This is a genomic window from Streptomyces sp. NPDC058758 (assembly GCF_042746075.1).
GTDB lineage: Bacteria > Actinomycetota > Actinomycetes > Streptomycetales > Streptomycetaceae > Streptomyces.
The window spans coordinates 270078-382276 of sequence record NZ_JBHYPS010000004.1; the positions used below are offsets into that span (position 1 = coordinate 270078).

Genomic DNA, 112199 nt, shown 5'->3' on the forward strand with positions numbered 1-112199 from the left:
GCGGCGAAGGACTGGACCGCGAAGGGGTTCATCCAGGACCAGGAGAAGTCGACCGAGGTCTCGAAGGAGCCGGCCTTGGAGAGGGCCAGGGCGACGAAGACGGCGAGGACGACGAGCTGGAGGATGACGAGGGTGTACTGGACGCCCTTGGTGGCCGTCATGCCGCGGTAGCTGATCGCGGTGGCGGCGGCGATGAGGGCGAGACAGGTGAGGATGTGGACGGCCTTGTTGTCGTCCAGGGCGGCGATCGAGTCGCTGCCGGTGATCTCGCCCGCGAGGAGCCAGAAGTACGAGGTGGCGACGCCGGCCAGGTTGGAGAGCACGATGATCGTGGCGATCACCAGGCCCCAGCCGCACATCCAGCCGATCTTGGGGCCGAAGGCCTTCACGGTCCAGGTGAAGGAGGTGCCGCAGTCCGGCATGGCCTTGTTGAGCTCCCGGTACGCGAAGGCGACGAGGAGCATCGGGAGGAAGCCCGCGAGGAAGACGGCGGGCATCTGGAGGCCGACCTCGCCGGCCGTGGAGCCGAGCGTGGAGGTCAGGCAGTAGACCGGGGCGACGGTGGATATGCCGATGATCGCGTTGCCGAAGAGGCCGACAGAATTGCCGCCGAGGCCCTTCTTGCGCACGCCGTGCGTGTCCCCCGGGGCGCTCGCGCCCCTTACCGTGTCTCCGGCCTGGGGCCGTACGTCCACCTGAGTCATGAACGTGACGTTAAATGCTGCGGTTTCCTTATCCGGAGGGCTTGACTCCGCTCAGTTGATCGATCATCGCCTTGCATTGCGAGGTCAGATCGGGGCACTCGCCAATGATTGAAAGATCGACCAACCCGACGGACCGACCAACTGGTAGGTCGGCCGCCGGGTGTTCGATATGCGGGAACCGCAGCTAGGCCCGAAATGTCCGGTTTCAAATTTTCCCGTGTGACTTTTCGGTGACCTTCGGACGGCTGCCGGATGATCACCGGACGACCGCCGGACGATCACCGGACGACCGCCGCGGGTCCTTCGGGCGCGGCCCTGCCGGGGGCCCGGGAGGGCCCGTCGGGGAAGCCCGCCCACGCCCCGCTCAGCCCGGCCAGACCACCGCCTGGAGCTCGCTGTAGGCGTGCAGCGCGTACGAGCCTACGTCCCGCCCCACGCCGCTCTTCTTGAAGCCGCCGAAGGGCGCCTCCATGTTCCGGCCGACGGTGTTGATCCCGACCCCGCCGGCCCGCAGCCGGGCCGCGATCCGGAAGGCGCGGGCGACGTCGCCGGACCACACGTAGTCGAGCAGGCCGTAGTCGCTGTCGTTGGCGAGCGCGATGCCCTCCTCCTCGTCGTCGAAGGGGACGACCACGACGACCGGGCCGAAGATCTCCTCCCGCACCACCCGCATCTCGTTGGTGCAGTCGGCGAGCAGCGTCGGCGCCACGTAGAAGCCCTTCGCGAGGTCCGGGCGCTCGCCGCCCGTGACGACCCGCGCCCCCTCCTTGCGCCCCAGCTCCACGTGGGCCTCCACCCGGTCGCGGTGGGCCGCCGAGATCACCGGCCCGACGACCGTGCCCCTCTCCGCCGGGTCCCCCACCTTCAGGTGGCCGGTGTAGGCGGCCAGCTTCTCGACCAGCCGGTCGTGGATCCCGCGCTGGGCGAGGACCCGGGTCGGGGCGGTGCAGATCTGCCCGCTGTAGAAGGAGAAGGTGGTCCCGATGCCCAGGACGGCCGCGTCCAGGTCGGCGTCGTCGAGGACGAGCGCCGCGCCCTTCCCGCCCAGCTCCATCAGCTGCCGCTTCATGGAGCGGCCGCAGACCTCGCCGATGGCCTGGCCGACGGCGGTGGAGCCGGTGAAGGAGACCATGTCGACGTCCGGGGAGTCGACGGCCGCCTCGCCCACGGCGGGCGCCGAGCCGGTGACCAGGTTGACCACGCCGGGCGGGACGCCGGCCTCCTCCAGGGCGCGGACCATCGCGAAGACCGACAGCGGGTCCTGCGGGGCGGGCTTCACGAGGACGGTGTTGCCCATGGCGAGCGCGGGCGCGATCTTGCCGGCCGGGTTGGCCCAGGGGTTGTTGTACGAGGTGACGCAGGTGACGACGCCGACGGGGCGGCGGACCGCGACCGCCCCGAAGACGCCGGCCCTCCCCATCGGGCCGGCCTCGTTGATCTGCGGCGGCAGGGCCTCCTCGACCGGCTCCAGGGCGCCCCGCGCGTACCGCCGGAAGCGGGAGGAGCCGACGGCGACCTGCATGCCGCGGGCGGTGGCGGTGGTGGCACCGGTCTCGGCGCGGGCGAGGAGGGTGTGCGCCTCGGCGTCCCTGGCCATGATCGCGGCGGCCCGGTCGAGGATCGCGGCGCGCTCCTCGGGCTTCGTCCGGGACCAGCTGCCGAAGGCCTCGCGGGCGGCGGCGGCCGCCTCGTGCACCTGGGCCCGGGAGGCCTCCGGCGCGAGGCCGACGACCTCCTCGGTGGCCGGGTTCACCACCTCGTAGTGGCCGCCGTCGGGCTCGGTCCAGGCGCCGTCGATGTAGAGCTTCTCCGTGATCGTCATCGGGTGCTCACCGTCCTCGTGTCGCGGCCCGAGCGCAGGACGCGCCCGGGCGTCGCCCCGGTCACCTCGTCGTCGCGGACCGTCTCCACGCCGTTGACGCGGACGGAGACGATGCCGACGGCCCGCGAGTCCAGGCGCGGGCTGTCGCCGGGCAGGTCGTGGACGAGGGTCGCCGGTCCCGCGTCGATCCGCTCGGGGTCGAAGAGGACCAGGTCGGCGTGGAAGCCCTCGGCGATCCGGCCGCGCTCGCGCAGGCCGAAGAGCCGGGCCGGGTCGTCGCTCAGCATCCTCACCGCGCGCTCCAGGGGGACCAGCTTCCGGCCGCGCAGGCAGTCGCCGAGGAAGCGGGTGGTGTACGGGGCTCCGCACATGCGGTCCAGGTGGGCGCCGGCGTCGGAGCCGCCGAGGAGGACGTCCTCGTGGTCCCAGGTCTCGCGGCGCAGCGCCCAGGAGGCCGGGTCGTTGTCGCTCGGCATCGGCCACAGCACGGTCCGCAGGTCGTCGTTGGCGCAGATCTCGACGAGGCACTGGAAGGGGTCCTGGCCGCGCTCGGCGGCGATGTCCTCCACGACGCGGCCGGTCAGGCCCTCGTTCTCGCGGCTGTAGGTGTCGCCGATGACGTACCGGCCGAAGCGGGCGAGGCGGCGGAAGACGCCGGCCTCCCTGGAGTCGGCGCGGCGCAGCATCTCGGCGCGCACGTCCGGGTCGCGGAGCTTCGCGATCCGCTCGGGGACGGGCAGGCCCAGGATCTCGCCCCAGCCGGGGATGAGGTTGAGGGCGCAGAAGGTGCCGAGGGACATGTTCATGGGGGTGAGGATCGGCATGGTGAGGGCGACGATCCGGCCGCCGGACTTGCGGGCCCGCTCGGAGGCGGTGAGCTGGCGGGGGACGCGTTCGGGGACGGCGGCGTCGATGGTGAGGACGTTCCAGTTCAGGGGCCGTCCGGCGGCGGCCGTCATCTCGACGAAGAGGTCGATCTCGGCGTCGGAGAACTGGTCGAGGCAGCCGGCGAGGATCGCCTCGATCTGGGTGCCCTCGTGCTCGCCGACGGCCCGGCAGAGGGCGATCAGTTCGGCGGGGGCCGCGTGCCGGGAGGCGACGGGGGCGCCGTCGCCGTCGGAGTGGGTGGACGACTGGGTGGTGGACAGGCCCCAGGCGCCGGCCTCCATGGCCTCCTTGAGGAGGGCGGTCATCCGCGCGAGCTGCTCGTCGGTGGGCTGTCCGCCGACGGCGTCCTCGCCCATCACGTACCGGCGCAGGGCGCAGTGGCCGACCATGAAGCCGGCGTTGACGGCGATCCGGCCCTCCAGGGCGTCGAGGTACTCGCCGAAGGAGGACCAGCTCCAGTCGACGCCCTCTTCGAGGGCGGCCAGGGCCATGCCCTCGACCTTGGACATCATGCGGCGGGTGTAGTCGGCGTCCTCGGGCCGGTCGGGGTGGAGCGGGGCGAGGGTGAAGCCGCAGTTGCCACCGGCGACGGTGGTGACGCCGTGGTTCATGGAGGGGGTGGCGTAGGGGTCCCAGAAGAGCTGGGCGTCGTAGTGGGTGTGCGGGTCGACGAAGCCGGGGGCGAGGACGAGGCCGGTGGCGTCCTCGGTGGTGCGGGCCCGCGCGCCGGGGGGCGGGAAGACGATCCGGCCGTCGCGGATGCCGACGTCGGCGACGCGGCCGGGGGCGCCGGTGCCGTCCACGACGGTGGCGCCCTTGATCAGGTGGTCGAGCATGACGTCCCTTTCTGTCCGAGGCCACGCGTGTGCCCCGGCCGGGGCCGCCGCGGAACGGCCGCCGGCCGGGGCGGGTGACGAGACGCCGGCCCGGGAAGCCGGGCGCCTCGCGTCTCTGTTCCGCCGCCCGGGGCGGGCGGACGCCCGCCCCGCGCGGGCTCGGCTAGGAGCCGGCCGACTGGCGGAAGCGGGTGGTGCGGTGGACCGGGTCGGTGTCGATCTCGGGGATCACGTGCTCGCCGATCAGCCTGATCGAGTTCATCGTGTCCTCGTAGGAGATCCCGATGGGGAGGCCGAAGGAGAGCTGGTCGGCGCCGGCCCGCTCCCACCGCCTGCACTGGGCGAGGACCTCGGAGGGGTCGCCGCAGATCATCAGCTCCTCGGCGATGAGGAGTTCGATGATCTCGGCCGAGTACTCGGGGAGCAGCTCGGGCCACTCGGGGATGCCCTCGGGGCGGGGGAAGGTGTCGTGGTAGCGGAAGAGCAGCGACTGGAGGTAGTTGAGGCCGCCGCCGACGGCGATCTCGACGGCCTTGTCGTGGGTCTCGGCGCAGATCGCGGTGGAGGTGACCATGACGTTGTCGTTGACGAAGTCGCCGACGGCCTTGGCCTCCTTGATGGCGTTCTTGTAGGACTCGACGACCCATTCCATGTCGGAGACCTTCTGGACGCTGAAGCCGAGGACGCCGAGGCCCATCTTCCCGGCCATGGCGTAGGAGGACGGGGAGCCGGCGGCGTACCACATGGCGGGGTGGGAGGCGCCGTACGGCTTGGGGAGGATCTTGCGGGGCGGCAGGGACCAGTGCTTGCCCTGGAAGCCCGCGTACTCCTCCTGGAGCCACATCTTGGGGAACTCGGCGATGGTCTCTTCCCAGATCTCCTTGGTGTGGTTCATGTCCGTGATGCCCGGGAAGAAGCCGAGGATCTCGTGGGAGCCGGCGCCGCGGCCCGAGCCGAACTCGAAGCGCCCGCCGGAGAGGTGGTCGAGCATGGCGACCTTCTCCGCGACCTTCACCGGGTGGTTGACCTGGGCGAGCGGGTTGAAGATGCCGGAGCCGAGGTGGATGCGCTCGGTGGCGTGGGCGAGGTAGCCCAGGTAGACGTCGTTGGCCGAGAGGTGCGAGTACTCCTCCAGGAAGTGGTGCTCGGAGGCCCAGGCGTACTTGAAGTTGTACTTGTCCGCCTGGATGACGTACTCGGTCTCCTCCATGAGCGCCTTGTGCTCGGCTTCGGGATCGGTCTCGGCGCGCTTGCCGACGTATCCCTGTACGAAGATCCCGAATTCCACGGAAGTCACCGTCCTCGTGAGTTTCTGACGTTCCGTCAGATTCTTGGATGCGCTGCGCCGTGTCAATAGTTGATGGATCGTCAGATCGAGTCGGAGGGGGATCAGAAGAGGGAGACCCCGGCCAGCCAGCCGCCGTCGATCACGAACGGCTGACCCGTCACGTACGAGGAGTCCTCCGAGGTCAGGAAGAGGGCGAGGGCCGCCACCTCCTCCGGGCGGCCGATCCTGCCGAGCGGCACGAGCCTGCGGTACAGCTCGCCGGTGGCGGCCGGGTCCACCCCCTCCGGGTTGCTCATGGCGGTGTCGATCGCGCCCGGGCAGACGGCGTTCACCCGGATCCCCTTCGGGGCCAGCTCCAGGGCCGCCACCCGGGTCAGGCCGAGCACCGCGTGCTTGGAGGCCGCGTAGGCGCCGACCCCGGCCATGCCGGTGACGCCCGTGTACGAGGCGGTGTTGACGATCGTGCCGCCGCCGGCCGCCGCGATCTCGGGCGCGACCGCGCGGATGCCCAGGAAGCAGCCGGTCTGGTTGACCGAGACGATCGACTGGAACTCCTCCAGCGGGGTCGCGAGCAGTTCGTTGAAGCGGAGGACGCCGGCGTTGTTCACCAGGCCGTCGATCCGCCCGAACCGCTCCTTCGCCGCCGCCACCGCAGCCGCCCACTCCTCCTCGCGGGTCACGTCCAGGTGGACGTACGCCGCCCGCTCCTCCCCCAGCTCCCCGGCCAGCGCCTCCCCCGGGCCGTCGAGCACGTCCGCGAGGACCACCCGCGCCCCCTCGGCGGCGAAGAGCCGCGCCTCCTGCTCGCCCTGCCCGCGCGCCGCGCCCGTGACGATCACGACCCGTCCGTCCAGCTTGCCCATGTGCCCACTCCCTACAGATGCGGGGCGACCCCCTCGGCGAAGGCCGCCATCTGGTCGACGAGTTCACCGCGGCTCCGGCTGCGGAACCGCACCTGGATCTGGCCGACGCCCAGCTCCCCGTACTCCCGGAGCGAGGCCGCCAGCTCCTCCGGGGCGCCGGACAGCGTGCGCCGACCGACGTCCCGGCCGGGGACGCCGACGTACAGCGGCTCGGCGATCGCGCCGAAGACGAAGGGCTCCTCGATCCCGGCCTCCTCGCGCAGCCGCCGGATCCGCCCGATGCGGCGCGCCAGCACGTCCCGGGGGTCGCCCTGCGGCAGCCAGCCGTCGCCCTTGAGCGCGGCCCGCCGCACCGCCGCCGGGGAGGAGCCGCCCACCCAGACCGGGACCCGCTCCTGCGCGGGCCGGGGCCGCTGCCCCAGGTCCTTGAAGGCGAAGCGCTCCCCCAGGTGCTCCGGGTACTCCTCCGGGCCGAGCGCCGCCCGCAGCGCGTCGATCGTCTCGTCGAGCACCGCCCCGCGCCGCGCGAAGTCCGCCCCGACCGCATCGAACTCCTCCTGGACGTGCCCGGCGCCCACCCCGAGGACCAGCCGGCCGCCGGAGAGGTGGTCCAGGGTCGCGTACGCCTTGGCGGTGACCAGCGGGTGCCGCAGCCCGACGACGGCGACGTGCGAGAGCAGCCGGACCCGCTCGGTGGCGGCGGCGAGGAAGGAGAGCGTGGCGACCGGGTCGTACCAGACGGTGCTCATCCCGGCGGCGAGCCGGCGCGGGATGGCCACGTGGTCGCAGCAGGCGACGTAGTCGAAGCCGTGCGCGTCGGCGGCCCGGGCGATCGCGACCAGGTCGGCGGGGCCGGCGGCGGCCTCCCAGGGCTCGGCGTAGATCGCGGACTGGGACTGGACGGGCAGCTGCATGCCGTAGAGCACCACGGGGACCCCCTAGATCTGACGCTACGTCAGTTACGGCGACGGGGCCATGCTGGCCCCTGACGGACCATCAGGCAAGGGGCGTGCCGGATCGCCCGGCGAGCCGGATGTGGACGGAGTACAATTTTTCATACATGACCCATACGGACGGAGGGCCCGCCGTGGCCGTGACCCAGATCGACATAGACGAGGACGCGCTGGAGCGGGCCATGGCCCTGTCCAAGGCGCGGACCAAGAAAGAGGCCGTCAACCTGGCCCTGCGCTTCTACGCCGACCGGCAGGAGCGCGCGGCCCGCATCGGGCGCCACTTCGAGCGGGCCCGCCACTGGGGGGCGGTCGAGGATGCCGAGCGGCGCCATCGGGCCGAGAAGGACGCCGGGTGATCTACCTCCTCGACACGTCCGGCCTTGTCCGGCTCCTGGGCGACCCCGCACTCCAGTCGGCCTGGTACGACGCGATCGACGCCGAGGCGATCGCGTCGTGCTACCCGCAGCGCGCCGAGTTCCTGCACAGCGCCCGGAGCGGGCGCGAGTACGAGGAGATCGCCGAGATGTTCACCGAGCTCTATCCCGACGTCGCCGTACCCAAGAACGCCGGCCGCTGGATCGACTCCGTGCAGCGCCGGATGGCGCGGGCCGGGGAGCACCGGAGCGCCTCGGCCGTCGACCTGATCATCGCGGCCACCGCGGCCCACCACGGCCTGACGGTCCTCCACGACGATGACGACTACCGGACCGTCGCCCGCCACGCGCCAGACGTGAGCGAGCAGAACGTCCGGAGTGTCCTGCCCTAGGCGGCATGGGGGCGGAGGTCCGGGAGGGCCCCCGCCCCTCGCCTCACGGCCGCCACAGCCCCTCCGGGCTCAGCCCCAGCAGGTCGATCGCGTTGCCGCGCACGATGCGCTCGACGACGTCCGGCGGCAGGTGGCCCATCTGCGCCTCCCCCACCTCCTTGGACTTCGGCCAGGTGGAGTCCGAGTGCGGGTAGTCCGTCTCGTACAGGACGTTCGCCGCGCCGATCGCGTCGAGGTTGCGCAGCCCGAAGGCGTCGTCGAAGAAGCAGCCGAAGACGTGCCCGGCGAAGAGCTCCGACGGCGGCCGGGTGACCTTGTCGGCGACCCCGCCCCAGGCCCGGTTCTCCTCCCAGACCACGTCCGCCCGCTCCAGGATGTACGGGATCCAGCCGATCTGCCCCTCCGCGTACATGATCCGCAGGTTCGGGAAGCGCTCGAACTTGCCGCTCATCAGCCAGTCGACCATCGAGAAGCAGCAGTTGGCGAAGGTGATCGTGGAGCCGACCGCCGGCGGCGCGTCCGCCGAGGTGGACGGCATCCGGCTGGACGAGCCGATGTGCATCGCGATGACCGTGCCGGTCTCGTCGCAGGCCCGGAAGAAGGGGTCCCAGTGGTCGGTGTGGACCGAGGGCAGCCCCAGGTGCGGCGGGATCTCGGAGAAGGCGACGGCCCGCACCCCCCGGGCGGCGTTCCGCCGCACCTCGGCGGCGGCCAGCTCCGGGTCCCACAGCGGGATGAGGGTGAGCGGGATCAGCCGGCCCTGCGCCTCGGGCCCGCACCACTCCTCGACCATCCAGTCGTTGTAGGCGCGCACGCAGAGCAGGCCCAGCTCGCGGTCGGACGCCTCGGTGAAGGTCTGGCCGCAGAAGCGGGGGAAGGTCGGGAAGCAGAGCGCGGACTGGACGTGGTTGACGTCCATGTCGGCGAGCCGGTCGGGGACGGAGAAGGAACCCGGCCGCATCTGCTCGTAGGTGATGACTTCGAGGCGTATCTCGTCCCGGTCGTAGCCGACGGCGGTGTCGAGCCGGGTGAGGGGCCGGTGAAGGTCCTCGTAGACCCACCAGTCGCCGATCGGCCCGTCGTCGCCCCGCGCGCCCATGACGGGCGCGAACTTGCCGCCGAGGAAGGTCATCTCCTTCAGCGGAGCGCGGACGATCCGCGGACCGGTGCCGCGGTACCGGGACGGGAGCCGGTCCCGCCAGACGTGCGGGGGCTCCACGGTGTGGTCGTCCACCGAGATGATCCTGGGGAAGGTCTCCTGGGTCTCCATGTCCTTCACGGTAGCGCTGATCTGACGAACCGTCAGCTATCGTGACGGCCGGACCCGGTCACAGCTCCTCCACAACGTCGCCCCGATGCTGACGCGCTCCCTCCGGACAAGGCAGACTGTCCGGGGCGATACCACCGGTAGGGCAGGGGGAGCCATGGGGCAGGACAACGGACCGCGCGTCCCGGCGCAGGGCCCCGGCAGGCACGAGGCCGGGGCGGACATCGGCGTACCCCGGCAGCGGACGGGAGCGGCGGAACGGAGCGCGGACGGGGGCGCGGGCTCCGGTACGGGGACGGGCTCCGGTACGGGGACGGGCCTCGGCTCCGGTACGCGTACGGACGCCGGCTCCGGTACGCGTACGGACGCCGGCTCCGTCACAGGCACCACGACGGGCACGGGCACGGGAACCGACTCCGGCACGGGGACCGGTACGGGCGCGCGCCCCGCCCCCGGCGGTCAGGCGGGACCCGAGGGGCTGCGGTTCGGCGTGCTCGGGCCCGTACGGGCCTGGCGGGACGGCGAGGCGCTGGCCACCGGCTCACCGCAGCAGCGGGCCCTGCTCGCCGCGCTGCTCCTGCGGAGCGGACGGACCGCCACCGCCGCCGAACTCATCGACGCGCTCTGGGGCGAGGAGCCCCCCTCGCAGGCGCTCGCCGCCCTCCGCACCTACGCCTCCCGCCTCCGCAAGGTGCTCGGCGCCGAGGTGCTGACCAGCGAGTCCGGCGGATACGCCCTCCGGACCACCGCGCTCGACCTCACCCGCGCCCGGGAACTCGCCGCCGAGGCCGAGAGGCTGCGGGCCGCCGGCGACCGGGCCGGCGCCCGGGCCCGGCTCGCCGAGGCCCTGGACCTGTGGGACGGCGAGGCCCTGGCCTCCGTCCCGGGGCCGTACGCCGAGAACCAGCGGACCCGCCTGGAGGAGTGGCGGCTCACCCTCCTGGAGACCCGCCTCGACGTCGACCTGGAGACCGGCGCGCACGCCGAGGCCGTCTCCGAACTGACCGCGCTCACCGCCGCGCACCCGCTCCGCGAGCGCCTGCGCGAACTCCTCATGCTCGCGCTCTACCGCGGCGGACGGCAGGCCGAGGCGCTCGCCGTGTACGCCGACACCCGCCGGCTCCTCGCCGACGAGCTGGGCGTCGACCCCACCCCCGAACTCGCCCGCCTCCAGCAGCGCATCCTCCAGGGCGACGCCGAACTGGCCCGCCCCGTCGAGGAGCAGCCCCCGGCCGCGGCCCCGGTGGCCCGGCCGGCCCAGCTCCCGGCCACGGTCCCCGACTTCACCGGCCGCACCGCCTTCGTACGGGAACTCGGCGCCCGGCTCGCCACCGCCGAGGGCCACGTCATGGCCGTCTCGGCGCTCGCCGGCATCGGCGGCGTCGGCAAGACGACCCTCGCCGTGCACGTCGCCCACGAGGCGCGCCCGCACTTCCCCGACGGGCAGCTGTACGTCGACCTCCAGGGCGCCGGCGCCCGGGCCGCCGCCCCGGAGACCGTCCTCGGCTCCTTCCTCCGCGCCCTCGGCACCCCCGACTCGGCCATCCCCGACGCCCTGGAGGACCGGGCCGCCCTCTACCGCTCGACGCTCGACGGCCGCCGCGTCCTGGTCCTCCTGGACAACGCCAGGGACGCGGCCCAGATCCGCCCCCTGCTGCCCGGCACCCCGGGCTGCGCGGCCCTCGTCACCAGCCGCATCCGGATGGTCGACCTCGCGGGCGCGCACCTCGTCGACCTCGACGTGATGTCCCCGGAGGAGGCCCTCCAGCTCTTCACCCGCATCGTCGGCGAGGAGCGGGTCCAGGCGGAGCGCGAGGCCGCCCTCGACGTCGTCGCCGCCTGCGGCTTCCTCCCCCTCGCGATCCGCATCGCCGCCTCGCGCCTCGCGGCCCGCCGCACCTGGACGGTCTCCGTCCTCGCCGCGAAGCTCGCGGACGAGCGCCGCCGCCTCGACGAGCTCCAGGCCGGCGACCTCGCGGTGAAGGCCACCTTCGAGCTGGGCTACGGCCAGCTCGAACCGGCCCAGGCCCGCGCCTTCCGCCTGCTCGGCCTCGCCGACGGCCCCGACATCTCCCTGGCCGCCGCGGCGGCCGTCCTCGACCTCCCCCTCCGGGACACCGAGGACCTCCTGGAGGCCCTGGTCGACACCTCGCTGCTCGAATCCGCCGCCCCGGGCCGCTACCGCTACCACGACCTGGTCCGGCTCTACGCCCGCGCCTGCGCCGACCGGGACGAACACCCCCCGACGGAGAAGGAGAACGCCCTCTCCCGCCTCCTCGACTTCTACCTGTCGACCGCCGCCCGCGTGTACGCCATCGAGCGCCCCGGCGACCGCCTCGTCGACCACCTGGAGCCGACGACGTACGAGGGCCTGGCCTTCACCGACCGCCACCAGGCCCAGGACTGGCTCTACTCCGAGTCCCACTGCCTCCTCGCCTGCGTCCGCCAGTCCGCCACCACCCCCACCACCCTCCGCCGCGCCGTCGACCTCCTCTGGGCGTCCCTGGACCTCGCCGAGTCCGGCGCGAACTCCAGGGAGTACGAAACGGTCGCGACCCTCCTGCGGGAGGCGGCGCTGCGCACCGGTGACGTCCGGACGCAGGGACGCGTGGCCATCGTGCTGGCCTACGTGCACCAGCTGTCCGGCCGCTTCGACCTGGCCGGCGAGGAGGCCGGCAAGGCCCGTACGCTCTCGGTCGGGTCGCCCGATCCGCTCCCCCTGTGCTGGGCCTCGAACCTCCTCGGGGTCGTGGCGTTCTACCAGGCGCGCTACGCCGACGCCGAGCAGCACCTCATGCGGGCCATCGAGGACTTCCGGCGCTGCGAGGACCTGGCCGGCGAGGCGAGCGCGCTGTGCAACCAGTCCAGGGTCCACCTGGCGACCGGGCGCGCGAGCACGGCCGTCGCCCTGGCCCGGCGCGGCACCGCGATGTACGACGAACTCGGTCACGCCCTGAAGGGGGCCAATGGCCGGTACGCGATGGGCATCGCGCTCACCGAGGGCAACCAGCTCTCCGACGCTTCCCGCTGCCTGCAGGAAGCGCTCACCACGTTCACCGACAGTCGGCAGCGTCTGTGGGAGGGCATGACGCTCTTCCGTCTCGCCGAAGTCGACATAGCGGGCCGCCAGTACGCCCGGGCCGCTTCCAACGCCGAGATGGCGCTCACGGTGCTGCGCGATGTCGGCGGCGAATGGCGCCGGGGCAAGGTACTCACCGTGCTGGGACACGCTCTGCGCGGCATAGGACAGCACGGTCGCGCCGTCGTGTGCTGGCAGGACGCCCTCACGATCTTCGAGGCCACGAAGTCGCCCGAAGCCGAGGAGGTACGGGGCCTTCTGACGCACTCGCCCGCGGCGTGAGCCCCCCCCCGGCTGCGCGTTCATCGTTCGTTTATCGCCGGGCGGCATGCTTCAACCCATCGATCCGTCGCGTCGGGGGGCAGACGGGTCAGCGGTGGGTACGACACCCCGACCTACTAGGGTGATCGGCCCTGCATTGGGTCACGTCCGGCCGTCCAACGGGGGAACAGCCGGACGTGACCCCCCGACCCACCTGCCGAACCATCGAGGAGTGGCCATGAGCGACGACCAGATCATCAAGCCGGCGAACGTGCACATCACCGGCGGCGAGACCGCCGACCTGGAGACCAAGAACGTCCACATCACGGACGCCGAGGCCGCCGGCACCATAGCCGAGAAGATCGGCATCAAGAACGTGCACATCACCGAGGAGCCGGTCACCGCCGACAGCGGAACGGCCGCCCCGCTGGGCAACGTGCACATCACGTCGGAGCCGGCCAAGTAGACCACTCCCCACGGGGAAGACGGCACCGGCGGCGCCATCGGGGGAGCCGCCGGCGCCGACCACAGGGGTCCGTTCGACGGGGGAGCGCACGGTCCGGGGGAACGCCCGGCGGAACCAGGGGGGATCCGTCCGGCGAGGACCGTGCGCAACGCGATCGGACCACCGACGGGAGGGGCCGGGCATCTGCCCGGCCCCTCCCGCTGTTCGACGGTCGCGTGGTGTCCATTCCGCGCCGCTGAGGACCGGACACCGCACGTCTCACGGGTTCTTGTGCCCCGCGTCCGCACCCGCCTTGGTGAACCTGAGGTCCAGGGAGCACGGCACCTCGATGTCATCCGAGACGCAGAGGGTGCTTCCTCCCTCGATGACGTTGAGGTTGATCAGGCAGCTTCCCTGCTCGACCTCGTTGAAGGAGAGGTTGACCGTATCGCCCTCGGTGTATTTCTCCAGGGCCGATGACGTCTCCGGGCTGTCCGGGTCGGATCCCCAGAAGGCCCAGGTGCCGTCCCCCTTGCCCCGGGGGCATCCGCTTCCCGCGGACGCGGTGCCCCAGTCGATGCCCGAGGTGCTGAAGCGGTGGTCGGCCTGCAGGGTCACGGTCCCGCCGTTCCCGCCCGTCCACGTTCCGGACACCGATCCAGCGGTGACGCGGGACAGTTCCTCCGCACCGGAGCAGGCTGCCGAGAAGAACCCGACGGCCATCACCAGTGCAGAGATCCGAAATGCTCTTCCAAATGTGTTGACCGACATGGTCGTGAACTCCTCCCCAGACCTGTGGGCGGCCACGAGGCCGCCCACAGGTATTCCCTAGACTACTTCATCACGCACATGCAGCTGTTCAGCGGGAGGTTCTCTCGCCAGGAGAAATTCTGCGTAGTCGCCGCTCCGAAAGTCTTCTCGAAGAGCGGGTTCCACGATTTGGGTATGAAGTGGGTGGCGGATCTCCAGTCCGATGTGTTTGTCGCGGTGAACTGGAGCTGCACCGTTCCCTTGTCCCGGTCGACCGAGACGATCCGGCCCGTCGCAGAATAGGTGCCGAGGAAGGCGTCCGCCGAATTCCGCATGCCGACCGCTCCATTGCTCAGGGTTCCCGAGAGATCCAGGGCGGCCCCTCGCAGCGAATTCACGCGCCACCACGGACTGCCGGGCTCGGGCCCCTTGTCCTGGTACGAGAATTTGGCCTCCATCTTGGCGTTGGGGGCGCCCATGCCGTCCTTGACCGCCTGGCCGACGAGGATGGACCGCCACTTCGCGAATGTCGCGTCACTGGCGAGGATCGCCGTGAACTTGTCCCCGCCCCGGAAGTTCTCCTGGGGCTTCAGGGGGTAACCGCCGCCCCAGAACCATCCGAAGAACAGCGCCCTGGAGGATTCCCATTCATTGTTCGGGAGTCCTTCGTCGATGATTCCGTAGGTTTCTATGCTGTTCAGGTACCTGATGAAGCTCTGGAAATCTCCGAAGTGGCCGAGCGGCGGCACCAGGGTTCCCGTCAGGGGGTTGTACGTGGCGCCCGTCACGCCCTGGAGGGCGTAGCCGCCGCCCGTTCCCGAGGCGCCCGAGGAGCCCGAGGAACCGGAGTCGCTGAAGGTGATGGGCGGTTCGTCGCCCTGCTGGTAGGTCCAGTTGCCCGGGCCACCGCTCAGGGTCGCGTCGTTGTCGCTGAGGTACTGGCTGTCGGCGGCGCCACCGCGTTCGGTGATGATCTCCTTGAGGCCCGAGGGGTCGGACGCCGTCGCCGGGTGCTGGTTGGCGTAGCTGTAGCCGTTCAGCGACTGGTGCTGGTCGGGGGAGAGCAGCGGGTCGACGCTGATGAACTGGCCGAGGGCCGGATCGTACTGGCGGGCGCCGATGTGGGTGAGTCCGGTGCTCTTGTCGTCGGTCTTGCCGAGGAATCCCTTGTCGTCGGGCCAGGCGGTGCCGGTGGGGGTGCCGCGTTCGGCGCCGAAGGGGCTCGTGTAGCGCTTGCTGATCGCCTGGGTGGCGTCGGCGGAGACGGCCAGGCTCTGTGTGCCGTGGCGGTCGCCGGCCAGGTAGGTGAGCTTCTGGGTGCCGCTCTGGTTGGAGCGGACGGCTGCGGTGATGCCGCCGGAGGCGTAGTAGCGCTGCGCCCAGGTGGTGCCGTTGGCCCTGAGGTGCAGTTCGGTGGCGCCGGCGTAGAGGATCCGCTCGCCGCCCTGGGTGGCGCGGATCAGGAGGTTTCCGTCGGCTCCGTAGAGGTAGTCCGTGCTCTTGCCGGACTCGGTGACCTTGCCGAGCTTGCCCTCCGGGGACCAGATGAGGTCCTGGGTGCCGGTCTTGCCCGGGCGCTTGGTGGTGTTCCCGGCGGTGTCATAGGTGTAGGCGCGGGTGGGGGTGGTGCAGTTGGCCGCGGTGCTGGTGCCGGTGAGGGCGTGGGGCTGGGTGCTCGTGTAGCAGTACTTGGTGGTGGTGTCGCCGGTGGTCTTGTGGACCGTCTCGGTCGCGCGCTGGCCGGCCTGGTTGTAGGTGTAGCCGGTCCAGTACGGGGCCGGACCGGACAGCGCCGTGGCGCTGCGCGGGACGGAGCAGTCTCGGGACGTGGGGGTCCAGGCTTCGGTGAGGCGGCGGTGGCCGTCGTAGGTGAAGCACTGGGTCTCGGCCGCCGAGGTGCCGCCGAGGGTGGTGGGGTCGGCGATCGCGGTGACGTTGCCGTCCTGGTCGAAGGTGTAGGTGAGGTCCTGCAGCATGTACGGGTGGGTCTGGTCCGTGACGTGGCTGCGGGTCAGGCGTCCGGTTCCTTCCTCGAAGGTCTGGGTGACGTACAGCTTCTTGTGTTCCTCGGAGTCGGCCGTGCCCATGATCAGCTGCTGCCGCTGGCCGAGGGCGGAGTAGTCGACGCCCAGCAGGTAGCCGGTGGCGCCGGTGATCGAGGCGAGGTTGCCCAGGGTGTCGTAGCCGTAGCCGACGACCTCGGCCTGCAGGCCGCCCAGAGCCGGTTCCTTGGTGTTCTGCAGGGTCCCGTCGATGTTGTAGGCGCTGGTGTAGTCCACCGCGGCGGGTGCGCCGGCCAGGACGAACGGGTCGTTGGCGGGCAGCTGGAGCCTGCTTCCGACGGGCCGGGAGAGGGTGTCGTAGGCGGTGACGCTCGTGGTGTACGCCTGGCCCGTCTTGCCGCCGACGTAGCGGGTCGAGGACGTGGGCAGGCCCTTGAGCAGGGTGTCGTAGGTGTAGGCGGTGAGCTGGTTGGCGTCGGTCTTCGAACCGGACCAGGTGGCCACCGGCCGACCGAGCTCGTCGTAGTCGGTCAGGACGGACTGGCCGCGTGAGTCGGTGGCCTTGACGGCCTGGTCGAGGGCGTTGTACGCGGTGAGGGTCTCGCCCTTGTCCGGGTCGTCGGAGGTCGTCTGCCTGCCGAACAGGTCGAACCCGTAGGACCAGGTCGTACCGTCCGGGCCGGTGATCGACGTCTGCTTGCCGTCCAGGGTGTAGGTGAACGCGGTCGACGTGTACGAGGAGCCCGTGGTCGCACCGTAGCTCGTGTCGGCCGGGTCCGTTCCCGCGTACGCGCGGGTCTCGATGGTCCGGCCGCGGACGTCGGTGACGGTCCGGGTGGCCGATCCCCCCTGGAGCGCGGAAGTGGCGGTGGAGTCACCGGTGTAGCTGGTGGACGTGGACCACTTCTTGACGCCGAACACGTACAGCGAGCTGGTGGTGGCCCGGCCGGCGCCGTCGAAGACGGTTTCCGTCTGGGTGGGAGCCTCGCCGTACTCGGCGCGGGCGTACGTGCCGGTCGGGGTGGCCGTGGTGTCGAAGATGTCGGCATGGGTCTGGTACGCCATGCCGCGGGTGTCGTAGCGGGTGTCGGTCAGCAGCCGGCCGCCGTGGGGGGTCGGCGACTGGGTCTGCAGCGGGCGCAGCAGGGAGTCGTAGATCGCGTAGGTGGTGTTGTAGGTGGTGCCGTCCTTCTTCAGCGTCGCGGTCGACACCCAGGGCTGCTCGGTGTTGCTGAGCGAGTAGGCGTACCTGCTGTTGGGGCTGTAGCCGGCGGCCCTGTTCCGGTTGGGCAGCCACACGTCGGTGAGCCGCCCGAGAGCGTCGTAGGCCAGCTCCGTCTTCTTCGTGTTCGCGTCGAAGGTCTGCTGCGGCTGCCCACGTCGCGGGTCGATGAAGCTGGCCGACTTGTGGCCCTTGGCGTCGGTGACGACGGTCTTGGTCAGCGGGCCGGCGGCGGCGGGGGTGTAGGCCGTGCCGGTGGTCCTGCCCTCGATGTCGGCCACGGTCAGAGGGCGGCCGAGCTCGTCGTAGGTGGTGGAGGCCACCTTCTGCCAGCTGGGCGCCCCCGCGGTGCCGTAGCCCTGGGCGCGGCCGGTCCAGGTCGCCAGGCCCCTGGTCGGCTTCGCCGTCGCCGACCAGGTGGTGGCGCCGTCGTAGGCGACCGCCGTGTCGGAGAGCACGTCACCGCGGCGCGTCGAGTCCACCGGCAGGTCGAGGTCGGCGTCGGCGACGGAGCACGGCCTGCCCACGATCCGGGTGCGCGAGACGGGGCTGGTCAGTCCGGTGGCCTCGTTGCGGGCGTACCAGGTGAGCTTGCAGGTCTCGTCGCCGGAGGTGCCGTACAGGCCGGAGTCCTCCTCGGTGACCGGCATGCCGTACGCGTCGAAGGTGCTCTGGACGGCCCGGTGGCGCCAGGTGTCCGAGGCCGTCAGGTACGTGTACGTGGTGCTCTGCCGGGTGCGGACGTACCGGGCGACGTGGTCGGCCGCGTCCGGAACCCCGGTCTGTCGGGCGGTCTCCTTGGACCACGGCTGGGACGCGCTGACCGAGATCGGCTGAGCGCCGTTGTAGACGACCTTCTCACGGAGCTGACCGGAGTACTGGTCGCTGTCGGTGAGGGTGGCGAGTCCGACGGCGGGCTGGGCCAGCGGCGCGACCGTCACCGACTTGGTCGTGCCGTCCTTCTTCTTGTCCCCGTCCATCCCCTGCATGTAGAGCGAGACCGTCTTGGAGCGGGTCCGCTGCAGGGCGCCGGTGTAGACGGTGACCTGGCGGTAGCCGCGCCAGTCGGACCAGGTCCGCTCGTCCTTCGGGGTGAGCGGCTCGTCGCTGTAGTGCCAGGCCGCGCCCGTGTACTCGTAGGCGTTCTCGACGGCCTCGTTGTGCCCGGAGGGGTCGGAGACGGAGACGGCGAGCACGCGGTACTTGTGGAACCAGTCGACCGAGGCTTCCGAGGAGCCGTTGACGTTCCAGTACTGCGGATAGCAACTGCGGGTGTTGGTGTCCTGCGCCGCGCCCAGCACCTCGCTGCGGACGCACTCGGGTGACGAGAGCGCGACCGTGGTGATCGCCCCGGTCTCCGACGTGACGGTGGAGACGCGGGGGCGGGTCAGCGGAAGGATGTCATCCGTCGCGTCGACCCGGTTGGGCCGCATCTGGTACGTGAACGAGATCGGGTTCATTCCGATGGCGGTGGTGCCCGCCTTGCCCGTCCGCTTGATCGACTGCAGCGTCAGGACCTGGTCGCTGGTGTCGCCGATGTCACCGCCGTCCAGGTACTGCTGGGTCAGCGCCCAGGAGTCCACCGGCTCGTAGGTGCCGGTCGCGACGGCCCAGGAGTAGGTGTTCACCGCGGTGAGGCGCTTGCGGGAGAAGAACGCCGGCGACGTCGCCAGGCACTCGTCGTCCCCGCTGGCGCAGATCGAGTCGAAGGGGACGTCGGGCCAGTTGTCGGCCGTCTCCTTCGTCAGTGAACCGCAGTCCGACGCGGTGCACCGCTCGGCGTACCCGAAGGTCACCTTGGCGTCGGCGTCGTCGGTGAACAGCGCGCCCTTGCGCAGACCGTACTTGATCTCCTTGAGATAGCCGCCGCGGGTGTAGGAGGCGTCGGCGGTGGTGGCGTCGTTCTTCTTGTAGAAGTTGTCCTCCTTGGCGTACCAGTAGGTGGAGGCGTTGCCATGGACGTCCTCGACGTAGTCGAGGTTCCAGCGCCACGCCTGCCGCAGCGACCGGTCCGCGAACGCGTCGCCGCCCGCGTAACCGGGCTCACCGGAGTCGTCACCGAAGACCGGCACGGTCCAGGCCGAGTTGGTCCGCTCGGTGGTGGCGCCGTCGAGCTTGTCCAGGCCGAAGACGTACCGCGTGCCCTCGCCGGTGGTGACGCTCCAGTACTCGCCGTCGTCGTCGCCGTTGTCGGCGCCGAGGGAACGGACGACCTTCGAGGCGTCGTCCCCCTTCAGGTGCCACTCGCCCGTGGCGGTGTCCTTCACCAGCCGCGAGGATTTGCCGTTGAGCACCACGCGGGCGTTGTCGTACTTCCAGCACAGATCGAACACGTCCGTGTGGCCGTCGTCATCACAGGGGCCGTAGCTGCGCTCGATGTAGGACTCGGTCATCGAGAAGCCCTCGCCGACCGAGGTGCCCTGGTTGTTCGTCGTGGCCGTACGGCCGTCGATGCTTCCCGAGTCGTACGACAGCGACATCGTCGGCGACGGACCGGCTGCCGCCGGCGGCAGCGAGAAACCGTACGACCAGGTGAACGAGCCGGAGCTGGTGCCGGCCTGCCAGGAGGACGACTCCGCCAGTGCGGTCGCGGAGTAGTTGCCCGTGCCCGAGGGCGACTGGCCTCCCCCGGCCGCGGTCGCCGTCACGGCCAGAACCGTCGCGCCTGAGGCTTCGGAGCCCAGCTGCGTCGAGACGCCGTCCTCGCTCGCGGTCAGCGCCACCTGGGCCGAGACGGATTGCTCGCGTACGTCGTTCGTCGACTTCAGCGGCTTCTGGGTACGGCACTCCGCCTTCTCCGGAGTCGTCAGCGCACAAGCGGGGAGCTGCACCATCCGCAGGCGCTGCGCCCAGCCACCGCCCACCTTCGAGGCGAATCCGGAGTAGTCGACGGAGACGCCGGCCGGGCCGGCGGCGTTCGCCTCCACGGTCAGCAGGACACCGGTGATGCCGGCCTCGGCGGCCGCCTTCTGGTCCAGGACCGTGATCCGAGCCGTCTCGGCGGGAGTGCCGTTCGCCTTCGCCGTCTTCGGTTCGACGGTCACCGGGACACCGCCCGGTTCCGCAGTGCCCGCCCTGCCGCCGGAGAGCGGCAGGGTCGCCTCGCCGGACCGTGGCCAGGCGCCAGCCTGTTCCGCCAGGGCCCGTCCGGCCTGTGCGGCGTTGATCTGCCGGTCGGCGGCCACCTTCGCCCGGGCCTTCTCCGCCCCCAGGCCGTCGACCGTTCTGACCTTGCTCACCCGCTGGTCGGGCAACTCGGGTCGGCCCAGGCCCCCCTTGTCGTCCGCGGCCCGTGCCACCGGCATCAGTCCCACCGGCATCACCATCGCCAACGCCAGCGCGTGGACGAGGGCGCGTCCGCGTCCCCGTCTCCCACCACCGACCCGTCTTGTCATGACTGCGTCAACCCTCATCTGCTCCGTCCCTGTCGTCCTCAAAGCGGATCGCCTTGTGCGGATCGCCTGCGCTGATTGCCTGCGCGGATTGCCTATGTGTTTCACCGCGGCCGTACACGACCGCGGTGCGGGCAGCGGCAGTGCCGCTGCCCGCACGAGCGGACCGGGTCAGTCCCCCACGGTGGTGCTGATCTGGTCGGAGCCGGCCATGGCCCCGGCCCACACCCTCACTTCCGCGATCTTCGCGGGCAGGTAGTGCTTCCACTCGCCCGACGTGAAGCCCTTGCCGACGGCGAAGTCACCCGAACCGAGCTTGGCCGTGAACGGCGTCTCGCCGTTGTCGTTGTGGCCCAGGTAGAGGCTGATCGTGCCCGACTGCGCGTCGTGGACACCGGTCAGACGAACCAGCCCGTTGAGCTTCGCCTCCTCGGTCGAGACGACCGAGGAGAACGTGCCGTCGGCGTTCAGCCGCCCGAAGTGCCACTTGCCGACCACCACGACGTCGACCGGGTTGAAGTCCCCGTCGTACACGGTGTCCTTGCCGACCATCTCGAACCAGAAGCCCCACGCCGAGCCGTCCTCCGTACGCTGGCCCAGCACCTGGCCGACGTACGGGTTCTCCGGGCTGACGTCCTTGGTCGCCAGCTTGTCCTCGTCCAGCTCCACCTGCGTGGTGACGGTGAAGGAAGCCGTGTCGTCCAGGAGAGGGCCCGCGGCCGTCGCCGAGCCGTCGACGCCGTCGAGGACGATGTGGCCGTCCTGGAGCGTCGCACCGCCGGACAGGGTGAGCGGCCGGCCGTAGCCCGAGGTGGTGTCGGTGACCGTGGTTCCGGAAGCCATGTCGGCGGACCAGTTCGCCACCAGCTCGGCGCCCGCGTAACCCTGGGAGATCAGGGCCTTCGCCTGCACCGTGACCTCCTCGTCGATCAGCGCGCGCTGCCAGGCGGACACCTCGTCGATGGAGCCCTTGAAGGGTGCGGTACGAGCGCCGGCCCAGAGGTTGCGTCCGATGTTGAAGGGGCCGGTGGCGGACCAGGAGCCGGGAACCGTCTTCGCGCCCTGCAGCTTGCCGTTGACGTAGAAGCGGATCTCCTTCGTCTCCGGGTCGTAGCTGCCCGCGAGGTGCGTCCACGCCCCCACGAGGGGAGCGGTCTGGCTGGTCACGTTGGCGTGCGTCACCGTGGAGGCGTCGTCCTCCTTGACGCCGAACGCCCAGCGGTCCCATTCCTTCTCGTACCAGAGCAGGAACGGACTGGACTTCGTGCCGTCCTGGGCGAGGACGGCGCCGTCCTGCGTCTTGCCGTCCAGCCGGACCCACGCCGCGACGGTGTACGGCAGCCCCGTGTTCAGCACGGGCGTGCTGGTCGCCGCGTAGCCCCCCGTGCCGTTCAGCAGCAGGCCCTTGTCGTTCACCGGGGTCGCCAGCGGCGCTCCCTGTTCGTCGTGCGTGACCAGCCCGAGTCGTCCACGGCCGTCCCGCACCGCGCCGCCGGCCAGGGTCGCGTCCTGGCGTATCCCGCCACCGCCGAACGCGGTGTCGACCGCCACGCCGCTGGACTCGTCGAAGTGCCAGCGTGCGACCGGGTCCTCGCCGCGCGCCACCTTGAAGGCGAGCGTGCTCTGCGCGCCCGGCCGGCCGAAACTGTCCACGGCCCGGACGTAGATCGTGTACTCGCCCGACTTCATGGGCCGGTAGCTGGCGGTGAAGAGGCAGGGGACACCCGGCTGGCACGTGGAGGTCCAGGTGGCCGACTGGCTCAGCCGGTACTGGAAGTTCGTGACGTTGTCGTCGACGGCCGCAGGCGCGAAGAGGAAGTTGGCCCTCACTCCGGGTCCGCCGGAATCCTTGCAGGGTGCCGCGGGATCGGCACCGGGCGCGTCATCGGTCAGGCACTCGGAGTACGGGGCGCGCAGCAGGACCTGCGGCGCCTTGGGAGCCGAGGAGTCGACCTTGAAGTAGCAGAAGCCCGAGGAGCTGCTGGAAAGATGGCTCGATCCCCCGTTGTAGAAGGAGTGGGTCCACGCCTGGTATCGGTACAGCTTTCCGTCGTTGAGCGCGGACCACTTGAGCGCGGCGAGCTTCCCGTCCCCGAGGTAGGTGGTCGAGGGCGCCACGGAGCCGTTGCCGGCAGGGGTGTCGCTCCAGGTCCCGTCGGCGTTCTTGTGGTCCAGGTCGAAGTAGATCCGCAGCTGGGCCTCCTGCTCACCGCCGGCCTTCGTCTGCGCGACCGCGTTGAGCGTCGGATACGGATCGGACACCATCGCCGGGTCGGCCTCCGACCTGTTGCAGACCGTGCCGGTACCCGTCTTCAGGCCGACGCCGGTCGGCCTGTCGGGAAGACCGACGAAGTCCACCGCGAGAACGGCGTCGTTGCGGAACCGCTTCCAGGCCGTCGCGTCCGTCTCGTCCTGCGCCCTCAGCTGCAGGGTGAGCCGGGAGATGCTGCCCGCCGCGAAGGCCTTGACCGTCGGGGTCAGGTTCTCGTTGGGCTCCTCGGGGTTGTCGTGGAACTCGATGGGGGCGGTCGGCGAGTCGGGGTCGCAGAGGGAGCCCCGGCCCGCCGAGATGTGCCTGTCGACCATCCAGTCGACTTCCTTCGGCCGGGTGGACCAGGTGGTGGCGGAGGAGATGTTGTTCGTCCGGACCAGATCCACCCAGCGGGGGTCGCACTGGAAGGCCCACGGCTCCGTGACACGGAAGGTCGCGTCCAGGACCTGCTTGCCCTTGAGCTTCTCGGGCGAGAACTCGAAATAGAGCCGCTGGACGTAACCGGGACCGCAGTAGTAGCCGTTCCATTCGCCGCACTTGCCGACGCCCTGGCCCCGGTCCTGGTCTCCGTTGCCCCAGCCGTACGACTCGTAGCCGTCCGAGCGCAGCAGGGTCCGCTCCGCCCCTCCCCAGGTCACCGTGGGGTCGATGTACAGGGGGAAGTGCTCCGCTTCCGTCCCGCGGAGCATGTCCGCGTCCGGTACGACGGTCAGCGCGTCGGAGGTGACCTTGACGTCCATCGCCGTCACCGTGTCGCCGGCCGACGGCTCACCGGTGTCGCGGCCGTCGTCGTCACCGGAGGCGGGCTCCGGCGACGACGACGGCTCCGACTCGGATCCGAGCATGGTCGCGGCGCCGCTCACCGAGGCCTCGGGGCTCTGGGTGGGGTCGGGGCTCTGCGCGGTGCCGGCGGCACCGGCCGAGTCCCACATCTGGGCCGGCGGGGCACGGAAGACCCGATTGCCGTCCGCGTCCACCGCGGCGAGGTTGCCGGCCTGCCCCTTGACGATCTTCAGGCCTTCGGCCTTCAGGGAGTAGTCGATCTGCTGGAGCTTCGGATTGGCCGCGGCCTCGGGCGTCTTCACGACCAGGAGGTGGCGGAAGCCTTCGCTCGAAGCGATCACCCGAAGGTCGACGCCCTCCATGACCTCCCGGTAGATCGCGTTCGAGCCGTCGAGCTCGGGCACGGGAAGCCGCTCCGGCCAGCTGAGGGCGAGCGACCTGCCTTCCTCCTCGATCCTCACCAGCGGATCGCCGGTCCCACCGCCGGAGAACTTCATCGCCACGGCCGACGCCTTCGGCGCGATCGATCCGTCGGCCCGCCGTTCCAGGGTCGCGTCGGGGGTCTGCCACCCGCCACCGGGCTTGGCCGCGCGAACGGGAACAGCGGACTCCTCCAGCGTGAAGCTGTAGCCGTCCGGGTTCGCGTAGACGGTCGTGTGCTCGGTCCGGTCACCGACCACCTCGACCCGGACGCCCGACTCCTTGGCATCCGCCAGCGCCTGCTGCGCCTCTGTCGGTTCCGCCGCGTCGACCGTCGTCGGCACGGCGGCCGACGCCACGGACGCGCCACTGCCGAGTGCCGGTACGGCCGACAGGACCATGGCCGCGGCGACGCCCGCCATGACGTGGCGTCTTCCCTTGCCGGGCGCCGCACCTGTGGCCCGTCTCCATCTCACACTCATCCCCACCCCAAAGCAGCTCAATAAAGGCATTCAAAACATGACGGATATTTCATGCGTGCGTCGTCGCGCGGCCGGTGACGCGGAGCGTCGCCGCGAGGGTCACCAGTCGGCGGTGCCGATCTGCTTCCGCGCCTCCAGGCCCGCCGTCCTGCCGGGGTAGAGGAACAACTTGCCGCTGGCCGTCTCCACGCCCACCAGGTCACCGTCGGCGCTTCCGACGAAGTCCCCGCCGGCCAGGTCACGCATGCTGTTCCAGCCGCCGCTGCCGATCTCGGCCCGGACACCGAGACCGGTGCCGGCGCCCTTGTACCACCAGAGCTTTCCGGTCGAGGTCTCCGCCGCGACGACATCGCTCCTGCCGTCGTCACCGAGGTCGACGGAGACCAGGTCGTGCATGCTGTTCCAGCCGCCGCTGCCGATCTCCACCCGGGTGCTGCCGCTGGCGATCGCACCGGCGCCGTTCCCCGGGTAGAGCCAGAGCTTTCCGGTGGAGTCCTCGACCGCGACGACGTCGGCCTTACCGTCTCCGGTGAACTCACCGGCCACCAGGTCGTGCATGCCGTTCCAGGCACCGCTGCCGATCTCGACCCGGGCCGTCAGCCCCTTGCCGACGCTCGGGTAGAGCCAGAGCTTTCCGGTCGCCTGCTCCACGGCGACCAGGTCCGACTTCGTGTCGCCGTTGAAGTCACCGCCCGCGAGGTCGTGCATGGCGTTCCAGCCGCCGGTGCCGATCTCCACCCGCCCGGCGCCCGCGTACATCCACAGCTTGCCGGTGGACCGTTCCACGGCCACCACGTCGTCGGCCTTGTCACCGTCGATGTCGGACACCACGACCTCGGCCATGCCCACGGTCGCCGCACTCGCCGCGGCCATCATGGCGTCGGGGTTTCCGGAGCCGGGCGCCGACACCGGCCGGGTCGCGCCTCCGGACGCCACGTCGAGAGGCACAGCCGTGTAGACGGCCACCGCCGCGCCGCCGGCGGCCAGAGCCGCCAGCAGAGCCCTCACGCCCAGTCGGCCGAATCCATATTTTCGCGTCACGCCACACCCCATGTATGACAAAGAGAAGTTCTGGAAATTCGATATCTCCTGTTCGGACAGCCGGAGTTCATGGCGGAACTTCGGGTCCGACGGAAATCGGAGCGTCCCGGATGCCGGTCGGCGGATCCGGGACGCCATTCCGCGTGCGGAAGCGGGACGCCGCCGCGAAAGAAGGCGGGGCTACTGCCAGGTCATGTTGTCGGTGCCCGCGCCGGGGGTCGGGTCCGCGAGCGGGGCCACGGCGACGGCCACGTCGGCTTCGGCCGGAGCGACGGTGAGGGCGGTGGTGCCGACGACAGCGAAAGCGACGGCGGCGAAAGCGACGGCGACGGTCTCGGCGATACGGGTGCGCAGCATGGCGGGGTCCTTGTCCCTGAGTGAGCAGTACGTCTCCGGATCACATCCCGCGGTGATGCCACATCCAGTGTGCCGACCGGTCCTTCCCGGCGACGGGTCCAGTCTTCTCCCAGCTCAGACCCAGGAGAAGGGCGTTCCTGTGGACGGAACGGGCCATGGACGGATCAGTCCAACCGGTCCGGACCGTCGACGGTGAAGGTGTCGTAGACGGGGGCGAGAAGCGGCACGTGTCCCTCGACGAGGGTCCACCCGGCCAGCTCGGGCCGCCCGTCCAGCACGCGCCGACAGACGCTCAGCGCCGCCGCCTCCGCCTCTCCCAGCCGGTCGGCCAGCACGTAGACGCCCAGGACGACGCGGGTGTGCGAGGGAGCGTGGACGGTGACGTGCTCGACGTGGCCGGAGAGGTCCGCGTCACCCACCCAGGATTCGATCTCGCCGGGAACCGGAAAGTCCGCGGGCCGCCGCATATGGACGTGAACCAGATACATGCTCCTCAGACTTCCAGGGTCCGGCCACGGCATGCGGACCGCTCTCGGGCCTGTTCGGGACAAGGCCGGAACCGTCCAGCGCCGCGGGTTCTCCCCACGTGCCTGGTTGCCCCGTGCATGCACCTGACATGATTGCCCGGCCGAAGGGCCCATTGCCGAACAACATTCCGGGGGGGATGTCAGAGATGCTCGTCGAACTGGGACTGAACGAGACGGCGGAGGCCGTGTACCGCGTCATGCTGGCCCATCCGCAGCATGGTGTGCACGCCATCGCGCAGAGCCTGAACCTGGAAGAGGAGCAGGTGCGCCGCGCCTTGGACACGCTGAGCGAGCTGACACTCGTCCGGGCGTCCTACGAGTCCCAGGGCGGGCTGAGAGCCGTGCCGCCCGCCCTGGGCATGGAGGTCCTGATGGCACGCCAGCAGGCCGATCTCGCGGCACGCCAGCAGCGCCTGGAGGCCTCGCGCGAGGCGGCGGCCCGGCTGATCGCCGACTACGCGGCACTCACCCCCGCGGCATCGGTGCCCGGCGTCGAGCAGCTCATCGGGCTCGACCGGATCCGCGACCGCCTCGCCACCCTCACGCGCGAGGTGCGGGAGGAACTGCTCGGCCTGAACACCGACGGCGCCCAGACCGCCGAGGCCATGGAGGCGTCCCGCCCCTTGGACCAGGAGCTCCTCGACCGGGGGGTGCGCATGCGCACCGTCTACCTCGACAGCGTGCGGAACGACGAACCGACGCTCACCTACGCGGACTGGCTGACCACGCGAGGCGCTCAGGTGCGCACCGTGCCGATGCTGCCCACCCGGATGATCGTGGTCGACCGCAGGACCGCGATCATCCCGCTCACGACCCGGGACACGGCGGCCGGAGCCGTGGTCCTGACGAGCGACGGCCTCGTCACCGCCCTCTGCGCGCTCTTCGAAACCATCTGGGCGACGGCCCGGCCGCTCGGCAGCGGATCCGTGCCCGACGAGCACGGGCTCACCGCCCAGCAGGGCGCGACGCTCCGGCTCCTCGCCTCGGGCCACACGGACGAGGCCATAGCCAAGCGTCTGGGAGTCTCGTCCCGCACGGCCCGGCGCATCGCCACCGACCTCATGGACCGGCTCGGCGCCCGGAGCCGCTTCGAGGCGGGTGTCCGCGCGGTCCAGCAGGGCTGGCTCGCGCGGAGAGGCTGAGGCCGTTCCGGCGGCGCCGCCGGAACGGCCCACAGCCGCGGCCTCCCCTCAGCCGCGGGCGTACGACCCCAGCCCCACCAGGCAGTAGACGTACTCGCTGATGGTGGTGCCGTTCATGGTGTAGCGGTGGGAGAAGGCGTACTGGGTCTTGGGGTTGGCGTTGCACCTGTTCATGTCGGAGGTCATGGGGAAGGTCTGGATGACCTTGTAGTGGGCGTCCGAGGCCGAGCAGGGGACTTCTTCCACGCCGCTGACGGACTGGGCGGTCTCGGAGTCCGGGAGGGTGCCGTTGAGGCAGGTGCCCTTCTCGTAGGGGTCGGGCTCCTCCTCGGTGGGGGTGGGGTCGGCCGTGGGGTCGAGGCCGAGGTCGAGGCTGGGGAAGGGGGAGACCGAGAAGGTGGGGACGGTGGGGCGGGAGTCGGCCGGCTCGTCCCTGTCGTTGCTGTTGAAGAGGTACGCGCCGCCGACGATCGCGCCGATGACGAGGAGCGGGACGAGGCAGCCGGCGACGCCGGACCGGTCCTGCCGAGGGGGCTGGGCGCCGCCCGCGACGGTGATGCGGAGGAGGACCGTTCCGCCGGCGAACCGGACCGGGACGAGGTCGCCGTGGCGGCAGGGCGGGACGTGGAGCCGGGTGGGGCCGCCGGGCAGGGTGACCGGGATGGCGACGCCGGTGGCGGCCTGCTGCGGGGTGAGGGTGAGGGGGATCTCCTGCGTGGACACCTGCTGCTCCTCGGGTCGGAGGGGGACGGGAGTGCGCGCCTCTATGACGTGTCCACGCGGCGGGCCGGTTGCCGCCGCGGAGATCTTTCTGTAATCGGATTCCAATCCTCCGGAACGGTGGGCCGTACGCCTCAACCCCGCTTCCGCAGCTCCCCCTTGACCACCTTCCCGCTCGCGTTCCTCGGGAGTTCGGCGACGAACTCGACCTGTCTCGGCACCTTGTAGTTCGCCATCTCCCGCCGCGACCAGGCGATCAGGTCGTCGGCGGTGACCCGCGCGCCCGGGCGGCGGACCGCGAACGCCTTGCCGACCTCGCCGAGCCGGGGATCGGGGACGCCGATGACGGCGACGTCGGCGATGTCCGGGTGGAGGCCCAGGAGCTGCTCGATCTCGGCGGGGTAGGCGTTGAAGCCGCCGACGATGAACATGTCCTTGAGGCGGTCGGTGATCCGGAGGTTGCCGGCCCCGTCGAGGACGCCGATGTCGCCGGTGTGCAGCCAGCCGTCCGGGTCGATCGCCGCGGCCGTCGCCTCCTCGTCCTCGAAGTAGCCGCGCATCACGTTGTACCCCCGGACCAGCACCTCGCCCGTGTCCGAGAGCCGGACCTCGGTGCCGGGGACGGCGCGGCCGGAGGTGGTGGCGACGGTCTCGTCCGGGTCGTCGCGGTGGCACATGGTGACCAGGCCGCTCGCCTCGGAGAGGCCGTAGGCGGTGAGGACGGTGGTGACGCCCAGCTCGGCGCGGAGTCGCTCGACGAGCCGCAGCGGGACGACGGCCGCGCCGGTGACGACCAGGCGGAGGGTGGACAGGTCGTGGGCGGCGCGGGCCGGGTGGTCGAGGAGCGACTGGTGGAGGGTGGGCGGGCCGGGCAGCACGCTGATCCGCTCGGCGGCGATGTTGGCGAGGACGGTGTCGACGGTGAAGACGGGCTGCGGCACGATCACCGCGCCGCGCATCAGGCAGGCGAGGACGCCCGCCTTGTAGCCGAAGGTGTGGAAGAAGGGGTTCACGACGAGGTACCGGTCCCCCTCGGCGAGGCCGGCCAGCGCGGCCCACTCCTCGTAGCAGCGCAGGGTCTGGGCGTGGCTGATGACGGCGCCCTTGGGGCGGCCGGTGGTGCCGGAGGTGTAGACGACGTCGGAGGGGGCGTCGGGGTCGATCGCGTCGGCGCGGGCCCGCACGCGCTCCGCCGGGATCCGGTCGCCCTCGGCGAGGAAGGCCTTCCAGGTGGTCCACTCGGCCTCGTCGGGCGCGGTGTCGCCGAGGACGACGACCCGCTCCAGGTGCGGCAGGGGGACCCCGGCGCGGCGCAGCGAGGCGACGTACGAGGTGCCGAGGAAGGTGCCGGTGACGAAGAGGAGCCGGGCGCGGGAGCGGGCCAGGACGTCGGCGGCCTCGGCGCCCTTGAAGCGGGTGTTGAGCGGGACGAGGACGGCGCCCGCGGTCACCGCGCCGAGGGCGGCGACGATCCAGTCGAGGCTGTTGGGCGCCCAGACCGCGACCCGGTCCCCGGCCCGGACGCCGGTGGCCAGGCAGGCGGCGGCGGACCGTTCGACGCGGGCGGCGAGTTCGGCGTACGAGACCCGGACGCGGCCGTCGACGACCGCCTCCCGCCCGCCCCACCGCTCCCCCGCCGCCCGGACGAGTCCCGGGATCGTGCCCCACTCCAGGTCACCGCGCATGCCCATGTCCCCAGCCTCCCTGTAGCTGACTATCCGTCAGATTAGTTGTAGCCTGACGCGCTGTCAGCAGTGCTGCCCCAGAAGGAGGTCCGGTGCTCAAGGACGCCACAGCCATCGTCGGGATCGGTCAGACTCCCTTCGCGAAACACCTCCCCGAGACCGAGAAGGCCCTCGCCTGCCGGGCGATCCTCGCCGCCCTCGACGACGCCGGCATCGCCCCCTCCGAGGTCGACGCCTTCGCCTCCTACACCATGGAGGAGACCGACGAGGTCGAGGTCGCCAAGGCCATCGGCGCCGGCGACGTCACCTTCTTCTCCAAGGTCGGCTACGGCGGCGGCGGCTCCTGCGCCACCGTCGGCCACCTCGCCGCCGCCGTCGCCACCGGCCAGGCGAGCGTCGGCGTCGCCTGGCGGTCCCGCAAGCGCGGCTCCGGACCCCGCCCCTGGAAGAACACCGCCGTCCAGCTCCCCACCCCCGGCCAGTGGACCCGCCCCTTCGGACTGCTCCGCCCCGCCGACGAGATCGGCATGCTCGCCCGCCGCTACATGCACGAGTACGGCGCCACCCGCGACCACCTCTTCAACGTCGCCCTGGCCTGCCGCAACCGCGCCAACCAGAACCCCGACGCGATCATGTACGAGCGCCCGCTGACCCGCGAGATGTACATGACCTCCCGCTGGATCAGCGAACCCCTCTGCCTCTTCGACAACTGCCTGGAGACCGACGGCGCCCTCGCCTGCGTCGTCGTCTCCGCCGAACGGGCCCGCGACTGCCGCCAGAAGCCCGTCTACGTCCACTCCGCCGCCCAGGGCCTGCCCGCCCAGCACCACGGCATGGTCAACTACTGGAACGACGACCCGCTCTCCGGACCCGCCTGGACCGCCGCCCGCCACCTGTGGAAGAACGCCGACTTCGGCCCGGACGACGTGGACGTCGCCCAGATCTACGACGCCTTCACCCCGCTCGTCCCGCTCTCCCTGGAGGGCTACGGCTTCTGCGGGCGCGGCGAGGGCGCCGCCTTCACCGAGGGCGGCGCCCTCGAACTCGGCGGCCGGCTCCCCCTCAACACCGGCGGCGGCGGCCTCTCCGAGGCGTACGTCCACGGCTTCAACCTCATCAACGAGGGCGTGAAGCAGCTCCGCGGCACCTCCACCGCCCAGGTGCCGAACGCCGCCACCTGCCTCGTCACCGCCGGCGAGGGCGTCCCCACCTCCGCCGTCCTGCTGCGCGCCTGAACCCGAGGAGCTGATCCGTGTGCTGAACCCCGTCATCGACGAAGACGGCGCCCCCTTCTGGGAGTTCACCGCCCGCGGCGAACTGAGGATCCAGGCCTGCGCCGAGGAGGACTGCGGCGAACTCCGCTTCCCGCCCCGCCCCTGCTGCCCGCACTGCCAGTCCTTCGCCACCGAGTGGCGGCTCATGTCCGGCCGCGGCCGGATCTGGTCGTACGTGCTCCCGCACCCGCCGCTGCTGCCCGACTACGCCGCCCAGGCCCCCTACAACGCGGTCCTCGTCGAACTCGCCGACGCCCCCCGCATCCGGCTCGCCGGCAACGTCGTCGCCGCCCCCGGCGCCCGCCTCGACTCCGTCGACCCGGCCCGGCTCCGCATCGGCGCCGCCGTCCGCGTCGCCTTCACAGAGATCGACGGCCTCGCCGTCCCCCGCTGGCTCCTGGAGCGCGGATGAGCGCCCCCGGGATCCGCGTGGAGCGCGACGAGGAGACCGGCGTCGCCGTCGTCACCCTCGACCGGCCCGAGCGGCTCAACGCGATCACCCTCGCCATGGCGGACGGCCTCGGCGCCGTCTGGCGGGGTTTCCGGTACGAGGACGGGGTCCGGGCGATCGTCGTCACCGGCGCCGGAGGCCGGGCCTTCTGCACCGGCATCGACCGCGACGACGCCGGCCGGGTGCCGCAGCCCTCCTCGCCGTACACCCTCGACGACCCGCTCGTCGCGATCGGCCCCAAGGCCAACGACCTGTGGAAACCGGTGATCGCCGCCGTCGAGGGCATGGCCTGCGGCGGCGCCTTCTACCTGCTCGGCGAGGCCGAGTTCCTGATCGCCGGCGAGACCGCCACCTTCTTCGACCCGCACACCACCTACGGCATGGTCAGCGCCTTCGAAACCGTCCACATGGCGCAGCGGATGCCCTTCGGGGAGGTCGCCCGGATGGCCCTCATGGGCTCCGCCGAGCGGATCTCCGCGCGCCGGGCGTACGAGACGGGCCTGGTCAGCGAGGTGACGGAGCCCGGCGGGGCGCTGGCCGCCGCGCGGGAGGCGGCGGCCGTCCTCGCCTCCTGCCCCACCGGGGCCGTCCAGGGCACGGTGCGGGCCCTGTGGACGGCCAAGGAGGCCGTCAGGTCCCAGGCCCTCGCCCAGGCCCCGCACCTGGTGACCCTCGGCAACCTGCCGGCGGACCGGCAGGCGGAGCTGTTCACGACCCGGCGGACGGGGTACCGGACGCGGTAGGGGCGAGGATCTCGACCGCCTCGCGGACCACGCACCGGCGGACCTTGTCGACGGCCCCGGGCTTCGTCATGCCCACCTCGAAGTCCAGCCGCTCCCCGGCCCCCACGGTCACCGTCTTGACCGCCGTGTCGACCGGGGAGCCGGTGCCGTCCCGGAACTCCAGCGTCACCCGGTAGGTGTCGGTGGTGCTGTAGAGCCCCTCGTTGACGATCCGCAGCGTCGCCGTGGTGTCCGCCTTGCGGGCCGGCTTCCCCTTGCGCTTCTTCTGGGCAGGCTTCACGCAGTCGACGACGACCACGTCGACGCCGGGGCCGGGGCCGGCCGAGGAGGTGGGCGTCGGGTCGGCGGTGTAGCCGTTCCCTGAGCCGGAGTCGGAGCCCCCGGACCCGGAGCCCTCGTAGTCGTCGTTGTCCTTCTTGTCGCTGGAGCAGCCGCCGCCACCGCTGCTCTTGCTCTTGCTCTTGCCGCTGCCGCCCTTGCCCCCGCCGCTGCTGCTGGTCTGGAAGCCGGTCAGTGCCAGCACCACGACCGTCAGCACGGCGGCCATCTTCACCCGGGTCCGCACCATCGTCGTCTCCCCCGTCCGTCCGTCATGTGCGCGCCACACCCTAGCGGGGACCCGGAGCCCGCATGGCGGGCCCCGCCCGGCGGGCGTAGCGTCGAGAGCGAGAGAGCCGGACCGCGAGAGCCCCCGAGGAGGCCCCCCGATGATCCGCAACGTCGTCGGCTCGGTACTGGCCCTCGCCGGAGCGACGGCCGCCGTCTGGAGCCCCTTCCGTGCCTGGTACGACGGCCGTCACGGCAGCGACTACGCGATCGGGGACCTGTTCACCGGCATCACCGGGGACGAACCCGGGGTCATCGGCTCGATCCTGCTGCCCTTCGCCTTCGCCGCCCTCGTCACGCTCCTCGGCGTGGTGCTGCGCTCCCGGCTGCTCGTCGCCGTCGCCGGGGTGATCGTCCTCGGCTTCACCGTCCTGTGGATGGTGCGGGTCGGGCAGGCCGAGGGCGGTCTGGTGGTCTCCGGGGACGGCCGCGGGCTCGGCGACGGCGTCGCGAACGCCTTCGGCGGCGGGGTGCTGATCCTCCTCGGCGCGCTCGTCATGTCGGGCCGGGCCAGGAGCCACCGGCTCGCGCCCGCCGCGCCGCCGCCCACGCACCCGACGCTCGACGGCCCGCCGCCCGCGGAGCCCGGGTACGGGGCCGGCGCCCCGTACGACGCCGAGACCCGCTCCCTGCCGTACGCCGCCCCCGGACGCTTCGACGTCCCGGTCGACCCGCCGCGGCGGCAGCCGCCCGACCGGGACGGCCGCCCGCCGGACTAGCGGGCCGAGCCCCGGCCGGTGGCGGTGCCCTTCGCCGCGTCGAGCGCGTACACGCAGCGGTCCTTGCTGCACGCGTACACGACGCCGCCCCTGACCACCGGGGAGCCGGTGATCTCGCCGCCGGTGGCGAGCTTCCAGCGGAGCTGTCCGCCGGTCGCGTCCAGGGTGTAGAGGACGTGGTCGGCGGAGCCGAAGTGGACCCGCCCGTCGGCGACGACGGGGGTGCCCACCAGCTCGGCGCCGGCCGCGAACCGCCACCGGGGGGTGCCGGTGACCGCGTCCAGGGTGTAGAGCGCGCTGCCGCTGCCGACGTGCACGTTCCCGTCCGCGACCAGCACCGGTTCGGCGGACTGGCGCTGCTCGGTCGCGATCCGCCAGCGGTCCTGGCCGGTGGTGGCGTCGAGGGCGTAGACCGTGCCGAGGTGGTCGGCGAGGTAGACGCCGCCGCCGGTGACGGCCGGGCCGGGCGCGAAGGCGGGCGGGGCGAGGAAGACGGCGGGCGCCTCGAAGTGCCAGCGGACGTGCCCGGCGGCGATGTCGATCGACAGGACGCGGGTGCCGGCGGAGACGTACACGCAGCCGTCCTCGGCCGGGGCGACCCGCACCGGCACGTGCCCGCAGGAGGCGGCGTCCCCGATCGGGTAGGACCAGCGCTCGGTGCCCGTCCGGGCGTCGAGGGCCCGGAGCCGGGCGTCCTGCCAGACGTACACGGTGTCGCCGTGGACCGACGGGCCGGCCTCCGGGGTCTCGAAGTCCGTCTGGCAGCCGGTGACCTCCCACAGCTTGGCGCCGTTGGACGCCTCCCAGCCCTGCACGCCGCCGCCCCGGGTGCCGGTGACGACGGTGCCCCGGTCCACCTGGAGGGAGTACACCCAGGCGTCCGTGCGGTGCCGCCAGCGCTCGCCGCCGTCGGTGGCGTCCAGCGCGTACAGCGTCGGCCCGTCGGAGGCGTGGATGCGGCCCTGGGCCACGGCCATCGACCAGGCCACGTCGCGGGTCTTGAACTGGCGGCGGCCGGAGCCGGTGTCCAGCGCGTGCACCTCGAAGGAGGTCACGTAGAGCAGGTCGCCGTCGACGACCGGCGTCCCCCACACGTCGTTGGACATGCGGAAGCGCCACGGCCGCCACGGGCCGGGTTCGGGCGGCGCGGTCTGCTGCGGTACGGGGGCGGGCGCGGGCGCCGGGGCCGCCTCCCCGCCGGGCGGGCGGACCCAGCCGGTGGCGTGCGGGTCGGCGGCCTGGCCGAGGGCGAGCGCCGCCCGGGTGTCGGCCACCCGGGGGCCGGGCCCGATCGGCACGGTGGCCCCGCCGAGCCGCACCGGCCCCCCGGACTCCTCCGCGGGACCCGCGTGCCGGCCGCCCGCGGGGGCGGGATCGCGCGGGTCGCCGGACCAGCCGCCGCCGTCGGGCTGCCGGGGCGGGCGCGGCGGCATCGGCGGCGGGGTGACCGGCGGCGGCGGGGCGGGGCGGCCGCCGCGCCGGGTCTCGATCATGGTGACGGCGGACTCGGGCAGCCACGCGGAGGCGGTGCCGCTGTCGTCGCTGCCGGGGCCGAAGAGGTGCGGGGCGAGCATGGCCTGGAGGTCGGCCGGGGTGGGCCGCTGGGCCACGTCCATCTGCATGCACGCCTCGATGAGCGGCCGCAGCTCCTCGGGCATGCCCTCCAGGTCGGGGCCCTCGCGGAGCAGCATGAAGACGGTCTCGACCGGGTTGGCGCCGTGGAAGGGCGCGTGCCCGGTCGCGGCGAACACCAGCATCGACCCCAGCGAGAAGACGTCGCTGGCGCCGGTCACGCTGCGCGAGTCGCGGGCCTGTTCGGGCGACATGTAGGCGGGGGTGCCCACGGCGACGTTGGTCATCGTCAGCCGCGTGTTGGAGACCCCGGACGCGATGCCGAAGTCGATCACCCGGGGCCCGTCCTCGACGACGAGCACGTTCGACGGCTTGAGGTCGCGGTGGACGAGCCCGGCGCCGTGGATGGACTGGAGGGCCTCGGCGACGCCGGCGGCGAGCCAGCGGACGGCCTGGGCCGGGAGCGGCCCGCACTCGTTCACTATCTCTTCCAGCGAGGGCGCCGGGACGTACGCGGTCGCGAGCCACGGCACGGCGGCCCGCGGGTCGGCGTCGACCACGGCGGCCGTGTAGAAGCCGGACACCGCCCGGGCGGCCTCCACCTCGCGGGTGAACCGCACCCGGAACAGCTGGTCCTCCGCGAGCTCCGTGCGCACGGTCTTGATCGCCACGCGCCGGCCGGACGCCGACCGCGCGAGATAGACCAGACCCATGCCGCCCGCGCCGAGCCGGCCCAGCACTTCGAAGGGCCCGATGCGTCTCGGGTCGTGCTGCGTCAGCTGTTCCACTTGCCTGCCACCTCCCCGTACGGGCCATGACGGTACGGCCCGGGGCCCTGATTCTTCCTGTCCGGAGCCCTGGTTGCGAACCCGGGGGCGGATCCGGGTGTCGCAGGTCATACGGAGCGGATCGCTCAGGGCTCGGCGGGGGGCTCCGAGAGGGTGGACAGCGGGGACCCGGGGCGGGTGAGGGGGGTGGTGTCGGTGGAGAGGCCGCCGGGCTCCGGGTCGGAGCCGAGGGGCTCGGCGGGGAGGGACTCGGGGCGGCCGGGGGCGGCGGGAGCGGGCCCCGCGGACGGGTCGGCTCCGGCTCCGGCTCCGGCTCCGGTGGTGGCCTCGGACTCGGACTCGGACTCGGCTTCGGCGAGGACGGCGAAGCGGGCGCCCTGGTTGTCGTGGAGGACGGCGATGCGGCCGTAGGGGGTGTCGACGGGGGGCTCGGCGATCCGGCCACCGAGGCGGACGGTGGTGGCGCAGGCCTCGTCGCAGTCGCGGACGGCGAAGTAGACGAGGACGTGCCCGGGCATCTCGGCGGGGAAGGCGTCGGTGATGACGGCCCGGCCGCCGAAGGCGGTGTCGTCGCCGGGGCGGGAGCCGGGCGGGGACCAGACGCGGTAGTCGAAGCCGGGCTCCTTGCCCTCCTCCGCGGGGTCGGCCTGGCGGCCGAGCCAGCCGAAGACGGAGGCGTAGAAGGTGTCCACGGGCCCGGGGCGGCGGGTGTAGACCTCCATCCAGCAGAAGGAGCCGGGTTCGTTCACGACCTCGAAGCCGTCGTCGTCGCCGGACTGGCGCAGGCCGAGGACGGCGCCGCCGGGGTCGGCGGCGAGGGCGAGGACGCCGAAGGGGCCGACCGGGTACGGCTCCATGACCATCTGCCCGCCGGCGGCCTTCACCCGGGCTGCGACGGTGCCGGCGTCCTTGGTGGCGAGGTAGACGGTCCAGGTGGTGGGCATGCGGCCGTCGCGCTTGGGGAGGAGTCCGGCGACCCGGCGGCCGTCGAGCAGGGCCTCGTCGCGGTCGTCGTCGAAGGTCCAGCCGAAGAGCTCGCCGTAGAAGCGCTTGCCCGCCACCAGGTCGGGAAGCTGCGCGTCCACCCAGCACGGGGTGCCCTCTGCGTATACGGCCATGCCTCCACGCTAGGACGGCGGGGACGGGGACGCGCTCCGGTGTGCGCCGTCCGGGGAGCGGGGCGGCGGGGCCGGGCGGCGGGAGGGGGAGGCGGGGCGCGTTGTCCACAGGAAGGGGCCGCCGCGTTGTCCACCGGAGTTGTCCACAGGCTGTTCATAAGGCGGGGCGGGGCGTGCGGAGCGAGGTGGGTGGGGGGGGCGTACGGACCGAGGCGTGCAGAGTGGGGTGGGGCGGGGCGTACGGACCGGGGCGTACGGATCGGGGCGCGCGGACCGGAGCGTGCGGACCGGAGCGTGCGGACCGGAGCGGGGCGGGGCGGAAACGGGCCGGCGCGATCCGGTCGCGCGACGCGCCGAGGACACCCCTGCCGACCTCGGGGAACGGGGTGCACCCCATTTGCAGTCGGCCGAATCGCGCGCTGATCCCCCCTCGGTAAGCTGACGGCATGACAGGACAAGTACGCACCGTCGACGGCCGCGTGGCCGGACGACGCGGCCAGGCGACGCGGCAGAAGCTGCTCGACTGCCTCGGTGAGATGCTCAGCTCCTCGCCGTACCGGGACGTCAAGGTCATCGACGTGGCCCGGAAGGCGGGTACTTCACCCGCGACGTTCTATCAGTACTTCCCGGACGTCGAGGGCGCCGTCCTGGAGATCGCGGAGGAAATGGCGAAGGAGGGCGCCGGGTTGACCGAGCTGGTCTCCGGCCGCTCCTGGGTCGGCAAGGCCGCCTGGCAGACCTCCGAGGAACTCGTGGACGGTTTCCTCGACTTCTGGCGCCGGCACGACGCCATCCTGCGGGTGGTGGACCTCGGCGCCGCGGAGGGCGACAAGCGGTTCTACAAGATCCGCATGAAGATCCTGAACTCGGTCACCAACTCCCTGACGGACGCGGTGAAGGACCTCCAGGCCAAGGGCAAGGTCGACAAGGAGGTCAGCGCGGCCGCGATGGCGGGTTCGCTGGTGGCGATGCTGGCCTCCGTCGCCGGCCACCAGAAGGGCTTCACCACCTGGGGCGTGAAGCAGGCCGAACTCAAGCCCAACCTGGCCCTGTTGGTGCACCTGGGCATCACCGGCAAGAAGCCGGTCAGATAGCCCGGGGAGCCCGGGGCCCCCGCCGTCCTTCACCCGTCCTGTCGTCGACGCCGACGCCGGTCACCGCCCCTTCCCGGGGCGGGACCGCCGTCGGCGTCGTCGTGTCCGGGCCCCGCTCACCTGCGGGTGAGCCGGAAGAGCCGGATCTCGCGGTCCACCCGGGCCTGGTAGGAGGCGTACGGCGGCCAGAAGGCGAGGGCCGCCGTCCAGGCCTCCGCCCGCTCCCGCCCCGTCAGCCGTTCGGCCCGCACGGGGACGGTCTCGCCCTTCCAGCTGATCTCGGCGTCCGGGTGGGCGAGGAGGTTGGCCGTCCAGGCGGGGTGGCCGGGGCGGCCGAAGTTGGAGCCGACGAGCAGCCAGGTCCCCCGGTCGGGCTCCGGCATGCAGGCGAGCGGCGTGGTCCGCGGCCGGCCGCTCCGCGCGCCGGTCGCGGTGAGCACGACGCCGGGCAGCATCCGGGTGCTGAGCAGCGTCCTCCCCCGGGTGAGCCGGTGCACGGCCTTGTCGAGGGCGGGGATCACGTGGGGCGCGATCCGTGCGAAGGTCCGGGTCGAGGAGACCTTCTGGACGAGTTTCACTCCGATGGGCATCAGGCCGCCGCCTCTCCGGGGAGTCCGGCGCGTTCCGCCGCGCGGGCCCTCAGGCGTCCGGCGGGTCCGAAGAGCAGTTCGTCGGCGGCGGCGCGCCGGCCGTAGCGGTCGGCCTCGTGGGGCGGTGCGGCTTCGCCGGCGGCGGCCCGGAGGGCTTCGAGGGCCTGCGCGAGGGCGAGCGGGCCGCTCTCGGGGCCCGGTCCCGGTTCGCGGGCGGCGCAGTGGGCCAGCGAACGGGCGGCCTCGACCTGGACGTGCAGGCCGGCGAGGCGGTGCCGGGTGCCCCGGGCGGCGTCGGGTCCGGCGCCGGGCCGGCCGGAACGCAGGTGGCCGAGGGTGCGCTCCAGGGCCCCGCGGGCGGCTCCTGCGGCCTCGGCGGCGAGGAGGACGGCCGCGGTGCGGCCGGCGGCGGCGAGGGCCCGGGTGACGTCGGCGGGGTCGGCGGGGTCCTCGCCGAGCAGTTCGGCCGGGACGTCGCGGAGCTGGACGGTGGCCGGGGAACGGGTGGGGTCGAGGCCGGCGTGGCGGGTGCGGACGAGTCCGGTGCCCGCGTCCGCCGTGCGGACCAGGTAGAGGAGCGTACGGCTGCGGGCGAAGCCGCCGGTGTGGGCGGCGACGAGGAGCAGCCCGGCGCTGTGCCCGTCGAGGACCTGCTCGGCCTCGCCGTAGAGCAGCCAGCCGCCCGGGGGCCCGTCGGGGGCGGGGGCGGGGGCGGGCCTGGCCTGGATGCCGCCGGCCCGGCCGTCGCCCGACCAGGCGCCGGTGGTGTTGTCGCCGGTGAGGCCGAGGGCGTGGGCGAGGGAGCCGCCGGGGGCGGCGAGGGCGCAGGTGAGGGCGCCTTCGGCGATGCGGGGCAGCAGGGCGGCGCGCTGGGCGGGGGTGCCGAGGGCGGCGACGAGCGGGGCGGTGAGGACGCTGGTGGCGAGGAGCGGGGAGGCGGCGAGGGCGCGGCCCGCCTCCTCGCAGGCGAGGGCGAGTTCGGGGGTGCCGCGGCCGGTGCCTCCGTACTCCTCGGGGAGGGCGAGGCGGGCGAGGCCGAGTTCGCCGGCCATGCGGGCCCAGAGGGCGGGGTCGTACCCCTCGGGTCCCGTGGGGGCGGTGGTGCGGGCGGCCGGGGGGCCGGTGTGCCGGTCGAGCAGGGCCCGCAGGGTGCGGCGGATCTCCCGCTGTTCCTCGGTGAGCGCGGTGGGCTCCGCGCCTTCGGCGGTATCCATGGGGCTCCCTCCGTATCTGACGGTCCGTCATGCTAGGGCGGAGGGGCTGCGGTTGCCCAGAGCGACGCGGGTCCCGATCGCAGGGATCTGATGTACCGTCAGATTCATGACCGCCACCACGCGCACCGCTCCCGCCGGCCGGCGCCGGGTCGCCGTCGCCGGCGTCGCCCTCTCCGACTGCGGCCGGGTCGACGGGGCCACCCCGTACGCGCTCCACGCCCAGGCCGCCCGCCGCGCCCTCGCCGACAGCGGGCTCGACCGGTCCCTCGTCGACGGACTCGCCTCCGCCGGGCTCGGCACGCTCGCCCCGGTGGAGGTCGCCGAGTACCTGGGCCTGCGCCCCACCTGGCTGGACTCCACCTCCGTCGGCGGCGCCACCTGGGAGGTCATGGCCGCCCACGCCGCCGACGCCATCGCCGCCGGCCGCGCCCGCGCGGTCCTCCTCGTCTACGGCTCCACCGCCCGCGCCGACATCAAGGCCCGCCGCCGCACCGCGAACCTCTCCTTCGGCGCGCGCGGCCCGCTCCAGTTCGAGGTGCCGTACGGCCACACCCTCGTCGCCAAGTACGCGATGGCCGCGCGCCGCCACATGCACGAGTACGGCACCACCCTGGAGCAGCTCGCCGAGGTCGCCGTCCGGGCCCGGGCCAACGCCGCGCTCAACCCCGAGGCGATGTTCCGCACGCCGATCACCGCCGACGAGGTCCTCTCCGGCCCGATGATCGCCGACCCCTTCACCAAGCTGCACTGCTGCATCCGCAGCGACGGCGGCTGCGCGGTGCTGCTCGTCGCCGAGGACTACGTGAAGGACCTGGTCAAACCGCCCGTCTGGATCCTCGGCACCGGCGAACACGCCTCCCACACGACGATGTCCGAGTGGGAGGACTTCACCGTCTCCCCCGCCGCCGTCAGCGGCCGCCTCGCCTTCGAACGCGCCGGCGTCACCCCCGCCGACATCGACGTCGCCGAGATCTACGACGCCTTCACCTACATGACCCTGGTGACCCTGGAGGACCTCGGCTTCTGCCCCAAGGGCGAGGGCGGCGCCTACTTCGCAGACGAGTCGGCGGTGCCCGTCAACACCGACGGCGGGGGCCTCTCCGCGTGCCACCCCGGCATGCGGGGCCTCTTCCTCCTCGTCGAGGCCGTCCGCCAGCTGCGGGGCGAGGCCCCCGGCCACCAGGTCCGCCGCCCCGACGGCTCCCTGCCCCGGCTGGCCCTCGCCTCCGGCACCGGCGGCTGGTTCTGCTCCTCCGGCACGATCGTCCTCGGCCGCGAGTGAGCACCCCGGGCCCGGTGGCCGCGAGTGAGCACCCCGGGCCCGGTACCGGCGGGCGCCGCGCCCTCCCCTTCCGCGGGGCGGGAGCGCCGCGCCTCCTACGCTCCCCCCATGAGCGACTTCCACCACGCCCTGCGCTCGCTGCGCGTCTGGGACACCGACCTGCCCGCCTTCGACCCCGCGGCCGCGCCGGAGGAGCCCCTCGCGCTCTTCCACGCCTGGTTCCTCGACGCCGTGGCCGCCGGCCAGACCGAGCCGCACACCCTCTCGCTCGCGACGGCCGGCGCGGACGGCCGCCCCGACGTCCGCACCGTGATGCTGCACGACGCCGACGAGCGCGGCTGGCACTTCGCCTCGCACGCCACCAGCGCCAAGGGCCGCCAGCTCGCCGCCCGCCCCGAGGCCGCGCTCGGCTTCTACTGGCCGGTGCGGGGCCGCCAGGTCCGGGTCCGCGGCCACGTCACGACCGCGAGCCGCGAGGAGGCGTACGCGGACCTCCACGCCCGCACCACCGGCGCCCTCGCCGCCGCCCTCACCGGCCGTCAGAGCGAGGTCCTGGACTCCCCCGCCGCCCTCGCCGAGGCGAGCGAGGCCGCGTGGGCCCGCGCCGAGGCCGAGCCGGACGCCGACGCCCCCACCTGGACCCTGTACCTGGTCGAGCCCGCCGAGGTCGAGTTCTTCCAGGGCGACGCCCGCCGCCGCCACCTCCGCCTGCGCTACCGCCGGGACCCCGCCGCCCCCGGCGGCTGGGCCAAGGAGCTGCTCTGGCCCTGAGGGCGCACCATGGAGAAGGAGGTGTGAGAACCATGGCGACCTACATGGACGTGCACCACGGCATGGTCGGGATCACGGCGGACCAGCTCCTCGAAGCCCACCGCGCCGACCTCGCCATCGAGAAGGAGGAAGGGGTCCACTTCCAGAAGGCGTGGGCGGATCCCTCGTCGGGCACCGTCTACTGCCTGTCGACCGGACCCTCCGCCGATGCCGTGCAGCGGATCCACCAGCGGACCGGGCACGCGGCCGACGAGATCCACGAGGTGTCCCTCACGGTCTGACGGCCCGACGGCCTGATGTCCTGACGGTCTGTCGGTCCGACGGCGCGAGGGCGTGACGGCGGAACGCCGGGGGCGCCTCCGAGGGCGCCCCCTACTCGGCGTACCGCCCGTACATGTCCTCGATCTCCCGGGCGAAGTCCCGCAGCACCGCCCGCCGTTTGAGCTTCAGCGACGGCGTGAGGTGCCCCGAGGCCTCGGAGAACTCGGTGGTCAGGACGCGGAAGGCGCGGATCGACTCCGCCCGGGAGACCAGCCGGTTGGCGTCGTCCACCGCCTTCCGGACCACCTCCAGCAGCTCCGCGTCCCGCGCCAGCTCCCACAGCGCCAGGTGGTCCTTCCGCCGCATCCGGCGCCAGTGGGACAGCCCCTCGTGGTCCAGGGTGATCAGCGCGGAGACGAACGGCCGGTCGTCCCCGACGACCATGCACTGGGCGACCAGCGGGTGGGCCCGCAGCCAGTCCTCCAGCGGCGCCGGGGCCACGTTCTTGCCGGCGGAGGTGATCAGCAGGTCCTTCTTGCGGCCGGTGATGGTGAGGTAGCCGTCCCCGTCGAGCGCGCCGAGGTCCCCGGTGGGGAACCAGCCCCCGTCCGTGTACGGCACGGCGGTGCCGCGCTGCGCGTCCCAGTAGCCGGCGAAGACGTGCGGCCCGCGCAGCCACACCTCCCCGTCGTCCGCGATCCGCACCGCCGTGCCCGGCAGCGGCAGGCCCACCGTGCCGGTGCGCGGCGCGAGCGGCGGGGTGACCGTGGACGCGGCCGTGGTCTCCGTCAGGCCGTACCCCTCGAAGACCTCGACGCCCGCGCCCCGGAAGAACTCCGCGAGCCGCACGCCCAGCGGCGAACCGCCGCAGATCACGTACCGCACGCGCCCGCCCAGCGCCGCCCTGATCCGGCGGTAGACCAGCGGGTCGTACAGGGCCCGGGCGGCCCGCACGGAGAGCGAGGGCGCCTCGGTCGCCCCGAAGCGGCGGGCGGCCCGCGCGGCGCGGTCGAAGGCGGCGCCCTTCCCGGACCGTTCGGCGGTGGCCCGGGCCCGGTCGTAGACCTTCTCCATCACGTACGGGATGGCGAGCAGGAACGTCGGCCGGAAGCCGGCCAGGTCGTCGAGGAGCTCCTCGCCCTCCACCGACGGCGCGTGCCCGACCCGCACCCGCGCCCGGACGCAGCCCACCGACACCATCCGTCCGAAGACGTGCGAGAGCGGCAGGAAGAGCAGCGTGGACGGCGGCTCGCCGCCCTCGGGGGCGAAGACCGGGTGGAGGAGCCGGACCGCGTTGTCGACCTCGGCGAAGAAGTTGGCGTGGGTGAGGGCGCAGCCCTTGGGCCGGCCGGTGGTGCCGGAGGTGTAGACGAGGGTGGCGAGGGCGTCCGGGGCGAGCAGTCCGCGCCGCGCGGTCACCGTCTCGTCGGGCACCCGCGCCCCCGCCCCGCGCAGCTGCTCCACGGCCCCCGCGTCGAGGACCCAGAGGTGGGCGAGCCCGGGCAGCTGACGCCGCTCGGCGGAGACCAGCCGCGCCTGGCCCGCGTCCTCGACGACGCAGGCCACGGCGCCGGAGTCCTGGAGGATCCAGCGGGTCTGGAAGGCGGAGGAGGTCGGGTAGACGGGGACGGTGACGAGCCCGGCGGCCCAGGCCGCGAAGTCCAGCAGCGTCCACTCGTACGTCGTGCGGGCCATCAGCGCGAGCCGGTCGCCGGGCCGCAGCCCGTGCGCGATGAGCCCCTTCGCGACGGAGTGCACCTCGGCGGCGAACCGCGCGGCGCTGACGTCCTTCCAGCCGCCGTCCTCCGGGTCCTTCCGGGAGAAGACGGCCGCGTCCGGATCCTGGCGGGCGTTGTCGTACGGCAGGTCGGCGAGGGAGCCGCGGTCCACCCGGGGCACGAGGGCGGGGGCGGAGACCTCCCGCACCCGTCCGTCGACGCGGGTGAGGACGAGGTCGGTCGACACGGGCGGCTCCTCGGTCTGCGCGATGGACGAAAGGTCGTGCGTCGTGGAGCAGAAGTGCGTGGAGCGGTGGCGCGTGGAGCGGAGGACGTGCGCGGAACGGAGGACGTACGTGGAGCGGAGGACGTACGTGGAGCGGAGGACACACAGAATTGACTAGCCGGTAACCTTACTGCGCAGTAAAGCTCAACGGGGAGACCAGCGCTCGTTTTTCATGAGATTCCCCAGCCCGGACCAGGCGAAGTTCATCAGCGTGGCCGCCGCCTCCCGCGCCGTCACCCCCGGCGTCTCGTTGGCCCAGGTCGCCAGCGACTCCGCCGAGCCCACCAGGGCCTGCGCCAGCGCCGCCACGTCCCGCTCGCCGATCTCGACCGGCCCGTGCGCCGCCCGCGCGGCCTCCCCGATCAGCCCGGTCACGAAGTCGGCGATTTCCTCCCGCATCCGCGCCGCCTCGGTGGCGAACGGCTCGCCCTGGGTCCGCGCGTGCCGGCTGAGCACCGCCCACGCGTCCGGATGGTCGGCCGCGTGCCCGAAGAACGCCCGGAGCCCGGCCCACAGCCGCTCGTCCGGCGGCACGGACACGTCGGCGACCGCCTCGGCCACGGCCGCCAGCAGCGCCTGCGCCTCCCGCCGGATGCAGGCGGTGAAGAGCTCCTCCTTGGAGTTCAGATACAGGTAGACGAGCGGCTTGGACACCCCGGCCAGCTCGGCGATCTCGTCCATCGAGGCCGCCTGGTACCCCTGCCGCGCGAAGCACGCCACGGCGGCGTCCATCATCTGCCGCTCCCGCACGGCCCGCGGCAGCCTCCTGGTCCCCGCCACGCGCCTCGCCACCCTGCTTCCAAGATCCGCTGTCAGCCCCCGGAAAGCCTACGCGCCCCCCGCCCGGACGGGGGCGAGGGGCACGGAGGCGTACGGGGCCGTACGAGCCGTACGGCCCCGTACGGGAGGAGGGGGTCAGGCCGCGACCGCGACCTTCTCCGGCGCGGCCGCGCGGGAGTCCTCGGGGTCGTCGATCGGGGACGCCGAGGCGTTCTCGTACGCGGTGTGGTCGAGGATCTTCTCGCGGGCGGAGACGATCACCGGGACGAGCGCCTGGCCGGCCACGTTGGTGGCGGTGCGGATCATGTCCAGGATCGGGTCGATCGCCATGAGCAGGCCGACGCCCTCCAGCGGGAGGCCCAGGGTGGAGAGGGTCAGGGTCAGCATGACCGTCGCACCGGTCAGACCGGCGGTGGCCGCCGAGCCGATGACCGACACGAAGGCGATGAGCAGGTACTCCTTGACGCCCAGCTGGACGTCGAAGATCTGCGCGATGAAGATCGCGGCGAGCGCCGGGTAGATCGCGGCGCAGCCGTCCATCTTGGTGGTGGCGCCGAACGGGACGGCGAAGGAGGCGTACTCCTTCGGGACGCCGAGGCGCTCGGTGACCTTCTGGGTGACCGGCATGGTGCCGACCGAGGAGCGGGAGACGAAGGCCAGCTGGATCGCGGGCCAGGCGCCCTTGAAGAACTGGAGCGGGTTCACCTTGGCGACGGTCGCGAGCAGCAGCGGGTAGACGCCGAAGAGGACCAGGGCGCAGCCGACGTAGACGTCGGCGGTGAAGGTCGCGTACTTGCCGAGCAGGTCCCAGCCGTAGTTGACGATCGCCTTGCCGATGAGGCCGGCGGTGCCGATCGGGGCGAGGCGGATGACCCACCACAGGGCCTTCTGGAGCAGCTCCAGGATCGACTCGGAGAGGGAGAGGATCGGCTGGGCCTTCTCGCCGAGCTGGAGGGCGGCGATGCCGGCGACGGCGGCCATGAAGACGATCTGGAGGACGTTCAGCTCGGTGAAGGGCGTGATGACGTCCGTCGGGATGATGCCGGTGAGGAAGTCGATCCAGCTGCCCTGGCCCTCGGGGGCCTTGCCGTCGGCCGGGGTGAGGCCGGTGCCGGCGCCGGGGTTGGTGACCAGGCCGATCGTGATGCCGATGGCGACCGCGACGAGCGAGGTGATCATGAACCAGAGGAGGGTCTGCGCGGCGAGGCGGGCCGCGTTGTTGACCTTCCGGAGGTTGGTGATCGAGACCAGGATCGCGAAGAAGACGAGCGGGGCGACGGCCAGCTTCAGGAGCTGGACGAAGATGCCGCCGACCTGGATCAGGGTCTCCTTCAGCCAGGCGACGTCCTGGCTGCGGGCGATCCAGCCGAGCACGACGCCGAGGACGAGACCGGCGACGATCTGGGCCCAGAAGGGGACCTTGGGTATCCGGGACGAGGGCTTGGCCTCGGTGGCGGACGCGGACGCGGACACGGACACACTCCACAGATGCGTATCGGGGAATACGGGACGGGGGGTGCGGCACTCTCCCGCGCTCTCGCGCGGGGCGCCGCTGCATGCTGCCGGGGAGGCCGGGGCCTCAGGACTCGCGGCGACAACAGGCCGCGGACATACAGCGGCAGAGATCGACGTGCAGGCGCGCCACGAGCGGGATGCCCGGGGCGTGAAGGAGGCGCACTGCTGTCGTCATGGCCGATACGTTAACACTTGAACTTTGAGAACCTCAAAGCTGTTCTTTGAGATCAGAAACCGGCCACCCCTGGCCCGAACGCAGAACACCCCTGGTGAGAGCCACGAAGCTCACACCAGGGGTGCCTCATCTGTGAGGAACCTTACGCATCCCTTACACGCTTCCCCCGCACTCCTGCGCCAGGGGAAGCCGGTAGGCGAGGTGCCGGCCGGCCGGCATCGTCACCACGGCCGCCCCCATCGACACCCCGTCGGCGGTCCGCGTCGGCCGGAGCAGCCGGCACGTGCGTGCTCCCTCCGGGAGCGGACGGGCCCGCCGGGTCGCGCCCGGAGGGGCGGCGCGTCGCCCTAGACCGCGTCCTCGCGGGTGCGGTTGTCCTGGAGGCGGCCCTTGGCGCGGTCGACCTTCTCGACGATCTCGACGCTCATGGTGTCGCGCTGCTTGCGGAGCAGGACGAAGCTCAGGGGGGCGGAGATGACGATGGCGAGGAGCAGGACCCACAGGAGGTTGGAGTCGCCGAGGCCGCGCGGCAGCGCGCCGACGTAGACGAGGCCCCACAGGGCGAGGAAACACCCGGCGAAGATGCCGAGCCGCATCAGCGAGTAGCGGAGCATGACCCACTCTTTCGTTCCGAGGTGCCGAATCTCCCCCATACGGGACGAGCGTCCCCAGTGAAGCACGCGGAGGGAGGCCGGCCGACGGCGGGGTTGGGGTCGGGCGGGGGGCGCGGGCCGGGCGTCCGAGGGGTGGAAGCCCCTTGAGCGGGCCGATGGGTAATGGTTAGGGTTGCTCTATGACCCTTACTTTCGAGGTCGATCCGACGGTCGACCAGTCCCTGACCGACGGCGTCCTCGCCCTCTGGGCCGACGTCTCCAACGCGGGCGGGGCCGTCGGCTTCGTCCCGCCCGTCACCCCGGAGGAGATCCGCCCCTCCCTCCTGAAGCACCTCGCCGGCATGGTCCAGGGCACCTCCCGGCTCCTGGTCGGGCGGGACGGGGACGGGGAGGTCGCCGCCACCGCCTTCTACAGCTTCAACAGCCACCGGCTGATGACCCACTGGGTGTGGCTCTACACGGTGATGGTCCACCCGAGGCACCAGGGCAAGGGGTACGGCCGCGACCTGATGGCCGCCGTCGAGCACGCCGCCCGCACCGCCCCCGGCTTCGAGGCCGTCGAGGCGATCCGGCTCGGCGTGCGCGGCGGCACCGGCGTCGACTCCTTCTACGCGAAGTGCGGGTACAAGGAGGTCGGGCGCGTCCCCGGCGCCATCCGCGTGGCCCCGGGCGACGACCGCGACGACATCACCATGCTGCTGCCCCTGACCTGATCCGGCCGGGCACCGATTGTCGGGTCCCGGGCCGGGTCGCGTTCCTACGGTGGGGACACAGGAAACAGGAAGGACAGGCCGTGCTGGAGGGACTCAACCGGGCGCTCGACCGCGTCGAGGAGCGCCTCGACGGCGAGCTCGACGCGGCCGAGCTGGCCCGGATCGCCGCGACGTCCGAGTACCACTTCCGGCGGCTGTTCTCCGCGCTCGCGGGGATGCCGCTGTCGGAGTACGTGCGGCGCAGGCGGCTCACGCTCGCCGGCGCCGAGGTGCTGGCCGGGGAGCGGACGCTCCTGGAGATCGCGGTCCGGTACGGCTACGGCTCCGGAGAGGCCTTCGCCCGCGCCTTCCGCGCCGTGCACGGCGTGGGGCCCGGCGAGGCCCGGCGCACCGGCGCCGCGCTCACCTCCCAGCCGCGCATGTCCTTCCGGCTCGTCGTCGAAGGGAACAGCAGCATGAAGTACCGCGTCACGACCCGGGACGCCTTCCGGATCACCGGCAGCAGGGCCCGGGTCCCGCTCGTCCACGAGGGCGAGAACCCGGCGATCGCCGCGCAGATCCGGGGCCTCGGCCAGGAGGCCCTGGGCCGGCTCGCCGCCCTGTCGACGGAGGCGCCCGCCGGGCTCGTCTCCGCCGTCGTCCACCTCACCGACAGCCGCGAGGAGGGCGCGGAGCTCGACCACTGGTACGGCGCGGTCACCGGCCCGGAGGAGCCCGGGGGGTCCGGGGAGCCTGCGGAGTCCGGGGAGCCCGAGGAGTACGAGAGCCTCGCCGTCCCCGCCGGCACCTGGGCGGTCTTCGAGAGCGAGGGCCCCTACCCGCAGGCGCTCCAGTACCTGTGGCGGGACGTCTTCACCGAGTGGTTCCCGTCCAACCCGTACGCGAGCCGCCCCGGTCCCGAGATCCTCTCGGTCCGCCCGTCGGAGGACTGGGCGACGGCGCGGGCGGAGCTGTGGATCCCCGTGGAGCACGCGGGGGCATGAGAAAGGCCCGGCGGGGATCGCCCGCCGGGCCTTTCCGCGCGCGGAGCCTCAGACGCGCATCGGCTGCGGCGACTCGCGCCGGCCGGCGTCCGGGCCCGGGTACTCGCGGATGATCTCGTACCGGGTGTTGCGCTCGACCGGCCGGAAGCCGGCGTCGCGGATCAGTTCCAGCAGGTCGTCGCGGGTGAGCTTGTTCGGCGTGCCGTAGTTGTCGGCGTCGTGCGTGATCTTGTACTCGACCACCGAGCCGTCCATGTCGTCGGCGCCGTGCTGGAGCGCGAGCTGGGCGGTCTGGACGCCGTGCATGACCCAGAAGACCTTGACGTGCGGCACGTTGTCGAAGAGGAGCCGGGAGACCGCGAAGGTCTTGAGGGCCTCGGCGCCGGTCGCCATGGTCGTGCGGGCCTGGAGCTTGTTGCGGACCTTGCCGTCCTGCATGTCCACGAAGTCGTGCTGGTAGCGCAGCGGGATGAAGACCTGGAAGCCGCCGGTCTCGTCCTGGAGCTCCCGCAGCCGCAGCACGTGGTCGACGCGGTGGCGCGGCTCCTCGATGTGCCCGTACAGCATCGTCGAGGGGGTCTTCAGGCCCTTGGAGTGGGCGAGGCGGTGGATCCGGGACCAGTCCTCCCAGTGGGTGCGGTGGTCCACGATGTGCTGCCGGACCTCCCAGTCGAAGATCTCGGCGCCGCCGCCGGTCAGCGACTCCAGACCGGCCTCGATGAGCTCGTCGAGGATGTCGGAGGCCGACATCCCCGAGATGGTCTCGAAGTGGTGGATCTCGGTGGCGGTGAACGCCTTGAGGGAGACGTTCGGCAGGGCCTTCTTCAGCTCGGAGAGCGAGCGCGGGTAGTACCGCCAGGGCAGGTTGGGGTGGAGCCCGTTGACGATGTGCAGCTCGGTGAGGTTCTCGTTCTCCATCGCCTTGGCGAGGCGGACGGCCTCCTCGATGCGCATCGTGTACGCGTCCTTCTCGCCCGGCTTGCGCTGGAAGGAGCAGTAGGCGCAGGAGGCGGTGCAGACGTTGGTCATGTTCAGATGCCGGTTGACATTGAAGTGGACCACATCGCCGTTCTTGCGGGTCCTGACCTCGTGGGCCAGCCCGCCGAGCCAGGCGAGGTCGTCGGAGTCGTAGAGGGCGATGCCGTCCTCACGGCTCAGCCGCTCCCCGGCGAGCACCTTCTGCTCCAGCTCCCGCTTGAGCCCAGCGTCCATCTCCGGCCGCCTCCCATATCTCCGAAATCAGGCTTCACCCACCGTACTCTCAGCCCTCTTCGGGCAGGTCCCCGACCCGGTTCTCCCACTTGGTGGAGAGCACGATGGTGGTGCGGGTGCGGGAGACGCCCTTGGTGCCGGAGAGGCGGCGGATCGTCTTCTCCAGGCCGTCGACGTCGCTGGCGCGGACCTTGAGCATGAAGGAGTCGTCGCCGGCGATGAACCAGCAGTCCTCGATCTCGGCGAGGTCCTTGAGGCGGCGGGCCACGTCCTCGTGGTCGGCGGCGTCGGAGAGGGAGATGCCGATGAGGGCGGTCACGCCGAGGCCGAGCGAGGCCGCGTCCACCGTGGCGCGGTAGCCGGTGATGACCCCGGCCGCCTCCAGGCGGTTGATGCGGTCGGTGACGGAGGGGCCGGAGAGCCCGACGAGCCGGCCCAGCTCGGCGTAGGAGGCGCGGCCGTTCTCGCGCAGGGCCTGGATGAGCTGCCTGTCCACGGCGTCCATAGGTATACGACCTTCCATTGTCCAGCGATACCGCAAGTTTAGGTGTAGAATCTAAGGCATGCAGGGTTGCAGCCCTGCGAATCTTTCAGTGGATCAAAGACGATCTTTCAGGAGTGAAGACACCGTGTACACGATCGAGATGGCCTACGCCCGTATGCGCGAGCTGCAGGACCTGGCCAACCGCTCGCGTGCCCACCAGACCACCGCCGCCTCGAAGCGGGCCGCCAAGAAGGCCGCGAAGAAGCGCTAACCGGCACGGGGGACCCCCGGAGCTCCTCCTCCGAGTTCCCCCCGCCACCGGCGGTACAGCTCGTGCGGCACCCCCGCCGCGTCGAGCACCCGCCCCGCGACGAAGTCCACCAGGTCCTGGATGTGCGTCGCCCCCGCATAGAACGCCGGAGAGGCGGGCAGCACCACGGCGCCCGCCTCGTCCAGCGCCACCATCTGCTTCAGCGTCTGCCCGCTCAGCGGGGTCTCCCGCACCGCGACGACCAGCGGACGCCGCTCCTTGAGCGTCACGCTCGCCACCCGCTGGAGCAGGTCCTTCGACAGACCGAGCGCCACCCCCGCCACCGCGGCGGTCGAGGCCGGCACGATCAGCATCCCCTTCGCCGGGTACGACCCCGAGGACGGCCCCGCCGCCAGGTCGCCCGCCGCCCAGTACCGCACGTCGCCCACGTCCACGCCGCCGTACGCGTCCGGCTTCCCGTCCGCGCCCCGCGCCAGCCAGGCCGCCAGGTCCTCGCGCCAGTGGGCGTCGCGGAAGCCGATCCCCGTCTCGTCGAGCAGGGTGAGCCGCGAGGCCCGCGACACGATCAGGTCGACGCTCTCCCCCGCGTCGAGCAGCCCGCGCAGCACGGCGGCGGCGTACGGCGTGCCCGACGCCCCGGAGACCCCCACCACCCAGGGCCGACGACTCTTCATCTCCTGCGACTCCACGACAGTGAGCCTATCCGGCCGGGGAAAGCCAGGCCCGCGCACGGGTTGGCGACGGAACCCACCCGTCCTCCGGGTGACGGGCCCCGCCCGTCTTCCCGGTGACGGAACCCGCCCGTCCCCGACGCCCGGCCCTCCCGGTGACGGGACCCGCCCGTCGCTCCCGCACGGCCCCCCCGCCCGCGCCCTCAGCCGCGTCCCCGGACCCCGGCGCGCGCCTCCCGGGCGACGCGCCGGGCGACCGTGCCGAGGAAGCGGACCGCCTCGGCCACGGCGGGCAGCGGGTCCTCCGCGCTGAGCCAGGCCCGCTCGGTCCCCCGCGCCGGCAGCAGCCCCGGCGGCAGCCGCCGCTCCTCGCGCAGCGCCGCCAGCACCGACGGCAGGTCGAGCGGGCCCGCCACGAACACCCGGCCGTCGGCCTGCGGTCCCGGCCGCACGTCACGGCCCGTCAGGCCGAGGTGCAGGGCCCGGACGACGTCCACCCCGCGCACGTCCTCGAACAGCCGGAACTGGGCGCCGGTGCGCGGGTTGAAGTCGACCAGCTTGTAGCGCCCGTCCCGGCCGTCGTAGCGCCAGTCCAGGTCCGCCACGCCGCGGTAGCCGATCCGCCGGCACAGGTCCGCAGCCAGCTCCCCGAGCACGGGATTGCGCAGGGCCACGGCCCGGGTCGTCACCCCGGCGTGCGGCGGCCAGGACCGCAGCTTGAGGCCGGTGAACACGAGCGGGGGCCCGCCGCCGTCCCCGCAGTACAGGTGGGTGATCCAGTCCTCCGCCGCCTCCCGGGGGATGTACTCCTGCACCAGCACCGGGGGCAGCGCGCCCGGCGGGAACCGGTCGAGGAGGTCCCGCTCGTCGCGCACCGCCGTGGTGCTCCCCACCGCCGGGGTGCGCAGCCTGCTCCACGCGTCGCGGTTCTTGAGGACGACCGGGAAGCCCAGCTCCCGGCCCGCGTCCACGAGTTCGTCGCGGTCGGCGGGCGCCCGGCTGCGGGGCGAGCCGACCCCCAGCTCCTCGCAGAGCGCGTGCAGGCTCGCCTTCCCGGCCAGCCGCCGGGGCAGTCCCGGCTCCACCCGGGGCAGCAGGAAGCACTCGGAGAGGACGTCGGCGTGCTCGGCGAGCAGGATCGCGGCCTCGTCGTCGGTCGGCACCGGCACGCAGGGGCCGCCGAGGGAGCGGCCGACGCCGAGCAGGGCCGCGAGGAGCACGTCCGGGCGCTCCCGGCCGGTCGTCGGCCGGACGAACGCGCGGGACACGTGCCGGGACAGCGCGACCGGGGTGAGCCGGTCCTCGACGACGGCGTGCACGGTGACGCCCGCCCGGCCGAGGGTCCGCACCACGCCGAGCCCTCCGTGGTGCTGCGGGTACCTGCCGACCTTGGCGAGCAGCGCGGGCACCGCCGGGTCGAGAGGCGGTCCATCCGACGCGCGCCCCACGGCTCTCCCTCCGCCCGCGCCGCTGGAGGAGGGTGCGGGCCGGCGTCCCCGAACGCCTCCTCGATTGTCCCATAAGGCGGGAAAACATGGCGTGTTCTAGAGTTGATACCGATATGTCCGCCTTGTGGATCGCGCTCCCGCTCAGCACGCCACGGCCCCTGGGAGCACTGGCCGACCGAACCGCGGCACACCGCATGGTGCGCCGGGCCGGCCCCTGCGAGGTGACCGTGATGCCGCGGCGCACCCTCTCCGAGGACTGCCTGCTGGTCTTCACCGCCGAGTGGGCGGGCACCGGATGCGTGGTCAAGTACCCCCGTACGGAACGGGCTTCCGCCTCCCTGGCCCGGGAGTGGGACCGGCTGCGCGAGCTGGCCGCCGACCCCCGCCTCGCCCCGTGGCGGGCGCTCCTCCCCGAGGCCGTCGGCAGCCGCCCCTCCCCGCCCGGCCGCGGAGCCCGGACCGGGACGGCGGACGGCCCCACGACCGGGACGGCGGACAGCCCGGCGAACGGGACGACCGGGACAGCCGACAGCACGGCGGCCGGGGCGGTGGCCGAGACCCCGGACCGTCCCGCGGACGACCCGGAGACCGGAGCGGCGGACGGCCCCCCGGGCGCGCCTCCGCGCCGCCGTCCCCTCGTGCAGACCCTGCTCCCCGGCGTCCCCGCCGGACCGCTGCTCCCGGAGAGGCCGCAGGAGGTGCGCCGCACCACCACCGCCGCGCTCGGCCTGCTCGCCGCCCTGCGGGCCGCCACCGGACGGCCCGAGCCCGCCGCCGACCACCTCTCCGACTGGGCGCACGAGCAGCTCGACGTCCTGGCCGCCGAACTCGGCCGGGGCCGGCCGGAAGCCGGGGCCGGGGCCCTGGACCCGCTGCGCCGCCGGCTCGACCGCGCCCTGGCCGGCGCCACCCTCACCCGCGGCTGGACGCACGGCGACTTCCACTCCGGGAACCTCCTGCTCGACGAGGGGCGGACCCGGATCACCGGCGTCTTCGACTGGGGCAACTCCCGCGCCGACGGCCCGGCCGAGATCGACGCGTGCACCTTCGTCCTCGCGACGCGCGAGGCGCTCGGCGGCCCCCCGATGGGGCGGCAGGTGGCCGAGGTCCTGCGCCGCGGCCGGCTGCCCTCGGCCGACCGCGCGCTGCTGGCCGCGCACGGCGTCGGCGCGGACGGCCCCGGCCCGGGCGGCGGGGACGACCCGGTGGCGCTGCCGCTGCTGACCTGGCTGTGGCACGTGTCGGGAAACCTGCGCAAGACCCCGTGGTTCGGCCGGAGCCGCCGCTGGCTGGGCGTCACGGTCACCCCCGTGCTCCGGGAGGCGGCCAGGGGGCCGGAGACGCCATGAAGGGCGGGCGGGACGGTCCGCGCGACGGCGCCCGGGACGCCGCCCGACGGACCGCCCCGCGCGACGCCGCCGCCCGCCCGGACGGCCTCCGCGAGGGCTCACGGGCGGCCGTCCGGGAGCCGCCCGGACCCCGGCGGACGGGCGCCCCCGGCCCCGGACCCTCCCCCGCCGGCCCCGGCCGCGCCGCCGCCCTCCGCTTCTGGGCGGTGCGCGCGGCGCTCCCCGTCTCGCTCGTCCTGTGGCTGCTGTCCCTGCGCTCCGTCCCGCTCGACGACATGCGCGACCTCGGACTGCTCCAGGTGCTGCCCCCGCTCTTCTGGATCGCGGCCGCCCTGCTCACCCTCGGCTTCTGCCTCGCCCTGGGCGACCGCCGCACCCGCGCCGGCTGGCTGACCGGGTACGTCCTCGCCCTGGTCGCCCTCCTCCACGCCACCCCCACCCTGCTCTACCCGACCCTGCGCTACTCCTGGGCCTGGAAGCACCTGGCCGTGGTCGACGCGATGATCCGCCACGGCGGCGAGGTCCCCGCCGCGGACAAGTTCGACGTCTACAACGAGTGGCCGGGGTTCTTCCAGCTCAACGCCCTGTTCCTGAAGGCCGCCGGGCTGGACTCGGCCGTCGGCTACGCCGCCTGGACCCCGGCCTTCGCCAACGCCCTGCTGCTCGCCCCGCTGCTCCTGCTCTACCGGTCCGTGACCCGCGACCGGCGGCTCGTCTGGGGCGCGGTCTGGATCTTCTACGTCTGCTCCTGGGTCGGACAGGACTACTTCGCGCCGCAGACCTTCGCGTTCCTGCTCTTCATGACCGTCATGGCCCTGCTCTTCCGGCAGCTGCCCTCGTCGGCCCTGCCGCGCCCCGACCCGCGCCGCCGCGACGGTTGGCCGCCGGGGCTGCTGGCCGGGGCCGTGCTGCTCGTGGCCGCGATCGCGGTCTCCCACCCGCTCACCCCGCTGCTGCTGATCAGCGCCCTGGTCCTGCTGTCCCTGCCCCGCCGCAACCGCCGGGTGACGCTGCCGCTGCTGGCCGCCGCCGTCGTCCTCACCGCGCTGTGGGACGCCACCGTGGCCCGGGACTACCTCACCGCCAACGTCTCCGACTTCGTCCGGTCCGTCCTCCAGCCGGACCGCAACGTCACCTCGGGGCTGACGGCCCTGGGCGACGCCGCCCCCGGGCAGGTCCTGCTGTCCTGGGTCGACCGCGCGCTGTCGGCCGCCGTCGTCCTCATGGCCGCGGCCGGCTTCGCGCTCCGCCGGTGGACCCGGCGCACCGGCCTGCCGCTGCTCGCCGTGGCGCCGCTGCCGCTGCTCGCCCTCAACGCCTACGGCGGCGAGATGCTCTTCCGGGCCTACCTCTTCGCGCTGCCCGCCGTCGCCTTCCTCGCGGCCGCCCTGCTGCTGCCGTCGGAGGCCCGGGAGCGCGTCCCGCGCCCACTCGTCCTCTACCCGGTCCTCCTGGCCCTGCTCGGCGGCATGGTCTTCGGCTACTACGGCAAGGAGGCCGTGAACCGGTACGACCCCGGCGAGGTCGCCGCCGCCCGCTACGTGACCGACCACGCCCCGCCGGGCTCGGTGATCGTCACGCTCACCTCCGACGTGCCCGGCCTCGACATGGGGTACGAGCGGCACCGGCGGATCCAGCTGGCCTACCAGGACTCCGAGGACACCCGGCGGCTGGTGCGGGACCCGCTGACCGGAGTGGAGCCGTTCCTCTCCGGGGCGACCGGGGAGCGCCCCGCGTACCTCGTGCTCAGCCGCGCCCAGGACATGAACGTCCGCCTCACCGGCACCCTGCCGGACGACCTCCCGCAGCGGCTGCGGACCGCGCTCGACGACGCGCCGGGCTTCACCCGCGTCTTCACCGACGAGGACGCCGTGGTCTACCGCTACGTCCCCCCGGCCCCCGCCGGAGGCGGACCGTGACCGCGGCCCCGTCCCTCCCCCGCCTGGGGCTCGCCGCCTCGGGATGGCTCGCGCTGCTCGCCACCGCGCTGCCGGACGCCGCGCCGCCGCGCGTGGCGGCCGTGACCGCGTTCCTGCTCGTCTGCCCCGGGCTCGCGGCCGTGCTCGCCCTGCGCCCGGCGCCCGCGCGGGGCGCGTACGGGCACGGGTACGGGCTCCTGGAGACCGCTCTGCTCGCCCTGACCCTCGGCCTCGCCCTGGCGACCCTCGTGGCCGTGGCGCTCTTCCTCGGCGGCGCCTTCACCGCCGTGCGGGCCCTGTGCGCGCTCGCCGCGCTGACCTCCGTCCTCGCGCTCCTGCCCCGGCGGCGGGGCGCGCGGGGCCGGGACGACGACGTCCCCCCGAGGGAGGGGGGAGAGGAGGACCGAGATGGCCCCCGCACATGACGGAGACGACCGGCTTCCCGTCGTGGTCGTCGGCGCCGGCCCGTACGGACTCGCCACCGCCTCCTGGCTGCGCGCGGCCGGGGTGATCGCCCGCGTCTTCGGCGAGCCGATGGACGGCTGGCGGACCCACATGCCCGACGGCATGTTCCTCAAGTCCGTCCCGACCGCCTCGTCGATCTCCACCCCCGACGGCGGTCACCGCTTCGCGGACTTCCGCACCGCGCGCGGCCGGCCGCCGGTCGGCGACACGTACCCGATCCCGGTCGACGAGTTCATCGACTACGGCCTGTGGTTCCAGGAGCAGCGGGTGCCCGAGGTCGAGCGGACGGCGGTGCGCGAGGTGCGCGCCGCGGACGACGGCTTCTCCGTCGCCCTGGACTCCGGCGAGGAGGTCGCCGCACGCGCCGTGGTGGTGGCCAGCGGTCTCGTGCCGTACGCCCACCGGGCCGCCGCCCTCGCGCCGCTGTTCCCGGCGGGGCTCGCCTCCCATCCGTGCGACCACGCCGGCCTCGACCGCTTCGCCGGCCGCCGGGTCGCGGTCCTCGGCGCGGGCCAGTCCGCGCTGGAGAGCGCGGCGCTGCTGCACGAGGCCGGCGCCCGGCCCACGGTGATCGCCCGCGGCCGGTCGCTGCTCTTCGGGACGCCGCCGGAGACCGACCTGCAGGCGTCCCGCCCCCTGCCGGTCCGGCTCCTCAAGCCGTCCTCCCCGCTGGGCCCCGGCTGGTCCCACGCCGCCGTCACCCGGGGCGCGGGCGCCTACCGCAGGCTGCCGCTGCCGGTGCGCGACCACTTCCTGCACACCGTCCTCGGGCCGTCGGGCGCCTGGTGGCTGCGGGACCGGGTGGACGGGAACGTGCCGGTGAAGTGCCGGCGCAGGGTGGTCTCGGCCCGGCCGGAGGACGACGGGACGGCGCGCCTGGAGCTGGCGGACCCGGCGGGCGGACGGGAGACCGTGCACGCCGACCACGTCCTGTCGGCCACCGGCTACCGCGTGGACGTGGACCGGCTCGCCCTCCTGGAGCCGACCCTGCGGCAGGCGGTGCGCACCCTGCCCGGCGGGCCGCCGGTGCTGTCGGCGGGCTTCGAGTCGTCCGTGCCCGGCCTGTACTTCACCAGCCTGGCCGCGGCCCCCACCTTCGGCCCCTACCTGCGCTTCGTCTGCGGCACGCGGTTCGCCGCCCGCCGGGTCGCCGGCGACCTCGCGGGCGGGCGGCGATGACCCTGGCCGGTCCGCCCCGGCGGTTCCGCCGGAGGGCGGCGCCGGTGCTGGCCGCCGCCCTGCTGGCGCTCACCGCCTGTGCCGGGACCGCGGGGGCCCCGGCGGCCTCCCCGTCCGCGACCGCCGCCGCCTCCGCCCCGGCGCCGCCCGGCCCGTGGCGGCTGGTCCTGGACGAGGGCTTCGACGGACGGGAGCTGGACTCGGCCCTGTGGACCACCTGCTACGACTGGAACAAGGACGGCTGCACCATCAGCAGCAACAACGAGGCGCAGTGGTACCTGCCGGGGCAGGTCTCCGTGCGGGACGGCGTGCTGACCCTCACCGCCGAGCGCCGCGAGACGCGCGGCAGCGACGGGAAGACCTACCCCTGGCGGTCCGGCATGGTCTCCACCGGCCGCGACCACTGGGACGGCGAGCCCCGGCGGACCTTCACCTACGGCTACGTCGAGGCGTCGGTCCGCATCCCGGCGGAGGAGGGCATGTTCCCGGCGTTCTGGATGATGCCGGCGTCCCGCTTCACGCCCCCGGAGCTCGACATCATGGAGTTCCTCGACTCCACGACCCGGGTCAACATGTACGTGCACTGGGTGGGGCCCGGAGGCGAGGAGGAGCGGCAGCGCGGCACGTACGGCCCCGACGACTTCTCCGGGCGCTTCCACGTGTTCGGGCTGCTGTGGGAGCCCGACGCGCTGGTCTGGTACGTGGACGGCGTCGAGCGGCTCCGGGTGACCGACCCGGAGCGGATCCCGGACGTGCCCATGGAGGTGCTGCTCAACCTGGCGGTCGGCGTGCCCGAGGAGCCGCCGTCCTCGGTCGACCGGGCCCGGATGAAGGTGGACTGGGTGCGGGTGTGGCAGCACTGAGCCACCGGTCCGGGGCCCTCAACCGAGAGCGCGGTACGGCACGTCCAGCCGCTCCCTGAGCCTGCGGTACGCGCGCCAGCCCCGGGTCGCGAGCCCCTCGGGGAACGGCGCGACCGGCGCCCCCGCGCCCGCCGTCCACCGCCGGAAGCGGTCCCGGTCCGTGTCGGCGCGCACCATCAGCCGGGCGATGCGCAGGGGGTCGTCCGCCGCCGAGCTGAACGCGTCGCGCACCGCCGCGGCCGAGGTCCACCCGGCCTCGCGGACCCGGGCGCGGACGGCGGGGGAGGAGTAGCCGTGCGGGTAGGCGAACGAGACCACCGGGTGCCCGAGGGCGTCCGCCAGCCGGCGCCCGCACTCCGTCACCTCGGCCCGCAGCGGGGCGGCCGGGAGGACGTCGAGCTGCGGGTGGGTCAGGGTGTGGCCGCCGATCTCCACGCCGGGCACGTCCAGTTCGCCGAGCCGGTCCCAGTCCAGCATCCGCGAGCCCGGCGGGAAGGGCCCGCCGGGGCCGAGGGCGCCGGTGGTCACGTACAGGGTGGCGGGCAGGGAGTGCCGTGCGAGCAGCGGCAGGACGGTCGTGCGGAAGTCGTCGAAGCCGTCGTCGAAGGTCAGCACCGCCACCCGCGCCGGGAGCGGCGGCCCGCCGCGCTGCGCGGCCACCAGCCGGCTCAGGGGCACGACCCGCAGCCCGCTGTCGGCGATCAGGTCGAGGTGCTCCGCGAAGGTGCCCGGACTCACGGTGAACGGCGCGATCCACGACGGCGGGTCGACCGCCACCGAGTGGTAGAGGAAAACCGGCACCGCCCCCGGCCCACGCTCGCCGGGCCCGGCCCCGGCGGGCCTGGGTACCGCGGGCCCGGCTAGGGCGGCCCCTGCTCCGGCGGGCCCGGTTCCGGGGGATCCGGCCCCGGCGGGCGGGGGGTTCGGCGGGGTCGGGCGGGGGCGGTTCACGGCCGGACTCCGGCCGCGGGAACGGGGCGGCGGGCCGGCGGGGTGGCGGGCGGGACGGGGGCCGGGGCCGGGCGCCGGACCCGGCCCACCGCGTAGCCCGCGACGGTCACGCCGACGCCCGCCGCGAGCGCGCCGGCGGTCCGCAGCCCGGCCGGGCGGCCCGGCCGCAGCGCCCGTACGAGCGCCTTCGGGAGGGTCGAGCGCAGGTAGGCGCGCTCGCTGGACAGGGCGGCCCGGGTGCCGCCGAGCCGGGCGACCCGCGCCTTGGACAGGCCCTCCGCGTAGCAGCGGGAGACGAAGTACGCCCAGGTGGCGCGGGCCGCGGGCACCCGGTGCCGGACCACCGCGGCGGGTTCGTGGAGCAGGACGGCGTCCGGGCGGCGGGCCGCGACGCGCAGGCACAGTTCGGTCTCCTCGCAGCCGAGGGGCCGGGTGCCGACCCGCCCCAGGTCGGTGCGGAAGCCTCCGGCGGCGAGCAGCTCGGCGCGCCGGAAGGACATGCTCGCGCCGATGAAGTTCCGTACGGGCGCGAGCCGTTCGGGCAGCCCCCGGTACGAGCAGCCGACCACCCAGTCGAACTCGGGCGGGAACCACGCCGGGCGCCGGGTCGCCCAGCGGGGCCGGACCAGCCCGCCGACGCCCGCGACGCCGGGGTCGGCGTACCGGGCGAGGAGCCCGGCCGCCCAGTCGGGTTCGGCGGCCGCGTCGTCGTCGAGGAAGGCCACGATCTCGTGGCGGGCCGCCGCGACCCCGGTGTTGCGGGCTCCGGACAGGCCGCGGCGCCCGGTGTTGGGGACCACCCGGACGCCGGGGAAGGCGGCGGAGGCCCGCCCGTACAGCTCGGGGCAGTGGTCGACGACCAGGACGACCTCGTCCACGGGGTGCCGCTGGGCGCGCAGCGACCCGATCGCCGCCCGGATGTCGTTCCAGCGGTCGAGGGTGTAGGCGCAGACGACGACGGTCACCCCCGGCACGGCGTTCGCGTTCGGCACGGTGTTCACGAGGACCTCCCGGGTTCGGCGGCGAGCCAGCGCGCGCGCCGGATCAGCAGCGGGGTCGCGAGCAGGCACATGGTCACCAGCCAGGCGAGACCGGCCCCGGCGATCCCCAGGACCGGCAGCAGCGGCACGGTGAGGCCGAGGACCAGCACGCACATCGCGGCCTGGAGCCCGACGGCCCGGCGCAGCCGCCGCCTGGCCCGCGCCGCGTCGATGGCGATGCTGACGACGATGTTCGGCAGCGCGGACAGGGCGAGGAGCCGCAGCAGCGCGGTGCCGTGCTCGGCGTACCCGGCCCCGAAGAGGGAGAGGATCCACGGCGCCAGCGCCACGACGAGGACGACCGCGGCGCCGAGCAGCAGCGTCGCGTGGCGCAGCACCTTCCGCGCGTGCTCGGCCAGCCGGCCGGGGTTGCGCGCGGCCTCCACCACCAGGGAGCTGCCGAGGTTGCGGGTCACCAGGTAGAGCACGTAGCCGACGACCCAGGCGAGGGAGAAGTACGCGCTCTGCTCGGCGCCCAGCTCGTTCAGGACGAGCAGCGGGACGACGGTGTACGCCGCCGTCCGGAACAGCGAGCCCGTGTAGTCGGCGGCGGCGTACCGCAGCGCGCCGGCCGGGCGCTGCGCCGTGGTCGACGTCCGCACGTGCCGGGGCACCGCCCGGCGCAGCAGCAGGACGTTGGTGACGAGGAGGGAGACCGCGAGCGCCCCGGCCCAGGCGAGCAGGATGCCGGAGAACAGCGCGAGCGCCGCCCCCAGGCCGAGCAGCCCGATCTTGACGCAGGCGAAGACCGTGTTCTCGGCCACCACCCAGCCGGGGCGCCGTACGGCGGTCAGCGCGCCGTCCTGGAGCACGAAGACGGCGTATCCGGCGGTGGAGGCGACGAAGCAGCCGGCGGTCACCGGGGTCAGCAGGAAGTCCAGGCCGGGGGCGGCGACGGGGACGAGCAGCAGGAACCCGCAGGCCGCCAGGGTGCTGACGCCGGCGCTCACGGCGTAGCAGGTGAGGATGATCCGGCGGGTGTGGTGGCCGGCCGAGGGCACGAACCGGACGAGGAAGTCGGACAGGTTGAGCTGGCCGACGCCCGCGAGGAGCAGGCTCATGGAGAGGGCGGAGTAGCTGAGCCCCACCGTCTCGTCGTCGTACCAATGCGTGGCGAGGAACCAGAAGACCGACCCGAGTCCGGCGCTGAGGACGGAACTCACCGCGAGCAGGTGCCCGTTGCGCAGCAGCGGGTCCCGGGAGAACAGCAGGCCGGCACCGGCGCGGACCGTACGGGAGAGCGGCCGGCGGCCGGCGGGCGGCCGGCCCTCCCGGGCCGGGCCCGAGGCCGGGGGCGGGGCCGGGGCGGTGCCCGCCCTGCGGGCGTGCCGCGCGTGCCCGGGGGCGGGGTGTCCCTGCCGCACCGGCTGCCCGGTCATCGCGCGCCGGTCCGGTGCCGCAGCCGGTGCTCGTCGTACCGGCTGCGCGCGTACCCGACGGGCCCGAAGAGCAGGCCGCGCAGCTCCCGGCGGGCGAGCCCGGGCGGTACGGCCCCGCGCCCGGCACCCGGTCCCGTGGACGGTCCGGCGGCCGGTCCGGTGCGCGCGCGGCCGCGGGTCAGGGCGTACCGCGCGCCGCCGGGCAGCCTGCGGAGGAAGGCGGGCAGCATGCGCGGTTCGTGGACGAGCGCCGATGTCAGGTAGGCGCCGAGGCCCGCCCCGTAGCCGAACGCCTGCGCCGCGAGCGCGTCCGCGGTGCGCCGGTGGCGGTGCCAGACGATCGCGTCCGGCGCGTAGGAGAGGGCGCGGCCTCGGGCGATCACCCGGAAGAAGGCGAGCAGGTCGTCGCCGCCGTGCGCGGGGGTGCCGACGCCGGTGGCGGGGTCGAAGCCGCCGAGTTCCCGCAGCAGGTCCGTGCGGAAGGCCATGTTCGCGCCGGATCCGAAGCGGCCGGCGGTGAACGGGAACAGCGGGTCCGGGGGCGGGTCGCGCAGCGACCAGGTGCGCGGGGCGTATCCCTTCGCGAACGCGCCGTGGCGTTCGAGGGCGAGCTGCGCCTCGGTCTCCAGCTCGGCGGGGACGATGAGTCCGGTGACGCAGCCGGTGGCGGGGTCGGCCGCGAAGGGCGCGGCGAGCGCGGTCAGCCACTCCGGGTCGACGAGGGTGTCGTCGTCGGTGAAGGCCGCGATGCGGCCCCGGGCCCCGGCGAGCCCCCGGTTGTGGGCGCGGGCGAGGCCGGGCACGGGCTCCCGCAGGTAGCGGACCTCCGGGCGGCCGCCGCCGTACTCCCGCCGGACCAGCTCCTCCGTGGCGGCGTCCGCCGGGGCGTTGTCCACCACGATGACCTCGAAGCACGGGTACCGGAGCGCCCGCAGCGAGTCCAGGCAGTCACGCAGCATCCCGGCCCGGTCCCGCGTCGCGACGATCACACTGACCACGGGCACCTCCCCGGAACCGGGAACGGAACCGGGGCCGGGCGCCTCCCCTGAGCCGGGGCCGGCCTCGGCCCCGGGACCGCGACAGGGACCGGGACCGGGGTCGGTTTCGAGGGCGGATCCGGGGACGAGGCCGGGACCGGGTCCGAAGTCCGGTCCTGCTTCCTCCCCCGCCGCCGGGAACTCCCGGCGCGCCGCCGCCGCCAGCGCCCGCCACAGCTCGTCGGGGCCGCCTCCGGACGCCTCGGCCGTCCCCAGGGGGCGGCCGTGCAGGCGTACGAGCCCGAGCGCGCGGCCGGAGGGGCCGTTCCGTGCCGCGCCCCCCGGCCGCCGGAAGACGCCCGGCTCCGCGAGGTCGATGTCCACGACGGACAGCGGCGCGGACGGCCCCGGGGTCACGGCGCGCTCCCCTCCCCCGCCGCGGACGCGGGCACGGGCACGGTCGCGGCCCCGCCGGGCATCGCGCCGGGGCGCTCGGACAGCAGCGTTCGCAGGACCCGGCGGCCGTCGGAGATCGCGTGCAGGTTGGACCGACCGTTGCGGCGGGGCAGTTCGAGGCTCGGGACCTCGGCGATGCGCAGTCCGGAGCGCAGGGCGTGCGCGATCATCTCGGTCTCGATCTCGAAGCCGGTGGCGTGCAGGTCCAGCTGGTCGAGGAAGGTGCGGCGGAAGGCGCAGAAGCCGTAGCAGAGGTCGGTGAGGTGGGCGTCGTAGAGCCGGTTCACGAGGGCGAGCAGGGCGTGGTTGCCGAGCCTTCGGAAGCGGGTGATGTCGAGGGAGCCGCCGCCCTCGACGAAGCGGGAGCCCTTGACGAAGTCGTAGCCGTTCTCCAGGAAGTGCACGAAGTGCGGGATCTCGGCGGGGGACATGCTGCCGTCGGCGTCCATCATGACGATGTGGTCGCCGCGCGCCGCGAGGAAGCCGGTGCGCAGCGCGTTCCCCTTGCCCTTGCCGTTCTGCGGGATGCTGCGGACCTCGGGCAGGATCTGGGTCGCCACGCGGACCGTGGCGTCGTGGGAGTCGCCGTCGACGAGGAGGACCTCGCCGACGCAGTCCGGGATCTGTTCGAAGACCCAGGGGATGTTCCGCGCCTCGTTGAGGGCCGGGACCACCAGGCTCACCGCGAGCCGGGCCGGCGTCTTGTCCCCGGCGCGCCGCAGGGGGTGCGGGGGCGGGTCGGTGGAGCGGCGGAGCGGGTGGTCGACGGGCCGGGAGCCGTTGCTCCGGGACAGGGTCGGGTGCGTGGTCATGATGGCTCCGGGGTCGAATCGGCGCACGCGTCGCCCGTGTCGCGCATGTCGCACGTGTCACGCGTGCTGCGGAGGCCGTCCGCCGTTCCCGTGGCGTCCGGCGGGTCGCTCCGCCGATTCACCGTACGTTTACGACGTATATGTACACTTTATCCCCGCGCGTCCCGAGGGCAAGACGTACGAGGGCGCGCCCGGGAGACGCACGGAACGCGTACGGGAAACGCGTACGAGAACACGTACGGGACGCGCACAAGACCCGTACGGAAGACGCACGGCGGCCGAGCGGACGCCACACGGACGGCACACGGACAGCGCGCGGAGGGCGGCCCATGACGAGCGAGGAGGACCCGGCGCCGGAACGCCGGTCGCCGGCCCCGGCCCGCCGTGCCGGGGACCACGGGCGCTACGGCCGGCTGAGCCGCGAGCGGGTGCTGGCCACCGCCCTGGAGCTGGTGGACCGGGAGGGGCTGTCGGCCCTGAGCATGCGCCGGACCGGCGCGGAACTCGGCGTGGAGGCCATGGCGCTGTACCGCTACGCGGCGGGCAAGGAGGCGCTGCTCGACGGGCTGGTGGAGGCCCTCTACACCGAGCTGGAGGAGCGGCTCGCCGCCTCCCCCGAGGCGCCGGACTGGCGGGCCGAGCTGCACCGGATCGCCGCCGGGACCCACCGGGTCGCCCTCGCCCACCCGCACGTGGTGCCGCTGCTGGCCACCCGCATGCTGGCCGTCCCGCTCGCCCGCCGCCCGCTCCCCGTGCTCAGGGACCACGAGCGGATCCTGGACCTGCTGGACCGGGCGGGCCTGGACGGGGACGCCGCCGTCACGGCCTTCCGGGCCGTCACCGGCTGGGTCCTCGGCTACGTCCTCGGCGACCTGCGGGCCATGGTCGACAACCCCGAGGAGCCCGATCCCGCGTTCCGCCTCGGCCTGCACCGGATGCCGGCCCGCGAGCTGCCCCGGCTGCGCGCCGCCGCCCCGGCCCTCGCCCGCCCCGGCGGCCCGGAGGGCCTGGCCGCCGGCCTCGACGCGCTCCTGGACGCGCTCCTGGCCCGGCCCGCGGACGGGAGCTGACCGAAGGCCGGGAGCCGGCGGACGGGGTCAGAGCGACAGACCGCGGACCAGCAGGTCGAGCAGGGCGCAGAGGAAGAGGGAGATCCCGATGAAGCCGTTGGTGGTGAAGAACGCCCGGTTGAGCCGCGACAGGTCGTGCGGCTTCACGATCGAGTGCTCGTAGCAGAAGGCCGCCGCGACGATCACCAGGCCGGCCCAGAAGAAGATCCCCGCGTCCGTCGCCAGCGCGTACCAGACCAGCAGGCCGGTGGTGACGACGGCGGAGGCGCGGGCGCCCCACAGCGCCGCCGGGATCCCGAAGCGGGCCGGCACCGACATCACGCCGTGCGCCCGGTCCGCCTGCACGTCCTGGCAGGCGAAGATCAGGTCGAAGCCGCCGATCCAGACGCCGACCGCGAGGCCCAGGATCACCGCGTCCCACGACCACTCCCCCGTCACCGCGAGCCAGGCCCCGATCGGGCCGATCGCCTGGGCCAGGCCCAGGATCGCGTGCGGGAAGTTCGTGAACCGCTTGCCGTACGGGTACACGACCATCGGGATGACGGCGAGCGGCGCCAGCGCCAGGCAGAGCGGGTTCAGCAGGGCGGCCGCGCCGAGGAAGACGACGACCGCGATCCCGGCCCCGGTCCACGCCGACCGCACCGACACCGCGCCGGTGACCAGCTCGCGGTGGGCCGTGCGCGGGTTACGGGCGTCGATCTCGCGGTCGATGATCCGGTTGCAGGCCATCGCGAAGGTCCGCAGTCCCACCATGCACACCGTCACCAGGAACAGGGTCCACCAGTGGATCTCCCGGTCCAGCTGGAACATCGCAGTGAGCGAGGCGATGTAGGCGAAGGGCAGCGCGAAGACCGAGTGCTCGATCATCACGAGCCGCAGGAACGCCTTGGTGCGTCCCGGCTGGGCGCCGGGAACGGCGGCCGTGGCCATCACAGCCCGTACTCCTTCCAGCGGCGGTCCACCAGGGCCGCCGTCGCCGGGTCCGACTCCACCATGTCCGGCCAGCCGCCGTCCCGGGTGTAGCCCTCCTCCGGCAGCTTCCTCGTGGCGTCGATGCCCGCCTTGCCGCCCCAGAACTGCTGGTAGGAGGCGTGGTCGAGGTGGTCGACCGGCCCCTCCACCACCGTCAGGTCGCGGGCGTAGTCGGTGTTCCCGAGGGCCCGCCAGGACACCTCGTGCAGGTCGTGGACGTCGCAGTCCTTGTCGACCACGACGATCAGCTTGGTCAGCGACATCATGTGGGCGCCCCAGATGGCGTGCATGACCTTCTGCGCGTGCTTCGGGTACTTCTTGTCGATCGAGACGATCGCGCAGTTGTGGAAGCCGCCCGACTCCGGCAGGTGGTAGTCGACGATGTCCGGCACGATGATCTTGAGCAGCGGCAGGAAGAAGCGCTCCGTCGCCCGCCCCAGCGGCCCGTCCTCGGTCGGCGGCCGGCCGACGACGATCGACTGGAGCAGCGGGCGCTTCCGCATGGTGACGCAGTCGATCGTCAGCGCGGGGAACGGTTCCTGCGGGGTGTAGAAGCCGGTGTGGTCGCCGAAGGGGCCCTCCGGCAGCATCTCGCCGGGCTCCAGCCAGCCCTCGATGACGACCTCGGCCTGCGCCGGGACCTGGAGCGGCACGGTCTTGCAGTCGACCATCTCGATCCGCTTGCCCTGCACGAAGCCGGCGAAGAGGTACTCGTCGATGTCGCCCGGCAGCGGCGCGGTGGAGGCGTACGTCACGGCCGGCGGGCAGCCGAAGGCGATCGCGACCGGCAGCCGCTCGCCGCGCTCGGCGGCGACCGCGTAGTGGTTCCGGCTGTCCTTGTGGATCTGCCAGTGCATGCCGATGGTGCGCTTGTCGTGCCGCTGGAGCCGGTAGAGCCCCAGGTTCCGCACGCCGGTCTCCGGGTGCTTGGTGTGGGTGAGGCCCAGGTTGAAGAAGGAGCCGCCGTCCTTCGGCCAGGTGAAGAGCGCGGGCAGCTTGTCGAGGTCGACGTCGTCGCCGGTCAGGACGACCTCCTGGACGGGGGCGTCCCCGGACTTCACCTTCTTCGGCGGCACGTGGACCATCGAGCCCAGCTTGCCGAAGGCCTCCCGGACGCCGACGAAGCCGTGCGGCAGCTCCGGCTTGAGCAGCCCGCCGATCTTCTCGCTGATCTCCTCGTACGACTTCAGGCCGAGCGCCTTGAGGAGCCGGCGGTCCGTGCCGAAGACGTTCATCGCGAGGGGCATGGAGGAGCCCTTCACGTTCTCGAAGAGGAGCGCGGGCCCTCCCGCCTTGTTCACCCGGTCGACGATCTCCCCGACCTCCAGGTACGGATCGACTTCGGCCTTGATGCGCTTGAGGTCGCCTTCGCGCTCCAGCGCCCTGAGCAGCGAGCGGAGATCGTCGTGAGCCATACGGGCAAGTATCGGTCACCGGCTACGCTGGACCTGTCACCGGGGCCGACTCGACGCGCCCCCGCCACCGCTTCCAGGGGGCCGCACCACATGCTCAGGGCCTTGATGTTCATCCTGCCGCTGGCGCTGCTCATCTACGCCTTCATCGACTGCCTGAACACGCCCGAGGACGAGGTCAAGCACCTGCCCAAGGTGGTCTGGGTCCTCGTGATCCTCCTCTTCCCGCTGGTCGGCTCGGTGGGCTGGCTGGTCGCCGGGAAGGAGCGGCACCGCGTCGGCGGCGCCGGCCGGCGGGCCGGCGGCTGGGTGGCGCCGGACGACAATCCCGAGTTCCTGAAGTCGCTGGGGAAGAGCGAGCCCGACGACGAGGCCCTCCTCAAGGATTGGGAGGCGGACCTGCGCCGCCGCGAGGACGAACTCAAGCGCCGCGAAGAGGGCGGCGAGGAGAAGGACGCGTGAGGACGGGGACGCCCAGGGAGCCGGGCCGCCCGAGGGGCCGGGCCGCCTGATGGAGCTGCGGCTCCTCGCCACCTTCGAGAAGGTCGCCGAAGTCCTCTCCTTCACCCGCGCCGCCGCCGAGCTGGGGTACGCCCAGTCCAGCGTCACCGGCCAGATCCGCGCCCTGGAGACCTCCCTCGGCACCGAGCTGTTCGAGCGGCTCGGCGGCCGCATCCGGCTCACCGAGGCCGGCGAGCGGCTGCTGCCGTACGCGCGCCGCATGGCCGAGCTGGCCGAGGAGGCCCGGGCGGCGGTCGCGGCCGGCGAGCCCGCCGGGACGATCACCATCGGGACGATGGAGTCCCTCACCACCTACCGGCTCCCGCCGCTCCTGGAGTACGTCCACCACCGCCACCCGGCCGTCCGGCTCGCCCTGCGCCCCACGCTCGGCGACGCGACCCGGCAGGCGCTGCGGCAGGGCGCGTACGACCTCGGTTTCCTCATGGAGGCCGGGACCGAGCACGAGGGCCTGGAGTCGGAGGTCCTGGCGCCCGAACCGCTGGCCCTGATCGCCGCCCCCGGCCACCCGCTCGCGAGCCGTACGGCCCTGACCACCGCCGACCTCGCCGGCGCCGGCCTGATCGGCACCGAGCCGGGCTGCGCCTACCGGGACCTCTTCGAGGCGGAGCTGGCGAGCACGGCGGGCACGTCCGGCTCGGCGGGCGGCGGCCCGGACTTCCTGGAGTTCGGGACGATCGAGGCGAGCAAGCGGGCGGTGGCCTCGGGCCTCGGGATCGCGCTGCTGCCCCGGATCACCGTCCGGGAGGAGCTGGCGTCCGGGGCCGTGGTGGCGCTCGACTGGGAGGCGCCGTTCACCCTCTTCACCCAGCTCGCGTGGCGGCGGGGGAAGCGGCTGCCGGCACACGTGCGGCTGTTCGTGGAGCAGGCGCGGCGCCTCGCCCGAGAGTCACCCTGAGGCCGGCGAGGACGATCAGCGGGACGCCGAGCGCCTGCACGAGCCCGATGTGGTGCCCGTACACCGCCCAGTCGACGACCATCGCGACCGCCGGGTAGGTGAAGGCGAGCACGGCGATCTTCGGGGTGGGCAGCTTGGCGTAGGCGGCGTACATGAGGACGTACATCAGCCCGGTGTGGACGATCCCCAGCCCGGCCAGCCACCCCCACCCGGCCCCGAGGCCGGAGAGCGCGCCGAAGTCGGTGAGGGGCAGCAGCAGCGGCACCCCGGCGGTCACCTGCACGAGGGCGATCAGATGGGGCCGCACGCCGGTGATCCGCTTGGTCACGAAGGTGGCCAGCGCGTACAGCACGGCGGCGGCCAGCGCGTACCCGAGCCCGGCGAGGGAACCGGTGTCCCCCGGCCGCACCCCGGAGACCAGCACCAGGCCGGCGAAGGCGACCGCGAGCCAGCCCAGCTTCCCGGCCGGGATCCGCTCCCGCAGGAAGAGCGCGCCGAGCAGCACCAGGAAGAACGGCTGGGTGTGGTAGACGACGGTGGCGAGCGAGATCGAGGCGGCCGCGTACGCCTCGAAGAGGAAGACCCAGTTGAAGACGATGAACACCCCGCCGAGGAGGGCCAGTCCGAACGAACGCGCGGTGAACCCGTGTCCGGCGAAGTAGCCTCGGACCAGGGCGTACAGACCGAGCGCGAGGGCCCCGAAGAGGCACCGGAAGAACACCACCTCGAAGGGCCGGGCGCCCGATTCGACGACGAAGACGCCCAGCGTGCCCGACAGCACCATGGCGAGGGTCAGTTCAAGGGTTCCCCTGGTCTCGTTTCTCATGGGACCGACGCTACGAAGGGCCCCGGGCGCGGGTCCACGGCCCACTGGGGCGTCCTCCCGATGGGGCCCATCGGCAAAAACGATGCGCTAAAGCGGAATACCCGCGCGCGAGGGCTAGTTTCCCCAGGAAAGGCCCGCCCGCGCACCCACGAACCAGGAGCTCCCATGCCCCTCGACACCACCACCGGACCGGACCGCTCGTTCCTCTTCGTCCTCGGCAGCTCCCGCTCCGGCGGCAACTCGGAACTCCTGGCCCGCGAGGCGGCGGCCCACCTCCCCGCCGACGTCCCGCGCCACTGGGTGGACCTCAACGAACTGTCCCTCCCCGACTTCCGGGACGGCCGCCACGAGGAGGCCGGCCACCGGGCCGGCGAGGCCGAGGAGCGGCTCCTCCGGGCCACCCTGGAGGCCACCGACATCGTCATCGTCTCCCCCCTGTACTGGTACACCCTCTCCGCCCAGACCAAGCGCTACCTGGACTACTGGTCGGGCTGGCTGAACGTCCCGGACTCCGACTTCAAGCAGCGCATGGAGGGCCGCACCCTCTGGGGGGTGACGGCCATGGCCCACGACGAACACGAGGTCGCGGACGGCCTCACCACCGCCCTCCACCACTCGGCGGCCTACCTCCGCATGCGCTTCGGCGGCGTCCTCCTCGGCACCGCCTCCCGCCCCGGCCGCATCCGCGCCGACGAACAGGCCCTCCTCCGCGCCCGGACCTTCTTCGAGAGCCCCACCCCCCTCGCCCTCTTCCCCCACGAGGAGAGGACCCCCGCGGGCGTCTGACCCCGGAACCGCCGCGCCGTCGGCCCCTCTCCCCGGAAGGGGCCCGCACCGGGCGTGATCCTCCCGGCCCGCCGGGGAAGGCTCCCCTCATGGACTCCCCTCTGGACCAGGAACAGGCACGCCGCTGGCTCGCCACCGCCCTCGCCGAGGCTCGCGCCGGGCTCGGCGGAGGGGGGATCCCGATCGGGGCCGCGCTCTACGGGGCCGACGGGGCGCTGCTCGGGCGGGGGCACAACCGGCGGGTGCAGGACGGGGACCCGTCCGCGCACGCGGAGACCGCCGCCTTCCGGGACGCCGGACGGCAGCGGTCGTACCGGGGGACGACGATGGTGACGACGCTGTCGCCGTGCTGGTACTGCTCCGGGCTCGTGCGGCAGTTCGGGATCTCGCGGGTGGTCGTCGGGGAGGACCGGACCTTCCGCGGCGGGCAGGAGTGGCTGGCCGGGCACGGGATCGAGGTGGTCGTGCTGGACGATCCCGAATGCGCCGCGCTGATGCGGGAGTTCATCGGCGCCCACCCGGCCCTGTGGAACGAGGACATCGGCGACGAGTGAAGCGGGCCTGCCCACGATCGGCCTCTCCCGCGCCCCCGCGCCCCAGCTGCCCGCCGTCGACCGCGCGCTGCCCGCCGTCGACCGCGCGCTGCGCGAGGCGGGGTTCCCGCTGGTCACAGGACGCGCCGTACGACCCCGCCGCCCTCACCCTCGACATCGGTGACCTGATGGCGAGCCGGACGGGCGGGCGGTGGCGTCCGGGGCGGCACCGGGTGCTGCCGCCGCCGGCCGAGGCGCCCGGCGAGGAGCTGATGCCGCTGGTGTACTTCTACGAGTGCACGCCCGGGACCCCGATCGACGGCGTCGAGTCCCACGGGTACCCGCGGTCCCGGCTCGACGCCATCGCCGCGGGCCGACAACACCTCGGCAACAGACCCGAAAAGCCCCTCCAGTTCCCAACACGCGGTCGATATCCTTGAGTTGACTGCGACGGGGGTGGCGGGTGCACAGAGAGCTGTACGGCCGCGAGGCGGTCCTCGATCCGCGCGGGCTCGCCGCACGGCTCGTCGGCCTGGGAGCGTACGGCCAGGGGCGGGTGCCCTTCGAGCACGGCGACGACCCGCCGGTCACCGTCTTCACCGGCGGGCGCGGCATGGGCAAGACCGTGCTGCTCAAGGAGGTCCGCAACCGCTACCGCGGCTTCACCCCGCTCGCGCTCCTCGACTGCGCCGCCGTCGAGGAGCCCGCCGACCACGGGGCCGGCTGGTCCCCCGTCACCGGGGCGCTGGCAGAGCTGGCCGTGCAGCTCGGCCTGCGCGGCGAGGCCGTCCGGCCCGTGCCCTTCCCGCGGCTCTCGCTCGGGCTCGTCGCCGTCACCTCGGTCGGCTGGACCCGGGACGACGACGAGCGGGCCCGCCGCGACCTGCTGCGGCTCGGGCCGCTGCTGGCCACCGTGGACGCCGGGCGGGCCGCCGCCGCCTCCTGGGTGGGCAAGGTCCTGGCCAAGCTGGCGGGCACCGCCGCCGAGGCCGGCGCGCCCTTCGCCGGGCTGATCGCGGAGGCGACCGTCGAGACGGTCGTCGAGGAGTTCTTCAGCCGGTTCCGGAAGGCGCCGGAGGACTGGTTCGGCGGCTACCGCAACGCCGGCGGGCGCGGGCGCGCCGGACTCCAGCAGCTCGCCGTCGACTTCGCGCAGGGCGGGCCGCGCCGCGAGGAGGCCGAGTCCTTCCTGGCGCTCACCCTCACGGAGGACCTGCTCCGCGCCTACACCGGACGGCACCTCGGCAGCCGCGTCGGCCGGCCCCTGCTGCTCCTCGACAACGCCCACGAACCCGTCGGACGCGCCCTGGTCGAACCGATTCTGCGCGCCCGCTCCACCGGCCGCCGGGACCACACCGTCGTCCTCGCCGCCTCCCGGCCGCGCGAGGACGAGGCGCTGCGCCACGCGACCCGCCTCCGGCTGCCCGAGACCGCCCACCAGGCGCCCTGCCCCCGCACCGCCCGGGTCGGCTCCGGGCTCCTCGCCGTCGACCTCACCCCGCTCACCCCCACCCAGACCCGCGCCGCCTTCGACCGCCACGACCCGGACGGCCGCGCCCCCGCCGCGCTCTCCCGGGCCGTCCACCGGCTCACCGGCGGCCGCCCGCTCGGCGTCGACCTGCTCGCCCGGGCCGCCGGCGAGACCCCGCCCGCGGCCCGCGCCGTCCTCACCCCCGGCGACCTGCTCGACCTCGCCGTGGAACTCCGCGAGGACACCGCCCCCGTGCCGGTCGCCCCCGCCCTCCTGACCGCGCTGCTGCCGGTGGCCAGGACCGGTCCGTACGCGGTGCTCGCCGCCGCCCACGACGAGGAGTCCGCCCGCCGCCTCGCCCAGGCCCGGCTGCCCGCCGAGTCCCTCGACGGCGACGTCGCCCTCCGGGTCCGCGACCGGCTGCGCGCCGAGCACTGGGCCGAGCACCCCGGCCACTTCGTCGGCGACCCGCTGCTGCGCGCCCTGCTGCTGCACCGGCTCCGCTTCGAGGACGGCGACCACCCCGGCTACTCCGCCTGGCGGGCCGTCCACGAGACCCTCCGCCGGCACTACGGGCCGCAGCCCGGCCCGTACCGGCTCCACCACGACCTGGCCCTCGGCGAGACCGCGGAGGCCGTCGCCCACCTGCGGCTCACCTTCCCCGGGCCCGACGTCCTCGGCTGGCTCGGCGTGCTGCGCTTCGTCGCCGCCGCCCCCTATCCGCGCGAGCGGGGCCGCACCGGGCCCGACCCGCGCCGGGCGATCGCGCTCGGCCAGGAGGCCGACCCGGCGCTCCCGGACGGCCTCGGACCCGACGCCGCCGAACTGCACCTCTCCCTGCGGCGGCTGCTGCACGCCCTGTGGCTGCTCACCGATCCGCTCACGCTGCCCGACGAGGAGGTCGCCGACCGGCTGGCGTACGAACTGCGCCGGCTCTCCGGCCGCCACCTCACCGGCAGCGGTCCACTGTGGGACGCGGCCGGCCACTGGCCGCGCGACATCCGCGCCTGGCGGGAGCCCTCGCTGCCGCCCGGACGCGAGGACGGAGTCTGACGCCATGCTCGACCGGCTGCGCCGCCGCTTCTTCTGGACACCCCGGCAGAAGCTCCTCAGCACCCTCGTCGCCACCGCCCTCGTCGTCGGGCTCGGCGGCTGGGGCCTCTACGTGATCGCCGAACCGGAGGACCGTTCCTGCGCCCCCGGGGTCGCCCGCCCGGCCGGCAGCACCGAGTGCGTCGGCGTCGACGGGACCGGACACGACTTCCGCGTCCCCGCCCTCACCGCGATCACCGCCGCCATCGGGCGCGAGAACGCCACCCTCAAGGCCGGCGAGTACGCCACCGTCGCCGTCCTGCTCCCCCTCACCGCCACCGACCCCGGCACCCGCGAGAAGATCCTCCGCGAACTCCAGGGCGCCTACGCCTACCAGTACCGGGCCAACCACGAGTCCAACAGCGAGACCCCCAAGATCCGGCTCGTCCTCGCCAACACCGGCAACCGCAACGCCCACTGGCGCACGACCGTCGACCGGCTCACCGCCATGACCGGCGCCCCCGACCGGCTCCGCGCCGTCTCCGGCGTCGCCACCTCCTCCGCCGAGGTGCGGGAGGCGGTCACCGCCCTCACCGGCGCCGGGATCGCCGTCGTCGGCACCACCATCACCGCCGACGACCTCGCCAACGGCCCCGGCCGCGACCGCTTCCCCGGCCTGGCCCGGGTCTCCCCCACCAACAGCGACGAGGCGAAGGCCCTCGCCCACTTCGGCGAGGTCGACGCGGCCCGCGCCATCCTCGTCCAGGACTCCCGCACCGGCGACCACTACATCGACACCCTGCGGACGGCCTTCGCCGCCTCCCTCAAGGGCGCCCCCTACGAACCGCAGCTCTACACCTCGCCGCAGGACAACACCGAGGAGGGCACCACCGCCAACACCTTCCGCCAGATCACCCACCTGATCTGCGACACCCGCGCCGAGACCGTCTTCTTCGCCGGCCGCCACACCCAGCTGCGCCAGTTCGTCAACGCGCTCGGCTCCCGCGGCTGCGCCGACCGCGCCTTCACCGTCCTGACCGGCGACGAGGGCTCGTACCTCGGCGCCGACACCAAGCTCAACCGCGCGGCCCTCGGCAAGAAGCTGACCGTCCGGTACGCCGCCCTCGCCCACCCCGACGCCTGGAAGCCCGCGGCGGGCCGGCCGGTGCCGGGCACCGGCGGCTCGGTCGTCGCCTTCGAGACCTTCCTGACCGACATCGCCCGCGCCGACCCGAAGCCGATACCGCTGCGCGACGGGCAGGCGATCATCGCGTACGACGCCATGGCCACGGCCGTCCACGCCATCCGCCAGGCCACCCCGGCCGACGCCCCCTACCCGGAGCTCGCCGACGTCGGCACCCAGTGGCCGCAGGTCAAGGGCTCGCTGCGGGTCGAGGGCGCGAGCGGCTGGATCTGCCTCGACAACCACGGCAACCCGTACAACAAGGCCGTGCCCATCGTGGAGCTGGCCCCCGACGGCACCCAGCGCTTCGTCCGGACCGCCTGGCCCGAGGGCGAGCCCCCGGCGACGAGCTGCCTGCCGCCCAAGCGGGGGTGACCTCGCGTCCGCCCGGCCGTATCCGCGCATGAGCGCGCGGCCGTCCGGGCAGGCGGTCGTCCAGAGGGCCCCTCCGGGGCGGCGACGGGACGAGGTGGGACGTGGCACGCGGCGGAGGACGGCACGACCGGGACGGCGGGCTCCTGGCCCGCCTGCGCCGCGACCCGTTCGCCGTGCAGACCGTGCGGTCCACGGCGGCGGCCACCCTCAGCTACGTCGTCGCCCTGCGGCTCAGCAGCGAGCCGGTCCCCCTCACCGCGCCCCTCACCGCGCTCCTGGTCGTCCAGGTCACGCTCTACTCCACCCTGACCACCAGCCTCCGCCGGGTGAACTCGGTCGTCGTCGGCGTCCTCATCGCCATCGCGTTCAGCGTCGTCGTCGGCCTGTCCTGGTGGAGCCTCGCCCTGGTCATCCTGGCCTCGCTGCTCGTCGGGCGGCTCGTCCGGGTCGAGGAGTTCGTCCCCGAGGTCGCGATCAGCGCCATGCTCGTCCTGGGCGTCACCCAGGTCTCCGACACCGCCTGGGACCGGGTCCTGGAGACCCTCATCGGCGCCGTCGTCGGCATGCTCTTCAACCTCTTCCTCGTCCCGCCCGTCTGGGTCGACACCGCCGGCGACTCCATCGAGGACCTGGCCCGCCGGATGCGCCTGCTGCTCCTCGACGTGGCGGACGAGTTCACCGGCGCGCCGCCCGTCGAGCAGGCCGCCGAACGCCTCCACGAGGCCCGCCGCCTCGACAACGACGTCGCCGACGTCGACGGGGCGCTGCGCACCGCCGAGGACAGCCTGCGGCTCAACCCGCGCGTCAAGGAGGGCCTCCTCCACAGCGTCGTGCTGCGCACCGGCCTCGACACCCTGGAGATCTGCGCCGTCGTCCTCCGGGTCCTCGCCCGCACCCTCACCGACCTGGCCAAACACCGCGACGGGGAGGAGCTGCTGCCGGACCGGGCCGCCCTCGCCGTGCGGGAGACCGCCCAGTACACCGCCGACGCCCTCGTCAGCTTCGCCGTCCTCGTCACCGCGCGGGGCAGCGAGGGCGCCGAGGCCGCGGAGACCCGCCTGGCGGGCGAGCTGCGGGCCGCCCGCGCCTGCCGGGACGACGCCGCCGAACGGCTCCTCGCCCTCGCCCTCGCCGACCCCGGCCGCTGGCAGCTGTACGGGGCGCTGCTCGCCGAGGTCGACCGGATCCTGGACGAGCTCGACCCCGAGCACCGGGGCCGGCGGCTGATGGAGGAGCTGGACCGGCGGGTCCGCGAGCGCCGCGACCGGCGCCGCCGGCTCACCCTGCGCGACCGGCTGGACACCCGCCGCCGGGCCCGCGCCGACGCATGACCACCCGCGGCGGGAGCACCCGCCCGGCGACGAGAGGAGCACCATGAGCGCGCCGTCTTCTTCCGTGCCCGCCGGGACGGGCACGGTCACCACCGCCGTACCGGCCAGACTCGACCGCCTTCCCTGGTCCCGCTGGCACTGGATGATCGTCATCGGCCTCGGCACCGTCTGGATCCTCGACGGCCTCGAGGTCACCATCGTCGGCAACGTCGCCGGCCGGCTGGCCGAGGAGGGCAGCGGCCTCGACATCACCGCGGCCCAGGTCACCGGCGTGGCCGCCGCGCTCTACGTGGCGGGCGCCTGTTCGGGCGCGCTGTTCTTCGGATGGCTGACCGACCGCTACGGCCGCAAGAAGCTGTTCATGGTCACCCTGGTCGTCTACCTCGGCGCCACGGCGATGACCGCCCTGTCCTTCGAGTCCTGGTGGTTCTTCCTCTTCCGCTTCCTCACCGGCTTCGGCATCGGCGGCGAGTACGCGGCCATCAATTCGGCGATCGACGAGCTGATCCCCTCCCTCTACCGGGGGCGGGTCGACCTGATCATCAACGGCAGCTACTGGCTGGGCGCCATCGGCGGCGCCCTGCTGTCGATCGTCATGCTGGACACCGACATCTTCCCGAAGGACCTCGGCTGGCGGCTCAGCTTCGCCCTCGGCGTCGTCCTCGGCCTGGTCATCCTGCTGGTCCGGCGGCACGTGCCGGAGAGCCCACGGTGGCAGTTCATCCACGGACACGGCGAGGAGGCCGACGCGCTGGTCACCTCGGTCGAGAAGGAGATCGAGGCGGAGAAGGGCGAGAAGCTGCCGCCGCCGGCCGGCGAGATCACCATCCACCAGCGCAAGAGCATCGGCTTCGGCACGATCGCCAGGACCGTCTTCGGCCGCTACCCGCGGCGCGCCGTCCTCGGCCTGTCGCTCTTCATCGGCCAGGCGTTCCTCTACAACGCCATCACCTTCGGCTTCGGCACCATCCTCATCACCTTCTTCGACGTGCCGACCGGCAGCACCGGCTACTACTTCGCCGTGATCGCGGCGGGCAACTTCCTGGGGCCGCTGCTGCTCGGCCGGCTCTTCGACACCGTCGGCCGCCGGATCATGATCTCCGGCACCTACCTGCTGTCGGGCCTGCTGCTCTTCGGGACCGCCTGGCTCTTCGACCGCGGCTCGCTGACCGCGACGACCCTGACGGCCTGCTGGTGCGTGGTGCTGTTCTTCGCGTCGACCGGCGCCTCCAGCGCCTATCTGACCGTCTCCGAGATCTTCCCGATGGAGACCCGCGCGATGGCCATCGCCTTCTTCTACGCGCTGGGCACGGCGGCGGGCGGCATCAGCGGCCCGCTGGTCTTCGCCGAGCTGACGGAGTCGGGCGTGGTCGGCGACACGGTCCTGGCCTTCCAGATCGGCGCCGCGCTGATGTGCGCGGCGGGCGTCGTGGCGGCCTTCCTGGCGGTGAACGCGGAACGCCGCTCGCTGGAGGACATCGCCGAACCGCTCTCGGTGGTCCGGGACGACAGGGCCTAGGCCCTAGGGCACCCACTTCGGCCAGGGGGCCGTGTCCCGCGCGTACAGCTCGCGCAGCTCGTTCCAGCGGCCCGTCGTCCACTGCCGCCAGTCGGTCGGGCGGCCGTCCAGCGCGTCGCCCAGCCGCTCGAAGTGGTCGTGCCAGCCGGCCAGGGCGTCGAGGAGCAGGTCGCGGTCGCCGCGGAACTCGTTGGTGAAGCGCAGCACGGTCGACGCCCCGCCGCCGGCCGGTTCCAGGTGGAACCGGATCCGTCCGTGCGGGGCGTCGACCGTGTACTCGGCCACGTGGTCCGGGTCCCAGGCGGTGACCCGCCCGGAGACCTCGGTGTCGCCGTTCAGCCAGCGCAGGACGACCTTCCCGCCCAGCCGCGGCTCCAGCGGGTCCGCCTCGCACAGCCAGGACGGCAGTCCCTCGGGCGAGGCGACCCTCGCCCAGACCGCCGCCTGCGGGTGCGGCAGCTCGATCGCGTACCTCAGCAGGTGCGTGTCGCCGTCGTGGGTCTCGCTCCTGCCCCGGGGTATCTCGGTCATACCTCCAGCGTGGCCCCCGGAGGGGGGCCGTGCCAGCTCAGACGCCGGCGTAGGAGTGCTTGCTGCTGACGAAGATGTTCACGCCGTAGTAGTTGAAGAGGAAGCAGCCGAAGGCGATGAGCGCGATGTACGCGGCCTTGCGGCCCTTCCAGCCGGCGGTGGCGCGGGCGTGCAGGTAGGCGGCGTAGCCGACCCACGTGATGAAGGACCAGACCTCCTTGGCGTCCCAGCCCCAGTAGCGGCCCCACGCGTCGCCGGCCCAGATGGCGCCCGCGATGATCGTGAAGGTCCAGAGCGGGAAGATCGCGGCGTTGACCCGGTAGGAGAACTTGTCGAGGGAGGCCGCGGAGGGCAGCCGCTCCAGGACGGAGCGGGCGAAGCCGCTCGGCGTGCCGCCGTTGGCGAGCTTGTTCTCGTACGAGTCGCGGAAGAGGTACAGCAGGGTGGCGACCGCGCCGAGGTAGAAGACGGCGCCGCAGAAGATGGCGGTGGAGACGTGGATCCACAGCCAGTACGAGTCGAGGGCGGGGACCAGCTGGTCGCTCTCGGTGTACAGCCAGGTGGTGGCGAGGCCCAGGTCGAGCAGGACCGTGGTCACCAGCGGGAGGCCGATCCAGCGGACGTTCTTCTTGGCGAGCAGGAAGCCGAGGTAGGTGCCGACCGCCACCGTGGAGAAGGTGGTGGAGAACTCGTACATGTTGCCCCAGGGGGCGCGCTGCACGGCGATCGCGCGGGAGACCACGCCCGCCGCCTCGACGGCGAAGGCGAGGACCGTGAGCGAGACGGCGATCCGGCCGTAGAGGTCGCCCTTGACGGTGCCGCCGGCGGCGCCGGGGCCGTCGGGGACGTCGCGGGTGCCGGCCGCGGCCCGGGTGACGACCTTCGGCCGGTCCAGGACCGTGGTGCCGCCCGCGCCCTTGACCTGGACGGTCACCTTCGCGGCCGGGGCGGCGGGCGTCGTCAGCGCGGCGGCCGTGCGGCCGACCTTGCTGCGGCTGCCGAACACCCACTCGGCGATGTGGGCGAGGAAGGCCAGGGTGTAGACGGCCATCGAGGAGTAGACGAGCGTGTTGCTCATCTGCGCCAGGCTCTCGTTGGTCTCGGCGGCGAGGATCACTTCTCGGCCCCTTCTGATGCTTCTGCTTCGGCTTCGGCAGGTTCCGGCGCCGGGGGCGCCTGGGCGGTGAGCGCGACCGCGAGATCGGCCAGCTCCTCGGGCAGCTTGGCGGACTCGCTGCGGCCGAGGCCCGCCATCTCGACGACGGTCGTGCCGTCCTCGCCGCGGACGGCGCGGACCCAGATCCGGCGCCGCTGGATGAAGAGCGAGCCGGTGAGGCCGGCGATCGCGGCGACCGCGCCGGTGAGGGCGAGGCCGTTGCCCGGCTGCTGCGAGACCTGGAAGCTCGCCCACTCCTTGATGTCCTTCTCGAAGGTGATCGAGCCGGCGCCGTCGGGCAGGGTCATGGTCTCGCCGGGCCGCATCCGCTGGGCGACGCCGGTGCCCCCGTCGACCTTGAACTGGGTCATCTTGGAGGTGTCGAGCTGGTACACGTTCTGCGGCAGGCCGGAGTCCACGCGCAGGTTGCCGTGGTAGCCGGTGAGGGCCATCACGGGGAAGTCGAGCCCGGGGAACTGGGAGAACATGCTGCCCTTGCCGGCTCCGGCGAAGGTCGGCACGAAGAACGCCTTGAAGCCGAGCTGTTCCTTGTCGCCGTTCTTGTCGCGGTAGCCGTCCATCACCTTGATCGCGCCGGTGGAGGTGATGTTGTTGTCGATGGGCAGCAGCGGGACGGCGCCGCGGTAGACGGTCCGGCCCCGGCCGTCCTTGACGGTGACGACGGGCGCGTAGCCGTGGGCGATCAGGTAGACCTTGGAGTCGCCGATCTTCAGCGGCTCGTTGACCCGGATGACGGCCTTCTTGTCCGTGCCGTCGCCCCGGGTGTAGGTGACGGCGGCCTCGAAGGTGCGGGGGGTGCCGCGCTGCGGGCCGCTCTTCTCGTACGTGCCGGTGAAGCTGTCCAGGGTGAAGTTGAACGGTTCCAGCTCGTCGACGCCGAACTGGGAGCCGGACTTGAAGTCGTCGTACTGGGTCAGGGTGTTGGAGAAGCCGTCGCCCTCGACGACGAGCTTGCCGCCCTCGGACTTGAAGAGCTGGCCCCAGGCGAAGGCGACCAGCATCACGATGAGCGCGAGGTGGAAGAGCAGGTTGCCGGCCTCGCGGAGGTAGCCCTTCTCGGCGGCGACGGCGTCCCCGGCCGTACGGGCCCGGAAGCGGCGGCCCTTGAGGACGGCGAGGGCCGCCTCGTGGACCTCGTCGGGGTCGGCCCCGGTGCGCCAGGTCGTGTACGCGGGCAGGCGGGTGAGCCGCTTGGGGGCGCCCGGCGGCAGGCCGCGGAGCTGGCCGACGAACTGCCAGGTGCGCGGGACGATGCAGCCGATGAGGGAGACGAAGAGCAGGATGTAGATCGCGGAGAACCACACCGAGCTGTAGACGTCGAAGAGCTGGAGCTTCTCGTAGAGCGGGGTGAGGGTCTCGTGGGCCCGCTTGAAGTCGGCGACCTTCATCTCGTCCGCGCTGGTCTGCGGGATGAGGGAGCCGGGGACGGCGCCGAGGGAGAGCAGGAAGAGCAGGATCAGCGCCACCCGCATGGAGGTGAGCTGGCGCCAGAACCAGCGGATCCAGCCGACGACCCCGAGGGTGGGGCCGCCGACGGCCTCCTCCCGGGGCGCGGTGGACAGTTGCTCTCCGGCGTCGCCGAGGCCGTCGCGCTGTTCGGTCGTGTCGGTCTTGCTCATCAGATTCCCACCGTGAAACCGCTGGACCAGCCCTGCATCGTGGAGACCATGCTGTCCCAGACGCCCGTGAGGAGCAGGACACCGGTGACGATCATCATGCCGCCGCCGATCCGCATGACCCACACGTAGTGCTTCTTGACCCAGCCGAACGCTCCGAGGGCCTTGCGGAACGCGATGGCGGCGAGGACGAAGGGGACGCCGAGGCCGAGGCAGTACGCGAGGGCCAGTATGGCCCCGCGTCCGGCGCTGGCCTGTTCGAGGGCGAGCGCGTTGACCGAGGCGAGGGTCGGGCCGATGCACGGCGTCCAGCCGATGCCGAAGAGCGCGCCGAGGACGGGCGCGCCGAGGAGTCCGGCGACGGGCTTGCGGTGGAAGCGGAACTCGCGCTGGGTGAACCACGGCATCAGCCCGGCGAAGAAGAGACCCATGAGGATCATGAAGACGCCGAGGATCGTGCTCAGCGTCCCGCTGTACTCCTGGAGCGTGGCGCCGAAGTAGCCGAAGAGGGCGCCGCCGGAGACGAAGACGGCGGTGAAGCCGGCGACGAAGAGGACGGCGCCGGCGGTCATCCGGCCGCGGCGGCTCTCGGCGAGGTCGGTGCCGGAGACGCCGGTGACGTACGAGAGGTAGCCGGGGACGAGCGGGAGCACGCAGGGGGAGAAGAAGGAGACCAGGCCGGCCAGGAGGGCGACGGGGACGGCGAGCAGGAGGGCTCCGCTGGTGACGGTCTCGTTCACCGGCTCACTTCTCCTTGAGAAGCGGGTCGATCATGGAGCGGAGCTTGGTCTCGTCGACGGCCATGAGCGCGCGGGCGGCGATCTTGCCCTCCTTGTCGAGGACGACGGTGGAGGGGATGCCCTTGGGGCTGAGGGTGCCCTTGGGGAAGCCGAAGAGGATCAGCTTGCCGTCGCGGTCGTAGAGGCTCGGGTAGGGGACCTTGTAGTCGGCCTCGAAGGCGAGCGCCTGCTGCTTGTTGGCGTCGCGGGTGTTGAGGCCGACGAAGGCCACGTCCTGGCCCTTGAGGTCGTTGGCGGCCTTGACGAAGTGGGGGGCCTCGGCGCGGCAGGGGCCGCACCAGGAGCCCCAGACGTTGAGGACGACGACCTTGCCCTTGAGGTCGGCGACGTCGAGCTTCTCGCCCTCCAGCGTCTCGCCGGCGATCGTGTGGATGCCGGTGCGCTCGCCCTTGGGGACGGTGGAGATGCCGCCCTTGCTGGTGACGAAGTTGGTGTTGCCGCCGCCGGAGGTGCCGTTGTCGTCGCCGCCGCAGGCGGAGAGCACGAGGGCGGCGGACAGCACGCCGACGGCGGCGAGGGCGCGTCGGGGGGCAGGACGGAGGCCACGGCTAAGGCTCATGTGAAAAGTTTCGCATGGGCGTTTGGGGGATCTTGGGCACCCCCCTACGTGCCCGTAACGCCCCTTGTCAAGATCGCCTAAGCGGCTGTGAGGTACGAGGCCCAGCCGCCGGCCGGCTTCTGGCCCACGTCGAGGGTGCGCAGCCGGGCGAGGATCGCCGGGTCCTGGACGTCCATCCAGTCCGTGAACTGGCGGAACGAGACGAGCCGGACGTCCTTCTTCCCGGCCATCGCCTTGATCGCCTCCTCGACGGCGTCCATGTAGATGCCGCCGTTCCACTGCTCGAAGTGGTTGCCGACGAAGAAGGGCGCGCGGTTGGTCTCGTACGCGCGCGTGAAGCCGCCGACCAGCGCGTCGGTGGCCTGCTTGCGCCAGCCGGGGTAGCGCGACGGCATGCCCTTGGTGCTGTTCCGGGACTGGTTGGCGAGGATGTTGTAGTCCATGGAGAGGACCTCGAAGGAGTGCCCGGGGAAGGGCACGGCCTGGAGCGGGAAGTCCCAGACGCCCTTGCGCTTGACGGGCCAGGTCTGGCGGCCTCCGGGGGAGCTGGCGTCGTAGCGCCAGCCGAGGCGCTTGGCGGTGGGCAGCAGGTTGTCCTGGCCGAGGAGGCAGGGGGTGCGGCCGCCGACGAGTTCCTTGGTGTAGTCGAAGGGCAGCGGGTCGAGGTCGGTCCAGCCGCTGTTGGTCTTCCACTCGGTGACGAACTTCACGGCCTGGTCGATCTCGCTCTGCCACTGGGCCGGGGTCCAGTTGCCGACCGAGCCGGAGCCGCCACAGAAGTGCCCGTTGAAGTGGGTGCCGATCTCGTGGCCGTCGAGCCAGGCCTGGCGGACGTGCTTGAGGGTGTCCTTGATGTGCTCGTCGGCGAGGTAGCCGATGTCGGAGGCGCCGACGCGGTTGTTCGGCGGCCGGTAGAGGTCCTTCTTGGACTCGGGCAGCAGGTAGATGCCGGAGAGGAAGAAGGTCATGGCCGCGTCGTGGTTGCGGGCCAGTTCGAGGAAGCGGGGGAAGAGGCCGTTGCCGACCTCGCCGGCGCCGTCCCAGGAGAAGACGACGAACTGGGGAGGGGTCTGGCCGGGTTCGAGCGGGACGGGGGCGTCGGGCTGGTGCGGCTGCTCGCCGGTGTCGGCGGTGGAACCGTCGCCGATGAGGCGGACCGCGTCCTTGGTCGGGGCCTGGGTCGCGGGGTCGGTACCGCCCGAGGGGGCTCCTCCCTTGGCCGGTCCGGAACTGCCCGTCTCGCCCTTGCCGTTGTCGCCGCACCCGGCGATCCCGAGCGCCGCCGCAGCTCCGACACCCGCTCCGAGGAGGCCCCTTCGACTGATCCCGCGCATGTCATCCCCATTCGCGCTGTTGTATGACCCGAAACATCATCCAAACCGACAATGAGTGAGATGCAGGGAGGAACACGGAGGTTCCGGTCACTCGCACAAAAATTTCAGGGCGGCCGGAGAGGAACTTCCTCCGACCGCCCTGACGATGTCCCGTCAAGCGCGCCTTGTCCAGTCGGCGCGGCCGCCGGACCGGGGGCCTACGCCCCGAAGGCCTTCTGGCTGCCCTTCACCGGCTTGGCCCCGGCCCGCAGGTGCACCGGCACCAGGTCGATCGCCGGCTCGCTGTACCCGACCGAGACGATCTTGTCGCCCCTGTACGTGAACGAGGTCAGCGAGGCCAGCGTGCACTGCCGGCGCCGCGGGTCGTGCCACAGCCGGCGCCGCTCCACGAAGGACCGCACGATCCAGATCGGCAGCTGGTGGCTGACCAGCACCGCCTCGTGGCCGCGCGCCGCGTCCTTCGCCGCGTCCAGCGCGCCCATCATCCGCACGACCTGCTCGATGTACGGCTCGCCCCAGGACGGCTGGAACGGGTTGGTGAGGTGCTTCCAGTTCGCCGGGCGGCGCAGCGCCCCGTCGCCGACGCCGAAGGTCTTGCCCTCGAAGACGTTCGCCGCCTCGATCAGCCGCTCGTCGGTGGCCAGGTCCAGGCCGTGCGCCTTGGCGATCGGCGCGGCCGTCTCCTGCGCCCGCTCCAGCGGGGAGGCGACGACGTGCGTGACGTCCCGCCCGGCCAGCGACTCGGCCACCCGGTCCGCCATCTTCCGGCCCAGCTCGGAGAGGTGATAGCCGGCCCGGCGCCCGTACAGCACGCCGTCCGGGTTGTGCACCTCGCCGTGGCGCATGAGGTGGACGACGGTGACGTCCCGCGGGTCCTTCGCGTCGTCGCTCATGCCGTGGCCTCCGCGGCGGCGCGGGCGGCGGCGGGCAGCGCGGCGGCGATCCGCTCGATCGCGCGCTCGTCGTGGGCGGCCGAGACGAACCACGACTCGAAGGCCGAGGGCGGCAGGTAGACGCCGTCCGCGAGCATCGAGTGGAAGAAGGCGTTGAAGCGGAAGGCCTCCTGCCGCTTCGCCTCGTCGTAGTTCCGCACCTCGTCGGCGGTGAAGAAGACCGAGAACATGTTGGACGCGGTCTGCAGCCGGTGCGCCACGCCCTCCTTGGCGAGCGCGCCGGTGACCAGCCCCTGGATCTCCTCCGAGACCGCGTTCACCTTCGCGTACGCGGCGTCGTCGAGCAGCCGCAGCTGCGCGAGGCCGGCGGCGGTGGCGATCGGGTTCCCGGAGAGGGTACCCGCCTGGTAGACGGGGCCGGCCGGGGCCAGGTGGGCCATGACGTCGGCGCGGCCGCCGAAGGCCGCGGCCGGGAAGCCGCCGCCCATGACCTTGCCGAAGGTCAGCAGGTCGGCCTTGACGCCGTCCACGCCGTACCAGCCGGCGCGGCTGGTGCGGAAGCCGGTCATGACCTCGTCGGAGATGTACAGCGCGCCGTTCTCCCGGCACAGGTCCGCGAGCCCCCGGTTGAAGCCCGGCAGCGGCGGGACGACGCCCATGTTGCCCGGCGAGGCCTCGGTGATCACGCAGGCGATCTCGCCCGGGTGCGCGGCGAACGCGGCCCGCACGGCCTCCAGGTCGTTGTACGGCAGCACGATCGTGTCGCCCGCCTGCGCGCCGGTCACGCCGGGCGTGTCGGGCAGGCCGAGGGTGGCGACGCCGGAGCCGGCGGCGGCGAGCAGCGCGTCCACGTGCCCGTGGTAGCAGCCGGCGAACTTGACGACCTTCGCGCGGCCGGTGAAGCCGCGGGCGAGCCGGATCGCGGACATCGTCGCCTCGGTGCCGGAGGAGACCAGGCGCACCTGCTCGACCGGCTCCACGCGGGCGACGATCTCCTCGGCGAGCGCGACCTCGCCCTCGCCGGGCGTGCCGAAGGAGGTGCCGCGGGCCACCGCGGCCTGCACGGCGGCGGTCACCTCGGGGTGGGCGTGGCCGAGAATCATCGGCCCCCAGGAGCAGACGAGGTCGACGTACTCGCGACCGTCCGCATCCGTGAGGTACGGACCGGTACCGGACACCATGAACCGGGGCGTACCGCCCACGGCCCGGAAGGCCCGCACCGGTGAGTTCACGCCGCCGGGCGTCACAAGGGAAGCGCGGTCGAAAAGCGTCTGTGAGACTGGGGCTTCGTATGAATACGACACAGTGATCCTGACCTGCGAGTACGACGTCTGGTACGGAGGGACGGTGTGGGCACCCTGTGCATCACGCCGGGGCGTCCTGCCTCCGCGTCTGCGAAACTGTGGCGGCAGGGACCTCATGGGGTTGGCTCACGCGATCCATGGTGTCAGAGGCCGCGGCGTTTCTTGCGGACAGGTGTTTCACCGCAGGAACGCGGGGGAGGTCACTGACACGATGATCGGGTTGCGCGGCGGGGTCGTGTTGCCGAGAAAAAGCAGTCGGGTGGAGATATGCATCGCGGTGGCGGACCGGGCGAGGGGACGGACGACCTGGGTCCTGAGCCTGTCCGGCGGGGGAGGCACCGGCGGCGGCGGGCCGAGGACCCGACCGCGCCGGACAATCGCGCGTCCCCGGAACATCCCCCGGCCGACCCGCCCCTCGGGAGCCGCAGCTTGGCGGTGACGTACAAGTACTTCGGCGCGCCCGACGGCGCCACGGCGGCCCGCGTCCCGATCTCGATGCGCCCGGAGGAGCTGGGCGGCGACGAGCTGGGCATGGGCGGCATGTTCTCCAAGATCAAGCCCGAGACGATAGCGGCGATGGTGCTCACCGGCATCCAGGGCCTGCCCCTCCACAAGGTCCCCCCGCTGGAGCTGGTCGTCCTGCACCCCGACTACGCCGTGGTGAAGCTCCCCACGACCGTCGTCGACCCGCTGCGCGCGATCGGCGAGGAGTCGGTCGGCGCCGCCGCCTTCATCTGGTCCACGGTCCCCGACCGCGGCGGCCCGCGCGACGCCTTCGACGTCTACCAGCTGCTCCACGAGTGGCAGGACTTCTCCGTCCGCCTCCACGAGGCCGGCCACCAGCCGTACTGCCTGGTCTGGCCCTGACGGCTGGCTCTCTCCGCGTTTCCGACCGTCATAGCGCATGAAATTAGGACGAATCGGATGTAATACACGGAGATTGGTTCGCAGAAGCACCGTCCGCCGCCGCACCGAGGAGGACCCCGTCGTGACCGGAGTACGAACGACCGCGCCCCGCATGCCCGGAGCCCGCGCCGCCACCGGCGAGCCCCTGCAGATCTCCGAGGTCGCCGCCCGCACGGAACTCCCCCTGCGCACCATCCGGCAGTACGAGGACTGCGGCCTCGTCGTCCCCTCGGCCGCCTCGCCGGGCGGCTTCCCCCTCTACACGGACGCCGACGTGGCCCGGCTGATGGTGATCCGCCGCATGCAGCCGCTCGGCTTCGGCCTCGACGAGACCCGCGAACTCCTCACCTCGGTCGACCGCCTCGCCGCCGACCTCCCCGGCACGGACGGCGAACTCGAACCGGCCGAACGCGAGCTCCTGCTCGCCCGCGTCCGCCGCTACGAGGAGGCCGCCGCCGCCCGCGTCGCCGACCTCCGCCTCCAGCTCGCCCGCGCCGAGGAGTTCGCCACCTCCCTCCGCTCCTGCCTCACGACCTGAACGGGCCTTGCCGCTGGTCCCGCATCCGGGCTCCGGGAGCCGGGAGCCGTGATCCCGGCGCACGGGATACGGAATCCCGGGGCGTGGAATCCCGTATCCGGAATCCCGGGGCGGGGGATCTCGGATCCGGAATCCCGGGGCGGGGGATCTCGGATCCGGAATCCCGGCCACGGGATCCCGTTCAGCCGCCCAAGGTCCCGGCCAGCGCGTGGAAGAAGCGGGCATAGGCGGCCGGGCTCGGCGGGATCTCGGGGTTCCACGGCACCAGCCGCGCCCCGGCCGGCAGCCGCTCCGGGCCCTCGGGCCGGCTCGCGTGGGCCCGGCTGTCGTAGAGGACCAGCGCCGGGGCGAGGGCGAGGGCCCGCTCCCAGCCGGTGGTCAGCCAGTTCGCGCCGGGCCCCGGGCCGGGGTCGAGCAGCCGCACCCCCAGCTCGGCCAGCCGCGCCAGCTCCGGCCAGGCCTCCGGGCGCGCCAGGTGCACCTGCTCGGCGCCGCCCCCGGAGAGCGCCAGCACCCCGCACCCGGCCCCGGCCGCCGCGGCCGCCGCCCTCACCGCCTCCTCCGCCTCCGCCGGCACGCCCGCGCCCGGCCCGGGGCCCTGCGCCCCCAGCGCCGCCCCCAGCTCCCCGAAGCGGCCGATGATCTCCGGCAGGCCCAGGTCGTTGCCGACGGAGAGCGCCACCAGCGGCACCCCGAGTCCCTCGGCGAGCTCCTCGTCCACGGCGTACGGGCTCTTCCCGTCGTACGTGACGTCCACCACCAGCTCCGGCCGCAGCTCCCGCAGCCGCTCCCCGTCCAGCGCCCGCCCCGGCCCGAGGTACGGCACCCCCGCCGCCGCGAGCCCGCCGTCCTTCGCCGGATCCGGTTCCGCCCCGTCGTGCCCGGAGCCGTAGACCGCGACCGGCGCCACCCCCAGATCGAGCAGGGCGGCCCCGGCCCGCACGTAGGCGACCACCCGCGCCGGCCGCCCCGGCGACCGCGCCTCCACTCCCCTGTCGTCCGCGAAACCCCATCCGCGCGCACCCGTTCCGGACATGCGGCTGCTCCCTCCCGGCCGGAATCTGCCTCCGCCGCCACCTTCGAACGGTTCCCCGTCCCGCACAAGAGGGCCTCCCGGGACGCCCCCGCCCGCCCCCCGCGGCCGGGACCTTGGTCCCGGGCCCCCTGCCGAAAGTCCCCCAGGGTGGTGTTAACTGAACGGGTCGGGAGGAAGCCGCAGGAATCGTCCGCGCCGCCGCGCCCGCACGCCCCCTGCCGGCGCGTGCGCCGCGCGCCGGCCCCTTCGCCCTGGAGTGAACGCCATGTCCGTGCCCGGCCAGTTCTCCGACCCCCGCGTCCTCACCCTCTTCGCCGTGCTCGCGGTCGCGACGGGCGTGTGGCTGGCGACGGGCCTGCGCGCCCGCGCCCGCCGGATCCGCTCGCTGACGCCGATGGACCGCGTCTGGCACCCGCAGGAGTCGGTGCCGCTGACCCCCGCGGAGGAGCTGGCCTTCGGCCAGGTCGTCTCCCGGCTCTCCCTCACCTCCGGCGGCCGCCTGCGCTGAGGCCCGAGCCCGCCGCACCGGCCGGGCGCTGTCGGAGGCGTGCCGTACGGTGCGCGCATGAGTGATCATCCCGACGGGTCCGTCACGGCGTCCGTCCGCCTCGAAGCCTGGTCCGGGACGGACGCGGGGCTGCTGCGCGCGCTGAACGCGCCGGAGCTGATGGAGCACCTGGGCGGCCCGGAGACCGAGGAGCAGCTGGCCCACCGCCACCGGCGGTACGTGGCCCTGAGCGCGGACACCACGGGGGCGGGCCGGATGTTCCGGGTCGTGCTGCTGCCCGACGGGCGGGACGCGGGCAGCATCGGCTTCTGGACGAGCGCGTGGCACGGCGAGCCGGTGTACGAGACGGGCTGGACGGTCCTGCCGGGCTTCCAGGGCCGCGGCGTCGCGACCCTGGCCACGCGCGCGGTGGCCGAGCGGGCCCGGGCCGCCGGCCTCCACCGCCACCTGCACGCCTTCCCTTCGGTCGCGAACGCCGCGTCGAACGCGGTGTGCCGCAAGGCGGGCTTCGAGCTGCTCGGCGAGGAGGACTTCGAGTACCCGCCGGGCCGCCCGATGCGCTGCAACGTCTGGCGGCTCGACCTGTGGGCTACCGCGGACCGGTGAGCGGCCGGACGAAGTGGAAGGCCGCGATGTCGAAGCGCTCGCGCAGGTAGAAGCGGTGGGCGCCGGTGCGGTGGGTGCCGGAGTCGAGGTTGAGCTCGTGGCAGCCGGCCGCGCGGGCGCGGTCCTCCAGGTGGGCGACGAGGGCGTGGCCGACGCCGGTGGAGCGGACGGCGGAGGCGGTCACCAGGTCGTCGACGTACAGCTTGCTGAGCGAGCTGGTGTTGAAGACGAGCCGCCAGCCGGCCACTCCGGCGCAGCGCCCGTCGTCGCCGTAGGCGGCCGTGAAGCGCAGGCCCTGCGCGTGGCCGCGCGCGTACACGTCCCGGAAGAGCTCGGGGGTGAGGTGCGGGCGCAGCTCGACGAGGACCGGCAGGAGATCGCTCTCCAGACGGGGGTCGCCGGGGTCGAGGTCGATGATCTTCATGGGGGGACGGTAGCCCAGCCGCGCGGGTACGCCGCGGGGGGTCGGCGGGGGAGGCCGGCGCGCACCGCGCCGGGGCCGGGAAATGCCTGGCCCGCCGTCGGGGCCCGGTGCGATCCTGTCCCCGTGAACGGACCGGAGATCCAGATCAGTTTCGCCCCCGGCCTCGCCGTCTTCGTCGCCGCCGAGCGGCGCTCGGGGCGCACGGCCGTGGTCACCGACGGCGTCTCCTCGCTGGGGCACGTCGTGGAGTCCCTCGGCGTGCCGCTCACCGAGGCCGGCCGGCTCCTGGTCGACGGCCGCCCGGTGGCTCCCGCGCACGTGCCGTCCGCCGGCGAGACCGTCGAGGTCGAGGACGTCGCCCGTCCGCAGCCCGTGCCCGGCGCGCCCCTCCGGTTCCTGCTCGACGTGCACCTGGGCACCCTGGCCCGGCGGCTGCGGCTGCTGGGCGTCGACGCCGCGTACGAGAACGAGGACATCGGCGACCCGGCGCTCGCCGCGCTCTCCGCCCGGGAGCGGCGGGTCATGCTCTCCCGCGACCGCGGGCTGCTGCGCCGCCGCGAGCTGTGGGCCGGGGCGTACGTGTACAGCGACCGGCCCGACGAGCAGCTCCGCGACGTGCTGGAGCGCTTCGCGCCGCGCCTCGCGCCCTGGACCCGCTGCACCGCCTGCAACGGCCTCCTCACGGACACCGGCAAGGACGAGGTGCGCGCGAGGCTGGAGCGGGGCACGGAGAAGACGTACGACGTCTTCGCCCGGTGCGAGGAGTGCGACCGGGTCTACTGGCGGGGCGCGCACCACGCCCGCCTGGAGGCCATCGTCGACGAGGCGGTGCGCGAGTTCGGCGCCGCGGCCCGGTAGCGGCTCAGGGCACCTTGGCGGTGCGGCTCAGGGCGTCTCGGCGGTGAGGTACCGCTGCACGGTCGGCGCCAGCCAGGCCACCACCTCGTCCCGGCTCATCCCGGCGGCCGGCGGCAGGCGGAGCACGTAGCGGGCGAGCGCCATGCCGAGGATCTGGGAGGCGACGAGCGCGGCCCGGGCGGGGGCCTCCTCGGGCTTCGGGCAGACGCCGAGGGTGACGGGGCCGAGCTGCGCCCCGAAGACCGCCCGCATGCGGGCGGCCCCGGCCTCGTTGGTGACGCCGACCCTGAGCAGTCCGGTGAGCACGTCGTCGCGCTCCCAGCGGTCGAGGAAGTGGTTCACCAGGACGGCCCCGACGTGCTTCGCGGGCAGCGCTCCCAGGGCGGGCAGGGCCAGGTCGATCTCGGAGGCGGCGGCGAACAGCCCCTCCTTGTTGCCGTAGTAGCGCATGACCATCGAGGGGTCGATCCCGGCGTCGCGGGCGATGGCGCGGATCGTGGCGCGCTCGTACCCGTCGGCGGCGAAGCGCTCGCGGGCGGCCTCCAGGATCGCGGCCCGGGTGGTGTCGGAGCGGCGTGCGGTCGTCATGCCCACAACTGTATGCCAACGGGTGTTGACACGTCGCGGAGAGTGACCCTACCGTTGCCAACAAGCGTAGGCCAACAAGTGTTGACCGATCGGAGGCAGCCATGCGCACCACCGACTCCCCCCAGGGCGACCCCACCCCCGCCGCCCTCGTCACCGACGTGGTCGTCGTCGGCGCCGGACCCACCGGGCTCCTGCTCGCCGGCGACCTCGCCGCCGCGGGCCTCGACGTCACCCTCGTCGAGCGCCGCCCCGCCGGCCGCTCCAACCTCACCCGCGCCTTCGGCGTGCACGCCCGCACCCTGGAGCTGCTCGACGCCCGCGGCCTGGCCGACGCCCTGGAGGCCACCGGCACCCCGCTCACCCGGATGCGGCTCTTCGGCCGCCTCTCCCTCGACCTCGGCCGCCTTCCCTCCCGCTTCGACCACCTCCTCATCACCCCGCAGTACGAGGTGGAGCGCCTCCTCGAACAGCGCGCGGCCGACGCCGGCGTCACCTTCCGCCACGACACCTCCCTGGACGCCCTCCGCCAGGACGCCGACGGTGTCACCGCCGAACTCACCGGCCCCGGCGGCACCCCCCTCACCCTCCGCGCCCGCCACCTCGTCGGCACCGACGGCCACCGCAGCACCGTCCGCACCGCCCTCGGACTGCCCTTCCCCGGCACCAGCGTCATCCGCTCGATCGTCCTCGCCGACGTCCGGCTCGCCGAGGAGCCCTCCGAGTCCCTCACCGTCAACGGCTCGGGCGACACCTTCGCCTTCCTCGCCCCCTTCGGCGACGGCTGGTACCGCGTCATGGGCTGGGACCGCACCCGCCAGGTCCCCGACGACGAACCCGTCGGCCTCGACGAGGTCCGCGACCTCGCCCGCCGCGCCCTGGGCACCGACCACGGCATGCACGACGCCCGCTGGATCTCCCGCTTCCACAGCGACGAGCGCCAGGTCCCCGCCTACCGCGTCGGCCGCGTCTTCCTCGCCGGCGACGCCGCCCACGTCCACTCCCCCGCCGGCGGCCAGGGCATGAACACCGGCCTCCAGGACGCCGCCAACCTCTCCTGGAAGCTCGCCGCCGTCCACCGCGGCGAGGCCCCCGACCCCGAGGCCCTCCTCGACAGCTACCAGACCGAGCGCCACCCCGTCGGCGCCATGGTCCTGCGCAGCAGCGGCGCCCTCGTCCGCCTCGCCATGGCCCACACCCCCGCCACCCGCGCCCTGCGCGCCGTCGCCGCCACCGTCCTCGGCGCGCTGCGCCCCGCCTCGGCCAAGGCCCTCGGCATGATCAGCGGCCTCGGCATCGCCTACGCCCCCGTCCCCGGCGGCGGCCGCGCGTCCGGGCGGCGCGCCCCCGACGTACCGCTCCGCGAGGGCCGGCTCCACGCGCTGCTCCGCGCGGGCGAGTTCGTCCTCATCGCCCCCGAGGGCGCCGCGCCGGCCCTGCCGTCCTTCGCCCCGACCACCGCGGCCCGCGTCGTCCGGGCCACCTGGACGGACCCCGCCCGCCGCACCACCGCCCTCGTCCGCCCGGACGGGTACGTGCTCTGGAGCGCCCGGTGACCCGCCCGTCCCCCTCAGAAGACGTACGGGTCCCCGGTGGCGAGCACCAGCACCCGGTGCCGGTCGTTGACGGGGTTCCGGTCGGCCCCGCCGGCCCGCCAGGCCGTGCTCACGTCGACCGTCAGCTCCTGCGGCCGGCCCACGGTCCGCAGGTCCAGCGCCAGCTCGCCCGCCGCCCCGCCGCCGGGCAGCGCGCCCGTCCGGCAGGACACCACCCGGGAGCTGCTCCACAGGCAGCCCGGCGGCAGCTCCTGGCCGCCCGCCATGGGGGTGGAGAAGGCCAGCCGGACGGTGGCGTCCACGACGTCGGAGGGACCGTGGTTCTCCGTCACCAGCCACACCCCGACCCGCCCGTCCCACAGGGACACGTGACCGTGGTGGGCCAGATCCGCCTCGCCCGCCACCCCGCCGGCCACCCCGCCGAGCGCGTCCCCGACCACATCCCCGGCCGCGTCGCCGACCGCCCCGGCGGTCGTCCCGGCACCCAGCACCACGAGCGCCGCGATCGCGGCCCCGAGCACACCCTTAGACATCGCACGCATAGGGCAAAAATACCCAGAGATCATCCCATCTTCTGACAATCCGTCAGCCCGCGTGTCCCCCATGACACCCTGCTCCCATGCAGACCGCCCGCTCCGTCGCCCTCTTCGTCGTCGCCGCCCTCTTCGAGATCGGCGGGGCCTGGCTCGTCTGGCAGGGCGTGCGCGAGCACCGCGGCTGGATCTGGGCGGGCGGAGGCGTCCTCGCCCTCGGCCTCTACGGCTTCGTCGCCACCCTCCAGCCCGACGCCGACTTCGGCCGCGTCCTCGCCGCCTACGGAGGCGTCTTCGTCGCCGGCTCGCTCGCCTGGGGCATCGTCGCCGACGGCTACCGCCCCGACCGCTGGGACGTCGTCGGCGCCCTCGTCTGCCTCGCCGGCATGGCCGTGATCATGTACGCCCCGCGCGGCCGCTGACCGCCGCCTATCCTGGCCCCCACACCGACCGACCACCTGTACGAGGAGCCTCCGCCATGTCCGCCCCCATCGCCGTCATCACCGGAGCGAGCAGCGGCATCGGCGCCGCCACGGCCCGGCAGCTGGCCGCCGCCGGCTACCGCGTGGTCCTCACCGCCCGGCGCAAGGACCGCATCGAGGCCCTCGCCGCCGAGATCACCGAGGCCGGCCACCAGGCCACCGCGTACGCCCTCGACGTGACCGACCGCGCCGCCGTCGACGAGTTCGCCGGCGCCTTCCGCACCCTCGCCGTCCTCGTCAACAACGCCGGCGGCGCCCTCGGGCTCGACCCCGTCGCCACCGGCGACCCCGAGGACTGGCGCCGCATGTACGACGTCAACGTCCTGGGCACCCTCCACATGACCCAGGCCCTGCTGCCCGCGCTCACCGCGAGCGGCGACGGCACGGTCGTCGTCCTCTCCTCCACGGCGGGCCACGCCACCTACGAGGGCGGCGCCGGCTACGTCGCCGCCAAGAACGGCGCCCGCGTCCTCGCCGAGACCCTCCGCCTGGAGATCGTCGGCACCCCCGTCCGCGTCATCGAGATCGCCCCCGGACTGGTCAAGACGGAGGAGTTCGCCACCACCCGGTTCCGCGGCGACACCGCCCGCGCCGCCAAGGTCTACGACGGCGTGGCCGCGCCCCTCACCGCCGACGACGTCGCCGACACCATTACCTGGGCCTGCACCCGCCCCCCGCACGTCAACATCGACCTCCTGGTCGTCCGCCCCCGGGCCCAGGCCTCCAACACCAAGCTCCACCGCGAGCCGTAGGCGCGCCGAGGGGGCCGGCGCATCCGCACCGGCCCCCTCCACGGGACGGCTCCGCTCCGGGCCCTCCGGCCCGACGGCCCTCCGGCCCGTCACCGTCACCCGTCACCCGTCAGCCCTTCACGCAGATGACCTGCTTGAGCTTGGCGACGACCTCGACGAGGTCGGTCTGCTGCTCGATGACCTTCTCGATCGGCTTGTAGGCGCCCGGGATCTCGTCCACGACGCCGGAGTCCTTGCGGCACTCCACGCCCCGCGTCTGCTCCTCCAGGTCCCGCGTCGAGAAGCGCTTCTTCGCCGCGCTCCGGCTCATCTTCCGGCCGGCGCCGTGCGAGGCCGAGTTGAAGGAGGCCGCGTTCCCGAGGCCCTTCACGATGTACGAGCCGGTACCCATCGAGCCCGGGATGATGCCGAACTCGCCGGAGCCGGCCCGGATCGCGCCCTTGCGGGTCACGAGCAGGTCCATCCCCTCGTACCGCTCCTCCGCCACGTAGTTGTGGTGGCAGGAGATCACCGGGTCGAAGGTCACCCTCGCCTTCCGGAACTCCCTGCGGACGACCTCCTGGAAGAGCGCCATCATGATCGCCCGGTTGTACTTCGCGTACTCCTGCGCCCAGAAGAGGTCGTGCCGGTAGGCGGCCATCTGGGGCGTCTGCGCCACGAAGACCGCGAGGTCCCGGTCGACCAGCCCCTGGTTGTGCGGCAGCTTCTGCGCCACCCCGATGTGGTGCTCGGCCAGCTCCTTGCCGATGTTCCGGGAACCCGAGTGCAGCATGAGCCACACCGAACCCGACGTGTCCACGCAGAGCTCCACGAAGTGGTTCCCCGCGCCGAGCGTCCCCATCTGCAGCGCCGCCCGTTCCCGGCGGAACTTCACCGCGTCCGCCACCCCGTCGAAGCGGGACCAGAAGTCGTCCCAGCCCGACGTCGGGAACTGGTACAGGCGCTTCGGGTCGACCTCCTCGCGGTGCATGCCGCGGCCGACCGGGATCGCCTGCTCGATCCTGGAGCGGAGGCGGGAGAGGTCGGCGGGAAGGTCGTTCGCCGTCAGGGAGGTCTTCACCGCGGACATGCCGCAGCCGATGTCGACGCCGACCGCCGCCGGGCAGACCGCGTCCTTCATGGCGATCACGGAACCGACCGTCGCGCCCTTGCCGTAGTGCACGTCCGGCATGACCGCGAGGCCCTTGATCCACGGCAGCGTCGCCACGTTCCGCAGCTGCTGCATCGCGCCGCCCTCCACCGTGGAAGGATCGGCCCACATCCGGATGGGCACCTGCGCACCCGGCACCTCTACGTACGACATACTTCCTCGATTCCCCCGAAAAGCCCGATAACGCAAAAACCGGAGCCAAAGCCCGTACAGGTGACGGCGGACCGGCATCAACGGCTGCGTGTGCGATAGACATTGTGTCCATCCGCCTTCAGGAGGCGGCAAACGGTTTTCGGGAAAGACTTCGGGAGAAGGGAGCCTGGGACGGTGCAGCGAAAGAGGTACTCACCCGGCCGCGTCCCCGGCACCCTCCTCGGCCTCGGCGCCGGTCTCGCCGTCGTGGCCGGCGCGCTGACCGGCTGCTCCGCGGCCGGCACCGCCGAGGACGTCACCGTCGACGCCAAGGCGGGCGCCGCGGCCGCGCCCGTCGCGCCGCCCGGCCGCTACCGCACCCTCTTCGAGCCGTGCGGCGCCGTCCCCCAGGCCACCCTGCGCGAGCTGCTCCCCGGGACCGCCGCCCTGGCCGACGCCGAACGTGCCGCGGCGCTCCGCGGCACGGCCGCCGTCACGTACGACACCGACCGCCGCGTCGGCTGCACCTGGACCGCGGACACCGAGGACGGCGCGCACCGCCTGGTGCTCGACGTGGAGCGGGTGGTCTCGTACGACCCGACGGTGAGCGACGCCGCGCGGGCGCAGGAGGTCTACACCCGCAAGCAGCTCGCGGCCGGGATCGCCGTACCGGTGACGCCGACCCCCACGCCCACCCCCCCGACGACGGCCCCGACGGGTCCGACGACCGCCCCGGCGACCGCCGGCGGCACGGCCCCCGGCACCACGCGGACCACGGCGGCGGAGGGCGGCACCACGCCCGCCGGCGCCCCGTCCTCGCCCACCGCCTCCGGCACCACGCCGCCCGGCGCGGACGCCCCGTCCGCGAACACCCCGTCGGCACCGGCGACGACCGGCCTGGAGCCCCGGCTGCTGGGCGGCCTCGGCGACATCGCGTTCGTCGGCGACACGCTCGGGAAGGCCGGCGGGAACGGCCACCAGCGGGTCGTGAGCGTGGTGTTCCGCACATCGAACGTCGTCGTGACCGTCGAGTACCGGCAGCGCACGTCGGCCGCCGCGGCGGCCCCGGACAGCAAGGAACTGCAGGACAGGGCGCAGAACCTGGCCCGGCTGCTGGCCGACCGGCTGGAGGAGTAGCCCGCCGCCGGGGGCTCCCGCGCGCCCCCCGGGCGTCGGGGGGACCACGTAACGTGTCGGCGTACCCAGGGCCGCCAGGGCCGCCGACCGGCGCCGGCCGTACGACAAGCGACTGAAGGAACCATGCAGCGATCAGCTCCGCGACTCACCCGCATTCTCGCCGCCGCAGCCGTCCCGGTGATGCTCGTCGTCGCCGGCTGCTCCTCGGACTCGGGCAGCGGCGGCGGCAAGGGGGCCGCCGAGGCCGGCGGGGCGCAGGGCGGGACGACCGCGAGCGCGAGCGCGTCGGCGACCCCGTCCCCGACGCCGACGGTCGAGCCGGCGAAGTTCGCGAAGCTGCCGACGGCGTGCAAGGCGATCACGGCGAAGACCACCGCCTCGCTGGTGCCCAAGGCGAAGAACGAGAACGGCACGGCGGCGGCCTCCACGGACCTCGCCCACCGCAGCGGCTGCTCCTGGAACGGCCTGGACGACAAGGGCGTCAAGGGCTCGCAGTACCGCTGGCTCGACGTGTCGTTCTACCGGTACGACTCCGAGGTCTCCCTCGGCAGCGGCCAGGAGCGGGCCCGGGAGAACTTCGCCAAGGAGCTCGGCAAGGTCCAGGCCACCACGGGCGCGAAGACGCTGAGCACCGCGCCGGTGGCCGGCGTCGGCGACGAGGCGAAGATCGTCACGTACACCGTCAACAAGACCGGCGAGGACTTCCCCTACGCGTCGATCGTCGCGCGCAGCGGCAACGTGCTGGTGCTGCTGTCCTACAACGGCGCCGGGTACGCGGGCGCGCCCGTGCCGCGGGCCAAGACGATCGTCGAGGGCGCGACGAAGGCGGCGAAGGAAGCGGTCGCCTCGGTGGCCGCCGCGAACAAGTAGGCGTACCCGCCGATCGGTGCGGCCAACCCCCGTCGGGCGCACGGGTAGTGACACAAATCAACACAGACAGGCGCGTCCGAGCGGAGCCCGTCCCTCCCCAGGGGGCCGGGCTTCGCTCATGTGTGCCACCCTGGGGCCCGCGAGACGTCGAATCACGGGAGGGGATCGCGGGTGGCCGCGATGGAGCTGACACGCACACACCGCATACTCATCGGGCTCGTCATCGGCGGCGCGGTGATCATCGCGGGGATCGGTTTCGCGGGTTCGTACGCGGCCGTGCGCGAGCTTGCCGTGCACAAGGGCTTCGGCACGTTCTCGTACTTCTTCCCGATCGGCATCGACGCGGGCATCTGTGTGCTGCTCGCCCTGGACCTGCTGCTGACGTGGCTGCGGATCCCGTTCCCGCTGCTGCGGCAGACGGCGTGGATCCTGACGGCCGCGACGATCGCGTTCAACGGCGCGGCCGCGTGGCCGGACCCGCTGGGCGTGGGCATGCACGCGGTCATCCCGGTGCTGTTCGTGGTGGCGGTCGAGGCCGCGCGGCACGCGGTGGGCCGGATCGCGGACATCACCGCGGACAAGCACATGGAGGGGGTGCGGCTGACCCGCTGGCTGCTGTCGCCGGTGCCGACGTTCCGGCTGTGGCGGCGGATGAAGCTGTGGGAGCTGCGCTCGTACGACCAGGTGATCAAGCTGGAACAGGAGCGGCTGATCTACCAGGCCCGGCTCCAGGCCCGTTTCGGGCGCGGCTGGCGGCGCAAGGCCCCGGTGGAGGCGCTGATGCCGCTCCGCCTGGCCCGGTACGGAGTCCCCCTCGCGGAGACGGCCCCTGCGGGACTGGCGGCGGCCGGCATCGACCCGGTCCTCCTCCCCCCGAACCCGGCCCAGGCCCAGCTCCCGGCGCAGGCCCCGCAGCCGCAGCCGCCGGTCGTGGTCCAGGCTCCGGCGCAGGTCCTCCAGGAACTCCCGGCGGCCCACCCCGCCCCGGAGCAGCAGCCGGTTCAGGGTCCCGCCCCGGCTCCGCGGCAGGCACGTGCGCAGGCGCAGGAGCCCGCGCACCCGAACCACGAGAGCCCGTGGTTCGACACCCCGCAGGTCACCCCGGAGGGGTACGGCGGCTCGTACACCGCGCAGGCGGCGGAGCAGGCCGTGGAACAGGCCCCGGAGCAGGTCCCGCAGGAGGCTGCCGAGGGCGTGCCCGGAGACGTCCCGGCGCCGGAGTCCGAGGCGGCGCGCCCGGAGCTGTTCGGGGTGCTCCAGCAGCCCGACCCGCTCCAGCCGCCCGACCCGCAGATGGAGGAGTTCCGGGAGATCGCCTACAAGGTGACGTACGGCTTCGTGCAGGAGCACGAGCGGTTCCCGACCCCGTTCGAGCTGGATCAGCTGGTGGCGCAGGCGTACGGCTTCCCGCAGCTGCCGGAGCCCCAGTCCGACCTGCTCCAGCTGGTCACCCCGGAGGTGCAGGAGCGCGTCCGCGAGGAGATGCAGGAGTTCGACCCCTCCTGACCCGCGCACCACGCGCGCAAGCCGAAGGGCCGCTCCCCCTCGCGGGGAGCGGCCCTTCGGCTTGCGCGTCAGGTCACGCGCCGAGCAGCTTGCGCACCCGGTCCGCGCCGACGGCGAGGAGCAGGGTGGGCAGGCGGGGGCCCGTCTCGCGGCTCACGAGGAGCTTGTAGAGGAGGGCGAAGAAGGAGCGCTGGGCGACCTTCAGCTCGGGGGTGGGCTTCGCCTCGGGGGTGAGGCCCGCCATGACCTTCGGAACGCCGTAGACGAGCGTGGTCAGGCCGTCGAGGGACCAGTGGCTGTCCAGGCCCTCCAGGAGGAGGCGCAGGGACTCGCGGCCCTCGTCGTCCAGGCTGCCGAGGAGCTCGGTGTCGGGCTCCTCGCGGACGATGGTGCGCTGGTCGGCCGGGACCTGGGTGGTGATCCAGTTCTCGGCGCGGTCGAGGCGCGGCCGGACCTCGTCCAGCGAGGTGACCGGGGACTCCGGGTCCAGGTCGGTCAGGATCCGGAGAGTCTGCTCGTCGTGGCCGGCGGTGATGTCGACGACGGAGGCCAGCGTGCGGTACGGCAGCGGGCGCGGCGTGCGCGGCAGCTCGCCGGCGGCGGTGCGGGCGGCCCGCGCGTGGGCGGCGGCGTCGGCGGGCAGCACCGTGCCGTCGGCGACCTTGGCCTCCAGCTTGTCCCACTCGTCGTACAGCCGCTGGATCTCCTGGTCGAAGGCGATCTTGAAGGACTGGTTGGGCTTGCGGCGGGCGTAGAGCCAGCGGAGCAGCTGCGGCTCCATGATCTCCAGGGCGTCGGCCGCGGTGGGCACGCCGCCCTTGGAGGAGGACATCTTGGCCATGCCGCTGATGCCGACGAAGGCGTACATGGGGCCGATGGGCTGGACGCCGTCGAAGAGGGTGACGATCTGGCCGCCGACCTGGAAGGACGAGCCCGGGGAGGAGTGGTCGACGCCGGAGGGCTCGAAGATGACGCCCTCGTAGGCCCAGCGCATGGGCCAGTCGACCTTCCACACAAGCTTGCCGCGGTTGAACTCGCTGAGCTTGACGGTCTCGGCGAAGCCGCAGGCGGAGCAGGTGTAGCTCAGCTCGGTGGTCTCGTCGTCGTAGGAGGTGACGGTGGTGAGGTCCTTCTCGCACTGCCCGCAGTAGGGCTTGTACGGGAAGTATCCGGCGCCGCCGCCGGAGCCGTCGTCCTCGCCGGCCGCGCCGGAGCCCTCGGCGGCCTCCAGCTCGGCCTCGTCGACCGGCTTCTGGGACTGCTTCTTGGGGGCCTTCTTCGTCCGGTACTGGTCGAGGATGGCGTCGATGTCGCCGCGGCGGCGCATGGCGTGCAGGATCTGCTCGCGGTAGGCGCCGGAGGTGTACTGCTCGGTCTGGCTGATCGGGTCGTACTCGACGCCCAGCTCGGCCAGGGCCTCGACCATCGCGGCCTTGAAGTGCTCGGCCCAGTTGGCGTGGGGCGAGCCGGCGGGGGCGGGGACGGAGGTCAGCGGCTTGCCGATGTGCTCGGCCCAGGACTCGTCGATGCCCTCGACGCCGTTCGGCACCTTGCGGTAGCGGTCGTAGTCGTCCCACGAGATGAGGTGGCGGACGGTGTACCCGCGGCGGCGGATCTCGTCGGCGACCAGGTGCGGGGTCATGACCTCGCGCAGGTTGCCGAGGTGGATCGGGCCGGAGGGGGAGAGGCCGGAGGCGACGACGACCGGTTTGCCAGGCGCACGTCGCTCCGACTCGGTGATGACCTCGTCCGCGAAACGGGAGACCCAGTCGGTCTCGGTGCTGCTCTGAGCCACGGTCGGTACGTCCTTCTTTCCAGATCCTCGCGGGAGATCCCCGGAGTCTTCAAAGCCCTACGTCAGCCATTGTCCCAGACGGAACCGGGCACTTTGAGGTTGTCCACAGGCGGGATTCTCCTCGGGCGCTACTTGTCCACAGCCGGGGAAGGGCCGGGGAAACACGTTGCCCACCCATGGGACACTTGACAAGCGATATAGACCACCGGGACACCCGGACACGACACAACAGGAACGGAAGCTCATGGCCTCGGTCCCTTCCCTCGCTTCGACCGTGCAGCAGCGCCTCGCGGAAGGCCTCTCGGCAGCCCTGCCGGAGGCCGGTGCCGCCGACCCGCTGCTGCGACGAAGCGACCGGGCCGACTTCCAGGCCAACGGCATCCTGGCGCTGGCCAAGAAGCTCAAGGGCAACCCGCGCGAGCTGGCGACCAAGGTCGTCGAGTCGATCCCCGCGAACGACGTGCTGAAGGAGATCGAGGTCTCCGGCCCCGGCTTCCTGAACATCACCGTGTCGGACGCGGCGATCGTGGAGACCCTCGCGGCCCGCGCCGCGGACGCGCGCCTCGGCGTGCCGCTGAACGGCTCGGCGGGCACCACGGTCATCGACTACGCCCAGCCGAACGTGGCGAAGGAGATGCACGTCGGCCACCTCCGGTCCGCCGTGATCGGCGCGGCGATGGTGGAGATCCTGGAGTTCACGGGCGAGACCGTGATCCGCCGGCACCACATCGGCGACTGGGGCACCCAGTTCGGCATGCTCATCCAGTACCTGATCGAGCACCCGCACGAGCTGGACCACGAGGGCGAGGGCGCGGAGGTCTCCGGCGAGGAGGCCATGTCGAACCTGAACCGGCTGTACAAGGCGTCCCGCGCGCTGTTCGACACGGACGAGGAGTTCAAGACCCGGGCACGCGCCCGCGTGGTGGACCTCCAGGCCGGTGACGAGGAGACCCTCGCCCTGTGGCAGCGGTTCGTCGACGAGTCGAAGATCTACTTCTACTCGGTCTTCGACAAGCTCGACATGGACATCCGCGACCCCGACGTCGTCGGTGAGTCCGGGTACAACGACATGCTCCAGGAGACCTGCCGGATCCTCGAGGAGTCGGGCGTCGCGGTCCGCTCCGAGGGCGCGCTGTGCGTCTTCTTCGACGACGTCAAGGGCCCGGACGGCAACCCGGTCCCGCTGATCGTCCAGAAGTCCGACGGCGGTTTCGGCTACGCGGCGACGGACCTGTCCGCCATCCGCGACCGGGTGCGGAACCTGAAGGCGACCTCGCTGCTCTACGTGGTGGACGCCCGCCAGTCGCTGCACTTCAAGATGGTCTTCGAGACGGCCCGCCGGGCCGGCTGGCTGAACGACGAGGTGAAGGCCGTTCAGCTGGCCTTCGGCACGGTCCTCGGCAAGGACGGCAAGCCCTTCAAGACCCGTGAGGGCGAGACGGTCCGGCTGGTGGACCTGCTGGACGAGGCGATCGACCGGGCCTCGGCCGTGGTCCGCGAGAAGGCCCAGGACCTCACCGAGGAGGAGATCGCCGAGCGGGGCGCCCAGGTGGGCATCGGCGCGGTGAAGTACGCGGACCTGTCGACCTCGGCGGCCCGCGACTACAAGTTCGACCTGGACCAGATGGTCTCGCTCAACGGCGACACGTCCGTGTACCTCCAGTACGCGTACGCCCGTATCCAGTCGATCCTGCGGAAGGCCGGCGACGCGAAGCCGACCGCCCACCCGGAGCTGGAGCTGGCGCCGTCCGAGCGGGCCCTCGGCCTGCACCTGGACGGCTTCGGCGAGGCGATCGAGGAGACCGCCGCGGAGTACGCGCCGCACAAGCTGGCCGCGTACCTCTACCAGGTGGCCTCGCTCTACACGACGTTCTACTCGGAGTGCCCGGTCCTCAAGGCGGACACCCCGGCGCAGGTGGAGAACCGCCTCTTCCTCTGCGACCTGACGGCCCGCACGCTCCACCAGGGCATGGCCCTGCTCGGCATCCGGACGCCCGAGCGCCTCTGACGCCGCCGGGGCGGGTGGGTCACTGAGCGACCCACTCGCCCTTGTCGGGCCAGTAGCCGTAGACCGTGCGGCCCTCGATGGCGTGCGTGCGGAACGGCTCCCCGCCGTCGTCGATCCGCAGCGTCCCCTTCCGGTCCCCGGTGCTCCACTCCAGCTCCAGGTACCAGGCGACGGCGTGCTCCTCGGTGTGGACGTCGAGGTTGAGGACCTCCGCGTCCCCGGTGGCGACCCGGTACGGGAAGTCCTTCGCCGGCACGACCCGGTCCCCGTCCTGCCCGGCGACCGCCTTCACGTACGGCCGGGGCGCGTCGAGGTCGACGTCGAAGGTCTGCGGGGTGATCCCGCTGCCGCAGCCGTCGCCCATCGAGTACGCGGTCAGCTCCGGCGGCCGGTCGCGCTCGACGACCCGGACGCGCAGCCGCGAGAGCACGACCGGCTCCCGGGTGCGGCCGGTGACGGTGACCTGGAGCTGCATGTGCCCGCCGTCGATCCCGCCGAGCGCACGGGCCCACGGGCGGGAGTCCTGCGGCGGGGGCGGGGGCGGCACGTGCTGCGGCTTCTGGTCGAGGACGTAGTACTGCCCGCAGGGCTCGGCCCAGTTGTACGAGCTGATGCCGGCGTTCAGCGGAGCGGGCGCCGCGGTCGCGCCGGAGCCGCCGCGCGGCGGCTCCTTCTCCCCGTCCCTCCCCACGAGGTAGGCCCCGGGCACGGCGAGGGCGACGACGGCCACGGCGGCGAAGGCCCACCGGAACCGCGCCCACGACCCCCCGGCGACCGCCGGCCCGCCCGAACCGGTCACCACCACGACGGTCTCCCCGGCCCCCACGGCCTCGCCGGACCGACCGGCCTCGCCGGACCGACCGGCCTCGTCCGACCGACCGGCCTCGTCCGACCGACCGGTCTCGACGGGCCGACCGGTCTCGACGGCGGGCCCCACCGGCGAACCCGTCCCCGCCTCGCCGCTCCGCCCGCGGGACTCGTCGGCGACGATCCAGGCGCGGTGCAGCTCGACCAGCTCCTCCCGCGTGGCCCCGCACAGCCGCCCGAGCCGTTCCACGGGGGCGAAGTCGGTCGGGACGGCGTCGCCGTTGCAGTACCGGTGGAGGGTGGAGGTGCTGACGTGGAGCCGCTTGGCGAGCGCCCCGTAACTGAGCCCCGAGCGCTCCTTCAGCCTCCGCAGCAGCCCGGCGAGCCGGTCCCCGGTGTCCATCCGTCGCTCCCCCGTCGCTGGTCGGCGTCCCAGGAACGCGTTCCGGGCGACGTACGTCTCCCCAGGTCACAGGGGGTGGAAGCGTTCCAGCGTTCCTCATTGTCCCGTGTCGGTCGACACCGGGTCACACCGGCTCGCAGCATGGGGCCATGCCGAACAGCCGCGTCACCGACGCCCTGGCACTGACGGTGCTGATCGTCTGCACCGCGATCGTCCTGACCCTGATCGACGGCCGCTGACCGCCGCCGCCCGCCCTTTCCACCCACGGGGGAACCACCATGCGCCTGTCCGTCCGCACCCTCGCCCTGCCCGCCGCCGCCCTGGCCGCGGCCCTCACCCTCACGGCCTGCCAGTCGTCGTCCGACCCGGACGCGGCCCCGGCTCCGACGTCCGCGTCGCCCCGGCAGACCACCGCCGCCACCCCGACCGCACCGGCCGCACCGGCCGCACCGGCCGCACCGACGACGACCGCCCCGGACCCGGCGCCGACCACCGCCCCGGCGACGACGCCGGCCACGAAGCCCCCGAAGAAGACCACGGCACCGACCCCCGCCGACAACGGCAGCAACGGCAGCAACGGCGACGACACCGCCCCCACCCCCTGCACCGCCAAGGACGTGAAGGTCGTGGCGAGCAAGGTCAGCCGCCCGATCAACCACCTGGCGCTGACCGTCACGAACGTCGGCGGCCGTCCCTGCGACGCCGTGGGCGCGCCCCTCGTCGGCTTCGACCACAGCCAGGCCCCCATCAGGATCGTGGAGGAGAGCAAGCCGCAGGCCGTGGTGACGCTGGCGCCCGGCGAGTCGGCCTACGCGTCCCTGATCCTGACGGGAGAGCCCGGCGGGGACACCCACGGCACGACCGTCCGCACGGTCAAGGTGAACCTGACCGCGGACAGCATGGTGACGGTGCCGGCGCCGGAGGGCACGTACGTGGACGACGGCGCCGCCGTCTCGTACTGGCAGCGGGAGCTGGCCGACGCCCTCCAGTACTAGGCCGCCTCCGCCGGTACGGACCGGCCCGGACCGGAGCGCGCCGCTACCGGTTGATCGGGTACGACGTCCGCCCGGACGCCTCGTCGATCTCCGTGTGCGCCTTCTGCAGGAGCTGCGAGGCCAGGTCCATCAGGGCGCGCGCCCCGGCGATCTCCTCGCCGACCCGCAGCTGTTCCGGATCGGAGGGGTGACGGTGGGCGGTGCCGTGGGCGCGGAACTCGGAGCCGTCCGAGAGCCGCACCATGGCCGCCGCCCGCGTCCGATCGCCCTCCTCCTTGAACTCCATGTCGACGTGCCATCCGACGAGCGTGTTCATCATGAGGACCACCTCCGGGGAGGTACCTGTCGGGTACCTCTCCAGGGTGCGCCGCCGGGCGGTCAGCGGCGAGCCGGCCCGAGCATCCGCGCCGCCTCGGTGGCCCAGTAGGTGAGGATCATCCGCGCGCCGGCACGGCGGATGCCGGTGAGGGTCTCCAGGATCGCCTTGTCGCGGTCGATCCAGCCCTTCTCCGCGGCGGCCTCGACCATCGCGTACTCACCGCTGATCTGGTACGCGGCGACCGGCACGTCCACGGCCTCGGCGACCTTCGCGAGCACGTCCAGGTAGGGGCCGGCCGGCTTCACCATCACCATGTCCGCGCCCTCCTCCAGGTCCAGCGCCAGCTCGCGCATCGACTCGCGGAGGTTGGCCGGGTCCTGCTGGTAGGTCTTGCGGTCGCCCTTGAGCGAGGAGCCGACGGCCTCGCGGAAGGGGCCGTAGAAGGCGGAGGAGTACTTCGCGGTGTACGCGAGGATCGCCACGTCCTCCTTGCCGATGGTGTCCAGGGCGTCGCGGACCACGCCGACCTGGCCGTCCATCATCCCGGAGGGGCCGACGACGTGGACGCCGGCGTCGGCCTGGACCTGCGCCATCTCGGCGTACCGCTCCAGGGTGGCGTCGTTGTCGACCCGCCCGTCCTCGTCGAGGACGCCGCAGTGGCCGTGGTCGGTGAACTCGTCCAGACACAGGTCGGACATGACGATGAGGTCGTCGCCGACCTCGGCCCGCACGTCGCGGATCGCGAGCTGGAGGATGCCGTCCGGGTCGGTCCCGGCCGTGCCGAGCCCGTCCTTCTTCGCCTCGTCGGGCACGCCGAAGAGCATGATCCCGGAGACCCCGGCCTCCAGCGCCTCCACGGCGGCGCGCCGCAGGGTGTCCCGCGTGTGCTGGACGACGCCGGGCATCGCGCCGATCGGCACCGGCTCGCTCACGCCCTCGCGGACGAAGGCGGGCAGGATCAGGTCGGCCGGGTCGAGCCGGGTCTCGGCGACCATCCGCCGCATGGCGGGCGTCGTCCGCAGCCGCCGCGGCCGCGCCCCCGGAAAGCTTCCATACGAGTTCATACGTGCGAGGCTACGCCCGCCCCGCGCCCCCACTTACCGACACCCTGTTGCCGCCGCGCGACACGACGGCGCGGGCCCCCGGAGGGGACCCGCGCCGGAAAGGGGCGAGGAAGGCGCCGCGTTACGTCGTCCGGCGGCGCCGCGCGCCCGGCCGCCGCTCGCTCGGCCGCGTCACGGGGTCGCCCGCCTCCAGCGCCGCCTCGCGCCGCCGCATGCCGAACTCCGCCAGCGCCTCGGCCAGCTTGTGCACGGACGGCTCGGGCGACAGGACGTCGACCCGCAGCCCGTGCTCCTCCGCCGTCTTGGCCGTCGCCGGCCCGATACAGGCGATGACGGTCACGTTGTGCGGCTTGCCGGCGATGCCGACCAGGTTCCGCACGGTCGACGACGAGGTGAAGAGCACCGCGTCGAAGCCGCCGCCCTTGATCGCCTCGCGGGTGTCCGCCGGCGGCGGCGACGCGCGCACGGTCCGGTAGGCGGTGACGTCGTCGACCTCCCAGCCCAGCTCGATCAGGCCCGCGACCAGCGTCTCGGTCGCGATGTCGGCCCGCGGCAGGAAGACGCGGTCGATCGGGTCGAAGACCGGGTCGTACGGCGGCCAGTCCTCCAGGAGCCCCGCGGCGGACTGCTCGCCGCTCGGCACCAGGTCCGGCTTCACGCCGAAGTCGACCAGGGCGGCGGCGGTCTGCTCGCCCACCGCGGCGACCTTGATCCCGGCGAAGGCGCGGGCGTCGAGCCCGTACTCCTCGAACTTCTCGCGCACGGCCTTGACCGCGTTGACCGAGGTGAAGGCGATCCACTCGTAGCGTCCGGTGACCAGCCCCTTCACGGCCCGCTCCATCTGCTGCGGGGTCCGGGGCGGCTCGACCGCGATGGTCGGCACCTCGTGCGGCACGGCGCCGTACGAGCGCAGCTGGTCGGAGAGCGACGCGGCCTGCTCCTTGGTGCGCGGCACGAGCACCCGCCAGCCGAAGAGCGGCTTGGACTCGAACCACGAGAGCTGGTCGCGCTGCGCCGGGGCGCTGCGCTCGCCGACCACGGCTATCACCGGCCGGTGGCCCTCGGGAGAGGGGAGCACCTTGCCCTGCTTGAAGACCTGGGCGATCGTGCCGAGGGTGGCGTTCCACGTCCGCTGGCGCGTGGTGGTGCCCGCGATGGTGACGGTGAGCGGGGTGTCCGGCTTGCGGCCCGCGGCCACCAGTTCGCCGGCGGCCGCGGCCACCGAGTCGAGCGAGGTGGACACGACGACGGTGCCGTCGGAGGCGCCGACCTCGGCCCAGCAGCGGTCGTCGGCGGTCCGCGCGTCGACGAAGCGGACGTCGGTGCCCTGCTCGTCGCGGAGCGGCACGCCGGCGTACGCGGGAACGCCGACCACGTTCGCGACGCCGGGGACGACCTCGAAGGGGATGCCCTCGGCGGCGCAGGCGAGCATCTCGGCGCCCGCGTTGCCGTCGAGGCCGGGGTCGCCGGTCACCGCACGGACGACCCGCCTGCCGCCGCGCGCGGCCTCCATGACAAGATTGGCCGCATCCCTCAACACGGGGACGCCGGCGGCTGTTGACGCCTCGTCAACAACCGTCAGCTCAGGCGTGCTCACGCCCGCGCGCGCATGGCCGCGGACGACCTCCAGGACCTCCGGCTCGGCGATCAGGACGTCCGCTCCCGCGAGGGCCTCGACGGCCCGGAGGGTCAGGAGTCCGGGGTCGCCTGGGCCTGCGCCGAGGAAGGTGACGTGGCCGTGGCCCGCGAAGACGGGGGACAGGGGGCTGGTGGTCGGGCTGGTGGGGCTCAAGGTCGCTCCCCCATAAGACCGGCCGCACCCTTGGCGAGCATCTCGTCCGCGAGTTCGCGTCCGAGCGCCGCCGCCTCGTCGTACGAGGTGGGTACGGGACCGGTGGTGGACAGCTGCACCAGCGTCGAGCCGTCGGTGGTGCCGACGACGCCGCGCAGGCGCATTTCGGTGACAGCCTGCCCGTGACCGGGACCGTCGGCGAGGATGTCGGCGAGCGCGCCCACGGGTGCGCTGCAGCCGGCCTCGAGGGCGGCGAGCAGGGATCGCTCAGCGGTCACGGCGGCCCGCGTCCGCGGGTCGTCGAGAGCGGAGAGCGCGGCGACGAGGTCGGAGTTCGACGCCGGGCATTCGACGGCCAGGGCACCCTGGCCGGGGGCGGGCAGGACGGAGTCGACCGGCAGGTGCTCGGCCGACAGGCCGCCGAGGAGTTCCTCGGTGCCGCCGATGCGGTTGAGTCCGGCCGCGGCGAGGACGACGGCGTCGAGCTCGCCCGTGCGGACGTAGCCGACGCGGGTGTCGACGTTGCCGCGGATCGGGACGCAGGTCAGGTCGAGGCCGTGGCTGCGGGCGTACGCGTGCAGCTGGGCCGTCCGGCGCGGCGAGCCGGTGCCGACGCGGGCGCCCTTCGGGAGCCGGTCGAGGGAGAGCCCCTCGCCCGCGATGAGGACGTCGCGCGGGTCCTCGCGCTTCGGGATCGCGGCCAGCACCAGCTCGGGGTGCTGGGCGGTCGGCAGGTCCTTCAGGGAGTGGACGGCGAAGTCGACCTCGCCGGCGAGCAGCGCGTCGCGCAGCGCGGCGACGAAGACGCCGGTGCCGCCGATCTGCGCGAGGTGCTCACGGGAGGTGTCCCCGTACGTGGTGATCTCCACGAGCTCGACGGGCCGGCCGGTCAGCTGCCGGACCGCGTCGGCCACGTGCCCGGACTGGGCCATGGCGAGCTTGCTGCGCCTGGTCCCGAGCCTCAGTGCCCTCTCGGTCATACTCGCCCTCGGTTCTTGACGTCGGCGTCATTCAGGTCGGCCCGGGAGACGGAAGCCACCGTCTGCGGGTCGAGGTCGAAGAGTGTCCGCAGCGCGTCGGCGTACCCGGCGCCGCCGGGCTCGCTGGCCAGCTGCTTGACCCGCACGGTCGGCGCGTGCAGGAGCTTGTCGACGACGCGGCGCACGGTCTGGGTGATCTCGGCGCGCTGCTTGTCGTCGAGGCCGGGGAGGCGGCCTTCCAGGCGGGCGACCTCGCTGGCCACCACGTCGGCGGCCATGGTGCGCAGGGCGACCACGGTCGGGGTGATGTGGGCGGCGCGCTGGGCGGCGCCGAAGGCGGCGACCTCGTCGGAGACGAGGGCGCGGACCTGGTCGACGTCGGCGGCCATGGGGGCGTCGGCGGAGGCGTCGGCCAGCGACTCGATGTCGACCAGCCGGACGCCGGGGATCCGGTGGGCGGCGGCGTCGATGTCGCGGGGCATCGCGAGGTCGAGCAGGTACAGGGGCTCGTCGCGGCCCTCGGCGGCGGCCTCGACGGCGTCGCCGGTGAGGACGAGTCCGGTGGCCCCGGTGCAGGAGACGACGACGTCCGCCCGGCCCAGTTCGTCGCCGACGGCAACCATCTCGGCCGCGCGTGCGGCCACCCCCGTGCCTCCGGGCTCGGTGAGGATCTCGGCGAGCCGCTCGGCGCGGGCGAGGGTGCGGTTGGCGATGACGATCTCGGCCACTCCGGCGCGGGCGAGGGTGGCGGCGGCCAGCGACGACATGGAGCCGGCGCCGATGACGAGCGCGCGCTTGCCGCGCGCCCAGCTCCCGACCTCGGCGTCCTGGGCGAGCTGCTCCAGGCCGAAGGTGACGAGGGACTGCCCGGCCCGGTCGATGCCGGTCTCGCTGTGGGCGCGCTTGCCGACCCGCAGGGCCTGCTGGAAGAGGTCGTTGAGGAGCCGGCCGGCGGTGTGCAGGTCCTGGCCGAGGGCGAGGGCGTCCTTGATCTGGCCGAGGATCTGGCCCTCGCCGACGACCATGGAGTCCAGGCCGCAGGCCACCGAGAAGAGGTGGTGGACGGCCCGGTCCTCGTAGTGCACGTAGAGGTAGGGGGTGAGCTCGTCCAGGCCGACGCCGCTGTGCTGGGCGAGGAGCGTGGACAGCTCGGCGACGCCCGCGTGGAACTTGTCCACGTCGGCGTAGAGCTCGATGCGGTTGCAGGTGGCCAGGACGGTGGCCTCGGCAGCCGGTTCGGCGGCGAGGCTGTCCTGGAGGAGCTTGGCCTGGGTGTCCGCCGGCAGCGAGGCCCGCTCCAGGATGGAGACGGGGGCGCTGCGGTGGCTCAGCCCGACGACGAGGAGGCTCATGCCGGCATCACGGCGGGGGCGTCCCCGTCGGGTCCCTTGCGTCCGCTCTCGGCGGTGGTGCGGGTGGCGGCGGCCGGCACGACGGGGGCCGGCGGTGCGGCCTCCTCGCCCGGCTCCTCGCCGGCCTTGCGCTGCTCGTGGAAGGCGAGGATCTGCAGCTCGATGGAGAGGTCCACCTTGCGCACGTCGACGCCGTCGGGCACGGAGAGCACGGTCGGGGCGAAGTTGAGGATGGAGGTGACGCCGGCGGCGA

100 protein-coding genes and 1 pseudogene (2 of these 101 cut by a window edge) are annotated in these 112199 nt (G+C 73.2%); 44 read left to right on the forward strand and 57 right to left on the reverse strand.

Going from position 1 to position 112199, the window contains the following annotated elements:
* The 6 genes from ACFW6A_RS07675 to ACFW6A_RS07700 all read right to left on the reverse strand — a co-directional run.
* On the reverse strand, positions 1 to 704 hold the 5' portion of the coding sequence (locus ACFW6A_RS07675) for an APC family permease (RefSeq protein WP_386481114.1). Its footprint begins 862 nt before the window's first position; the window shows 704 of its 1566 coding nt (coding positions 1-704); its start codon is at positions 702 to 704; its stop codon lies beyond the left edge, outside the window.
* A gap of 364 nt (positions 705 to 1068) precedes the next feature.
* Complete coding sequence (locus ACFW6A_RS07680; protein WP_386481111.1) at positions 1069 to 2526, reverse strand: aldehyde dehydrogenase family protein; 1458 nt, start codon at positions 2524 to 2526, stop codon at positions 1069 to 1071.
* Positions 2523 to 4250 (reverse strand): amidohydrolase family protein, encoded by a 1728-nt coding sequence (locus ACFW6A_RS07685; protein ID WP_386639326.1) that lies wholly within the window; start codon positions 4248 to 4250, stop codon positions 2523 to 2525. Before ACFW6A_RS07685 ends, ACFW6A_RS07680 begins: the two co-directional genes overlap by 4 nt.
* A gap of 163 nt (positions 4251 to 4413) precedes the next feature.
* The gene (locus tag ACFW6A_RS07690) at positions 4414 to 5538 is read right to left on the reverse strand and encodes an LLM class flavin-dependent oxidoreductase (RefSeq protein WP_386639329.1); all 1125 of its coding nucleotides are present in this window, start codon (positions 5536 to 5538) and stop codon (positions 4414 to 4416) included.
* A gap of 101 nt (positions 5539 to 5639) precedes the next feature.
* Positions 5640 to 6401, reverse strand: a complete 762-nt coding sequence (locus ACFW6A_RS07695) for an SDR family NAD(P)-dependent oxidoreductase (protein ID WP_351841583.1) — start codon at positions 6399 to 6401, stop codon at positions 5640 to 5642.
* Positions 6402 to 6412: 11 nt separating this feature from the next.
* The gene (locus ACFW6A_RS07700) at positions 6413 to 7330 is read right to left on the reverse strand and encodes a TIGR03619 family F420-dependent LLM class oxidoreductase (protein WP_386639332.1); all 918 of its coding nucleotides are present in this window, start codon (positions 7328 to 7330) and stop codon (positions 6413 to 6415) included.
* Positions 7331 to 7488: 158 nt separating this feature from the next.
* On the opposite strand from ACFW6A_RS07700, the gene ACFW6A_RS07705 reads away from it, so the two are divergent.
* Together ACFW6A_RS07705 and ACFW6A_RS07710 are read left to right on the forward strand one after the other, a co-directional pair.
* Positions 7489 to 7710 (forward strand): type II toxin-antitoxin system VapB family antitoxin, encoded by a 222-nt coding sequence (locus ACFW6A_RS07705; RefSeq protein WP_030495222.1) that lies wholly within the window; start codon positions 7489 to 7491, stop codon positions 7708 to 7710.
* A complete protein-coding gene (locus ACFW6A_RS07710; protein WP_386485853.1) occupies positions 7707 to 8120 on the forward strand; it encodes a PIN domain-containing protein in 414 nt (137 codons plus the stop codon). Before ACFW6A_RS07705 ends, ACFW6A_RS07710 begins: the two co-directional genes overlap by 4 nt.
* Before the next feature lie 43 nt (positions 8121 to 8163).
* Here the strand turns inward: ACFW6A_RS07710 and ACFW6A_RS07715 are convergent, their stop codons facing one another.
* Entirely contained in the window at positions 8164 to 9390 is a 1227-nt protein-coding gene (locus tag ACFW6A_RS07715) for an amidohydrolase family protein (protein WP_351841589.1), read from the reverse strand.
* 154 nt (positions 9391 to 9544) lie between these two features.
* On the opposite strand from ACFW6A_RS07715, the gene ACFW6A_RS07720 reads away from it, so the two are divergent.
* The gene (locus tag ACFW6A_RS07720) at positions 9545 to 12748 is read left to right on the forward strand and encodes a BTAD domain-containing putative transcriptional regulator (protein WP_351841591.1); all 3204 of its coding nucleotides are present in this window, start codon (positions 9545 to 9547) and stop codon (positions 12746 to 12748) included.
* 217 nt (positions 12749 to 12965) lie between these two features.
* Entirely contained in the window at positions 12966 to 13193 is a 228-nt protein-coding gene (locus ACFW6A_RS07725) for a hypothetical protein (protein ID WP_351841593.1), read from the forward strand.
* 258 nt (positions 13194 to 13451) lie between these two features.
* On the opposite strand, the gene ACFW6A_RS07730 is transcribed toward ACFW6A_RS07725, so the two are convergent.
* The 6 genes from ACFW6A_RS07730 to ACFW6A_RS07755 form a co-directional block, all read right to left on the reverse strand.
* A complete protein-coding gene (locus ACFW6A_RS07730; RefSeq protein WP_351841595.1) occupies positions 13452 to 13943 on the reverse strand; it encodes a hypothetical protein in 492 nt (163 codons plus the stop codon).
* 62 nt (positions 13944 to 14005) lie between these two features.
* Complete coding sequence (locus ACFW6A_RS07735) at positions 14006 to 20467, reverse strand: RHS repeat-associated core domain-containing protein (protein ID WP_351841789.1); 6462 nt, start codon at positions 20465 to 20467, stop codon at positions 14006 to 14008.
* Positions 20468 to 20710: 243 nt separating this feature from the next.
* Positions 20711 to 24436: a LamG-like jellyroll fold domain-containing protein gene (locus ACFW6A_RS07740; RefSeq protein ID WP_386639337.1), complete on the reverse strand. Its 3726-nt coding sequence runs from the start codon at positions 24434 to 24436 to the stop codon at positions 20711 to 20713.
* A gap of 159 nt (positions 24437 to 24595) precedes the next feature.
* Complete coding sequence (locus ACFW6A_RS07745; RefSeq protein ID WP_351841599.1) at positions 24596 to 25504, reverse strand: VCBS repeat-containing protein; 909 nt, start codon at positions 25502 to 25504, stop codon at positions 24596 to 24598.
* 213 nt (positions 25505 to 25717) lie between these two features.
* Complete coding sequence (locus ACFW6A_RS07750; RefSeq protein WP_386478379.1) at positions 25718 to 25894, reverse strand: hypothetical protein; 177 nt, start codon at positions 25892 to 25894, stop codon at positions 25718 to 25720.
* Positions 25895 to 26058: 164 nt separating this feature from the next.
* Positions 26059 to 26313, reverse strand: a complete 255-nt coding sequence (locus ACFW6A_RS07755; protein WP_351841603.1) for a hypothetical protein — start codon at positions 26311 to 26313, stop codon at positions 26059 to 26061.
* A gap of 254 nt (positions 26314 to 26567) precedes the next feature.
* Between ACFW6A_RS07755 and ACFW6A_RS07760 the strand changes: the two genes are divergently transcribed.
* Positions 26568 to 27563, forward strand: a complete 996-nt coding sequence (locus tag ACFW6A_RS07760) for a LuxR C-terminal-related transcriptional regulator (RefSeq protein WP_351841791.1) — start codon at positions 26568 to 26570, stop codon at positions 27561 to 27563.
* A gap of 48 nt (positions 27564 to 27611) precedes the next feature.
* Here ACFW6A_RS07760 and ACFW6A_RS07765 read toward each other — a convergent pair whose 3' ends face one another.
* Positions 27612 to 28286 (reverse strand): hypothetical protein, encoded by a 675-nt coding sequence (locus ACFW6A_RS07765; RefSeq protein ID WP_351841605.1) that lies wholly within the window; start codon positions 28284 to 28286, stop codon positions 27612 to 27614.
* A gap of 131 nt (positions 28287 to 28417) precedes the next feature.
* On the reverse strand, positions 28418 to 29968 hold the full coding sequence (locus tag ACFW6A_RS07770; protein WP_351841793.1) for a FadD3 family acyl-CoA ligase: 1551 nt from the start codon (positions 29966 to 29968) through the stop codon (positions 28418 to 28420).
* Positions 29969 to 30060: 92 nt separating this feature from the next.
* On the opposite strand from ACFW6A_RS07770, the gene ACFW6A_RS07775 reads away from it, so the two are divergent.
* The 3 genes from ACFW6A_RS07775 to ACFW6A_RS07785 are packed head-to-tail and all read left to right on the forward strand — an operon-like array spanning position 30061 to position 32436.
* Positions 30061 to 31203 carry a lipid-transfer protein gene (locus ACFW6A_RS07775; RefSeq protein ID WP_351841607.1) on the forward strand — a complete coding sequence of 381 codons (1143 nt, stop codon included), beginning with the start codon at positions 30061 to 30063 and terminating at the stop codon, positions 31201 to 31203.
* Between the two features lie 19 nt (positions 31204 to 31222).
* Positions 31223 to 31654 carry an OB-fold domain-containing protein gene (locus ACFW6A_RS07780; protein ID WP_351841609.1) on the forward strand — a complete coding sequence of 144 codons (432 nt, stop codon included), beginning with the start codon at positions 31223 to 31225 and terminating at the stop codon, positions 31652 to 31654.
* On the forward strand, positions 31651 to 32436 hold the full coding sequence (locus tag ACFW6A_RS07785; RefSeq protein ID WP_386639340.1) for an enoyl-CoA hydratase/isomerase family protein: 786 nt from the start codon (positions 31651 to 31653) through the stop codon (positions 32434 to 32436). Before ACFW6A_RS07780 ends, ACFW6A_RS07785 begins: the two co-directional genes overlap by 4 nt.
* On the opposite strand, the gene ACFW6A_RS07790 is transcribed toward ACFW6A_RS07785, so the two are convergent.
* Positions 32402 to 33004 carry a hypothetical protein gene (locus ACFW6A_RS07790; RefSeq protein ID WP_351841613.1) on the reverse strand — a complete coding sequence of 201 codons (603 nt, stop codon included), beginning with the start codon at positions 33002 to 33004 and terminating at the stop codon, positions 32402 to 32404. The two genes, ACFW6A_RS07785 and ACFW6A_RS07790, sit on opposite strands and share 35 nt — an antisense overlap.
* A gap of 139 nt (positions 33005 to 33143) precedes the next feature.
* On the opposite strand from ACFW6A_RS07790, the gene ACFW6A_RS07795 reads away from it, so the two are divergent.
* Positions 33144 to 33761, forward strand: a complete 618-nt coding sequence (locus ACFW6A_RS07795) for a hypothetical protein (protein WP_386639343.1) — start codon at positions 33144 to 33146, stop codon at positions 33759 to 33761.
* Here the strand turns inward: ACFW6A_RS07795 and ACFW6A_RS07800 are convergent.
* Positions 33758 to 36121 (reverse strand): PQQ-binding-like beta-propeller repeat protein, encoded by a 2364-nt coding sequence (locus tag ACFW6A_RS07800; protein ID WP_351841617.1) that lies wholly within the window; start codon positions 36119 to 36121, stop codon positions 33758 to 33760. The genes ACFW6A_RS07795 and ACFW6A_RS07800 overlap by 4 nt on opposite strands.
* A 125-nt stretch (positions 36122 to 36246) precedes the next feature.
* Positions 36247 to 37239 (reverse strand): VOC family protein, encoded by a 993-nt coding sequence (locus ACFW6A_RS07805; protein ID WP_386639346.1) that lies wholly within the window; start codon positions 37237 to 37239, stop codon positions 36247 to 36249.
* A gap of 446 nt (positions 37240 to 37685) precedes the next feature.
* Here ACFW6A_RS07805 and ACFW6A_RS07810 point away from each other — a divergent pair, with 446 nt between their 5' ends.
* Entirely contained in the window at positions 37686 to 38333 is a 648-nt protein-coding gene (locus ACFW6A_RS07810) for a TetR family transcriptional regulator (RefSeq protein ID WP_351841619.1), read from the forward strand.
* Between the two features lie 116 nt (positions 38334 to 38449).
* On the opposite strand, the gene ACFW6A_RS07815 is transcribed toward ACFW6A_RS07810, so the two are convergent.
* Together ACFW6A_RS07815 and ACFW6A_RS07820 are read right to left on the reverse strand one after the other, a co-directional pair.
* On the reverse strand, positions 38450 to 38923 hold the full coding sequence (locus tag ACFW6A_RS07815; RefSeq protein WP_351841621.1) for a nitroreductase family deazaflavin-dependent oxidoreductase: 474 nt from the start codon (positions 38921 to 38923) through the stop codon (positions 38450 to 38452).
* On the reverse strand, positions 38923 to 40137 hold the full coding sequence (locus tag ACFW6A_RS07820) for an acyl-CoA dehydrogenase family protein (protein WP_386639349.1): 1215 nt from the start codon (positions 40135 to 40137) through the stop codon (positions 38923 to 38925). Before ACFW6A_RS07820 ends, ACFW6A_RS07815 begins: the two co-directional genes overlap by 1 nt.
* Before the next feature lie 106 nt (positions 40138 to 40243).
* On the opposite strand from ACFW6A_RS07820, the gene ACFW6A_RS07825 reads away from it, so the two are divergent.
* The 3 genes from ACFW6A_RS07825 (at position 40244) to ACFW6A_RS07835 (ending at position 42471) form a co-directional block, all read left to right on the forward strand.
* Positions 40244 to 41419 (forward strand): acetyl-CoA acetyltransferase, encoded by a 1176-nt coding sequence (locus ACFW6A_RS07825; protein WP_386478396.1) that lies wholly within the window; start codon positions 40244 to 40246, stop codon positions 41417 to 41419.
* Positions 41420 to 41527: 108 nt separating this feature from the next.
* On the forward strand, positions 41528 to 42190 hold the full coding sequence (locus ACFW6A_RS07830) for a pyridoxal 5'-phosphate synthase (protein WP_351841627.1): 663 nt from the start codon (positions 41528 to 41530) through the stop codon (positions 42188 to 42190).
* Between the two features lie 32 nt (positions 42191 to 42222).
* Positions 42223 to 42471 carry an SCO4226 family nickel-binding protein gene (locus tag ACFW6A_RS07835; protein WP_351841629.1) on the forward strand — a complete coding sequence of 83 codons (249 nt, stop codon included), beginning with the start codon at positions 42223 to 42225 and terminating at the stop codon, positions 42469 to 42471.
* Between the two features lie 91 nt (positions 42472 to 42562).
* Here the strand turns inward: ACFW6A_RS07835 and ACFW6A_RS07840 are convergent, their stop codons facing one another.
* From ACFW6A_RS07840 to ACFW6A_RS07855, 4 genes are all read right to left on the reverse strand, one after another.
* On the reverse strand, positions 42563 to 44416 hold the full coding sequence (locus tag ACFW6A_RS07840) for an AMP-dependent synthetase/ligase (protein ID WP_351841631.1): 1854 nt from the start codon (positions 44414 to 44416) through the stop codon (positions 42563 to 42565).
* 183 nt (positions 44417 to 44599) lie between these two features.
* A complete protein-coding gene (locus ACFW6A_RS07845; protein WP_351841795.1) occupies positions 44600 to 45217 on the reverse strand; it encodes a TetR/AcrR family transcriptional regulator in 618 nt (205 codons plus the stop codon).
* 153 nt (positions 45218 to 45370) lie between these two features.
* Positions 45371 to 46708, reverse strand: coding sequence for a dicarboxylate/amino acid:cation symporter (locus tag ACFW6A_RS07850; RefSeq protein WP_351841633.1), 1338 nt, complete (start codon positions 46706 to 46708; stop codon positions 45371 to 45373).
* 564 nt (positions 46709 to 47272) lie between these two features.
* Positions 47273 to 47539 (reverse strand): DUF4229 domain-containing protein, encoded by a 267-nt coding sequence (locus ACFW6A_RS07855; protein ID WP_351841641.1) that lies wholly within the window; start codon positions 47537 to 47539, stop codon positions 47273 to 47275.
* A 179-nt stretch (positions 47540 to 47718) separates the two neighbouring features.
* Here ACFW6A_RS07855 and ACFW6A_RS07860 point away from each other — a divergent pair, with 179 nt between their 5' ends.
* Both ACFW6A_RS07860 and ACFW6A_RS07865 read left to right on the forward strand, forming a co-directional pair.
* Positions 47719 to 48252, forward strand: a complete 534-nt coding sequence (locus ACFW6A_RS07860) for a GNAT family N-acetyltransferase (RefSeq protein ID WP_351841643.1) — start codon at positions 47719 to 47721, stop codon at positions 48250 to 48252.
* An 80-nt stretch (positions 48253 to 48332) separates the two neighbouring features.
* A complete protein-coding gene (locus ACFW6A_RS07865; RefSeq protein ID WP_351841645.1) occupies positions 48333 to 49235 on the forward strand; it encodes an AraC family transcriptional regulator in 903 nt (300 codons plus the stop codon).
* Between the two features lie 48 nt (positions 49236 to 49283).
* Here the strand turns inward: ACFW6A_RS07865 and mqnE are convergent, their stop codons facing one another.
* Complete coding sequence (gene mqnE, locus ACFW6A_RS07870) at positions 49284 to 50447, reverse strand: aminofutalosine synthase MqnE (protein WP_351841647.1); 1164 nt, start codon at positions 50445 to 50447, stop codon at positions 49284 to 49286.
* Between the two features lie 49 nt (positions 50448 to 50496).
* Positions 50497 to 50952, reverse strand: a complete 456-nt coding sequence (locus ACFW6A_RS07875) for an Lrp/AsnC family transcriptional regulator (protein ID WP_030495192.1) — start codon at positions 50950 to 50952, stop codon at positions 50497 to 50499.
* Between the two features lie 124 nt (positions 50953 to 51076).
* Between ACFW6A_RS07875 and ACFW6A_RS07880 the strand changes: the two genes are divergently transcribed.
* A complete protein-coding gene (locus tag ACFW6A_RS07880) occupies positions 51077 to 51202 on the forward strand; it encodes a hypothetical protein (protein ID WP_351841805.1) in 126 nt (41 codons plus the stop codon).
* On the opposite strand, the gene ACFW6A_RS07885 is transcribed toward ACFW6A_RS07880, so the two are convergent.
* Both ACFW6A_RS07885 and ACFW6A_RS07890 read right to left on the reverse strand, forming a co-directional pair.
* Positions 51199 to 51876, reverse strand: a complete 678-nt coding sequence (locus tag ACFW6A_RS07885) for a UbiX family flavin prenyltransferase (RefSeq protein ID WP_351841797.1) — start codon at positions 51874 to 51876, stop codon at positions 51199 to 51201. The genes ACFW6A_RS07880 and ACFW6A_RS07885 overlap by 4 nt on opposite strands.
* 200 nt (positions 51877 to 52076) lie before the next feature.
* Positions 52077 to 53321 carry an ATP-grasp domain-containing protein gene (locus ACFW6A_RS07890; protein ID WP_351841649.1) on the reverse strand — a complete coding sequence of 415 codons (1245 nt, stop codon included), beginning with the start codon at positions 53319 to 53321 and terminating at the stop codon, positions 52077 to 52079.
* 230 nt (positions 53322 to 53551) lie between these two features.
* Here ACFW6A_RS07890 and ACFW6A_RS07895 point away from each other — a divergent pair, with 230 nt between their 5' ends.
* From ACFW6A_RS07895 to ACFW6A_RS07915, 5 genes are read left to right on the forward strand one after another with little or no spacing between them, the layout of a single operon-like run.
* Positions 53552 to 54670, forward strand: a complete 1119-nt coding sequence (locus ACFW6A_RS07895) for a phosphotransferase family protein (protein WP_386639354.1) — start codon at positions 53552 to 53554, stop codon at positions 54668 to 54670.
* Entirely contained in the window at positions 54667 to 56589 is a 1923-nt protein-coding gene (locus ACFW6A_RS07900; protein WP_386639357.1) for a glycosyltransferase, read from the forward strand. The genes ACFW6A_RS07895 and ACFW6A_RS07900 overlap by 4 nt, the downstream gene beginning before the upstream one ends.
* On the forward strand, positions 56586 to 57014 hold the full coding sequence (locus ACFW6A_RS07905; protein WP_351841655.1) for a hypothetical protein: 429 nt from the start codon (positions 56586 to 56588) through the stop codon (positions 57012 to 57014). The genes ACFW6A_RS07900 and ACFW6A_RS07905 overlap by 4 nt, the downstream gene beginning before the upstream one ends.
* Positions 56998 to 58233: an FAD-dependent oxidoreductase gene (locus ACFW6A_RS07910; RefSeq protein WP_386639360.1), complete on the forward strand. Its 1236-nt coding sequence runs from the start codon at positions 56998 to 57000 to the stop codon at positions 58231 to 58233. Before ACFW6A_RS07905 ends, ACFW6A_RS07910 begins: the two co-directional genes overlap by 17 nt.
* Entirely contained in the window at positions 58230 to 59096 is an 867-nt protein-coding gene (locus ACFW6A_RS07915; RefSeq protein ID WP_386639363.1) for a family 16 glycosylhydrolase, read from the forward strand. The genes ACFW6A_RS07910 and ACFW6A_RS07915 overlap by 4 nt, the downstream gene beginning before the upstream one ends.
* 18 nt (positions 59097 to 59114) lie before the next feature.
* On the opposite strand, the gene ACFW6A_RS07920 is transcribed toward ACFW6A_RS07915, so the two are convergent.
* The 5 genes from ACFW6A_RS07920 to ACFW6A_RS07940 form a co-directional block, all read right to left on the reverse strand.
* Positions 59115 to 59897, reverse strand: coding sequence for a polysaccharide deacetylase family protein (locus tag ACFW6A_RS07920; RefSeq protein ID WP_351841661.1), 783 nt, complete (start codon positions 59895 to 59897; stop codon positions 59115 to 59117).
* Positions 59898 to 60043: 146 nt separating this feature from the next.
* Complete coding sequence (locus ACFW6A_RS07925) at positions 60044 to 61048, reverse strand: glycosyltransferase family 2 protein (protein ID WP_386478425.1); 1005 nt, start codon at positions 61046 to 61048, stop codon at positions 60044 to 60046.
* Positions 61045 to 62466 carry a hypothetical protein gene (locus ACFW6A_RS07930; protein ID WP_351841665.1) on the reverse strand — a complete coding sequence of 474 codons (1422 nt, stop codon included), beginning with the start codon at positions 62464 to 62466 and terminating at the stop codon, positions 61045 to 61047. The genes ACFW6A_RS07925 and ACFW6A_RS07930 overlap by 4 nt, the downstream gene beginning before the upstream one ends.
* Positions 62463 to 63860 carry a glycosyltransferase gene (locus tag ACFW6A_RS07935; protein ID WP_386639368.1) on the reverse strand — a complete coding sequence of 466 codons (1398 nt, stop codon included), beginning with the start codon at positions 63858 to 63860 and terminating at the stop codon, positions 62463 to 62465. Before ACFW6A_RS07935 ends, ACFW6A_RS07930 begins: the two co-directional genes overlap by 4 nt.
* Positions 63857 to 64711 (reverse strand): glycosyltransferase family 2 protein, encoded by an 855-nt coding sequence (locus ACFW6A_RS07940; RefSeq protein ID WP_351841669.1) that lies wholly within the window; start codon positions 64709 to 64711, stop codon positions 63857 to 63859. The genes ACFW6A_RS07935 and ACFW6A_RS07940 overlap by 4 nt, the downstream gene beginning before the upstream one ends.
* A gap of 329 nt (positions 64712 to 65040) precedes the next feature.
* Here ACFW6A_RS07940 and ACFW6A_RS07945 point away from each other — a divergent pair, with 329 nt between their 5' ends.
* Positions 65041 to 65781 carry a TetR/AcrR family transcriptional regulator C-terminal domain-containing protein gene (locus ACFW6A_RS07945; RefSeq protein WP_351841671.1) on the forward strand — a complete coding sequence of 247 codons (741 nt, stop codon included), beginning with the start codon at positions 65041 to 65043 and terminating at the stop codon, positions 65779 to 65781.
* 27 nt (positions 65782 to 65808) lie between these two features.
* On the opposite strand, the gene mqnP is transcribed toward ACFW6A_RS07945, so the two are convergent.
* Complete coding sequence (gene mqnP, locus ACFW6A_RS07950) at positions 65809 to 66711, reverse strand: menaquinone biosynthesis prenyltransferase MqnP (RefSeq protein WP_386476973.1); 903 nt, start codon at positions 66709 to 66711, stop codon at positions 65809 to 65811.
* Positions 66711 to 68168 carry a menaquinone biosynthesis decarboxylase gene (locus ACFW6A_RS07955; protein WP_351841675.1) on the reverse strand — a complete coding sequence of 486 codons (1458 nt, stop codon included), beginning with the start codon at positions 68166 to 68168 and terminating at the stop codon, positions 66711 to 66713. Before ACFW6A_RS07955 ends, mqnP begins: the two co-directional genes overlap by 1 nt.
* A 90-nt stretch (positions 68169 to 68258) precedes the next feature.
* On the opposite strand from ACFW6A_RS07955, the gene ACFW6A_RS07960 reads away from it, so the two are divergent.
* Positions 68259 to 68627 (forward strand): PLD nuclease N-terminal domain-containing protein, encoded by a 369-nt coding sequence (locus tag ACFW6A_RS07960; protein ID WP_351841677.1) that lies wholly within the window; start codon positions 68259 to 68261, stop codon positions 68625 to 68627.
* Between the two features lie 49 nt (positions 68628 to 68676).
* A complete protein-coding gene (locus ACFW6A_RS07965; RefSeq protein WP_386639373.1) occupies positions 68677 to 69582 on the forward strand; it encodes a LysR family transcriptional regulator in 906 nt (301 codons plus the stop codon).
* On the opposite strand, the gene ACFW6A_RS07970 is transcribed toward ACFW6A_RS07965, so the two are convergent.
* The gene (locus ACFW6A_RS07970) at positions 69488 to 70408 is read right to left on the reverse strand and encodes a DMT family transporter (protein ID WP_386476981.1); all 921 of its coding nucleotides are present in this window, start codon (positions 70406 to 70408) and stop codon (positions 69488 to 69490) included. The genes ACFW6A_RS07965 and ACFW6A_RS07970 overlap by 95 nt on opposite strands.
* A 165-nt stretch (positions 70409 to 70573) precedes the next feature.
* Here ACFW6A_RS07970 and ACFW6A_RS07975 point away from each other — a divergent pair, with 165 nt between their 5' ends.
* The 7 genes and pseudogenes from ACFW6A_RS07975 (at position 70574) to ACFW6A_RS08005 (ending at position 78638) form a co-directional block, all read left to right on the forward strand.
* On the forward strand, positions 70574 to 71194 hold the full coding sequence (locus ACFW6A_RS07975; RefSeq protein ID WP_351841683.1) for an NAD(P)H-dependent oxidoreductase: 621 nt from the start codon (positions 70574 to 70576) through the stop codon (positions 71192 to 71194).
* Positions 71195 to 71283: 89 nt separating this feature from the next.
* Positions 71284 to 71748 (forward strand): nucleoside deaminase, encoded by a 465-nt coding sequence (locus tag ACFW6A_RS07980; RefSeq protein WP_386639376.1) that lies wholly within the window; start codon positions 71284 to 71286, stop codon positions 71746 to 71748.
* Positions 71749 to 71864: 116 nt separating this feature from the next.
* A pseudogene (locus ACFW6A_RS07985) lies at positions 71865 to 72167 on the forward strand (hypothetical protein); the annotation flags it as partial.
* A gap of 23 nt (positions 72168 to 72190) precedes the next feature.
* A complete protein-coding gene (locus ACFW6A_RS07990; RefSeq protein WP_351841686.1) occupies positions 72191 to 74251 on the forward strand; it encodes a hypothetical protein in 2061 nt (686 codons plus the stop codon).
* A gap of 4 nt (positions 74252 to 74255) precedes the next feature.
* Entirely contained in the window at positions 74256 to 75788 is a 1533-nt protein-coding gene (locus tag ACFW6A_RS07995; protein WP_386639379.1) for an ABC transporter substrate-binding protein, read from the forward strand.
* Positions 75789 to 75889: 101 nt separating this feature from the next.
* The gene (locus tag ACFW6A_RS08000; RefSeq protein WP_351841690.1) at positions 75890 to 77119 is read left to right on the forward strand and encodes an aromatic acid exporter family protein; all 1230 of its coding nucleotides are present in this window, start codon (positions 75890 to 75892) and stop codon (positions 77117 to 77119) included.
* A gap of 43 nt (positions 77120 to 77162) precedes the next feature.
* A complete protein-coding gene (locus ACFW6A_RS08005) occupies positions 77163 to 78638 on the forward strand; it encodes an MFS transporter (protein ID WP_351841692.1) in 1476 nt (491 codons plus the stop codon).
* Positions 78639 to 78641: 3 nt separating this feature from the next.
* Here the strand turns inward: ACFW6A_RS08005 and ACFW6A_RS08010 are convergent, their stop codons facing one another.
* The 8 genes from ACFW6A_RS08010 to hemL form a co-directional block, all read right to left on the reverse strand.
* The gene (locus tag ACFW6A_RS08010) at positions 78642 to 79169 is read right to left on the reverse strand and encodes an SRPBCC family protein (RefSeq protein ID WP_351841694.1); all 528 of its coding nucleotides are present in this window, start codon (positions 79167 to 79169) and stop codon (positions 78642 to 78644) included.
* A 37-nt stretch (positions 79170 to 79206) separates the two neighbouring features.
* Complete coding sequence (gene ccsB / locus ACFW6A_RS08015; protein ID WP_351841696.1) at positions 79207 to 80286, reverse strand: c-type cytochrome biogenesis protein CcsB; 1080 nt, start codon at positions 80284 to 80286, stop codon at positions 79207 to 79209.
* Complete coding sequence (locus ACFW6A_RS08020) at positions 80283 to 81965, reverse strand: cytochrome c biogenesis protein ResB (RefSeq protein ID WP_351841698.1); 1683 nt, start codon at positions 81963 to 81965, stop codon at positions 80283 to 80285. Before ACFW6A_RS08020 ends, ccsB begins: the two co-directional genes overlap by 4 nt.
* Positions 81965 to 82702 (reverse strand): cytochrome c biogenesis protein CcdA, encoded by a 738-nt coding sequence (locus ACFW6A_RS08025; protein WP_351841700.1) that lies wholly within the window; start codon positions 82700 to 82702, stop codon positions 81965 to 81967. Before ACFW6A_RS08025 ends, ACFW6A_RS08020 begins: the two co-directional genes overlap by 1 nt.
* A gap of 4 nt (positions 82703 to 82706) precedes the next feature.
* Entirely contained in the window at positions 82707 to 83321 is a 615-nt protein-coding gene (locus tag ACFW6A_RS08030; RefSeq protein ID WP_351841702.1) for a TlpA disulfide reductase family protein, read from the reverse strand.
* A 77-nt stretch (positions 83322 to 83398) separates the two neighbouring features.
* The gene (locus ACFW6A_RS08035; RefSeq protein ID WP_386639383.1) at positions 83399 to 84655 is read right to left on the reverse strand and encodes a hypothetical protein; all 1257 of its coding nucleotides are present in this window, start codon (positions 84653 to 84655) and stop codon (positions 83399 to 83401) included.
* A gap of 197 nt (positions 84656 to 84852) precedes the next feature.
* Positions 84853 to 85548, reverse strand: a complete 696-nt coding sequence (locus tag ACFW6A_RS08040; RefSeq protein ID WP_351841706.1) for a histidine phosphatase family protein — start codon at positions 85546 to 85548, stop codon at positions 84853 to 84855.
* Positions 85545 to 86852 carry a glutamate-1-semialdehyde 2,1-aminomutase gene (hemL, locus tag ACFW6A_RS08045; protein ID WP_351841708.1) on the reverse strand — a complete coding sequence of 436 codons (1308 nt, stop codon included), beginning with the start codon at positions 86850 to 86852 and terminating at the stop codon, positions 85545 to 85547. Before hemL ends, ACFW6A_RS08040 begins: the two co-directional genes overlap by 4 nt.
* Before the next feature lie 267 nt (positions 86853 to 87119).
* Here hemL and ACFW6A_RS08050 point away from each other — a divergent pair, with 267 nt between their 5' ends.
* Entirely contained in the window at positions 87120 to 87719 is a 600-nt protein-coding gene (locus ACFW6A_RS08050) for a hypothetical protein (protein WP_351841710.1), read from the forward strand.
* Positions 87720 to 87870: 151 nt separating this feature from the next.
* A complete protein-coding gene (locus ACFW6A_RS08055; RefSeq protein WP_351841799.1) occupies positions 87871 to 88296 on the forward strand; it encodes a MerR family transcriptional regulator in 426 nt (141 codons plus the stop codon).
* A gap of 181 nt (positions 88297 to 88477) precedes the next feature.
* Here ACFW6A_RS08055 and ACFW6A_RS08060 read toward each other — a convergent pair whose 3' ends face one another.
* Entirely contained in the window at positions 88478 to 89332 is an 855-nt protein-coding gene (locus ACFW6A_RS08060; protein WP_386639386.1) for an ABC transporter substrate-binding protein, read from the reverse strand.
* Between the two features lie 265 nt (positions 89333 to 89597).
* On the opposite strand from ACFW6A_RS08060, the gene ACFW6A_RS08065 reads away from it, so the two are divergent.
* Together ACFW6A_RS08065 and ACFW6A_RS08070 are read left to right on the forward strand one after the other, a co-directional pair.
* Positions 89598 to 89840 carry a hypothetical protein gene (locus ACFW6A_RS08065; RefSeq protein WP_351841714.1) on the forward strand — a complete coding sequence of 81 codons (243 nt, stop codon included), beginning with the start codon at positions 89598 to 89600 and terminating at the stop codon, positions 89838 to 89840.
* A 57-nt stretch (positions 89841 to 89897) separates the two neighbouring features.
* Positions 89898 to 90446 carry a GNAT family N-acetyltransferase gene (locus tag ACFW6A_RS08070; protein WP_386639390.1) on the forward strand — a complete coding sequence of 183 codons (549 nt, stop codon included), beginning with the start codon at positions 89898 to 89900 and terminating at the stop codon, positions 90444 to 90446.
* Here ACFW6A_RS08070 and ACFW6A_RS08075 read toward each other — a convergent pair.
* Entirely contained in the window at positions 90430 to 90870 is a 441-nt protein-coding gene (locus ACFW6A_RS08075) for a GNAT family N-acetyltransferase (protein ID WP_386477005.1), read from the reverse strand. The two genes, ACFW6A_RS08070 and ACFW6A_RS08075, sit on opposite strands and share 17 nt — an antisense overlap.
* 123 nt (positions 90871 to 90993) lie before the next feature.
* Between ACFW6A_RS08075 and ACFW6A_RS08080 the strand changes: the two genes are divergently transcribed.
* The gene (locus ACFW6A_RS08080) at positions 90994 to 91728 is read left to right on the forward strand and encodes a Mut7-C RNAse domain-containing protein (RefSeq protein ID WP_351841720.1); all 735 of its coding nucleotides are present in this window, start codon (positions 90994 to 90996) and stop codon (positions 91726 to 91728) included.
* Between the two features lie 27 nt (positions 91729 to 91755).
* Here ACFW6A_RS08080 and ACFW6A_RS08085 read toward each other — a convergent pair whose 3' ends face one another.
* On the reverse strand, positions 91756 to 92316 hold the full coding sequence (locus tag ACFW6A_RS08085; RefSeq protein ID WP_351841722.1) for a TetR family transcriptional regulator: 561 nt from the start codon (positions 92314 to 92316) through the stop codon (positions 91756 to 91758).
* 101 nt (positions 92317 to 92417) lie between these two features.
* Between ACFW6A_RS08085 and ACFW6A_RS08090 the strand changes: the two genes are divergently transcribed.
* Positions 92418 to 93869 (forward strand): FAD-dependent oxidoreductase, encoded by a 1452-nt coding sequence (locus ACFW6A_RS08090; protein ID WP_386639395.1) that lies wholly within the window; start codon positions 92418 to 92420, stop codon positions 93867 to 93869.
* Between the two features lie 14 nt (positions 93870 to 93883).
* On the opposite strand, the gene ACFW6A_RS08095 is transcribed toward ACFW6A_RS08090, so the two are convergent.
* On the reverse strand, positions 93884 to 94411 hold the full coding sequence (locus ACFW6A_RS08095; RefSeq protein WP_351841726.1) for a hypothetical protein: 528 nt from the start codon (positions 94409 to 94411) through the stop codon (positions 93884 to 93886).
* 77 nt (positions 94412 to 94488) lie between these two features.
* Here ACFW6A_RS08095 and ACFW6A_RS08100 point away from each other — a divergent pair, with 77 nt between their 5' ends.
* Complete coding sequence (locus tag ACFW6A_RS08100; protein WP_386639398.1) at positions 94489 to 94824, forward strand: YnfA family protein; 336 nt, start codon at positions 94489 to 94491, stop codon at positions 94822 to 94824.
* Between the two features lie 56 nt (positions 94825 to 94880).
* Positions 94881 to 95636: an SDR family NAD(P)-dependent oxidoreductase gene (locus ACFW6A_RS08105; protein WP_351841737.1), complete on the forward strand. Its 756-nt coding sequence runs from the start codon at positions 94881 to 94883 to the stop codon at positions 95634 to 95636.
* A gap of 109 nt (positions 95637 to 95745) precedes the next feature.
* On the opposite strand, the gene ACFW6A_RS08110 is transcribed toward ACFW6A_RS08105, so the two are convergent.
* Positions 95746 to 96939 carry an RtcB family protein gene (locus ACFW6A_RS08110; protein WP_351841739.1) on the reverse strand — a complete coding sequence of 398 codons (1194 nt, stop codon included), beginning with the start codon at positions 96937 to 96939 and terminating at the stop codon, positions 95746 to 95748.
* 174 nt (positions 96940 to 97113) lie between these two features.
* Between ACFW6A_RS08110 and ACFW6A_RS08115 the strand changes: the two genes are divergently transcribed.
* The 3 genes from ACFW6A_RS08115 to ACFW6A_RS08125 all read left to right on the forward strand — a co-directional run bounded on the left by ACFW6A_RS08115 (position 97114) and on the right by ACFW6A_RS08125 (position 100431).
* Positions 97114 to 98055 (forward strand): DUF3558 domain-containing protein, encoded by a 942-nt coding sequence (locus ACFW6A_RS08115; protein WP_386639401.1) that lies wholly within the window; start codon positions 97114 to 97116, stop codon positions 98053 to 98055.
* Between the two features lie 123 nt (positions 98056 to 98178).
* Positions 98179 to 98925: a DUF3558 domain-containing protein gene (locus tag ACFW6A_RS08120; protein ID WP_386639404.1), complete on the forward strand. Its 747-nt coding sequence runs from the start codon at positions 98179 to 98181 to the stop codon at positions 98923 to 98925.
* A gap of 180 nt (positions 98926 to 99105) precedes the next feature.
* The gene (locus tag ACFW6A_RS08125) at positions 99106 to 100431 is read left to right on the forward strand and encodes a DUF2637 domain-containing protein (RefSeq protein ID WP_386639407.1); all 1326 of its coding nucleotides are present in this window, start codon (positions 99106 to 99108) and stop codon (positions 100429 to 100431) included.
* A 73-nt stretch (positions 100432 to 100504) separates the two neighbouring features.
* Here ACFW6A_RS08125 and lysS read toward each other — a convergent pair whose 3' ends face one another.
* On the reverse strand, positions 100505 to 102226 hold the full coding sequence (gene lysS, locus ACFW6A_RS08130) for a lysine--tRNA ligase (protein WP_351841747.1): 1722 nt from the start codon (positions 102224 to 102226) through the stop codon (positions 100505 to 100507).
* Between the two features lie 244 nt (positions 102227 to 102470).
* On the opposite strand from lysS, the gene argS reads away from it, so the two are divergent.
* Positions 102471 to 104234 carry an arginine--tRNA ligase gene (gene argS / locus ACFW6A_RS08135; protein WP_351841749.1) on the forward strand — a complete coding sequence of 588 codons (1764 nt, stop codon included), beginning with the start codon at positions 102471 to 102473 and terminating at the stop codon, positions 104232 to 104234.
* 19 nt (positions 104235 to 104253) lie between these two features.
* Here the strand turns inward: argS and ACFW6A_RS08140 are convergent, their stop codons facing one another.
* Positions 104254 to 105444 (reverse strand): helix-turn-helix domain-containing protein, encoded by a 1191-nt coding sequence (locus ACFW6A_RS08140; protein ID WP_386639412.1) that lies wholly within the window; start codon positions 105442 to 105444, stop codon positions 104254 to 104256.
* 278 nt (positions 105445 to 105722) lie between these two features.
* Between ACFW6A_RS08140 and ACFW6A_RS08145 the strand changes: the two genes are divergently transcribed.
* Positions 105723 to 106439, forward strand: coding sequence for a DUF4232 domain-containing protein (locus tag ACFW6A_RS08145; protein ID WP_386639415.1), 717 nt, complete (start codon positions 105723 to 105725; stop codon positions 106437 to 106439).
* A 43-nt stretch (positions 106440 to 106482) separates the two neighbouring features.
* Here the strand turns inward: ACFW6A_RS08145 and ACFW6A_RS08150 are convergent, their stop codons facing one another.
* The 6 genes from ACFW6A_RS08150 to ACFW6A_RS08175 form a co-directional block, all read right to left on the reverse strand.
* Complete coding sequence (locus ACFW6A_RS08150; protein ID WP_351841801.1) at positions 106483 to 106755, reverse strand: DUF1876 domain-containing protein; 273 nt, start codon at positions 106753 to 106755, stop codon at positions 106483 to 106485.
* A 62-nt stretch (positions 106756 to 106817) separates the two neighbouring features.
* The gene (hemB, locus tag ACFW6A_RS08155) at positions 106818 to 107822 is read right to left on the reverse strand and encodes a porphobilinogen synthase (RefSeq protein WP_386477035.1); all 1005 of its coding nucleotides are present in this window, start codon (positions 107820 to 107822) and stop codon (positions 106818 to 106820) included.
* Positions 107823 to 107943: 121 nt separating this feature from the next.
* Positions 107944 to 109614, reverse strand: coding sequence for a uroporphyrinogen-III synthase (locus tag ACFW6A_RS08160; protein WP_386477038.1), 1671 nt, complete (start codon positions 109612 to 109614; stop codon positions 107944 to 107946).
* Positions 109611 to 110594 carry a hydroxymethylbilane synthase gene (gene hemC / locus ACFW6A_RS08165; RefSeq protein ID WP_351841759.1) on the reverse strand — a complete coding sequence of 328 codons (984 nt, stop codon included), beginning with the start codon at positions 110592 to 110594 and terminating at the stop codon, positions 109611 to 109613. The genes ACFW6A_RS08160 and hemC overlap by 4 nt, the downstream gene beginning before the upstream one ends.
* Entirely contained in the window at positions 110591 to 111946 is a 1356-nt protein-coding gene (locus tag ACFW6A_RS08170) for a glutamyl-tRNA reductase (RefSeq protein WP_351841761.1), read from the reverse strand. Before ACFW6A_RS08170 ends, hemC begins: the two co-directional genes overlap by 4 nt.
* Positions 111943 to 112199, reverse strand: the final stretch of a protein-coding gene (locus ACFW6A_RS08175) for a redox-sensing transcriptional repressor Rex (protein ID WP_351841763.1). It continues 526 nt past the right edge of the window; 257 of the gene's 783 nt are visible here — the last part of the coding sequence; its start codon lies beyond the right edge, outside the window — the gene reads right to left on this strand; it ends in the stop codon at positions 111943 to 111945. Before ACFW6A_RS08175 ends, ACFW6A_RS08170 begins: the two co-directional genes overlap by 4 nt.

Bases quoted from the DNA above. Each gene is read 5' to 3' on its own strand.
- ACFW6A_RS07855 (WP_351841641.1), bottom strand. From the start codon at position 47,539: ATGCTCCGCTACTCGCTGATGCGGCTCGGCATCTTCGCCGGGTGTTTC.
- ACFW6A_RS08035 (WP_386639383.1), bottom strand. From the start codon at position 84,655: ATGCGCGGGATCAGTCGAAGGGGCCTCCTCGGAGCGGGTGTCGGAGCT.
- ACFW6A_RS08150 (WP_351841801.1), bottom strand. From the start codon at position 106,755: ATGAACACGCTCGTCGGATGGCACGTCGACATGGAGTTCAAGGAGGAG.
- ACFW6A_RS07795 (WP_386639343.1), top strand. From the start codon at position 33,144: ATGATCCGCAACGTCGTCGGCTCGGTACTGGCCCTCGCCGGAGCGACG.
- ACFW6A_RS07825 (WP_386478396.1), top strand. From the start codon at position 40,244: ATGACCGCCACCACGCGCACCGCTCCCGCCGGCCGGCGCCGGGTCGCC.
- ACFW6A_RS08140 (WP_386639412.1), bottom strand. From the start codon at position 105,444: ATGGACACCGGGGACCGGCTCGCCGGGCTGCTGCGGAGGCTGAAGGAG.
- ACFW6A_RS07720 (WP_351841591.1), top strand. From the start codon at position 9,545: ATGGGGCAGGACAACGGACCGCGCGTCCCGGCGCAGGGCCCCGGCAGG.
- ACFW6A_RS08065 (WP_351841714.1), top strand. From the start codon at position 89,598: ATGTCCGTGCCCGGCCAGTTCTCCGACCCCCGCGTCCTCACCCTCTTC.
- ACFW6A_RS07685 (WP_386639326.1), bottom strand. From the start codon at position 4,250: ATGCTCGACCACCTGATCAAGGGCGCCACCGTCGTGGACGGCACCGGC.
- ACFW6A_RS07770 (WP_351841793.1), bottom strand. From the start codon at position 29,968: ATGCGCGGTGACCTGGAGTGGGGCACGATCCCGGGACTCGTCCGGGCG.
- ACFW6A_RS07735 (WP_351841789.1), bottom strand. From the start codon at position 20,467: ATGCCGGTGGGACTGATGCCGGTGGCACGGGCCGCGGACGACAAGGGG.
- ACFW6A_RS08105 (WP_351841737.1), top strand. From the start codon at position 94,881: ATGTCCGCCCCCATCGCCGTCATCACCGGAGCGAGCAGCGGCATCGGC.
- ACFW6A_RS08145 (WP_386639415.1), top strand. From the start codon at position 105,723: ATGCGCCTGTCCGTCCGCACCCTCGCCCTGCCCGCCGCCGCCCTGGCC.
- ACFW6A_RS07750 (WP_386478379.1), bottom strand. From the start codon at position 25,894: ATGCTGCGCACCCGTATCGCCGAGACCGTCGCCGTCGCTTTCGCCGCC.
- ACFW6A_RS08120 (WP_386639404.1), top strand. From the start codon at position 98,179: ATGCAGCGATCAGCTCCGCGACTCACCCGCATTCTCGCCGCCGCAGCC.
- mqnP (WP_386476973.1), bottom strand. From the start codon at position 66,711: ATGGCCACGGCCGCCGTTCCCGGCGCCCAGCCGGGACGCACCAAGGCG.
- ACFW6A_RS08040 (WP_351841706.1), bottom strand. From the start codon at position 85,548: ATGAGCGACGACGCGAAGGACCCGCGGGACGTCACCGTCGTCCACCTC.
- hemB (WP_386477035.1), bottom strand. From the start codon at position 107,822: ATGAACTCGTATGGAAGCTTTCCGGGGGCGCGGCCGCGGCGGCTGCGG.
- ACFW6A_RS08110 (WP_351841739.1), bottom strand. From the start codon at position 96,939: ATGTCGTACGTAGAGGTGCCGGGTGCGCAGGTGCCCATCCGGATGTGG.
- ACFW6A_RS08070 (WP_386639390.1), top strand. From the start codon at position 89,898: ATGAGTGATCATCCCGACGGGTCCGTCACGGCGTCCGTCCGCCTCGAA.
- ACFW6A_RS07915 (WP_386639363.1), top strand. From the start codon at position 58,230: ATGACCCTGGCCGGTCCGCCCCGGCGGTTCCGCCGGAGGGCGGCGCCG.
- ACFW6A_RS08060 (WP_386639386.1), bottom strand. From the start codon at position 89,332: ATGTCCGGAACGGGTGCGCGCGGATGGGGTTTCGCGGACGACAGGGGA.
- ACFW6A_RS07805 (WP_386639346.1), bottom strand. From the start codon at position 37,239: ATGGCCGTATACGCAGAGGGCACCCCGTGCTGGGTGGACGCGCAGCTT.
- ACFW6A_RS07960 (WP_351841677.1), top strand. From the start codon at position 68,259: ATGCTCAGGGCCTTGATGTTCATCCTGCCGCTGGCGCTGCTCATCTAC.
- ACFW6A_RS07995 (WP_386639379.1), top strand. From the start codon at position 74,256: ATGCTCGACCGGCTGCGCCGCCGCTTCTTCTGGACACCCCGGCAGAAG.
- ACFW6A_RS07980 (WP_386639376.1), top strand. From the start codon at position 71,284: ATGGACTCCCCTCTGGACCAGGAACAGGCACGCCGCTGGCTCGCCACC.
- ACFW6A_RS07725 (WP_351841593.1), top strand. From the start codon at position 12,966: ATGAGCGACGACCAGATCATCAAGCCGGCGAACGTGCACATCACCGGC.
- ACFW6A_RS08095 (WP_351841726.1), bottom strand. From the start codon at position 94,411: ATGCGTGCGATGTCTAAGGGTGTGCTCGGGGCCGCGATCGCGGCGCTC.
- ACFW6A_RS08170 (WP_351841761.1), bottom strand. From the start codon at position 111,946: ATGAGCCTCCTCGTCGTCGGGCTGAGCCACCGCAGCGCCCCCGTCTCC.
- ACFW6A_RS07835 (WP_351841629.1), top strand. From the start codon at position 42,223: ATGGCGACCTACATGGACGTGCACCACGGCATGGTCGGGATCACGGCG.
- ACFW6A_RS07820 (WP_386639349.1), bottom strand. From the start codon at position 40,137: ATGGATACCGCCGAAGGCGCGGAGCCCACCGCGCTCACCGAGGAACAG.
- ACFW6A_RS07760 (WP_351841791.1), top strand. From the start codon at position 26,568: ATGCTCGTCGAACTGGGACTGAACGAGACGGCGGAGGCCGTGTACCGC.
- ACFW6A_RS08050 (WP_351841710.1), top strand. From the start codon at position 87,120: ATGCATCGCGGTGGCGGACCGGGCGAGGGGACGGACGACCTGGGTCCT.
- ACFW6A_RS07860 (WP_351841643.1), top strand. From the start codon at position 47,719: ATGACCCTTACTTTCGAGGTCGATCCGACGGTCGACCAGTCCCTGACC.
- ACFW6A_RS07715 (WP_351841589.1), bottom strand. From the start codon at position 9,390: ATGGAGACCCAGGAGACCTTCCCCAGGATCATCTCGGTGGACGACCAC.
- ACFW6A_RS08020 (WP_351841698.1), bottom strand. From the start codon at position 81,965: ATGAGCAAGACCGACACGACCGAACAGCGCGACGGCCTCGGCGACGCC.
- ACFW6A_RS08075 (WP_386477005.1), bottom strand. From the start codon at position 90,870: ATGAAGATCATCGACCTCGACCCCGGCGACCCCCGTCTGGAGAGCGAT.
- ACFW6A_RS08085 (WP_351841722.1), bottom strand. From the start codon at position 92,316: ATGACGACCGCACGCCGCTCCGACACCACCCGGGCCGCGATCCTGGAG.
- ACFW6A_RS08005 (WP_351841692.1), top strand. From the start codon at position 77,163: ATGAGCGCGCCGTCTTCTTCCGTGCCCGCCGGGACGGGCACGGTCACC.
- ACFW6A_RS08100 (WP_386639398.1), top strand. From the start codon at position 94,489: ATGCAGACCGCCCGCTCCGTCGCCCTCTTCGTCGTCGCCGCCCTCTTC.
- ACFW6A_RS07830 (WP_351841627.1), top strand. From the start codon at position 41,528: ATGAGCGACTTCCACCACGCCCTGCGCTCGCTGCGCGTCTGGGACACC.
- ACFW6A_RS07895 (WP_386639354.1), top strand. From the start codon at position 53,552: ATGCCGCGGCGCACCCTCTCCGAGGACTGCCTGCTGGTCTTCACCGCC.
- ACFW6A_RS07970 (WP_386476981.1), bottom strand. From the start codon at position 70,408: ATGAGAAACGAGACCAGGGGAACCCTTGAACTGACCCTCGCCATGGTG.
- ACFW6A_RS08090 (WP_386639395.1), top strand. From the start codon at position 92,418: ATGCGCACCACCGACTCCCCCCAGGGCGACCCCACCCCCGCCGCCCTC.
- ACFW6A_RS07730 (WP_351841595.1), bottom strand. From the start codon at position 13,943: ATGTCGGTCAACACATTTGGAAGAGCATTTCGGATCTCTGCACTGGTG.
- ACFW6A_RS07695 (WP_351841583.1), bottom strand. From the start codon at position 6,401: ATGGGCAAGCTGGACGGACGGGTCGTGATCGTCACGGGCGCGGCGCGC.
- hemC (WP_351841759.1), bottom strand. From the start codon at position 110,594: ATGACCGAGAGGGCACTGAGGCTCGGGACCAGGCGCAGCAAGCTCGCC.
- ACFW6A_RS08055 (WP_351841799.1), top strand. From the start codon at position 87,871: ATGCCCGGAGCCCGCGCCGCCACCGGCGAGCCCCTGCAGATCTCCGAG.
- ACFW6A_RS07955 (WP_351841675.1), bottom strand. From the start codon at position 68,168: ATGGCTCACGACGATCTCCGCTCGCTGCTCAGGGCGCTGGAGCGCGAA.
- ACFW6A_RS07815 (WP_351841621.1), bottom strand. From the start codon at position 38,923: ATGCCCATCGGAGTGAAACTCGTCCAGAAGGTCTCCTCGACCCGGACC.
- mqnE (WP_351841647.1), bottom strand. From the start codon at position 50,447: ATGGACGCTGGGCTCAAGCGGGAGCTGGAGCAGAAGGTGCTCGCCGGG.
- ACFW6A_RS07680 (WP_386481111.1), bottom strand. From the start codon at position 2,526: ATGACGATCACGGAGAAGCTCTACATCGACGGCGCCTGGACCGAGCCC.
- ACFW6A_RS07790 (WP_351841613.1), bottom strand. From the start codon at position 33,004: ATGGTGCGGACCCGGGTGAAGATGGCCGCCGTGCTGACGGTCGTGGTG.
- ACFW6A_RS07910 (WP_386639360.1), top strand. From the start codon at position 56,998: ATGGCCCCCGCACATGACGGAGACGACCGGCTTCCCGTCGTGGTCGTC.
- ACFW6A_RS07975 (WP_351841683.1), top strand. From the start codon at position 70,574: ATGCCCCTCGACACCACCACCGGACCGGACCGCTCGTTCCTCTTCGTC.
- ACFW6A_RS07930 (WP_351841665.1), bottom strand. From the start codon at position 62,466: ATGACCGGGCAGCCGGTGCGGCAGGGACACCCCGCCCCCGGGCACGCG.
- ACFW6A_RS07785 (WP_386639340.1), top strand. From the start codon at position 31,651: ATGAGCGCCCCCGGGATCCGCGTGGAGCGCGACGAGGAGACCGGCGTC.
- ACFW6A_RS08125 (WP_386639407.1), top strand. From the start codon at position 99,106: ATGGAGCTGACACGCACACACCGCATACTCATCGGGCTCGTCATCGGC.
- ACFW6A_RS08030 (WP_351841702.1), bottom strand. From the start codon at position 83,321: ATGAGCCTTAGCCGTGGCCTCCGTCCTGCCCCCCGACGCGCCCTCGCC.
- ACFW6A_RS07885 (WP_351841797.1), bottom strand. From the start codon at position 51,876: ATGAAGAGTCGTCGGCCCTGGGTGGTGGGGGTCTCCGGGGCGTCGGGC.
- ACFW6A_RS07740 (WP_386639337.1), bottom strand. From the start codon at position 24,436: ATGGCGGGCGTCGCCGCGGCCATGGTCCTGTCGGCCGTACCGGCACTC.
- ACFW6A_RS07965 (WP_386639373.1), top strand. From the start codon at position 68,677: ATGGAGCTGCGGCTCCTCGCCACCTTCGAGAAGGTCGCCGAAGTCCTC.
- ACFW6A_RS07900 (WP_386639357.1), top strand. From the start codon at position 54,667: ATGAAGGGCGGGCGGGACGGTCCGCGCGACGGCGCCCGGGACGCCGCC.
- ACFW6A_RS07875 (WP_030495192.1), bottom strand. From the start codon at position 50,952: ATGGACGCCGTGGACAGGCAGCTCATCCAGGCCCTGCGCGAGAACGGC.
- ACFW6A_RS08010 (WP_351841694.1), bottom strand. From the start codon at position 79,169: ATGACCGAGATACCCCGGGGCAGGAGCGAGACCCACGACGGCGACACG.
- ACFW6A_RS07810 (WP_351841619.1), top strand. From the start codon at position 37,686: ATGACAGGACAAGTACGCACCGTCGACGGCCGCGTGGCCGGACGACGC.
- ACFW6A_RS07940 (WP_351841669.1), bottom strand. From the start codon at position 64,711: ATGACCACGCACCCGACCCTGTCCCGGAGCAACGGCTCCCGGCCCGTC.
- ACFW6A_RS07945 (WP_351841671.1), top strand. From the start codon at position 65,041: ATGACGAGCGAGGAGGACCCGGCGCCGGAACGCCGGTCGCCGGCCCCG.
- argS (WP_351841749.1), top strand. From the start codon at position 102,471: ATGGCCTCGGTCCCTTCCCTCGCTTCGACCGTGCAGCAGCGCCTCGCG.